Source organism: Arthrobacter sp. R3-55 (assembly GCF_054161505.1).
This window is the reverse complement of the sequence record NZ_CP096423.1, coordinates 4064192-4179534: the sequence shown is the minus strand read 5'-3', so window position 1 is coordinate 4179534 and position 115343 is coordinate 4064192. Positions and strand designations below refer to the sequence as shown.

Genomic DNA, 115343 nt, shown 5'->3' with positions numbered 1-115343 from the left:
CTGGTCCTTTTGGGCAACGCCATCCGCGACGCCCTGGAAGACGGTGAAAAGATCAAGCACCGCAAGAAGGTTGTCACTGCTGCAAGCACGACGCCGGACCCCGCCAAGGCGCGCCAGTCACGGAAGTCGGTGGCCGCCGTCGATGCCGGAACCGAACACCACCTGGTCAAGGTGACCAACCTCGGCGTCGGCTATCCGCAGGCAGATGGTTCCATCAAGAAAGTAGTGGACGATGTCTCCTTCCACGTGGACCGCGGCGAAATCCTCGGGATCGTGGGCGAATCGGGTTCGGGCAAGTCCCAGACCGCGTTCTCCATCCTGGGCCTGCTCCCGGACAACGCCCGGATCGTGGCTGGTTCCATACAGTTTGATGGCAACTACACCGTGGCTCCCGGCGAGGACCGTGTCAGCCAGGAGCGGCTGTCCAAACTGCGCGGCAAACGGATCTCCTACATCCCGCAGGAACCCATGAGCAACCTGGACCCGGCCTTCACCATCGGCTACCAACTGGTCACGCCCATGGTCCGCGTCCTGGGAATCTCCAAGGCAGAAGCCCGTCAGCGTGCACTCAAGCTGCTCACCGACGTCGGCATTAACAATCCGGAGCGCACCTTCAACGCCTACCCGCATGAGGTTTCCGGCGGTATGGCCCAGCGTGTGCTGATCGCCGGTGCCATCAGTTGCGAACCGGACCTGGTGATCGCTGACGAACCCACCACCGCGCTGGACGTCACCGTCCAGGCCGATGTGCTGGATCTGCTCCGCGAGTTGCAGCAACGCCTGAACATCGGCGTGATCCTGGTGACCCACAACTTCGGTGTTGTTGCCGATCTGTGTGACCGGGTAGTTGTCATGCAGAACGGCCGGCTTGTGGAAGAGGGGACCGTCCGCGAGATCCTCCGCAATCCGAAAGAGCCGTACACGCAGACCCTGCTGGGCTCCATGCTCGAAGGAAAGACCCCCATGACCATGCTTGTATCCAAGGACAAGGAGCCTGTCGCATGAGTGCCGCAGACAAGTCCCCGCTCCTCGCAGTGGAGAACCTGGTGGTGGAGTACCCCAGCAAGCGGTTCCGGGCCAAGCCCTTCCGGGCGCTGACGGACATCAACATCACCATCGGCCAAGGGGAGACCCTGGGTTTGGTGGGGGAGTCCGGTTCCGGCAAGACCACCCTCGGCCGGGCCGTGCTGGGCCTGGCCCCCGTCACCGCCGGAAAGGTGGTCTTCGAGGGCAATGACATCAGCAACGCTTCGCGCAAGGAACGCCGCACGCTGAGCCGGGACCTGCAAGTAGTTTTCCAGGACCCGTACACCTCGCTGAACCCGGCCTTGGAAATCGGTGACATCCTTGCAGAGCCGCTGGGCGTGCAGGGCATGGAGGCGGGCGCCGCGAAAAAGCGTGTCAAGGAACTCCTGGACCAGGTGGGCCTGCCCACCGATGCGATCCACCGGCTGCCGCGCGAGTTCAGTGGTGGCCAGCGCCAGCGCGTCGCGATTGCCCGGGCGCTTGCCTTGTCTCCGAAGTTGATTGTCTGTGACGAGCCGGTCAGCGCGCTGGACCTCTCAACCCAGGCCCGCGTGCTGGATCTCTTCCTGCAGATCCAGAAGGACACCGGCGTTTCGTACCTGTTCGTTTCCCACGACCTCGACGTCGTGCGGCACATCAGCCACCGTGTGGCCGTCATGTACCACGGCGAGATCGTGGAGCAAGGGCCCGCAGAGGTAGTCACTCGCGATCCGGAGCACCCCTACACGCAGCGGCTCCTGCTGGCCTCGCCCGTGCCGGACCCTGACCGGCAGGAACAACGCCGGGCAGACCGTCACCGCTTGCTGGCAAGCCAACACAGCCAAATCGAACAGCAAGGTGCCGTGGCCTGAACGGCCCGGCACCCCATTAGCGACCCAGGGTCCGGTAGGGCCCAACAACCCCGGAGGAAAAAGTGGCCACAATAGGCGTCCAAGCCATGATGCTGAAGGACAGTTTTGCTGATGTTGGAGCGTTCGAAACGCTCCGCAAGGTCAGCGCGATCGGCTATAACGCCGTCGAGATTTCCCAGATCCCCATGACACCCGAGAACGTGGACGAACTGGACCGTTCCCGCACGGAACTGGGAATGGACATCGCGGCGCTGTCGGTCAACATTGAAGGCCGCAAGGGCATGCCCGTGGAATCACTGGCGGACAACTTCGACAAGATCGTGGATGACGCCAAGCGCCTGGACAGCTCCTTGCTGCGGATCGGCATGCTTCCTTTCGGAGCCATGAAATCCCTGGACTCAGTGATTGAATTCGCCAAGCAAGCCAACGGCTATGCGGAACGGCTGCAGGAACAGGGCATCAGCCTTTACTACCACAACCACCACATTGAGTTCGCGAAGTTCGACGGCAAATACATGCTGGACATCATCGCGGAGAACTCCCCGGCGATGGGCATGGAGATTGACGTCCATTGGGTGCAGCGCGGTGGCCTGGATCCTGTGCGGACCCTGGAAAAGTATGCCGGCAAGACTGCCATGGTGCACCTGAAGGACTACAGGATCGGCCAACTGCCGGAAGCATCCTTCGGGCTCTTGGAAAAGGGCGATTTCGCCGGTTTCATGGCCGAGTTCCGGAACGTCGTGCAATTCGCCGAAGTGGGCGAAGGCAACCTGGACTTCCCCTCGATCATTCCTGCTGCCGTCGCCGCAGGCGCGCAGTACCTCCTGGTGGAGCAGGACGAACTGTATGGACGCACTGTGTGGGATGCCCTCCAGACCTCGTACGACAACCTGGTGGCCATGGGCCACGCCGACCTTTTCTAGATTCCCACACAGGAGATTTCCATGAGTAAAAAAGTACGCCTCGGCATCATCGGCCTGGGCCAGCAGGGCGGCGCCTACGCCCGGTTCATCAATGATGGGCTGGTCCCGAATATGGAGATTGCCGCCATTTGCGACGTCGATCCTGCCAAGAAGGAACTCGCAGCCTCCCAGTACCCGGGTGTCCCGTTCTTTGAGGACTACATCGCGATGCTGGAGAGCGGTTCCGTGGACGCGATCGTCACGTGCGTGCCGCACTTCCTGCACCCGGAAATGGCCATCGAAACGCTCAAGCGCAACATCCATGCCTTGGTGGAGAAGCCCGCGGGCGTTTACACCAAGCAGGTCAAGGAACTCAACGAGTTCGCCGCTTCCAAGCCTGAGTTGTCCTTCGGCATCATGTTCAACCAGCGCAACAACCCGCTGTACAAGAAGCTCAAGGAAATCGTCGATAACGGCGAGATCGGCAGCATTCGCCGCACCAACTGGATCATCACCAACTGGTGGCGTCCGCAGGGGTACTACAACTCCAGCGAATGGCGCGCCACATGGGGCGGCGAGGGCGGCGGTGTGCTGGTCAACCAGGCTCCGCACCAGCTGGATCTGTGGCAGTGGATCTGCGGCGTCCCGAAGTCCGTGTACTCGAAGGTGGCGTTCGGCTTCCGCCGTGACATCGCCGTCGAGGATGAAGTGACAGCCGTGGTTGATTATGGCGACGGCGCCACCGGCGTTTTTGTGACAGCCACCCACGACATCGTGGGAACCGACCGGTTCGAAATCCTGGGCGACCAAGGCAAGATCGTGGTGGAGGACAGCAAGGTGGCCACCGTTACCCGCCTGGTCAAGCCGGAACGGGAGATCAGCGACTCGATGGGCATGGACGATGTCCGCAAGCTCTTCATGGGCCAGCTGAACCGGGAAGAGCTCTACAGCACGGAAGTCATTGAATTCGAGTCCGTCTGGGGCGGCCAGCACGCGGGGGTATTGGAGAACTTTGCCGCCAACATTCTGGACGGTACCCCGTTGCTGGCTCCAGGCTCCGACGGCATCAACGGTGTCCGCCTGGCCAACGCCATCCACCTCTCGGCTTGGACCGGCAAGGAAGTGTCGCTGGACTTTGACGAGGATGAGTTCCTGCACGAATTGAACAAGCGCATTGCCGAAGAGGGCAAGTTCCCCGAGAGGGCCTAGGCAAGCCACATGGGCCGGTTGCTGATTTATTTGGCAACCGGCCTGTTTTTGTTGCCAAGCAGTCTACGATGGAGCGGTGACTGACGTGACGAGTTCCGGAGCAGCAACCGCCCCCACCAAACGCGGACGGGGGGAGAAGTCCTCTGCCACGATCTACGACATCGCCAAGCTGGCGGGCGTGAACCCGTCCACTGTCTCGCGTGCCCTGAGCAAGCCCGGCCGGGTCAGTGCCAAGACGCAGAAGATCATTGAGGACGCTGCGGCAGAGCTGAACTACCAGGTGAACCCTTTCGCGCGCGCCCTGCCTACCGGCCGGACGCAGACCATTGGCCTGATCGTCGCGGACATCACCAACCCCACCTTCTTTGACATCATCCGCGGGGCGGAAACCACAGGTTCCGCCCGCGATTACACGTTGGTTCTGGCGGAATCCGCGGAGTCGCCGGAAACGGAAGTGATCGCTGCCCGCCGGCTCCTGAGCACGGTGGACGGACTTATCCTTGCCAGTCCGCGCATGGATGACGACCATATCCGTGCCTTGGCCGCGGACAAGCCCGTAGCCGTCATCAACCGCGAGGTCAAGGGCGTCCCGTGCGTGGTCCCGGACGTCAACAAGGGCATCAGCGAAGCCGTTCGAAGCCTTGCCGCCAATGGCCACGACAAGCTCGCCTACGTGGCCGGCCCCAAGCAGTCCTGGATGACGGCCCGCCGCTGGGACGGCGTCAAAGCCGCGGCGGAATGGTCCAAGCTCGGAGCAGTGCGGCTCGAGTCGTCCAAACCAACGGTCGACGGCGGACGCCAGGTTGCGCGCGACGTCCTGGAAAGCGGGGCAACGGCGGTGATCACCTACAACGACCTCCTGGCCATCGGTTTGATGCAGGAACTGCAGGCCGGCGGGATGCGGGTCCCTGACCAGATCAGCATTGTGGGCTTCGATGACATCTTTGGCGCCGACTTCACCACCCCCGCCTTGACCACGGTCCGTTCGCCGTTGGGGGAGTGCGGCACCCGTGCCGTGACCATCCTGCTGGACATGCTCCAAGGTCATGACGGTCCCGATGAGGCCGTCCGGGTGGAAACCGAACTCGTGGTGCGCGGCTCCAGCGGCCGCCTGCTGGCATAGTCCCCACCTAAGCTGCTGCCCTGAACAGCCATGCAGCAACTACTTGGCAATTTTTGGCAACCGGTTGACAAAAGTTGGACCCGACCGCCAAGATTGATCTATGTCACAGTCCATCGCAGCACACCCTGACCGGCTCCTGCCCGCAGATCCCGGGACGCGCAGCATCGCGCGGTCCTTGCTGGAGCGCGTCCAGGACCTGCCCATCATTTCCCCGCACGGCCACGTTGACGCCGCAGTCATCGAGCAGAACACGCCGTTCCCGGATCCCGCCGCGCTCCTTGTTAGCCCGGACCACTACGTCACCCGCCTGATCCACGCCAACGGTGTTCCGATGGATCAGCTGCTGGCCGGCACCGCCTCCGCCCCGGACTCCCGGGAGATCTGGCGGACCTTCGTGGAGGCCTGGCCGCTCTTCGAGGGAACGGCCTCCGGATACTGGCTGCGCACGCAGTTCGACAACGTCTTCAAGCTCGGCGCCGACCTTAGCGAGCTGTCCGCCGATGCAAGCTACGACGCCATTGCCGCCAAGCTGGTGGAACCCGATTTCCGCCCGCGGCAGCTCTTCAAGGACTTCAACATCGAGGTCCTGGCCACCACGGACGATCCCCTGGACAACCTGGCCAGCCACAAAGCCCTGTCCGAGGACCCAAGTTTCAATGGCCGGGTCCTGCCCACCTTCCGCCCGGACGCCTACCTGAACGTGGCGCATCCCAGCTGGGGCGCCAATGTTGACCGGCTCATCGAGACCGCTGCCGACGGCGCCACCGGCTACGCGGGCTATATTGCGGCGCTTGAGAACCGGCGTCGTTATTTCGTGGAGCATGGCGCCGTATCTGCAGACCACGGCGTCCGCACGCCTGCCACCCTCAAACTGGATGCCGGGGAAGCCGAGGCACTCTTTGAACGGGCGCGCTCCGGCAAAGCGACGGCTGCTGACCGTGATGCGTTCGAGGCCCACATGATGTACCAGATGGCCAGGATGTCCGTGGAGGACGGCTTGGTGATGACCATCCACCCGGGCTCCTACCGCAACCACCACGGCCCCACCTTCGAGTCGTTCGGGGCCGACACCGGCCACGATATTCCGTTCGCCGTGAATTACACCGAGGCCGTCCGTCCGCTGCTTCAAGACTTCGGCACGGCCAAGGATTTCCACTTGGTGCTCTTCACGCTCGACGAGACAGTGTTTTCCCGCGAACTGGCGCCGCTGGCCGGCTTCTACCCGTCCGTCTACATCGGCGCACCGTGGTGGTTCCTCGATGCCCCGGATGCCATGCTGCGCTTCCGTTCGGCCGTCACTGAAACCGCCGGGTTCTCGCGCTCCTCGGGGTTCATTGACGACACCCGGGCCTTCTGCTCCATCCCGGCGCGGCATGACGCCTCGCGCAGGATCGAAGCCGCCTTCCTCGCGCGCCTCGTAGCCGAGCACCGCGTGACGGAAGACCGCGCGCACGAGCTGATTCTCGACGTCGTCGATTCCTCGCCCCGGCGGGTGTTCAAGCTATGACCGCCGAACTTCCGCGCCTTGGCCGCGACGTTGCGCCGCACCCCAAAGCGCCAGTGCGCATTGTGCACCTGGGTCTCGGCGCTTTCCACCGTTCGCATCAGGCCTGGTTCACCCAGCACGCCGGCGACGCGGGGGAGTGGGGCATCGCCTCCTTCACCGGACGCCGCCCGGACGCCGCCGATGTCCTGGCCGCTCAGGACGGACTGTTCACCGTGGTGGAGCGATCCGACTCAGGCGACACGTTTGAGGTTGTTGGCAGCATCGTCGAAGCCGTGGATGGCGCCAACGTTGGCCGGCTGGTGGAATTGCTCGCCGCGCCGCAGACCGCTGTGGTCACCCTGACCATCACGGAAGCGGCATACGGCCTTGGTGCCGGCGATGTACCGCTGCTTACAGCCGGCCAGGAACCCTCGACGCCGTTGGGCCGCTTGGTCCTGGGCCTCGCCGCCCGCAGGGATGCCGACGCCGGACCCCTCGCCGTGGTGTCCTGCGACAACCTCTCCGACAACGGCAACGTGGCGCGCAAAGCCGTGGTGGAACTGGCGCGGGGAGTCGACGCCGGGCTGGCGGACTGGATTGACGCCAGTGTCAGCTTTGTGAGCACCTCCGTTGACCGGATTACGCCGCGAACCACCCCTGAAGACGTTGCCCTGGTGGCCCGCGAGTGCGGCTACCGGGATGAGGCGCCCGTGGTTGCCGAGCCGTTCCGCAACTGGGTGCTCAGCGGTGACTTCCCTGCCGGGCGGCCCCGTTGGGAGGACGCCGGCGCGGTTTTCGTGGATCACATAGAGCCCTACGAAAACCGCAAGCTCTGGCTTCTCAACGGTGCGCACTCCATCCTTGCCTACGCCGGCCAGCTGCGCGGACACACCACGGTTGCCGAGGCCCTGGCTGATGGCGTGTGCCTGCAAGCTGTGGAGGACTTCTGGGACGAGGCATCCAGGCACCTGGCCGGTGAGGATCTGCGCATCCCCGAATACCGGGCGGCCCTATTGGAGCGCTTCGGCAATTCACGGATCGCCCACCACTTGGCCCAGATTGCCACGGACGCCAGCACCAAGCTGCGAATGCGGGCCATCCCCGTACTCCGGGCTGAGCGTGAGGCCGGCCGGAGTGGTGAAGCCGCAGCCCGGATGATCGCCGTGTGGGCCGCTTTCGAGCAGTCGAATCCGGGATCGCAGGACCCACGGTCCGAGGCCGTGGCTGCAGCCAACCAGCTTTCCGGCCTTGACCGTATCGCTGCCCTGGTGTCCCTGTTGAATCCCGAGCTCGCGGGGGACCCCTCCGTAGTGGAGCTGGTCCATCGCCTCAGCCAAGCATTCGCACCGCGCATGCAATCGGTTGCCACCAGCGGCAATCCGAACTAACACCTAACCACCAGCCACATCCCGAAAGGAAAGCTGTGAAAATCATTGCCGCTGAAGTCTTTGTGACCAGCCCGTCCCGTAACTTCGTCACTCTGCGCATCACCACGGAGGACGGTGTGACAGGCATCGGTGACGCGACCCTCAACGGCCGTGAACTCGCCGTCGCCGCGTACCTCAAAGAACACGTGGCACAACTGCTGATCGGCAAGGATCCGCACCGGATCGAGGACACCTGGCAGTTCCTGTACCGCAGCTCCTACTGGCGCCGCGGCCCGGTCACCATGGCCGCCATTGCCGCCGTCGACATGGCGTTGTGGGACATCAAGGGCAAGGTGGCCGGGATGCCGGTCTACCAACTCCTGGGCGGCGCTTCCCGGAACGGGCTGCGCGCTTACGGCCACGCGTCCGGCGCCGACATTCCGTCCTTGTTCGACTCCGTGCGGGAGCACCTGGAGCTGGGCTACAAGTCCATCCGCATCCAGACCGCGGTCCCCGGCATCAAGGCTGTCTATGGCGTGGCCGCCCAGGCTCAGGCCTCGGGCGAACGATACGACTACGAGCCCGCAGGCCGCGGCAACTTCCCGCTGGAAGAAGACTGGGACACCCGCGCCTACCTTCGCCACCTGCCCACCGTCTTTGAAGCCGTACGCAACGAATTCGGACCCGAGATCCCGCTGCTGCATGATGGCCACCACCGCATGACGCCCATCCAGGCCGCCAAGCTGGGCAAGGCACTGGAACCGTACGACCTCTTCTGGCTTGAAGACTGCACCCCGGCCGAGAACCAGGAAGGCCTGCGACTGGTCCGCCAGCACACCACCACCCCGCTGGCCATCGGCGAAATCTTCAACACCGTGTTCGACTTCCAGACCCTCATCAAGGAACAGCTGATCGACTACGTCCGTGCAGCCTCCACCCACTTCGGCGGCATCTCACCGCTGAAGAAAGTCATGGACTTCGCCGCCCAGTACCAGATCAAGTCCGGCTTCCACGGCCCCACGGACATCTCCCCCGTGGGCTTCGCCGCCCAGCTGCACGTAGGCCTGGCCATCCACAACTACGGCATCCAGGAATACATGCAGCACTCGGACAAGACCAACGAGGTCTTCGAACAGTCCATGACGTTCAAGGACGGCTACCTGCACCCGGGCGACAACCCCGGCATCGGCGTCGAATTCAACGAAGAAGCAGCCGCAGCCTACCCGTACCAACAGGCCTACCTGCCCTACAACCGCCTCGTGGACGGCACTGTTCATGATTGGTGAGGCTGCCATGACTGGTGAGACTGCTGCCGCTGGAGTTGCGCCCCGTCACCACATCGTGGTGATGGGCGTGGCCGGTTGCGGCAAGAGCACTGTTGGTGCCGCCCTCGCCGAACGCCTCGGCGCTGGATTTCTCGACGGCGATTCGCTGCACCCGCAGGCGAACATCGACAAGATGGCCTCAGGTACTCCGCTCAACGACGACGACCGCGCACCGTGGCTGGCTGAAATCGGCAGGCGGTTCCCGGCGTCGAACTCTGCTCTTGTCATCGCGTGCAGCGCGCTCAAGCGCTCGTACCGGGACATCATCCGCAGCGCCGATCCGTCTGTGGTGTTCGTGCACCTGCACGGCACCCACGAGCTGCTGAACGCGCGCATGACTGCCCGGCCCGGGCACTTCATGCCTGCCTCGTTGCTGGACTCCCAACTGGCTACGCTGGAACCGCTCGAGGATGACGAAGCCGGGATTGTTGTGGACATCGCACAGTCCGTGGAGGAGATCGTGAAGGAAGCGCTCGCAGGTTTGAACGGCTCAGCCCAGGCGCCCGATGGAGCGTTCCTTGTGGATCTCAAAGCGGCTCCATACAACCTTGATGACGCCGCTGTGGAGTGGGTGGAAAGCACCCTTGGCTCCATGACGTTGGAAGAGAAAATCGGCCAGCTGTTCATCAACCACAACAATGACTACTCCCCGGCGTACCTGGACGGCATACTGGAGAACTTCCATGTGGGTGGCATGCGCTACCGCCCCGGCCCCTCAGCGGCAGTGCAGGAACACATCCGTTACGCGCAGTCCAAAACCCGGATTCCGCTGCTGATCGCGTCCAATCCCGAGATGGGTGGTGCAGGGAGCTGCGACGACGGCACGTTCGTATCCACGCATCTTCAGGCAGGTTCGCATCCCGATAAGTCCATTGCGCGGCAGATGGGCCAGGTGGCCGGCGTCGAAACGGCAGCCTTGGGCTGCAACTGGGCCTTCGCGCCGATCGTGGACATCCACTACAACTGGCGGAACACGGTCATCTCCACGCGGGCCTTCGGCAACACTCCGGAGATCGTGGTGGAACGGGCCAAGGAGTACTTCGACGGCATCAGTGAATCCCCCACGGTCTGCGCCATGAAGCACTTTCCCGGTGACGGCATTGATGAGCGCGACCAACATGTGGTGACCTCCTACAACACCCTTGGCTATGACCAATGGAATGCCAGCTACGGGCACGTGTACCGCGAAATGATCGGGCACGGCGTGCAGTCCATCATGGTGGGCCACATCGGCGCTCCTGAGGTCTCCCGGCACTTCCGGCCGGGTTTGACGGATGCTGAGATTCGCCCCGCGACGCTGGCGCCTGAGTTGTTGCAGGATATGCTGCGTGGCGAACTCGGTTTCAACGGGCTGGTCCTCACCGATGCTTCGCTGATGGTGGGCCTCACGCAGGCGATGAAGCGGCGCGACCTGGTGCCTGCGACTATTGCGGCCGGTTGCGATATGTTCCTGTTCTTCCGGAACCCGGAGGAGGACTTCGGCTACATGCTGGATGGCTACAAGTCCGGGATCATCAGTGAGGGACGTTTGCAGGATGCCCTGCGACGGATTCTTGGACTGAAGGCGAGCCTGGGGCTGCATCTGGCTTCCCGGGAATCGTTGGTTCCGGCGCCTGAGGCCTTGGCTGTTATTGGCAGCGAGGCTCACCGGGCTATTGCCGCGGAGATCGCCGACAAGACCGTGACGCTGGTCAAGGACACCGCCAACAACCTGCCGATCACGCCTCAGACCCATCCGCGGATCCGTCTCTACGGCATCTCGGGCGGCGCCGACTTCACCCGTGCGGATCCTCTGGCCTACCTGGACACTGTCCGGGAAGAGCTGGAAGCGGCAGGTTTCCAGGTCAGCGTGTTCAGGACCGCCGATCAGCGCGAAGCCGCGGGGGAGACCGGCGTGAACTTCATGCGGGTTGTGTCCGAGGAAGCCACCGGCGATTATGCGGAGCGTTACGATGCCGCGTTCATCTTCGCCAACGTGAAGGGTTTTGCGCAGGAGGCTGCCATTCGGATCAAGTGGTCCTCACCCATGGCTGCCGAGATCCCTTGGTACGCCACGGAGGTTCCCACGGTGTTCGTCTCCTTGAACCAGCCGAACCACTTGATTGACGTGCCCATGGTCAAGACCGCCATTCACGCGCACGCAGCAACGCGGGAGGCCATCCGGGCAACCATCCGGAAGATTCAGGGCGAATCAGAGTTCCAGGGAACGTTCAACCAGAACGTGTTCTGCGATTCGTTCGACACCCGCCTCTGATGTGAGGCGTTGGCCCGGTACCGCTTACAAGCGGTGCCGGGCTTTTCTTCTTTCCTGCATCCGGGCCTCCGGGCCTCCGCGCTTCCGGGCTGGAGCGCCAATTGTGAACGCTAACAACGTTTCAAGTCAATAGCCTCAAGGGTGCTGGAAGTCTGCAACCATTTCGTGATCCACGGCACTTGACCAACGGTAATGTTAGCGTTCACAATGGCATTCGCAATACCTTTTCAATGGCTTGTGCCGCCCCCAGCACGCAGGCCACATCCAGCTTTACCGTGCCGGACGCGCAGATGCTCCGGCTGCATCAGAGTTCGCGGCAATGCTGCCGCGGAAGGAGAGCATCGTGAGATTGAAGAAACTCCTGGGCGCCGTTGCGGTTGTCCTGACCCTAACGGTGGGAGCAACAGGCTGCGGCACCCGCGGTGGCACTGCTGAATCCACCAGCAGCGCCAATCCCAGCGATTCCCTGGTGGGCATTTCGATGCCCACCCAGACGTCCGAACGCTGGATCGCAGATGGCGCCAACGTTGAGAAGTCGCTGAAGGACCTGGGGTACAAGACCGACCTCCAGTTCGCCAACGATGACATTCCCACGCAGGTTTCCCAGATTGAGAACATGCTGACCAAGGGCGCAAAGGCCCTGATCATCGCGGCGATTGACGGCACCACCCTGACCGATGTCCTGGCCAAGGCCAAGGAGCAGAACGTCAAGGTCATCGCTTATGACCGACTCATCAACGGAACGCCGAACGTGGATTACTACACCACGTTCGATAACTACACCGTGGGTGTCCAGCAGGCCACCTCGCTGCTGACCGGCCTGGGCCTTGTTGATGCCAGCGGCAAGAAGGTTGAAGGCAAGGGCCCGTTCAACGTTGAATTGTTCGCCGGTAGCCCGGATGACAACAACGCCAACTTCTTCTGGACCGGCGCCATGGACACCCTCAAGCCGTACCTGGATGCAGGGACCCTGAAGGTACCCAGCGGCCAGACCAAGTTTGAGCAGGCAGCCATTCTTCGCTGGCAGGCACCCGTAGCCCAGAAGCGCATGGAAGACATCCTCACCTCGGCCTACAGCTCAGGCACCAAGCTGGACGGCGTCCTGTCCCCGTACGACGGACTGTCCATCGGCATCATCTCCGCCCTGACCAGCACCGGCGGCTACTCCACCGGAAGCCTTCCCGTGGTCACCGGCCAGGACGCCGAAAAGGGCTCCGTGAAGTCCATCATCGCCGGCGAGCAGTACTCCACCATCTTCAAGGACACCCGCCAGCTCGGCGCGCAGGCCGTCAAGATGGTAGACGCCGTCCTCAAGGGCACCGAGCCGGAAACCAATGACACCAAGACCTACAACAACAAGGTCAAGGTTGTCCCGGCGTTCCTCCTGAAGTCCGTCATCATCACCAAGGACAACTTCCAGAAGGAACTCATCGACTCCGGCTACTACACCGAAGCCGACGTCAAGTAATTACCCTTCCCGGCCTGTGGCCCCGCCGTCTTGTGCTGAATGTGCAGCGCGGCGGGGCCACAGCCTCCCTTAGAGCCTGTCGAGTCCTCGGCCCGGCCAAGTTCCAACCAGTCAGCGGGAATTGACGATGAACGTACCCATTCTTCAAATGCGAGGAATCACTAAGACCTTCCCCGGGGTAAAAGCCCTGCAGGACGTCACCCTGGACGTCAACCGAGGTGAGGTTCACGCCATTTGTGGTGAGAACGGCGCCGGGAAGTCCACCTTGATGAAGGTGCTGTCCGGCGTTTACGCCCACAACACTTTCGACGGCGACATCCTCTTCGAGAACGAGCCCTGCGAGTTTTCGAGCATCACGGACAGCGAAAAGCGCGGCATCGTGATCATCCACCAGGAACTGGCACTGAGCCCGTACCTGTCCATCGCCGAGAACATCTACCTCGGCAATGAACTGGCCAAGAACGGCTGGGTGGACTGGCGGAAAACCAACCTGGAAGCTGCCAAACTGCTGGCCCGCGTGGGCCTCAGTGAAAACCCGGTCACCCCCATCCAGCACATCAGCGTGGGCAAGCAGCAGCTGGTGGAGATCGCCAAGGCATTGTCCAAGGAAGTGAAGCTCCTGATCCTCGATGAGCCCACTGCGGCGCTCAACGATGAAGACTCGGACCACTTGCTGGACCTCATCCTGCACCTCAAAGGCCAGGGCGTCACCAGCATCATCATCAGCCACAAACTCAACGAGATCCGCAAAGTGGCCGACGCCGTCACCATCATCCGCGATGGCAAGTCCATTGAGACCCTGCGGCTGGACCAAGGCCAGATCACCCAGGAACGCATCATCCGCGGAATGGTGGGGCGGGACCTGGAAAGCCTCTATCCGGACCGGACGCCGAACATCGGCGAGGAAGTCCTCCGCATCGAGGACTGGACCGTCCAGCACCCCCAGGACCATTCCCGCATGGTGGTCAACAACGCCAGCCTCAACGTCCGCAAGGGTGAAGTGGTTGGCCTGGCCGGGCTGATGGGGGCCGGCCGGACCGAGCTCGCCATGAGCGTCTTCGGCCGGACGTACGGGCGGGCGGTTTCCGGGAAGGTCTACAAATACGGCCAGGAAATCAACACCTCAACAGTCTCCGACGCGATCGAACACGGCATTGCCTACGCCACCGAGGACCGGAAGCACTACGGCCTGAACCTGATCGAAGACATCAAACGGAACATCTCCATGGCCGCACTGAACAAGCTGGCCAAACGGGGCTGGGTGGACGGCAACAAAGAAACCACCGTAGCCAACCACTACCGCAAGAGCATGAACATCAAAGCGCCGTCCGTTGCTGCCATCACCGGCAAGCTCTCCGGTGGAAACCAGCAAAAAGTGGTGCTGAGCAAATGGATGTTCTCGGACCCTGACGTCCTCATCCTGGACGAGCCCACCCGTGGAATCGACGTCGGCGCCAAGTTCGAGATCTACACGATCATTGCCGAGCTCGCAGCTGCGGGGAAAGCAGTCATTGTGATCTCCTCAGAGCTTCCGGAGCTCCTGGGCATCTGCGACAGGATCTACACCCTGTCAGCGGGCCACATCACCGGCGAAGTTCCCATAGCCGAAGCCACCCAGGAAACCCTCATGCACTACATGACCAAAGAGAAGGAATAGCGAACATGTCCGCCCTACGAGAATCCCTTGGCTTCCTCACAAGCCGCCTCCGCCAGGTTGGCATCTTCGTCGCCCTGATCCTGATCGTCATCCTCTTCCAGGTCCTGACCGATGGCATCCTGCTGCAGCCGCAGAACGTCACCAACCTCGTGGTCCAGAACAGCTACATCCTGATCCTCGCCATCGGCATGGTGATGGTCATCATCGCCGGCCACATTGACCTTTCCGTCGGCTCCATTGCCGGCTTCATCGGCGCCGTAGCAGGCGTGATGATCGTCCATTGGGGATGGGCGTGGTGGCTCGCCATCCCCGCCTGCCTCCTGGTGGGTGCTTTGGTGGGAGCGTGGCAAGGTTACTGGATTGCCTACGTGGGCATCCCGGCCTTCATCGTCACCCTTGCCGGCATGTTGATCTTCCGCGGCTTGACCCTCATTACCCTCAAGAACCAGCAGATCACCCCGTTCCCGAACGAGCTCCGTGCCTTGGGCGGCGGCTTCCTCCCGGACATTTCCGGAGGTACCTCCGTGCTGGAGTGGCTGACGGTCATCCTCGGCGTTGGCGGCACTGCAGCCATCCTTTTCCAGGCATTGAAAGAACGCCGGGTACGCCGCAAGTTCAACCTCGAGAATGAGCCGATGGCCTGGTTCGCCGTCAAGAACGGCTTCATCGCTGTACTGATGCTCATCATCACCTTCCTCCTGGCCAGCTACCGTGGCACCCCGATTGTCCTGATCGTCCTGGCTGTCCTGGTGATCGTCTACTCGGCGCTGATGAACAACAGCATCTTTGGCCGCCACACCTATGCGATCGGTGGCAACCTCCACGCAGCCGAGCTCTCCGGCATCAAGACCAAAAAGGTCACCTTCCGACTGTTCGTCAACATGGGTGTCCTCGCTGCCCTGGCCGGGCTGGTCTTCACGGCCCGCCTGAACTCGGCCCAGCCCGCTGGTGGTACCGGCTTCGAACTCGACTCCATTGCAGCTGCCTTCATCGGTGGCGCCGCGGTCCAGGGCGGCATCGGAACAGTTGCCGGTGCCATGATCGGCGGCCTGATCATGGGCGTCCTGAACAACGGCATGTCCATCCTTGGCCTGGGTACGGACTACCAGCAGCTCATCAAGGGGCTGGTGCTCTTGCTCGCCGTCGGGTTCGACATCTTCAACAAGAACCGGACCGGTGCCGGTGGCGGATCCTCCATGGGTCGGCGCTTCAAATGGAAGACCACGCCTCCGGCCACCGAGTCGGCCCCTGCCCCCACGGCTGCGCCCGTGGGCGTGGACGCTAAGTAGGAATGCATGGCACGCGGCGAACATCCGCCTCCAGCGGGGTCCCGGGCATTGTCCGGGGCCCCGCCGGCCCGGCCTCCCGTCATGGGCGACGTCGCGAAGATGGCCGGAGTGTCGCACCAAACTGTTTCCCGCGTCCTGAACAACCATCCAAATGTCAGCGGAAAAACCAGGGAACGGGTGGAATCGGCCATCGCCCACCTTGGCTACAGACGAAACACCGCAGCCCGCAGCCTGGTGACCCGGCGTTCGCGGACCATCGGCGTCCTCGCCTGTGAAACGGGCCAGTTCGGTCCGGCAAACACGCTTCTGGGCGTCGAACAGGCAGGCCGGGAAGCGGGGTACTTCGTCAGCATCGCCAATCTCCGGGAAGTAACCGGTCACAGCATCAACGATGCCGTTGCGCATTTCCGCAACCAGTCAGTGGACGGCATCGTCATCCTGGTACCGCACCCTGATGTCCTGGCCGTCTTGGGCGATGTTTCGGTACCCGTGCCGATCGTTGCAGTGGGTGCGGGCGCCGGAAACCAACTGACGGGCGCTTCCCTTGATCAACGAATGGGAGCCCGCCTGGCCGTTGAACACCTGATCGGACTGGGGCACCGCAGGATTGCGCACATTTCCGGCCCGCCGCACTGGATTGATGCCGCGGAGCGCATCAAGGGCTGGCAGGAAGCACTGCGCGCGGCCGGTCTGGATGCCGAAGTCCTCCTGGAAGGTGGCTGGGATGCCGCTTCCGGGTATCGCGCCGGACTCGATCTCCTGCAGCACAGCGCCATCACCGCCGTCTTCGTCGCCAACGACCAAATGGCCGTGGGCGTCCTCCGGGCCGTCCAGGAAGCAGGACGTCACGTGCCCGGCGACATCAGCGTGGTGGGATACGACGATCAGCCGGAAGCGGAGTTCTTCATGCCGCCGCTGACCACCATCAAGCAGGATTTCGAAGAACTGGGACGCCGCTGCATGGAAGCGGTGCTGCAGCAATTGGACGGAGACGGAGGGAACGGGGAACAGATGGTCAACCCGCGCCTGGTGATCCGCTCCACCACGGCCGCCCCTGCCCTTGACGAGGCTCCGTTCCCACTAAACTAGGAGCCATGACTTCCTCGCCTGACACTGCAGCTGCCCGCGCCCGCCTTCTTGAACTCATCAAAGAGCTGGCGGTGGTCCGCGGCAAGGTGATCCTCTCCAGCGGCAAGGAAGCGGACTACTACATTGACCTCCGCCGCATCACCTTGCACCACGAGGCTTCCAAACTGGTGGGTCAGGTCATGTTGGCAATGATCGACGACGCCGGCGTTTCAGTTGAGTGCGCCGGCGGACTCACCATGGGTGCCGACCCCGTCGGAACCGCGGTGATGCACGCTGCCGCCGACGCCGGACGTGCCGTGGACGCCTTCGTGGTCCGCAAAGCCCAGAAGTCCTACGGCATGGGCCGCCAGGTGGAAGGCCCCTCTGTTGAGGGCCGCAACGTCGTGGTGCTCGAGGACACGTCCACCACCGGCGGATCCGCACTGACCGCCGTCGAAGGTGTCCGTAAGGCTGGCGGCAATGTAGTGGCCGTTGCCGTGATCGTTGACCGCAACACCGGCGCCAAAGAAAAGATCGAAGCCGAAACCGGCGTTCCGTACCTCTTCGCATTCGGCAAGGACGAGCTGGGCCTCGACTAAGGAGTTTGTGTACAGCACTTGACCTTAAAGGCGCATCTTAAGGGCATCAGCTGTACACAAACTACGGGGCTGTGAGGCACCGCCTTCCGGAGCCTATGCTTGCTGCGTGGACGTTCAAGTAGGGAAGTTCCCGGCACCGGCGGAGGTGGACGAAAACCCTCCCGTGCCGGCTTTTCCTGAACCGGAAAAGGCAGAGGATCCGGGCGCATGGGCCTGGGTCCTCCCTTACGCTGCCCGCCTCAAGAAGACCTCGCGCCGCAACTTCCTCATCGCCGCCGGAGCCTCCGCCGCCCTGGCCGGGGACATGCTCTTTACCCGCCGCGTCCAAGCCGAGCGGCGTGCCACCAAAATCCTCCGGGTGCCCGATCCGTACTCGGACCTGTACTTCCCCAAAGCCAGCTGGATCCTGTTTCCGGGGTATAAAACCAGCTGGGAAGAAGCGCAGTGGATCCTCAACTCGCTGCGTCCTGCCCTGCACCAGCGTGGACGCCTTGCCGCCGTCGGGTATTCCAACCTGGGACTGGACGTTGACGAGATCGTCCGCGAAATCATCCTGCACGTCCGGGAGCTTGAACTGGAGAAGCTCTACTTCTACGGCCATAGTTTCGGCGGTATGCTCGCCACCCAGGTGGCCGCCCGCCTGCTGGAACTTCATGGCGTGGAAACGCAGCTGATCGTCTTGGATTCGAGCCCGTTCAGCCGCGCCGATGTCCTGGACCAGAGCTGGTTCGACGGCGTGGTGTTCCTCTACGAGAATGGCTTCCGCATCCCGTCCGTCCTGCGCGGTGGCTATGAGCTGGGGGAGCGCGTGGCGCACAAGGACGAGCGCACGTGGCGGCAAATCCTTGACCAAAGCCTGGAGCAGCTTTCTCCGATCGCCCCTTCAAGCGTGCTCATCCAGACGGAGTCGGCCTACATCTACCACTTTGACGGGCTCCGCCTGGCCGGAAAAATCGGGGGTGCCAAGATGGCCTTCATGGGCAACGCCAAGGACGGCACCGTGGATTACGAGTCCGCGCGTGCCGGCTGGAGCAAGGTGTTCGGAGCCAACATGGTCCTGCCGACGCTCAGCACCGAAGGTGCCCGGCCTGCGCATGCGAGCCCCCAGTGGAACGGCAGCGTGTACCGGCCCTTGCTGGAACGCATCCAAAATGAGCTCCAGCCGCTCCCACCCGAGCCCGAAGAACCGTCGTACCAAGAACCCAACGGAAAAATCATCCGCCCGGCATAGGTGCGGACCTGGGTTGCCGCGGTGTGAGGGTCAGCGCAGCGATTGAACCTCGACGGCGGTGAGGCCCGCCTCGCGCAGGAAGCCCCGCGCGTCACCGAACTCCTTGGCGAAAGCTGCCAGGAAGTGCCGCATGGCAGCTTCAGGGCTCTGCAGGACCATCAGTTCCGGGCTGAAATAGGCCGCAGGAGTGGAGGGGACATGCAAGCGCCACGTTTCTGCCATCACCTCCAACATGGTGGGAAGGCTGAGGGTGGTGGCTGTGTAATCCTCCACCACTTGGTCATCGGTCCCGCCCGCTGCCAGGAGGGCGAGCGCGGATACCACTCCTGTGCGGTCCTTGCCCAGGGAGCAATGAACCAGCGTGCGCTTGCCGTGGGCAGCGGGACGGAGCGCATCAGCAACCCACTCCGGCCGCAACCGGATCCACCCGAGGTACAGCTCTCCCAGATCCTGGGGCGTCTCCACCGCTTGGAGGGCACCGGCGATTGCATTCGGGTCCAGCGGATTGTGGATGAGTTCGACGGCGGCGTGCCCGTCGTCGTCGTTTTTGTCGCCCTGAACCAGCCAGGGCACCAAGGAGCGCTCCAGGTCACTGCGAAGATCCATGATGGTTTGGATGCCGTGCTCCGCGAGGAAATCCGAGGTCGCAACGGCATCCAAACCGAACGGCTGGCTCCCCCTGAGAATCCGGCCACCGGCCAGAGGACGCAGATTGAACACAGCCATGGTTGGTCCTTTTAGATTTGGCTCTTGAGATCGGCCACCGAGTTCAGAATCTGGTTAGGCCGGAACGGGAAGGAGACGATTTCTTCACGCTGCGTGATGCCGCTGAGCACCAGGACCGTGTGCAGGCCCGCTTCCATGCCCGCCACGATGTCCGTGTCCATACGGTCGCCGATCATGGCAGTGGTCTCCGAATGAGCGTCGATCTGGTTCATGGCGGAACGGAACATCATGGGGTTCGGCTTGCCCACAATGTACGGCTCGCGGCCCGTGGCCTTGGTGATCATGGCCGCTATGGCTCCGGTGGCGGGCATGGGGCCGTCCTTGGAAGGACCTGTGGCATCGGGGTTGGTCGCGATGAACCGGGCACCGGCCAGGATGTGGCGGACGGCCATGGTGATCGCCTCGAAGGAGTAGGTGCGGGTCTCGCCCAGCACCACGAAATCGGGATCAGTATCGGTGAGGATGAAGCCGGCCTCGTGCAAGGCCGTTGTGAGCCCGGCTTCGCCGATGGTGTAGGCGCGGTTGCCCGAATCCGAGGACTGCACTTGGTCCTTGAGGAACTGGGCCGTGGCGAGCGCGGACGTCCAGATATTCTCTTCCGGAACCTCCAGTCCTGACGCACGGAGGCGGGCTGCGAGGTCGCGGGGAGTGAAGATGGAGTTGTTGGTCAGGACCAGGAACCGCTTGGACGTATCCACCCAGCGCTGAATGAGTTCAGCCGCGCCGGGGATCGCCTGGTTCTCATGGACCAGGACGCCGTCCATGTCCGTGAGCCAGCACTCGATTTCGTGGCCGTTCCGATAAACCGATGTGGACGTGGTTTCTTCTGCCATATTTGCCTCCGGCTGGGATTGTTCATGCACTTCCACCAGTCTTCCATCAATCCGCGGTCCGGACATCCCGGGATCCTGCTTATGTGGGTAGTTCTGCCCATGTGGAAAACCGCTGTGACTTGCCCCCGGCGGCTCAGGCTCGACTACGCTTGTGGCGGCGCAGGCGTGCCACCGCCGTGGGTCGGGGGATCGACACAGTGGTTTTTATGCGGCGCCTACGCTTCAGCAGGTCCCCTCTTCCGGTTTATCCATCGGGTGTCCCAGAAACATCCCGGTGACCCACTGCATTCGAAAGGGCCTGTCATGAGCAATAACAACGGAGCGCCTCAGCCTCCCTTCAACCCCGACGGCGTACCGCAACCCCGCTACGGCACCGGCCAAGGCCAGTACGGGCAGGGTCAATACCAGCCCAATGGCGGCCAGACCGAGGCCTTCCCCACCCAGCAGCCGCCGACGCAGGCTTACCCCACCCAGCAGCCGCCGACTCAGGCTTACCCCACGCAGCAGCAAGCGAACCAGCAGGGCAACCCCGACGGCGAATACGCCGAAACCGTGCACCGCTACCCCCAGCCGCAGCAGGACCAGCCGGGCTTCCCTCCGCCCGGAGCCGGCTACCCGGGCCAGCCCGGCGGACCCGGCCAGCCTGGCTACCCGGGTCAGCCCGGCGGACCCGGCCAGAACCCGGGCGACCACAACAAGAAGTCCTTGTTCCTCATCCTGGGTGGTGTCGCCGTCGTCGTGATTATTGCCCTGGTGGTGGCTTTCACGTGGTTGATCCCCGCCATGACCAAGCCCACCGCAGTGGAGTCTCCCGCGCCGTCTGTGACGTCCTCGGACGAAGCGTCGGAGGCGGCGGCCGAGCCGTCCGCTGAACCGTCCGCCGAGCCTTCGGGTGATTCTTCGGCGCCCTCCGGGATGCCTGCAGGGGCCATCCGGTTGCCGGCAGTGTGGGAACAACTCGCCGGTCCCGCCAACGTTCCTGCCGATGGCGATCCCCTCTTCAACAAGTGGGTTACGGGCGAGTCGTCCTTCCAGTACCTGGCCGAGTGGACCCACGACGAGTCGTTCGGCATTACCAAGGACCCCACCACGGGTGAAGAGATCCAGAAGAAGGCCCAGGGCACGGTGGAGACCGACGGCGATGGCATCGCGCTCGCCTATGCCTTCTTCGCGGAGTCCGAGGAAGGCAAGTTCGGCAAGGATCCGGCCGAGATCAAGAAGGCCATCCAGGACATCGAAGCCCGCTACAAGGGCATGTCGGCCACCGAGCTGCCGCAGAACCTGGTGGGCCACAAGTGCGCTTCGGACTTCAAGACCTCAATGCCGGAAATCCGTGAGTTCCGCCGTGGCGCCGCCGTGGTCATCGGTTTCACCTGCACCAACGCCCGTGGCGAAGCGATCCAGGCCGTCAACCTGTTCTCCGTAACTCCCTGGGGAACACCGCAGATGCTCGGCGTCAGCGGCCACAAGGAATACTGGGACGCGCACCCGGGGCTCTTTGAGCAGTTGGCTAACTCGTACCGCATCAACAAGTGGAAGATGGGCTAGTCCAGGAGGGTTCCTGCGGCAGGGCTAAAGTTGAGGGGTGACTGACCTTCCCCCCACTACAGCCCTGCCCACCCCTGCCCTGTCCTCTGCCGACACCACAGGGGACGGCGAGGCGGAAGCGAAACCCGAGGTCGGCGTCGGGCCCTGGGAAGGTGAGTGGCCCGTTGGTGACCACTGGGACCCTGACCTGTTGAGGGACGGTGACCGCCGCAACGTGGTGGACCAGTACAGGTACTGGAAGCATGAGGCGATCGTTGCGGACCTTGATTCCAAACGGCACGATTTCCACATCGCCATTGAAAACTGGCAGCACGACCTCAACATCGGCACGGTGGTCCGGACCGCCAACGCGTTCCTCGCCAAGGAGGTCCACATCATTGGTCGACGCCGGTGGAACCGTCGCGGGGCCATGGTCACCGACCGCTACCAGCACGTCCGCCACCACCCCACGGTCGAGGACTTCGTGCAGTGGGCCGAGGGGGAGGGGCTTGCCGTGATCGGCATCGATATCTTCCCCGATTCCGTGCCGTTGGAGACGTACGACCTCCCGAAGAACTGCGTGCTGGTGTTCGGGCAGGAAGGGCCTGGCCTGACACCCGAGGTGCACGATGCCGCCGTCGCCACGCTTTCCATCGAGCAGTTCGGCTCCACCCGGTCCATGAATGCTGCTTCCGCGGCCGCCATCGCCATGCACGCCTGGGTCCGCCGCCACGTGTTCCAACAGCCCGTGAGCTAGACGAGCTGTCAGTATCACCCCGGGCAGCTGCCGTTCTATTGGTCTTTGAGAGTCGCTTTTCCGTCGACGATGTGGATCTCTCCTGAGGCTCTGGGTATTACAATCTCAACCTTCGGCTCCCATTGCGGGGCGTCGTCACGGCCGCTGTTCACTTCGTAGCTCACCGAAGCCGCGCCCGATTGCGCCGACTGAATGATCCAACTGTCCTCGCCGCGAAGGAGAGTGAAGGTGGGCTCCTTCTCGATGGTCCATTTCACGTTGCGGGTAGGTCGGTATTCGGAGATCGCAAACCCGGAACAGCCACGACGCGTCGCTTCGGCGGTACTAGCCGGAGCGGAGGCAGTGCATTCAGTCCGTTTGTTCTCAAGAAGTGTCCGGGTCTCGTCCAGGAGCAGCTGGGTGGGTAACACTTTCAATCTTTCGGGGTTCTTGGAAATCGCCCGGTCAATGCTGATCAAGGCCTTCTGCTCTTCTGCCGTTGTGTACTTGTCTCCGGAAATGCCGAGGGTGTACTCGCCGGGGAAGGCCGGCATCAGCAGGGAATCACTGGCAGCGGTTCCGGAGTCAGGAGCGGCAACAACCACGCCGTTCACGGTGAACGACCCCACGGGACGGCTGGAACTGATCCGGATTTTCTGGAAGTTTTTGGGCCCAACCTTCCACTCGCCTTCACGTGACTTGGTCATCCTCAGAATGATTTCCTGCTTGCGGCCGTTCTGGGTGACTTCGGCAGTGACGAACTCCGACCTTGCCTCCAGGATCCGGTAACCGTCAATGTGCTGCTTTGCATTTTTATACACGTTGTTTTGGAGGAGAGCCCGTTCATTCTCCGGGACGCCGGGGTCCGATACGCTGAGGGCTTTCTCACTGTCACCATCGATCAGGGCCTGGAAGTATGTTTTTGCTGTGCCGCTCATGCCCCGGTCCGGTGAGAACAGCGGTAAAACCAGGAGAACCAGAGCAACGATGGCTGCCGTGAGGAAGACCGCCGCGCCCGCTGCAATGGCAATAATCATCTTCCGCTTCCGCCCGGGGTGCGCTTCCGGGAAAGTACCGCCCTGGTGCGGCAGGGGTGGCGTTGGGCGGGGCTGATGGTTTGCGCTCGGGGGGATCTCCATTCCGGCAGTATATCCACCGTCTCGATGAATCAGGGTAGCTGGCGGAGTGCCAACTCGGCGGAAGTGTTAAGAGCCCCCAGTGACCCGAAACACGGCGTCCCGGCGGATATCGCTAGGATGGGTGCTAGCCGTAAGCGGTCTACTCCAGGGTTACCCACCCACAGACGAATTCAGCATAGGAGTCACCATGCCCATTGCAACCCCAGAGATTTACTCCGAGATGATTGACCGCGCAAAGGCTGGCGGATTCGCTTTCCCCGCGGTCAACGTGACGTCGTCGCAGACTCTGAACGCTGCGATCCGCGGTTTCGCCGAGGCCGAATCCGATGGCATCATCCAGGTTTCCACCGGTGGCGCAGCCTACTGGTCCGGCGCTTCGATCAAGGACATGGTTGCCGGTTCCCTCGGCTTCGCAGCGTTCGCCCGCGAAGTTGCCAAGAACTACAACGTCAACATCGCCCTCCACACGGACCACTGCCCGCAGGACAAGCTGGCGGACTTCGTCCTGCCGCTGCTCGCCGCTTCCGAGGAAGCCGTCAAGGCCGGCAACGACCCCATCTTCAACTCGCACATGTGGGACGGCTCGCACGAGACCCTTCCCGAGAACCTGCGCATCGGCCGCGAGCTGCTGGAACGTGCAGCTGCTGCGAAGATCATCCTCGAAGTTGAAATCGGCACCGTTGGTGGCGAAGAAGACGGCGTAGAGAACGAAATCAACGAGAAGCTCTACACCACCACCGAGGACGCCCTCGCCACGATCGAGGCACTCGGCGCCGGCGAACACGGCCGCTACCTCACCGCGCTGACCTTCGGCAACGTGCACGGCGTCTACAAGCCGGGCAACGTCAAGCTCCGCCCGGAACTGCTCAAGCAGATCCAGTCCGAGGTTGGCGCCAAGATCGGCAAGGAAAACCCGTTCGACCTCGTGTTCCACGGCGGTTCAGGCTCCACCGAGCAGGAAATCGCTGACGCCGTTTCCTACGGTGTCATCAAGATGAACATCGACACCGACACCCAGTACGCCTTCACCCGCCCGGTTGCCGGCCACATGTTCTCCAACTACGACGGCGTCCTGAAGGTCGACGGCGAAATGGGCAACAAGAAGACCTACGACCCCCGCGTCTGGGGTGCTTCGGCCGAAGCCGGCATGGCCGCGCGCATCGTCGAAGCCGCACAGCAGCTCGGTTCGGTGGGCAAGACCTTCTAATGTCTGACGAATTCCGCAAGAACCTGATGGGGCCGGAGCCCACGCTCCTGCCCGCTGAAACCGAGATCTACCAGCACCTGGCGCTCGGCAACGAAGCGCTGGACCTGGTGGCCAAAAACCCTACGTCGTCCCTGCTGTGGGCCATCCTCGCTGAGGAAGCCTGGGCCGAAGGCCGGACCATCGAGTCCTACGCCTACGCCCGCGTCGGCTACCACCGCGGACTGGACTCCCTGCGCCGCAACGGTTGGCGCGGAGTGGGACCCATCCCGTGGGAGCACGAGCCCAACCAGGGCTTCCTGCGTGCTCTCTACGCTTTGGGCCGGGCAGCGTCGGCTATCGGCGAGGCTGAAGAGCCGGAGCGGATCGAGAAGTTCCTGAACGACTCGGACCCCAAGGCCAAGGCAGCGCTCGAAGCCCGCTAAAGCGGACTCAACAAAGCACACGACGACGGCGATCCTCACCGAAAGGCTAGGGTCGCCGTCGTCGTTAAGCGCGTTTGTTGAACAGCGCTCAGTCCGTGACAGCGGAGTGCCGCGGCCGCCCCAGCGGAACCACCAGCGGCGTGTGCGTCACGGGGTCGTCAATAATCCGGCAGGCCATGCCGAACACTTCCTCCACCAAGGACTCGGTGATCACGGAAGCGGGAGCGCCCTCGGCCACCACCACGCCGTCCTTCATGGCGATGATGTGGTCCGCGTAGCGGCTGGCATGGTTGAGGTCGTGGAGCACGGCAACCAGGGTGTGGCCCTTGTCCAGGTTGAGCTCGCGGAAGAGTTCCAACAGTTCAATCTGGTGGGCTATGTCAAGGAACGTGGTGGGTTCGTCCAGGAGCATCAGCGGTGTTTGCTGGGCGAGGACCATGGCCACCCACACTCGCTGCCGCTGCCCGCCGGAGAGTTCGTCCACCAAACGGCCGGACAAGGATGCGACGCCGGTGGCCTCCATGGCTTCCACGACGGCGATCTCGTCAGCCTCGGACCACTGCCGCAACAGCTTCTGGTGCGGGTACCGCCCGCGGGCCACGAGGTCCGCAGCGGTGATGCCGTCGGGGGCTATGGACGACTGCGGCAACAGCCCGAGGCGCCGGGCAAGCTCTTTGGCCGGCAAGGTGGTCACGGACTTGCCGTCCAGCAGCACCTGACCGCTGCGGGGCTTGATGAGCCGGGCGAGGGCGCGCAGCAGTGTTGATTTGCCGCACGCATTGGGCCCGACAATCACCGTGAACTGCCCTTCGGGGATCCGCACGTTGAGGTTCTCGGAAATGACGCGTTGCTCGTAGCCGATGGTGAGTGCTTCGGCGTGGAGCTGTGGCGCGGCAGTAGTGAGGCTCATGATTTCCTTGCTTCCCTGGCCAGCAGCCAGACGAGGTAGATACCGCCGATGCACACCGTCACAACGCCCACGGGCAGCTGGATCGGGGCGAACAGGCGCTGGGCGGCGAGGTCACTGGCCACCAGGAGGAAGGCGCCCATCACAGCCGAGGGAACCAGCGTGATGCCGGCGCTTCGAGTCAGGCGACGGGCAAGCTGGGGTGCCGCGAGGGCAACGAAGGCGATGGGCCCGGCCACGGCGGTGACCGCTGCCGTCAGTGCGACACCCAGGATGAGCAGCAGCAAACGGGTGGGTTCCGCCCGGACGCCCAACGCGCGTGCGGCGTCGTCGCCCATTTCCAGCAACTGCATGCGGCGCCCGACTACCAGCGTGCCCAAGGCAACTACAACAACCACGACGACGGCGGGCGCCGCCTGCTCCCAGGTGATGCCGTTGAGGGACCCGGCTCCCCAGACAGCTGCTGCCAGGGCGGCCTCCAGCTCGGCCTGCAGTATCAGCCAGTGGTTGAAGGCGGCCAGCATGGCGCTGATACCGATGCCCACAATAATGAGCCGGAAACCTTGGGAGCCGCGGCGGTAGGCGAGCAAGTAGACGGCCAACGCGGTGAGGATTCCGCCAACCAAGGCCCCTGCAGCGATGCCTAAATATCCGCCGCCGATGGTCAGCATCACGATCAAGGCACCCGTGTAGGCGCCGGTGTTGAAGCCGATGATGTCCGGGCTGCCCAGCGGATTGCGGGTCATGGATTGGAAGATTCCGCCGCTCATCCCCAAGGCCGCACCGAACACCAGCGCTGCAAGGACGCGCGGGAGCCGCCACTCCATGACGATGGTTTGGGCAAGACCCGGCGCGTCGCCGGCGAAGGCCTGGAGTACCTGCTGCACAGGAACGTCGTAATCGCCGGTTGCCAGGCTGGCCACGGCCACGGCTAGCGCGGCAAGGATCAACGGGATGCACACCAGGATGCTGCGGATGTCGAAACGGAGGCTCAGCCAACGGTTTCGGAGCAGTACCGTGGGTCGGCCAAAATCAAGGCGTGTCCTGGGGTTCAGGTCCGTCATAGCCCGCTCACTTTCCGGCGCCGTGCCAGGGCGATCAGCACCGGAGCGCCAATGAAGGCTGTCACCACGCCCACTTGGAGTTCTCCGGGAGCGGCGATCCGGCCCACAACGTCCGAGACCACCAGCAGGATGGGGGAGAGCACCACGGTGGTGGCCAAAATCCACCGCTGGTCCGGGCCGACGATCCAGCGGGCTACGTGCGGAATCATGAGGCCCACGAAACCGATGGCACCTGCACCGGCTGTTGCTGCTCCGCTGAGGAGGGTGATGGCCACGACCCCCAGGATGCGGGTGCGGTTGACGTTGGCGCCGAGGGAGGTAGCAAGGTCGTCACCCAGCGCCATGGCGTTGAGCCCGCTCACGCAGAACAGGGCGATCACCAGTCCCAGGCCCATGAACGGCGCCACAGTCATGACTGCGTCCATGCTTCGGGTGTCCAACGAGCCGATGCTCCAGGAGCGCAAGTGGTCAAAAGCCTTAGGGTTCAGGAGCGTCAGCCCTGAGCCAATTCCCGTGAGGACAGCGCCCAACGCAACACCGGCGAGTGTCAGCCGGATGGGATTCACCACGTTCCGGCCGGAGGTGCCGATCAGGTAGACCGCTGCGGTGGTCAGGATGGCCCCGGCAAAGGCGAACCAGATGTAACCGCTGAGGGAGCCGATCCCGAAAACTCCGATCGCCACCACAATGGCAAACGAGGCACCGGCGTTGACGCCCAGAATCCCCGGATCAGCCAAGGGATTGCGCGTGATCGCCTGGATGAGCGCACCGGCCACGCCCAGCGAAACTCCGACGGCGATGCCCATCAGGGTGCGCGGCAGCCGGTTTTGCAGGATGATCGCGTGATCCGCAGTGTCCTGCGGATTGGTGAATGCTTCCAGCACCGTTGAGGCCGGGATGAATTTGGCTCCCACGCCGAGGCTCAGAATCACTGCGCCGAGAAGGACTGCCGCCGCAAGGACCAGGAAGAGGACCCGCCACCGGGACTTGTTGACGACGCCGGATCCGACGGCCGCGCTGACAGCCGGGCGGGCAGGGGCGGCTACTTGGGACATGACGCCGTCGATGGGGACACAGCAGGGACCATTTCGAAGAGGGGCAGTAATAAGACGGCCCATTGTCCGTGACCGTCATCACAACGTCACGAATGTGTGCCTTAATTAGGTTAGCCTTACCCAGTGAAAAATGACGATTTTGAAGTGCAGCCGCGTAAGGCTTCCCGCGTACGCAAACTTGCCATGAAGGTGGCCTGTGCCGCCGTAGTGGCGGGTCTCCTCGCGGGCTGCGGTGCCGGTGGCGGCTCCGGCTCAAGCGCCGGCAACGCTGATGTTGCTACGGGCGGTTCCAAGTTCACCACCGCGGACCAGGAAACGGCCAAGCTGGGCACGGACGCTGCCCCGGGCGTTTTCCCGCGCACCCTGAAGCATGCCAATGGCGAAACCACCCTGGAGAAGAAGCCCACCCGCGTGGTGGTCCTGGACACCGGCGAGTTGGACGATGTGGTGACCCTTGGCATCACGCCGGTGGGCATGGCCACTACCGAAGGAGCCAACCCTGTCCCCACGTACCTGGCGGACAAGGTCAAGGACGTGGCCTCGGTGGGGACCATCCAGGATCTCAACCTCGAAGCAATTGCTGCGCTGAAGCCGGACCTCATCCTGGGCAGCCAGCTCCGGGCCGACAAGCTTTACAAGCAACTGTCCACCATTGCCCCCACGGTGTTCAGCATCCGTCCCGGCTTCCCGTGGAAGGAGAACTTCCTCCTGGTGGGCAAGTCCTTGGGCGAGGAAGACAAAGCCGTAAAGGCGCTCAACGACTACCAGACCGAAGCCGATGCCCTCAAGGCAGAGGTCAAGGGCGATCCCAAGATCTCACTGGTCCGCTTCCTCCCGGGCAAGATCCGGCTGTACGCAAACAAGTCGCTGATCGGCGTCATCTTGAAGGACGCCGGTCTTGCCCGTCCGGAGAACCAGAATATCGATGAACTCGCTGCCGAGATTTCGGCCGAGAACATCGAGCAGGCCGACGCCGACTGGATCTTCTACAGCAGCTACGGCGACCCCTCGGCAACGGGCGAGACGTCCGTGGTTGAAGGCGCAGTGTGGCCCAAGCTCGGCGCAGTCAAGGCCGGCAAGGCAAAGGCCATCAGCGATGACGTCTGGTTCCTGGGCCTCGGCCCGACAGGCGCACAGCTGATCCTGAAGGACCTCCGCAGCATGCTGGTCGGCTAACGCCGCCACCTCAGTAAGCCCCAACAACAGCACCCCAACGACGACGGCGGCCCTCACCGGAAAGGTGAGGGCCGCCGTCGTCGTGCGTTGTGAGGCCTGATCTACGCGCCTACCCGGAGGTTTGGGGCGCAAAGCGGGCCACGCAACGAAGGGTGCGTTGCGTTGTGAGGCCCGGTCTACGCGCTTACCCGGAGGTTTGGGGCGCAAAGCGGGCCACGCAACGAAGGGTACGTGTGTTGTGAGGCCCGGTCTACGCGCTTACCCGGAGGTTTGGGGCGCAAAGCGGGCCACGCAACGAAAGGTGCCGGCGTTGTGAGGCCCGGTCTACGCGCTTACCCGGAGGTTTGGGGCGCAAAGCGGGCCACGCAACGAAAGGAACTACGCCTTGCGGGGAATACCCGTGCGTGCCATGGCTTCGGCGTAGGCGCCGTGGATGGCATCCAGGTATTCCTGCTGGCGTGCCGGGGTGCCGGCGAAGGAACGGCCACCGAGCGAGCGGACCTTGAAGGTCTTGAAGCCGCGGCGGGCAATGCTGGCCGGTGCAGCCTTCATGAGCTGATCGGCCAGGCGGTGTGCCTCGTTGCCGTGTGCCACCAGGGCAGAGGTGCGCGGCAGGAGCTGCAGGAGGCGCAGAAGCGGCTTGAGGCCTTCGGTGATGTTGGCCGGCGTCAGCTTGCCAGGTTCCTCGGCGGGTTCAATCCACGGGTACGCGTTCCACGGCATCATGAGCTCGGGACGGAGGCCCAGCTGCCACTGCATGCCGAGCATGCGGGTGGCGGCTTCTTCGTCGCCCGGGGTGATGAAACCTTCGCCGGTGGTGGTGCGCTGGTTGGAGAAAAGGCTGACGATGCGGCAGTCATCCATGCTGTGGGCGGGGTCGATGTAGAGGACCTCGCTGCCCGGCTTCTGCTCCTTGATGGAGTCGCACAGCTCGTTGACCTCGGCGATGTGCGGTTCGTAGCGGCGGTTCCAGAGGATTTCTTCGGGTGATTCAGTCGCCAGTTCTTGCATCAGGGGTTAGGTCTCCTAGGTGTTACAGCGCACCGTTCCAAGGGGCCGCGGGCATGCCGCAGCCGAACCTCAAAGGGTGCTGTTGGGGGCTAACTAACCTTACCGGACTATGGGGGTTAACGGGTCCTGCTCCGGCGCGCCCTTTAAATGCGACGCGGCGTGTTGCCCCGAAACGTGTCCAGCGTCTCGACGGCGGCATCCAGCCCTCCGCGCATACTCTCGACGACGCCACGCGGTGTGGTGCATGATGCGCCCTATGGAGAAACAGGATTCGTCCGCTGTCGCCGTTTCCGCTTTTGAGGAGCTGGGGGAGGACCTGGCGCCCGCCGACGTGGTGATGGGGCAGATGTTTGGTGCCACCTCACTCATGCTGAACAAGAAGGCGCTTGCCTGTTTGAACGGCGACAAGGTCGTCTTCAAATTAGGCCGGGACACCGCGGAGCACGCCCGCGCACTCGCGCTGCCCGGAGCCGTGCCCTTTGATCCATCAGGTTTGAACAGGCCCTACAAGGACTGGGTGGAGTTGCCGTTTGATGCGCATGAAGAGTGGCCGGCCTTTGCCGAAGCGGCGCTGAAGTTCGTGGCGGGTAAGTAGAGTCTTGTAGCTATTTCTGCAGGTCAAAACGTTGACATACCTTCGCGGGGATGATGGGTTGGAACCATCGGTTTTGGGGGGAACCAGCTGGGGACCTCCACCTCCGGGCTCCGATCTCCTGATCGTCAGCATCACAACTAATGTGGGGGTAATAGTGGTTGCATCAACAGCATCGCCAGAGACGGATCATCGCGATACCAAGCCTGGAAAGTCACCTAAGATCCGCGCCATCCTTGCCGGCGGCCTGGTGCTGGGGGTGGGCGCAGCCATTACCTTGGCCGCTTGGAACGATTCCGAATTTTCCCAAGGAACGTTCACCGCCGGTGCCTTCAACCTTGAGGGCAGTACGGACGGGACGACGTTCGGAGAGAACCCGGTCACCGCCCCGGCAACGCTGGGCTTCACCGCCACACCGGGCAACCTGGCACCCGGCGATGTGGTCACTGCGCCGTTCGCCGTCAGGTTGGACGACACAACAACCAACGATGCCACCGTCACCGTAACTACCGAAGCTTCCACCGGAGCCCTCACAGGCCTGACGTACTCGTTGACGCAGTCCGCTGGTTTCGGGTGCACTGAACCAGTGACGGAAACGCTGGTGGCCGCAGGACAGGCGTTGGGCACGACGCCGGGCAGCGTCACCTTCGACCTCGCGCAGGGGACAGGCACAGCCAACGGCGACGCCGTGAACCTCTGCTTCCGGATCACCGCAGACGATGACCTCGTCCAATCCCAATCCGGGACCACCACTTGGGAATTCGCCGCACAATCGCAGTAAGCCATGGGCCGACGACAAGCCGAAACCAAGCGCGGTGCGGCCCTGCTCCGCATCCGCGCACTCCTTGCAGGGGCACTGGTGCTGGGGCTCGGGAGCTCCGTGACCCTGGCCTCGTGGACTGACAGCGACTTCGCCACCGGTTCCTTCGGCGCGAGTGTGTTCGCCACGGAATCCAACGTCACCAAGCCGTACAGCGCGTCAGGGGCCTGGAGCCCCAACAACGCCTCGCCCGGTGCAGCGCTGGTTTTTACCGCGACTGCCATGAGCCCTGGCAGCGTGGTCTACGCACCCTTCGCCATCCGAACCACGGCAAACTCGGTGGCAGGCGAAGTGGTGCTCGGCGTTCCAACGGTTACCAGCAGCGGAACGGTAACTGCAGATCTTGGCGCAGCCTTGCGCTACCGGGTGGTTCGTTCCGCAACGTGCGACGCTGCCTCGTTCACCGGGAACCCACCATTTGTGGTGGGCACCGACGGCGCCAAGGCGTTCACGCAAGGGCAAGCGGCCGGCGTCGTCAATCCCTTGGCAGCTGCGTCGGCAACGTTGCCCGGAGCGCCTACCCAGTTCTGCTTCGAGGTCACGCTTCCGGCCGGTGCCAACAACGCCCTGCAAGGCCAAACTGCTACTGCGACCTGGCAATTTACGGCCACCTCAAACTCATGAGCCGCGGACAAATCCAGGGCAGGCTGCGGGAAACCGTGCTCAACGTCGCTGCCGCGGGCGGTGCCGTCTGCATCCTGGCAGTGGTGTGCGCGCTCTTGTTCAACATCACGTTGATCATGTTCAAGACGGGGTCCATGTCCCCGGCAATTCCGGCCGGATCACTGGCCGTGGTCCGGGAAATCCCCGCACAGGAGATCACCGTTGGGGACGTGGTCACCGTGGACAGGCCTGGAAAGCTGCCCATCACGCACAGGGTCCAAACCGTGGACCCTGCGGAGGGGGCCGCTCGAATGATCACCATGAAAGGCGACGCCAACACGGAAGCTGATCCCGCCCCTTATGTGGTGGAAAAAGTCCGCCTGGTGCTCTGGTCCGCGCCGGGGCTCGCGCACCCGCTGGCCGCTGCAGCCAACCCAGTGGTCCTGGGCGCCACCACGGTTGCAGTATCGGCGCTGGTGACATGGGTCCTGTGGCCAAGGAGCGCCGGCCGACGCAGGAGCGGACAGAATGTTGCGGCGTAGATCGGTGGGGATGGCGGGGCTGTTGCTGGCGGTGCCCCTCGCCGTCGTGCTTTCCGTGATGAATCCGCCGGCCGTCACCGAGGCGGCGTGGCAGCATGGACAGTTCGCGTCCGGCAGCTTCGGGACGGTGACCATTCCAGCTCCTGCGCTCAACGGCCAGTGCACATACAACCCGGGCGTCCTCGGACTGGGGGCCTACGTTCGTATTCTGTGGAAACCGCCAACCGGGTACACCTCAGCCAACGCGGAAGTGCAGGTATCCACCAGCGGATTGGGTTCGGCACTGGCGCCGCTGACAGGATTTTCGCTGACGTCCAACACCACGGGTTCGCCGGCGGCAGGCTATGTTACCGATGTTCCGGTCAATCTCCTGGGTGGGCTTCTGGGGCTTGGAACGGAGCTGCAGATTGCCATTGTGATCAAGGACGGTGGCTGGACTTCCAAGTCCGCCTCCGTAGCAACCAACGCGGGGCTGGTTGCCGGGTTGGGCGGCTCCTGCAGGAATCTGGCCGCCTGATCCATAACCTGTGGCGGCCCCGCCGGGGTTTCCTGGGGGAAAACTTCACCAGGAGGCCTTTCGCGACGCCTTGACACCAGAGAAAGCGGTGTCATCGGCTAAACTTGGCTGGTAAGAGCCCCGAACTCTTGCGTATGCCGGCCCTGGTGGCAGGCTGCACGGTTTCTTCGGGGCATTCTCATGTACGGCGTCTCGTCCTGGCCATCCGGCTGGGTCCGGGCCCGAAAGAATGGGGGAGGATCCCATGCCCGCTATCGTGATCGTCGGAGCCCAGTGGGGCGACGAAGGCAAAGGCAAAGCAACTGATCTGCTCGGTGGCCGCGTTGACTACGTGGTCAAGCCCAACGGCGGTAACAACGCCGGGCACACCGTGGTTGTTGGCGGTGAGAAGTATGAGCTGAAGCTCCTTCCCGCGGGCATCCTGAGCCCCAACGCCATTCCCATTATCGGCAACGGCTGTGTGGTGAACCTTGAGGCCCTGTTCCAGGAAATCGACGGCCTTGAAGCCCGTGGCGCGGACACTTCCCGCCTGCGTGTTTCGGCCAACGCCCACCTGGTTGCTCCGTACCACCAGGTGCTGGACAAGGTGACCGAGCGCTTCCTTGGCAGCCGCGCCATCGGCACCACGGGCCGCGGCATCGGCCCCGCGTACATGGACAAGGTGGCCCGCCTGGGTATCCGGGTCCAGGACGTCTTTGACGAGTCCATCCTCCGCCAGAAGGTGGAGGGCTCGTTGCGCCAGAAGAACGAGCTCCTGGTCAAGGTCTACAACCGCCGGGACATCATTGCCGACGAAATTGTGGAGTATTTCCTCTCCTTCGCCGAGAGGCTGCGCCCGCTGGTCATCGACAGCACACTGGTCCTCAACAATGCTTTGGACGAGGGCAAGGTTGTGCTCATGGAAGGTGGCCAGGCCACGTTCCTGGACGTCGACCACGGCACCTACCCGTTCGTCACCTCCTCCAACCCGACCGCCGGCGGCGCGTCGGTTGGCTCGGGCATCGGCCCCACCCGCATTTCCCGCTCCATCGGCATCATCAAGGCCTACACCACGCGAGTCGGTGCCGGCCCGTTCCCCACGGAACTGTTCGATGACATGGGTGTCTACCTCCAGAAGACCGGCGGTGAGTTCGGTGTGAACACCGGCCGTCCGCGCCGCTGCGGTTGGTACGACGCCGTCCTGGCCCGCCACGCTTCCCGCGTCAACGGCTTCACGGACTACTTCGTCACCAAGCTGGACGTCCTGACGGGCATCGAGCAGATCCCGGTCTGTGTTGCCTACGATGTTGACGGCGTTCGCCACGACGAAATGCCCATGACGCAGACCGAGTTCCACCACGCGGTGCCCATCTTCGAGTACTTCGACGGTTGGACCGAGGACATCACCGGAGCCCGCACCCTGGAAGACCTCCCGGAGAATGCGCGCAACTATGTGCTGGCCCTGGAAAAGCTGTCCGGCACGCGCTTCTCGGCCATCGGCGTCGGCCCGGACCGCGACCAGACAATCGTTGTTCACGACCTCATCAACGACTAGGTTTTACTGAATTTACGACGACGGCGGGTCACCTTGGTTCCTCATGGAACCGAGCGGTGGCCCGCCGTCGTGGTCTCAGGGGTGAGCACGCGACTGGCCGGGCGGGTTGTGCGGCCGGACGCTGCATGGCGGCGACGGATGGCATATTCGGCCACCGCGAGGTTGATCACCCAGGATGCGCCCATGAGAACTGCGCGGGTGGCCTCGTCCGTGGGACCCACCAGCAGGGTCCACGGCAGCAGCACCAAGGCCTGTGTTCCGGCGCCCACTGCTATGGCGTAGGCGCGCGTCATCCACGCTCCGTGCGCAGTGAAGTCACGTCGGCGGATCGCAAGGATGCCCATGATGATGCCCGCAACCATGGCGGAACCAAAAACCACGCGAAGAACCAGAAGAGCTTCGCCGTCGGTTTCCGGAAGGACGTAGAACACGGACATCCACAGGCCGGACAGGCCGGCGAGCAAGCCTGCCGGAATCAGAATGCGGCCGGCTGTTCGGTGCCAGGACCGCTTGCCGCGGCGAAGATTGGGGGCGAACTGGAAGGCTCCCAGCAGGCTGTAGACCGTGACAGTGACGATGTGGATGACCACCGGAAGGGGCGAGCTGAAGAACCTGGCATTTTGGGGCGTCACGGTAGAGCCGCCGGTCAGCTCGGTGAGCCGCGCCGCGCCGGCTAGCACTGGGATGAGGCTGAGGGCGATCAAGCCCATGGGGACCGCCCACGCAGCGCGGCGCTTGGCGCGAGGGGTGATGTTTTTGGATGTCATGGCTCTGCCTTGGCTACGAGGTGTACGGCGTACACCTTTATGGAAAACAGGCTAGGTGTACGCTGTAAACCTGTCAATCCCCATCGTGGAACAACCCGGTTTACTCGGAGGCCCGCCCATGACCCAGCACGCTGAAGCAGTACGACGCGTACCGCTGAACCGGGACCGGGTGCTTCAGGCCGCCGTCGTTCTCGCCGACGAGGTGGGCCTTGATGCGCTGAGCATGCGCCGGCTTGCCCAGGAGCTCAGCGTCGTTCCGATGGCGCTTTACAAGCACGTAGCCAACAAGGAGGAGCTCCTCGACGGCATGGTGGACGCCCTTGTGGGGGAGATCGACCCGCCCACCCCCGATGTTCCGTGGAAAACCGCGGTCCGCCTCCGGGTGCTTTCGGCCAGGCGCGTACTTCTTCGTCATCCATGGGCCCGCCCTGTGATCGAGACCCGTACCAACACCACCCCCGCCGTCCTGGGGTACATGGACACCTTTGTGGGAATGTTCCTGGCCGGTGGTTTCTCCGAGGACCTTACGCACCACGTGATGCATGCCATGGGAAGCAGGATGTGGGGCTTTACCCAAGAGGTCTTCGACGACGCAGGGCGGCAGGGCGGGAACCCGGAGCCGAAGGCGGCGCCGGAAGTCCAGGCCGCCATGGCGCAGATGATGGCAGAGAACTACCCCAACCTTTTTCGGATCGCGGTGTCCGCTGCGCATGACGACGAGTCAGTGGTGGGGAACGGCTGCGACGACCAATTCGAGTTCGAGTTTGCCCTGGACCTGCTCCTTGACGGATTCGAGCGGCTCCATCAACGGAACTGGACATCACACGGGAGGGCGCATGAGCACAGCGACTGAAGAAGGAGTCGGGTTCCGTTCCCGGCGCGGACCGATCCTGATTGCGCTGATGCTCGCCACAGGCCTCGTGGCGATCGATGCCACCATCGTTGCCACGGCCGTGCCGTCCATCGTGGCGGACATCGGCGGGTTTGCCTCGTTCCCTTGGCTGTTTTCGGCGTATTTGTTGGCACAAGCGGTCTCCGTGCCTGTCTATGCCAAGTTGTCGGATGTAGTTGGGCGCAAGCCGATGATCCTGGGCGGGATTGGCCTGTTCCTGCTCGGTTCCATTCTCTGCGGGCTGGCGTGGAGCATGCCGGCTCTGATCGCGTTCCGGGTGCTCCAAGGGCTCGGCGCCGGCGCGGTCCAGCCTGTGGCGATCACCATTGCCGGTGATATCTACACCCTGGCTGAGCGTGCCAAAGTGCAGGGCTATCTGGCCAGCGTGTGGGCCGTGTCTTCGGTGGTGGGGCCAACTCTGGGAGGGGTCTTCGCCGCATTGGGAATCTGGCGGTGGATCTTCCTCATCAACATTCCGCTGTGCCTGTTGGCCGGCTGGATGCTCCTCCGTACGTTCCACGAGAACGTGGAGCGGACCAAGCATCGGATCGACTACTTGGGAGCAGGGCTGCTGACGGTTTCCTTGAGCCTGCTGATCCTCGGGGCCCTGCAGGGTGGTCAGGCGTGGCCTTGGGACTCCGCGATCAGCATCTCCGTTTTTGCCGGCGGAGCCTTGCTGTTCGTCGCGTTCCTCCTGGTGGAAAGGAAAGCTGCGGAGCCGGTCCTGCCGCCATGGGTTGTCTCCCGCAGGCTGCTGGCGACGACGGCCCTGATCTCCTTCGGCGTTGGTGCGGTCATGCTGGGGCTGACTTCCTATGTCCCTACGTTCCTTGAAGGATCCCTCAAGACCTCGCCCCTTTTGGCCGGACTCGCCTTGGCGGCCTTGACCATTGGCTGGCCCATCAGTGCATCACAGGCCGGCCGGTTCTATCTCCGGATCGGGTTCAAGAGAACAGCTGCCATCGGCATCGTGATCACGGTCATTGGCAGCGCAGTTCTTGCCCTCACTGCCCAAACGCCCAGTGTTCTCCTGGTGGCGGTGGCCTGCTTCATTGTGGGCCTGGGATTGGGCCTGGTGGCAACGCCCAGCCTCATTGCCGCCCAGACCAGCGTGGAATGGAATGAGCGCGGCGTGGTCACCGGTACCAACCTCTTTGCCCGTTCCATCGGCAGCTCCATCGGCGTGGCCGTGTTCGGTGCCATCGCCAACGCGATCTATGCCAAGGGACCCGGTGGCGGCCCCGATCCGGACACTACGGTTGCAGCCTCCACTGCCGTCTTCATGGCGGTCCTTGTCAGCGCAGTACTAACGGTGGTGGCGGTCCTGGTGATGCCTTCCGATGGAAAGCTCAACACCAAGGAAGCGGCAAGGAAGCCCAGCTCGGAACCTGCCAACGACTAGTCTCAAAACATGGAGAATCTGATCACAGGCACCCTGGAAAAGTTGTTTGAAGGAACAGTGTGGGCCGAGGGCCCCCTGTGGATTCCGGAGTCGCAGACCGTTCGCTGGAGCGACATCCCCAACAACAGGATCCTCGAGTTCTCTCCAGCCACCGGCTCAACGCGCGAGTACGCCACCGGCGTTGAATACACCAACGGGCGAACACTTCACCGGGACGGCAGCGTGGTGCAGTGCAGCCACGGCCGACGGCGGGTGGAGAGGGATCACGACGGCGTGGTGACGCCGATCGTTGAAGCGTTCGGCGGGCATCGGCTTAACTCGCCCAACGACGTTGTGGTGGCCGGCGATGGAACGGTCTGGTTCACCGATCCGCCCTACGGAATCCTCCCCGGGACGGTCGAAGGGCATGAAGGTGAGCAGGAATACGGCGGTTGCTACGTGTTCCGCTTCGATCCTGAAACGCAGGAACTGACTGCGGTGGTCACCGATCTAGTGCACCCCAACGGCCTGGCGTTCTCCCCGGATGAATCGCTTCTCTATGTTTCGGACACTGCAGGACGCGGCTACGGAGTGCCGTTCCGCATTGCTGTCTATCCGGTTGAGGGCGGCGAATGCGGAGAGGGCAGGACCTTTGTTGAGCTCGAAGACGACGCCGCTTCGGACGGTTTCCGCGTTGACGCCGAGGGCCGGGTGTGGACCTCGGCTGGAGCGTCGGTCCGTGTCTACGACCACGACGGCGCGCTGCTGGCCGCCGTCGAGCTTCCTGAAAAGGTCTCCAATCTCTGCTTCGGCGGGCCCGACGGCCAGGATCTCTACCTCACAGCCACCACGTCCTTGTATCGGCTGCGCACATCGACGCGGGATGCCAGGGAGGCGCGCCAGCAATCCTGAGCAACGCTGAGGCGGATTAGTAAGGTTGCTGTAGGTCTGGGCGCGGTGATTCGATACGCTGGCATGGAGCAACAGCACTGCGATCGAGGGAGTGAACATGTCCGGAAGCAACCCCGACCCGTATGAGGACAAGATCACCGGCTTGGAGCCAGGCGGGGGAGTGCCCCCTGGGGAAACCCCTCCCGGCGAATCGTCAACGGCCGGCCCCCAAGGCCATGACGAGGGCGGACCCAGGAAGGGAACCCAGGTCTTCTGGCTGGCTGCCATCGGTGCCGGAGTCCTGCTCTCCCTGCTGTACTTCATCGGCTACATTGTGGGCTTCTTCGACTAGCCGGCAGGTCGTCGTCGTGCCTTCGTGGAATACGCTGCACTAAATGGGAGTTGGCGCTCATATGAAGGCAATGACTTACAGCGAATATGGAAGCCCCGACGTCCTGGAACTGACGGAGCGGCCCATGCCCAAAGTGGGGCCGGGCATGGTCCTGGTCAGGGTTAAGGCATCCTCGGTGAACCCGGTGGACTGGAAAATCATGGGTGGCTACTTGGACTCATTCATGGATCTCCAATTTCCGGCGATCCCCGGCTGGGATGTGGCCGGTGTTGTGGAAGCGGTTGGTATTGACGCTCCGCACTTCAAACCCGGCGACGAAGTGATTTCCTACGGCCGGAAGGACTACGTCCACGGCGGCAGTTTTGCCGAATACATCGCCTTGCCGGAACGGCTGCTGGCCCGCAAACCGGCATCATTGGACTGGAATGAGTCGGCGGGGCTGCCTTTGGCCGGTCTCACGGCGTTCCAGGTCCTCAACCGCTTGGGCGTGCGGTCAGGGGAGAGCATCCTGATCCACGGTGGATCCGGCGGAGTGGGCTCCCTGGCCATCCAGATCGCCGCAGCGCGTGGCGCGAAAGTGATCGCGACGGCGTCGGAGAAGAACCATGACTTCCTCAGGTCCTTGGGCGCCGAACCCGTTGCCTATGGCGAAGGGCTCGCCCAGCGGGTGAAGGCGTTGCGCCCGGAAGGGGTGGAGGTGGTGGCCGACTTCGTGGGCGGCAACCTCGAGGCAACACTGGCGGTGCTGGCCGGCAATGGCCGGCACGCCTCCATTGCCGACAGCGACGTGGAGGCCCATGGCGGCACCTGGATGTGGGTCAATCCCGTGGGTGCTGAACTTCAGGAGCTCGCTGACCTGGTGGACGAACACAACATCCGGGTGGAAGTGGCCACTGCACTTCCCTTGGCCGATGCGGCCGACGCCTTTCGGCTCAACATGGAAGGGCATACACGCGGGAAGATCGTGGTCACTGTTCCATAGGCGTGGCCACTGTTCCGGCAGGGCTCGACGGCGGGGCTCGACGGCGGGCTGCCGCGGCTAGCGCGCCTCGAGGTCCTCGAGCGTCTTGCCCTTGGTATCCGAGGACATCAGTGTTGCCACGGCCGAGACGAGGCAGATGCCCAGTGTTGTCAGGCCGATGACCATGGGAATGTTTGCGGATCCCGGGGGAGCGATGGCCGTGAAGAGGCTCGGGAAGAACGAGGCAATCATCAGGCCGATGTTCTGCGAGACGGCGAAGCCGGTCACCCTCATCCGCATGGGGAATTGCTCCTGGAAGAACGTGGCGAACGTGGCGTTCCACATCTGGAAGAGGATGCCCTGGACGATCACGACGCAGACGAACACCAAGGGCAGGCTGCGCTGTTCGATCGACCACAGATACCCCACGGTCAGCAAGCCGCCGGCGATGCCACCGGCCACCATCAGTGTCCGCCGGCCGATCTTGTCGGACAGGGCGCCGAACAGCGGGATGGTCAGGACTGCGGCCACGTTGGCAGCCAGGGTAACCCAGAGGAACTCGCTGCTGGAGAAGCCGATCCCGTAGCCCTTCTGGGTGGCGAAGGAGACGCCGAAAATGAGGGTGGCCATGCCGATCACGTTGGTGAACGTCATGATGATGCAGCGGACCAGAACCCAGGGGTGGGTGCGCAGGAGGTCCACCAGCGGGAAGCGGCGCTTGGCGGCTACGTCATCGGACTGGGCCAAGTACGCGGGCGGTTCTTCGACGCGGCGGCGGATAACGTATCCGGCAATGATCACTACGGCGCTGAGCAGGAACGGCAATCGCCAGCCCCAGGAGTGAAACTGCTCTTCCGGGAGGAGTGCTGCGAGTGGAATCAGTACGGCGGTGGCGAGGATGGAGCCCACCTGCGTGCCCTGCAGGCTGAAGCTTGCGAAGAACCCGCGCTTTGCATCCGGGGAGTGCTCCACGATCATCGCGCTGGCGCCACCGAGTTCACCTGCCACCGCAAATCCCTGGATCAGCCGGAGAATCACCAGCAGGACGGGGGCCAGGAGGCCCACCTGTCCGTAAGTGGGCAGGAGCCCGACCGCAAAGGTGGCGAAACCCATGAGCAGCATCGCGAAGACCAGCACCTTCTTGCGTCCGTGCCGGTCTCCGTAGGCGCCAAGGATCACGGCACCGAGCGGGCGGGAAACGTAGCCCACGGCGTAGGTGGCCAGCGAGGCAATGATGCCTACCGTGGCATTCTCGGTGGGAAAGAAAATGGTGGGAAACAGCAGCGTCGCTGCCAGTGAGTACAGGGCGAAGTCGTAGTACTCCAGCGCACTTCCGATCCAACCGCTCATGGCGGCCTTCTTCGGATCCTTCTGCCCGGTGGTCGGTGCAGGGCTGGTGTTTGGTTCGGGGGAGGTGCTGAGGTCCCTCCGGTGCGTGACTGTCACGTCGCTGTACTCCTCTGGCGTCGTTGGCAAGGAACAAGAACTCTTCCCATCCAGGACTGAACAGAGTGGTCATTCAGCGTGAGGAAGGTTACATCTTGAATCGATTCATAAATCATAGATCGAGATGTGAGCTACGTCAACGCACGACGACGGCAGCTCGCCTCCGGTTCCGTGGGGAACCGGGGCGAGCTGCCGCCGTCGTGAATGTTTTTGCTGGTGAGTGGCTACTTGGCCAGGAAGCGCAGCAGGACCTCGTTGATTTCGGCGCCGTGCGTCCAGAGCATGCCGTGCGGGGCGTCCTCGATCTCCACGTATTCGGCGGAGGGCAGGCGCTTGGTGAACTCGCGGCCGGTGGCATCGATGGGCAGGATGCGGTCATCGGTGCCGTGGACGATCAGGGACGGGACGGTGACCTTCTCGATGTCGGAGCGGAAGTCCGTGAGCCAGGAATCCACCACTGCGAAGGATGCGTACCAGGACGAGCCGGCGGCGACGTTCCAGGCATTCTGCAGGGCTTCTTCGCTGAGGCGGTTGCCCAGGAAGTTATCGGTGTTGAAAAAGTCGTTGTAGAAGTTGGTGAACCAGGCGTAGCGGTCCTCGATGGCGGCGCTGCGGATGCCGTCGAAGACTGTGGACGGAACGCCGGTGGGGTTGTCGTCCGTCTGGAGGAGGAAGGGTTCGAGGGATGCCAGGAATGCGGCCTTGGCAATACGGGCTTCACCGTAGGTGCCGAGGTAGCGTCCAACTTCGCCGGTGCCCATCGAGAATCCGACCAGCACCACGTTCTGCAGGTCCAGGGTTTCCAGTACGGTGTTCAGGTCCGCCGCGAAGGTGTCGTAGTCATAGCCGGTGGTCGGCTTGCTGGACTTGCCGAATCCGCGGCGATCATAGGTGATGACCCGGTAGCCGGCGTTGAGGAGGGCTGCCGACTGCTTCTCCCAGGAGCCGCCATCCAGTGGGTAGCCGTGGATCAGGACTACGGGCTGGCCCGTTCCGTGGTCTTCGTAGTAGAGCTCGATGTCCGTGGTGTTCTCGGTGCCAACCTTGATGAAACCCATGATGTGTCCCTTTTCTCGAAGTGGAGAACGGTCGTTCTCCCTCTGTGTTCTCCATAGTAGAGAACGTTCGTTCTCAATGCAAGTAGAATAGGTACATGGATATTTCCGAGGTTCGCGAACGCATCGTTGTCACCGCCGACGAGCTCTACAACGCCAAGGGAATCCAGGCCGTCGGCATGGATGAACTCCGCTCTGCGGCCGGGGTTTCCTTGAAGAAGCTCTACGGGGAATTTCCCTCGAAGAGCAGCATCGTCATGGCTGTCCTGGAGCACCGGCACCAGTCCTGGACCGAAGGACTCGACGCAACGGTCCAACAAGCCCGAACACCCCGGGATCGCCTCCTCGCCATCTTCGACTACCTTGCGGGATGGTTCTGCCAGGATTCGTTCCGCGGGTGCGGGTTCATCAACAGCTTCGCTGAACTGGGTGCGGTGAGCCCCGAAGTTGCCGAGTATGCGCGGAAGCACAAGGAATCGTTCCAGGAATACGTCGGACGCCTGGCGCTCGAGGCAGGCGCACCGGCCTACCTGGCGCCGCAGCTGGCGATCCTCGCCGAAGGAGCCCAAACCACTGCTGCCATCGCAGGAACGTCCGATGCCGCCGGACAGGCACGTCAAGCAGCCGAAGTCCTGATCGACGCAGCCCTGCCGGCCGACTAGGCTTCTGACACGCGTTCCAACGCTGCAGGAAGAAGACTATTCGTGTTCGAAGCCCCCAGCATCTTGTTCCTTTCGGCCGGCTTTGCGGTGTTGGCCGCAGCGGTCCTGCCGAAATTGCTGCGCAACATGCCCCTCTCCATGCCCATGGTCTTCCTGGGCAGTGGCATGCTGGCGTTCACCCTGCTCCCGGACCTGCCCAGCCCCGATCCTGTGCAGTACGCGGATTTCACCACACACCTGTCCGAAGTGTGCGTCATCATCTCGCTCATGGGTGCCGGATTGGCCCTGGACAGGCCCTTCCGTTGGCGCGGCTGGACCACCACCTGGCGGCTCCTGGGAATCGTCATGCCGTTGTGCATCCTGGTGATGACCCTCCTGGGGTTGTGGGTGTTGGGGCTGGGGCTGGCTGCTGCCATCCTCGTCGCGGCAGCGCTTGCCCCTACTGACCCCGTGCTGGCCTCCGAGGTCCAGGTGGGAAAGCCCGCCGACACCGAAGATGACCCGGACGAGGATGAGGTCCGCTTTGCCCTGACCTCCGAGGCAGGCTTGAATGACGGCCTGGCTTTTCCCTTTGTGTACCTGGCCATCCTCATCAGCGTGGTGGGGGCATCACCGGAAGCCTGGCTGGGGGAGTGGCTTGGGGTGGATGTCCTGTGGCGCATTGGGGTGGGAGTGCTGCTCGGTTTCGGAACCGGAAAGCTCCTCAGCCTGATCTTCTTCGCCGCCAAGGGCAAGAGTTTCCGCTTATCCGAACACTCCGAGGGCTTCGTGGCGCTCGCAGCTACCTTCCTGGCCTACGGCGTTGCGGAGATGCTGGAAGGCTACGGCTTCGTTGCGGTGTTCCTCTGCGCCCTGACCATCCGCTCCGCTGAGCACAATCATTCCTATCACCAGGTGCTGCACAGTTACGTGGAGCAGCTGGAACGCCTCATGACCGTGGTGATCCTGGTGCTCCTTGGCGGAGCCATAGCCCGGGGATTGTTGGAGGGAATCGGCTGGGCCGAGCTGTTGGTGGCGTTCGCGTTCCTCTTGCTGGTCCGCCCTTTGGCTGGATGGCTCGGATTGATGGGCGGCAAGACCGGACCGCGCGAAAGACTTGCCATCTCCTACTTTGGAATTCGCGGCATAGGGTCGCTCTATTACGTGGCATATGCGCTGACCCATGGAAACTTCGATGCCGAGGCACGTGAGCTGTGGGCCTTGATCGGTTTGGTGGTTGCACTGTCCATCGTGGTGCATGGAGCCACCACCGCGCCGCTGATGAACAGGCTGGATCGACTCCGGGCTGCTGAAGCACGGAAGCAGCATGGTGATGAAGGCCGGGCGCCAACAACTGCTGTTTAGCAATGAATCTGCTCCGCAGCCATGGAAGACTGGACGCATGTCTCCCCGTCCCATGAAACCGCGCCCCTCTTCCGACGACGTTGACAATGAAAGCACGCCGCTGAGCAAAGGTCGCCGTCACCTCGCCATGAGGCTCGACGACGCGTGGCTTGGTTTTCAGACCCGTCTTGCGATCCGGCGTGGCCGGGTTGAGACCGTGATCCCTTACACGGGGTACGGCAGCACCTCCTGGGTCCGGGTATTGGCGCGTGTAGTACGCAGTGATCCCCGGGACGCTGCCGGTCACGCCAAACCCCTGCAGGAAAGCATGCGTGGTTGGCGCAACTTCACCAGTGCGCCCGTGGCCCATGCCCGGGTGAACGTGACCATCGCGGGCACCGTCTTTGATGTCAGGGCTGACCGCGGGGGCGTCGTGGATGCTCGTATTCCGGTAGCACTGGGTGCCGGCTGGCACACCATCACGCTGCAATCCGGGGAGTCCGAAACCGTGGAGGCTCCCGTGGAGATCGTCGCGGACGATGCCCATTTCGGCGTCGTGTCCGATATTGACGACACCGTCATGGTGACCGCGCTGCCGCGTCCCTTCCTCGCCGCCTGGAACACGTTCGTCCTCAACGAGCATGCCAGGACTCCCACCCCGGGCATGGCTGTGCTGTATGAGCGGATCGCCAGGACGGCACCCAATGCCCCGGTGCTGTACCTGTCCACCGGGGCGTGGAACGTCGCCCCCACCCTGTCCCGCTTCCTGTCCCGGAACTTGTACCCCGCCGGTCCCAAGCTCCTCACCGACTGGGGTCCCACTCCTGACCGCTGGTTCCGCAGCGGCCAGGAGCACAAGCGGACCTCGCTGGAGCGCCTGGCGGAGGAGTTCCCCACCATGAAGTGGCTGTTGGTGGGCGATGACGGACAGCACGATGAAGCCATCTATTCCGAATTCGCCCAGCGTCATCCGGACAAGGTGAGGGCCATCGCCATCCGCCAGCTCTCCGTGGGTGAAGCGGTGCTGGCCGGTGGACGGTCAAAGTCCGGCGGCCAACCCACTCCCGGCATTCCTTGGATCTACGCCCCGGACGGCGCCGGCATGTCTGCCCAGCTCGAGGAACTTGGCATCATCCGGAACGAAGTACTCTCCGCCGATGACCCCGAGGAAGGCGAAGTCCACACCGCATCGGAGTGATGGCTACGCTGAGTGATGGCTAGGCGACGTCGATGAACACCGGGTTGGCATAGAACCAGGTATCCGTCCATGGGTCAGCGTCGCCGAGGTTGTCTCCATGGCGGATAGGCCCGGCAGGGTCCACGGCCGCGCCGTAATAGCCTGCGCCATGGCGGTTTCCGTCGCTGCCGCGGAGGCGGAAGTAGCAGGAACCCTGTACATCCTTGATGACGTGCTTGATGGTGAACGTTCCCGTTCGCCCGGAAACATCGATCTGCTTCCATACCGTTGTGCCAGGGGCCCTCAAAGTGTCGCGATCTGCCGCGGCGCCGGTTACGGAGCCACCTATGACGTCTACGTGCGCGAGCTTTGGCACGATGCCCGCGGAGTTGCGGTAGTCCGTCGTCGTGATGGTGATGGAAATTTCGACGTCGGCACCTCGCCTCACCTGCAGGCGGGAACCGAGGGTGACGCCGTTGCGTCCGTTGCTGCTGCCGACGCCGTGTCCGCGCACTTCACGCACGCGGACGTCCAGTCCATGGAGCAGGTGGCCGTGATCCACCCACATGCGACCATTGCGCATCGCTTCCAGGACGCCGGTATAGGAGCGCTGGGTGACGCCGGTGTGGAGGCGGCTGAACTGTCCCGGCCAGTAGTCGCTGCCGCCCTGCTTTTCGCCGGTATCGAACGGATCGGGACGCTTGCCTGTGACCGACCAGCGGTCGAATTCGTTAGGCAGGCTGAGGTAGGGCTCCTCGGCAGGGTAGGGGCCGGTCTTCCAGGTGTCCTTGATGGTGAGGTGGTTGTCCGAGTTGGACGTGATCCAAAAGGGCAGACCTTCGGCGAGCATGGAATCCCACACACCGCCTACGGTGGCGGTGGCCCAGTCGAAGCCGCCATAGGGGCGGAAGGCGTCCGCGGGGTAGCCGGGGAAGCTGTACTGGGTGGGGTTGTTGGTGTACTCGCCGCGTTGGTCGCCCGCCCTGGAGAATTGGCTGACTCCGGATCCTTGTGCGCCGGGTGCGCCTTCCATGCCGATCATCACCTCGCGGGCGGCGTCACGCCATGCGCGCAGTTCGTGCGGGGAATCGATGCCCAGCCTCATGGGGTGGTTTGCCAGGGCTACGACGTCGTCGACGTAACCGGAGCGGCGCTGGCCGGCCAACCAGGCGATGGCCTCAACAGCTTTTCTCTCGAAGGTTTCAACTTGTGCAGTTCCGGGGGTTGGCTTCTCCCATTGGTTCAGCTTTCCGTCCCATACAAGTTCGAAGGTCCGCAGGAGGTTCACTTCATTGGGGCCCGGGGCGACCATCACGGTGGCATGCTCGGCGCCGGGGATGTACCACTCAAGTCCCTGGAAGATCAGCAGCCCGGGACGTGCTGCACGCTGCGCTTGGATCTCTTTGTTGGCGTTGACTGCCCCGCCGTTGTTGGCATGGCCGAAGTTGCTGTGTTCCGTCAGAGCCAGCCAGTCAACGCCGTAGGCCTGGGCGGCATCGAGTTGCTGCTTGATCATGTACTTTGCGTCGTGGCTGTACTGGGTGTGGACGTGGTGGTCTCCGACGAGCCATTTCAGCTGGGGGTCGTTCCCGCCCGGGTTTGCCATTGCGGTGCTGGCCGTCGCTGCCGAGGCTGCAGTGCCGGCGGCCAGGATGCCGGCCGACTGAAGAATGCGTCGGCGGCTCAGCCCCATGGTCTTCAGCTCAGCATCGGCCAGTTCCACACTTCGGCTGTGGGTGGTCTTGTTTTCTTCTGCGGTGCACATGGCATCTTCCCTCTGTTGATTCCGATCCCCCCAGCGGGATCACAGTAGGGAAGCGGCGTGGCGCGGAGGTTAACCGGACGGGAACGGCAGAGGGCCTCAGCCGCCCGCCTGGCTGAGCGCCTCCGCATCCTTGGGCGCGCCGATGGATCCCCGGTGAATCAGGGTTGCCACCAGTTCCGGAGCGGGCCCCGTGGATTTCCTGCCCTCGATCCGGCGGATCAGTGCTGAAGCCGCCGCAATTCCCATGTCGTAGACGGGCTGCGCAATCACGGTGAGCGGGGGAGTGGTCAGTCGTGTCCAGGCAAAGTCGTCGTACATGAGGAATGAAACGTCGTCCGGGATGGACAGACCCGATTCCTGGATGGCTTCCACAACGCTCAAGGCGATCAGGCCGTCGGAGGCAATAATTGCCGTGGCGGGGTCCGGTCCGCCCAGAAGCTCCCTCGTGATGCGCCTGATGGAATCGGCATCTCCTGCGCTGAGCCGGATGAGGTCCGAGGGGTAGGGAAGCCCGGCGTCGTCGAAAGCCCGGTGGATTCCGTCCAGTCGGTCTGAGATTTGCGAGGAGTCCAATTTCATCCCGGCCACATAGGGTGCGTCTGTGCGAACGGTGGATACAAAGGCAATCCGCCGATGCCCCGCTTTGATCAAGTGCGCCGTGGATTCGTAGGAAATGCTTCCCATGTCCACCGCAAAGGTCTCAACATCAACCCCTGTAGCGGCACGATCCAGCAGCACCAACGGCCGCCCGGACTCGCGGACCTGCTGCAGATGCGAGGTTTCCAAGGATGATGCCGGGGCCACAATAAGCCCGTCCACCCGTTTGTCCAGGAGAACACGGACAGCGTCCACCTCGGCAGCCCGTTCCTCGTCCGTGTTGATGAGGATCACGTTGTAGCCGCTCTTCTTTGCGGTGTCCGTGATGCCGCGCATGGCGAGGCCGAAGTGGGGGTTTTCGATGTCGCCCACCACCACGCCAATGGTGTTGGATTTGCCGGTGTTCATGCTGCGGGCAAGCTCATTGGGCCGGTACTCAAGCTCCTCCGCCGCGGCCAGGACGCGCTCGCGGACGTCATCGCTCACGGCGCCGTAATTGCCCAGCGCCCGGGCGGCTTGTGCTTTGGACACTTTCGCGGCTTTGGCGACGTCGGCAACCGTTACGTCCCGTCGTCGGGATCCGTCAGTGCTCATGTTCACCTTTCAAGAGGGGTGTTGACGCGGCTTTGTGAGTTCCGCTACATTTCTTATCAATCGATGTGAGTCCGGTCTCAATCCTAGGTGTTGAGACCGGACTCAACAAGACCCCGCATCGAGCAATAACTTTCAGCGGCTCCTGACAGCACCGCTTCCCTCCCACGATTGGACAACGCTGTGATTAAACTGAAATTCCGCCCGGCAGCGCTCGCAGCAGCAGCCCTGGCGGCCATTCTCGCCCTCTCCGGCTGTGGCGGATCTTCCGCAAGCTCCTCGCCGTCGGCAGAAAACCCGTACGGCCTGATCGAGCCCGGCACCATCCGGGTGGCCAGCCTGGGCGACTCCAAGCCCTACACGTTTACGGACGGCTCCGGTAACTTCACCGGCTTTGACGTGGAACTCTTCAAGGACGTGGCCCACCGCGCCGGGGTAGACAATGTTGTCTTCACCGGACAGGACTTTTCCGGCCTGCTGGCAGCGGTCGCCAACGGCCAGTTCGACGTCGGCGTGGCAGCTATCGGTATCACGGACAAGCGCAAGGAAACCGTGGACTTCTCCGAGGGTTACCTCGCCGGATACCTGACGGTCATCACCACCAAGACTTCGGGGATCAAGGACGCCGATGCCCTCAACGGCAAGCGCCTCGGCGTGGTGCAAGGCACCCTGCAGGAAGCCTACGCAGTGAAGAACTTCACCTCTGCGCAGCTGGTCCGCTTCCCGGACAACAACACCGCCATCTCGGCAGTGAACAGCGGCTCCGTGGACGCCCACTTCCTGGACTACGAGGCAGCCAAGGAATACCAGGAGCAGTTCGGACTGGTCAGCGCTGCGGACATTCCCTCTTTTGATGCCCCCGCCGGCTTCGCAATCGCCAAGGACAAGCCTGCCTTCAAGGAAGCACTGAACAAGGGTCTTGCCGAAGCCATGGAGGACGGTACCTGGAAGAAGCTCTACGAGAAGTGGTTCCCGGGCTCCCCGATGCCGGAGCAGTACCTGCCCAAGGCTGAGCAGACCTCCAGCCCTTCACCGACCGCCAGCAAGTAAGCCACCCCGCACAACTAACGTCTGAGAGCACTCAATGGATTGGCTCAATACCATCAGCCGCACCTTCTTCGACTTTGAAGCCATGGTCGAAGTGCTGCCCCAACTCCTCGGAGTCGGCCTCCTGAACACCCTGATCATCTCCATCGCAGCAACCATCCTCGGCGTAGTGATGGGCATGGTGGTGGCGGTCATGGGCATCTCGCGGTCCAAGTGGCTGCGCATCCCGGCAAGGATCTACACGGACCTCTTCCGCGGCCTGCCCGCCATCCTCACCATCCTGCTGATCGGCCAGGGTTTCGCGCGGTTGAGCCAGTCGGTCTTCGGGCCCTCCCCCTACCCGCTGGGAATCATCGCCCTCAGCCTCATCGCCAGCGCTTACATCGGTGAGATCTTCCGGGCCGGCATCCAAAGTGTGGACAAGGGCCAGGGGGAAGCTTGCCGGGCTTTGGGCATGAGCTACTCCAAGTCCATGGCCTTGGTGGTGGTGCCGCAAGGCATCCGCAGGGTCCTCCCGGCCTTGGTGAACCAGTTCATTGCGATCGTCAAAGACTCATCCCTGGTCTACTTCCTGGGACTCCTGGTCAGCGAGCGTGAACTGTTCCGGGTTGGTCAGGACGCCGCAGTACTGTCCGGCAACCTTTCACCGCTGGTCATGGCAGGCATCTTCTACCTGATCATCACGGTGCCCCTGACCCACCTGGTCAATTACTTCGACAACAAGTTCCGCACCGGTCGTCGTCGTCCCACGGCGCCCACCAGTGGTCTGAAGGAAGTCAAGGAACTCGATGCGGCCTCGCCGCTCATCACCGGGAGCAACACGTGAACCTCACAAGCAGCAGCAACGCCACCAGCACCAAGAATTCAGCACAGGATATTGAGAAGTTTCACGGCTCCAGCCTGGAACTGCGAAACCTGACCATGGCATACGGGGACGTTGAGGTGCTCCGAAACGTCAGCCTCAACGTGGCACCAGGAACCACCACCTGCATCATCGGCCCCTCCGGATCAGGGAAGTCCACGCTCCTGCGCGGCGTCAACCGCCTTCACGAACCCAAGAGCGGCGACGTACTGCTGGCCGGGGAGAGTGCACTTAAGGTCAAGCCGGACATTCTCCGGGCACGCATCGGCATGGTGTTCCAGCACTTCAACCTCTTCCCGGATCACACCGCCTTGGAGAACGTGGCGCTGGCCCTGTGGAGCGTCAAGGGAATGTCCAAATCCGAGGCCCGCGAACGTGCCCGGCGACGCCTTGCCGAAGTCGGTCTCGCCGAACGGGCCGATCACCGGCCACGGGACCTTTCCGGCGGCCAGCAGCAACGCGTCGCGATTGCCCGGGCACTGGCCATGGAGCCGGAGGTCATGCTCTTCGATGAAGCCACCAGTGCGCTGGATCCCGAGCTGGTCAAGGGCGTCCTCAACCTCATGGCAGGCCTTGGGCGTCGGGGCATGACCATGCTGGTGGTCACCCACGAGATGGGCTTTGCCCGGAAAGTGGCAGACCAGGTGGTGTTCATGGATGAGGGCGAAGTGGTGGAAATCGGAACCCCCACCGAGCTCTTCGACAACCCGCGCAGTGAACGCCTGCAGCGCTTCCTCTCGGAAGTGCTGTGATGGCGGAGGTAACTACGGCACCCATCCGGACCGCCGTCGTCGGGTTCGGCGTCTCGGGCAAGGTGTTCCACGCGCCGCTCATCGAAGCGGACCCGAACTATTCCCTGGACGTTATCGTGACCGCCGATCCGCAGCGCGCGGCGGAAGCGCGGCGGCTTTACCCGCAGGCCAGGATTATCCCCACCCCGGAGGACATGTTCACCCTGGCCGGGGACCTTGACCTCGTGATCCTTGGGACGCCGCCGCTGACCCACCTGGAACTTGGTGCCACGGCAATCGCCCATGGGCTCAACGTGGTGGTGGACAAGCCTTTCGTCACCACGGTGTCCCACGGTGAGGAGCTGGCTGCCCGCGCGTCCGACGCCGGTGTGCAGCTCACGGTATTCCAGAACCGCCGGTGGGACGCCGACTTCCTGACGCTGCGAAAGCTGCTGCGGGACGGCGCCCTGGGCGAGGTGCGGACGTTTGAATCGCGTTTTGAATGGTGGCGTCCGGAAGGGTTCGGGAACTGGCGCGATTCCGCCACCTTGGCTGAGGGAGGGGGCATCCTCCACGACCTCGGCGCCCACCTGATCGACCAAGCAATCCAGCTGTTCGGCCCGGTGGAGGACAGCTATGGCGAGACCGCCAACCACGGCCCCCACCCGGAAGCTGCCGACACCGAAGCTTTCGTGTCACTGCTGCACCAATCAGGGGTCCGGACACGGTTGTGGATGAACGGAATGGCCGCCCAAGGAGGCCCGCGCTTCCACGTCCTAGGCTCCAAAGCCGGGTACACCAAGTGGGGACTCGACGGCCAGGAACCTGCCCTCGCGGCCGGCATCACGCCGTCGGACGCTTCTTACGGCCGCGAACCCCAGGAGTCTTGGGGGCTGCTGGGAGTGGACGGAACAGCTACGCCGGTCCCGGCGGAAAAGGGCGACTACCCACAGTTTTACAGGGAACTAGCGTCCTCGCTCCGCGGCCAAGGGGCCCTTCCCGTCCAGCCGGCCGAAGCGCTGGAAACCCTCAGGATCATCGAAAGCATCCACGCGTTCGCCTAGGCGCGACACAAAGCATCTACCTAAAAGAAAGGGAGAACCATGTCCTCCACCAAGCACGTTGCCGTCATCGGAGGCGGCATCCTGGGCGTTTCCACCGCCGTCCACTTGCTCCGCCAAGGCGCCTCAGTCACCCTGCTGACCGAGCAAGGCCTGGCCAGCGAAGCCACGGGCCGGTCACTGTCCTGGCTCAACTCGGCGGGCGAACGCTCCACGCCGTACCACCAGCTGCGGGTAGCCGGAGTTGACCGCTACCGCACCCTTTTCGCCGCCGATCCCAGCCGTGAATGGCTGCAGTTCGGGGGTGGCCTCATGTGGAACGCCGCCGGCCAGGGCGAGGTCACCGAAGCCCGCCACGCCTATGAGAAGTCCATCGGCTACGACTCCAAGCTGCTGGCCCCGGAGGACGTTGCCTCCGTGACCTCCGGCATCGATTCCGCAGCAATTCCCGAGAACGCCATTTTCAACCCCGGCGAAGGATGGGTCAGCCTGCCGGACCTGGTGAACTTCCTCATGGAGGAATTCCACGCCCTGGGCGGCCGGTTGGTCCTTAACGCCGGCAAAGCCTCGGTGATGGTCGACGACGGCCGGGCCACCGGCGTCGAAACTGCAGGCGGTGAAACGTACCCCGCTGATGCCGTGCTGGTTGCCTGCGGTGCGGGGACCCCCGCTGTCGTGAAGCCGCTTGGCGTGGAGATCCCCAACGGTTCGCCGGTGTCCATGCTGGTGGTTACCAAACCGGTGGAGCACCAGGTCACTGCGGTGATGAATACTCCGCGGGCTGCTGTGCGCCCGAATCCGGGCAACACCTTCGCCTTGGATCACGACTGGTACGAAGAGCAGATCACCGAGCATGCCGATGGTTCCTTCACCATCCCGGATGACGTTGTCCAGGAGTTGGCGGACGAATCGTCCAAGCTCATTGCGGGTAATCCCGAGCTCAAGCCGGCCTCATGGAAGATCGGTTACAAACCCATCCCCGGTGACGGCGAACCGGTCTTCGGCGAACTCGGCCAAGTGCCCGGCTGCTTCGTTGCCTTCACCCACTCCGGCGCCACGCTGGGCCTGATCGCCGGTGAATTGCTGTCCGGTGAGATCCTGAGCGGGGAAAAGCACCCGATGCTGGCGACGTTCCGCCCCGGGCGTTTCTCCTAAGGCCGTCCCTAATAAAGGCCAACGGCCCCGATACGCCATCTGCATCAGCGTGTCGGGGCCGTTGGACTCTTTTTAGGTTGCTGTGGGCTCAGCAGCTGAGCGTGCCCTTGAGCACCTTGCCGGTCCAGACGTTGCTGGTGCCGGGGACTTTGTAGTAGCCACGGATTTCGTAGCTCCATGTGCCAATGATCTTTAGCCCGGATGTGTACGAATGGCCGGAGGCCTTGTTGAGGTCTCCCGTGAATTCGAGGTTGCCGTAACGGTCGAAGAGTTTGATGTCGTGGTAATTGGCGTGTTCCACGGCGCTGAAGGAGTTCACTGTGACAGTGGCGCGGATACCGAACGAGCAGGTCATGTGAACGCTGGCAGAGGCCGGAGCTGCGAGGCTCGCCGCGGAGAACTGCGGGCTTGCGTGGTCCGTGTCCGTGAACGCGGCGAATGCTGCCGCCGGTGCCGCAACCAGGCCGAGGAGGACTGCGATGCCGATCGCCAGGGTACGCAGGAAGCTGTTCCGCGTGATCATGGGGATCGTTCTCCTGCCTGTGCTTGTTCTGGCTGACTGGAACTACTCTGCCGCGGCAGGATCAAGAACCAATCCTGCAAACCCGCAACACTTCCTCAGGAAAAACTCAAGACTCCCGCACGTCACCAACTGAGCAGTTTCGGAGAAGCTTCCTGCCCGCCTGCACCGTAGCTTGGGGTTAACCGCAAGATCGTGCACCACAGCAAAGGACGGCATCATGGCTGAGACCGGAACATCTGATAAGACCAAGTCCTACGACGGCTTCACTGAGGAAGAGCGTGCGGCCATGAAGGAGCGCGCACAGGAACTGAAGAAGGCTCCTCGCAAGAAGGCAGGCAAAGCTGACGGTGAAGCCGACGTCATGGCCAAAATCGCGGAGATGCCCGAGGGGGACAAGGCCATTGCCGAGGCCCTCCACGCGATCGTCAAGGAACACGCGCCCGAACTCACTCCCAAAACCTGGTACGGAATGCCGGCCTATGCCAGGGACGGAAAGAACATCGTCTTCTTCCAAAGCTCCCACAAGTTCAAGGCCCGCTACGCCACGCTCGGGTTCGAGGAAAATGCCAAGCTCGACGACGGGGACATGTGGCCCACCTCGTTTGCCCTCAAGGAAGTCACGCCGGAGGTGGAAGCGAAGATCGTGGAGCTGATCAAGAGGGCGCTGGGTTAGCAGCCGGCTTCCGTAAACCCTAGGTCGGCTGGCTGTTGACCGGCGGCAGGTCCGGGTTCATGGGTTCAAGATCCGGATCTTCCGCCGTCCACACCTGCACGATGGCCCACGCGACCGCGGCAATGGGAACGGACAGTACGGCTCCGATGATCCCGGCGAGGATGGTGCCTGCCGTCAGGGCCATCAGAATGACCAGCGCGTGCAGCTCAAGGGACTTACCCATGACGACCGGCTGGAGAAGGTCACCTTCGAGCTGGTTGACGGCGATCACGGCGATCACCACGATCAGCGCCACGATGGGACCGTTGGCGACGAGTGCCACCAAAGCTGCGAGGATTCCGGCCACGGTGGCACCCACCAAGGGGATGAATGCGCCGATGAAAACGATGATCGCGAGGGGAACAGCCAGTGGCACTTGGAGGATGAGCAGGACCGCACCGATGGCTACCGTGTCCACCAGGGCGACGATCGCCGTGCCCCTGACGTAGCCGCCCAGGACCTCCATGGTGCGCTTGCCGACGCGGCGAAGCTTGGCCTCCCTGAGCCCTGTGAAGGGTCGCAGGAAGAACTCCCAGATTTTGGCGCCGTCCTTGAGGAAGAAGAACAGGATGACGATCACCAGGCTGGCCCCGGCAAGAAACTCGGTCACCACCGATAACCCGGTTACCGCGCCGGACCGCACCTGACTGCTTTGGGCAAACTCCACCGCGGCTTCACGTGCCTGGTTCAGTTGCTCCCGGTCGATCGGAAAAGGCCCTGTCAGCAGGAAGTTCTCCAACTCATCAAGGCCGGCCGCGGCCTTGCTGATCAGTTCGTCCCACTGGCTGCGCACGGAAAGGACGATCACCGTGATGACCCCGCCGAGCACTATCAGCAGGCCCAGGAAGGCGACGCCCGTTGCGAGACCTCCACGCCAGCCCCGCCGTCGAAGCATGTTGACGAACGGACCTATGGCCGCCGCGAGAATCAGGGCTATGAGCACCGGGATGACGAGCAGCCGGATCTGCAGCAGCCCGAAGATCGCTACCACCGTCAAGGTCAGGATGAGCAGTATTTGCGCTGCCCGGATGGAGGTCCGGCCCAAGGAGTCTTTCCAGAGCTCGGGTTTGCGTTGCTTTGGGATGGAAACGGGCGCCGTTTCCTTGTGGGCCGTCATGGTGGACTCCTGTTCGTTCGCATCGGTCAACCGACATGATCAAACATAAGCCTACTGACTATTGAGTTTTAGTGCGTCGGATCGGGATGCGGCGGTACGGGTCCGGGGTCGGGAACCGGTGAAGGGCCGGGAGTTGGGTTTGGGTCCGGGATGGGGCTGGGCGGGAATGGCGTAGTGGGGTCCGGCGGCGGTGGCACCGGCCCCGGGTCCGGGGGAAATGGCTCGGGCTCGTGAGTGGGAGGAAGGGTCATGATCTCTCCTTTGCGTACTCAGGTGTGTTGCTCCGGGCGGATACAGGCAGCCTACTCCGGGTTGCATGGCAGCTACAGGGGTTTCGGCATTTCCCGATTCTAGGTCATGTGACCTAGAATCGGGATCATGAATGATCGTCTCGAATTCGATCCCACTGGACCCGTGCTGATCGTGGGCGGGTATGGCACAGTCGGCACTGCACTCACGCAACTCATCGGGTCGCAGTGGCCGGTGCTCCTCACCGGCAGGAATCCAGGCAAGGGCAGCCACCTGGCAAGTGGAAACGTCTCCGTTTACAGGTGGGACCTCGGCCAGCCGGAACCCTTCGCAGCCAAGGTCAGGGCTGTCATCAGTACGGTGAATGATCCCGACGACAGGGTGCTCCGCGCAGCCGTCGGGGCAGGCATTCCTTATGTCGACCTCACCCGGTGGACCAGCCGTGTCACCAGGGCCATTGCCCAAGCCGCCCTCCTGCGGCCTGCAGCCCCTGTCCTGCTGAGCTCGGGCTGGATGGGCGGCGTGACCAACATCGTGGCGGCGGCCTTGGCCGACGAGGTTCGCGGTGCTGACAGCATCGATGTCGCCATCCGTTACGACATCAACGACCGCGCCGGAGTCGATTCCGTCGACTTCATGGACAGGCTGGGACTGGACTTTGAAGTACGCAAAGGCGGTAAGGCCGCCGTCGTACGTCCTTTGACCGATACCCGCTGGGTGGACATCGCCGGCCACCGCACCAAAGTGGCGCGGTTCGACACCCCCGAACAGTTCACCCTGCCGCTCACCCTTGGTGCTGGGTCGGTGGCCACGCGGATCGGTTTCAGTTCAAGGACGTCCACGACGGCGTTGCTCACCGCGGGTGCGGCGGGACTCTTCCGTTGGGGGAGCGGTGAGCGCTGGGCGCCCCTGCGGCGCTCCCTTTTGTACTCGCCCGGTTCCGGCGGAACCGCCCACATCCGCATCGACGTGACAGGGCCGGGCGGGACCCGAACGGCCGTTATCTCAGATCCGCAAGGCCAGGCCCACCTCACCGCAGTGGGCGGATTCCTGGGGCTCCACAACGTCATGTCCAGCCATGCCACGCCGGGCGTTTCCTTCCCGGAATCGGCTCCGGACCATGGTTCTGCGCTCGCAAAGCTTGAATCGCATGGTGTGACAATATTGAGGTCATGACCGAAAGCAAGGGCGCCCTGAGGAAGGCGGCGCTCCTTGATGCTGCCGAAGAAGTTCTGGTCACCAAAGGCAACGCGAACGCTGCCATGCGGGATTTCGCCGCCGCCGCAGGAGTGCGGATCGGGCACCTGCAGCACTACTTTCCAACCCGCTCGGACCTCATCCGTGCTGTCCTTGAGCGAAGCTTGGAGCGATCGCTCAGGCGGCTTGAAGATAGTGCAGGGTTCGACCTCCATTCGGAGGCCGCAGGCACGTTGTCCCATGATGATTCCTACCGTCTGCTCACAGCACTGCTCCACGAGCACTCGGAAATGGCCGATGTCAGGATGCACCTTGAAATTTGGGCGCTGGCGGCCTCGGATGAACAGGCGGCCGGTGCCCTGCGCTCTTTCTACACTCAGTACGCGGCGCACGTTCAAGGTGTGGTCCGGCGCGGCAGGCCGGAACTGCCGGAGCCGTCCCTTGTGGGCCTTGCCGCCGCGATCGTCAGCCTTTTTGAAGGAGCAGCCGTCACACGCTCGGACATCGCGGGCTTGCGAACCGGGTCCGGCGACGACGCCATCATCCGCACCGCCCAATGGTTGATCCACGGACAGGAGCCCACCCAGTGACCTGGCTTGTGCCAACACCTGCCCAGCTCCGCTGGCAGCAACTCGAATTCGGCGTCTTCATCCACTTCGGCATCAACACCTTCGCCGGCAAAGAGTGGAGCGACGGCACCATCCCGGCGTCGGTCTTCAACCCGTCGGAGCTCGACGCCGCAAGTTGGGTGCGTACGGCCAAGGAAGCAGGTGCGAGGTACTTCATCCTCACAGCCAAGCACCACGACGGATTTTGCCTCTGGCCCACCTCGACCACTGACTACTCCGTGGCAACCGCACTGTGGCGCGACGGCAAAGGTGATGTGGTCCGCGAGGTCGCGGACGCCTGTGCCGATCAAGGGATGGGGCTGGGCCTCTACCTGTCTCCCTGGGACCGGAATGCCGGGTGCTACAGCGATCCCGCAGCGTATGACGACTTCTATGTCCAGCAGCTCACTGAACTCTGCACCGGTTACGGGCCCCTCATGGAACTGTGGTTCGACGGAGCGGGGTCCGTGGGCCGGGAATACGACTGGGACCGGATCATCGGGGTGGTTAAGGAACACCAGCCGGACGCGATGATTTTCAACATGGGCCAGCCCACCATCCGCTGGGTGGGTAATGAGAACGGATTGGCGTCGGATCCGGTGAACTACGTGGTGGACCGAACGTCCGATACCCAGTACACCGAGTCCACCTCGGGGCTGCGGGCCGAACACTATCTGCCGCCGGAGTGCGATGTTTCCCTCCGCCGCGGCTGGTTCTGGCACCCGGACGACCAACCCAAATCCACCGAACACCTGCTCGCCATCTACTACCAATCCGTGGGAATGGGGGCGAACCTCCTGCTGAATCTTCCCCCGGACAGCCGCGGGCTCATTCCTGAGCAGGATTCTGCGAGGCTCCGCGAGTGGAAGAGGGAATTGGACCGTCGCCTTTCCGGGGCTGTTGAGGCAACCGTGGAACATTACGACGGCGGAGCGCTCCTGACCTTTCCGGCTGCGGTGACGTTCAACCATGTGGAGCTTGCGGAGGATCTGGGCATGGGGCAGCGGATTACACAGCACTCGGTGTTGGCTGGGGGCGTTGGTGATGGTGATGAGGGCCTTGCTGGTGACGGGGCTGGTGGAGACGGGGGTGGTGGAGCTGTCCTTGTTGAGGGGAAGACGGTGGGCAACCGGCGGATCCACCAACTGCCCGCTGTCACCGCAAAAAGGTTGCACGTGAAACTAAACGGCGGGGGTCGGCTGAAATCGGCACGAGTCTACACCGGAGCCCTGGATGCTGGAGTTCCCATGATTCCCGAAGGATACGAGGCCCCCACGGACGCGCCGGACTAGTTCCCTTGGGCCTGCTCCGGTTGCTGCGAGCCCCGTGCCGGGCAACAGGCCTAATAATGTCAGTGCCTCCTACGAGAGTTGGGGCATGAAGCAGATCCGGGCAAGGCAAGCACAGGCAGCGGCGTCAGCTGTGCCTGCCGGTTCCTTGTCCCGTGGGGTGGCTCAGCCCGGGACCATCAGCGGTGACCTGATTGCTCAGTTGCGGGTGCTGGAGGAAATGAAGTCGGCTATTTCCGGTTTGCAGGCCCAGATTGCCGTGGCCTTTGACTTGGCGCAGCGGGCCGAGCAGGCCGAGGCCGGAGTGCCGGCGGCCGAACGTGGCAAGGGTGTCGGTGCGCAGCTGGCGTTGGCCAGGCGGGAATCACCGAACCGCGGCTCACGGTTGTTGGGCCTTGCCAAAGCGTTGGTCACGGAGATGCCGCGGACCCTGGCGGCGTTGAACAAAGGCCTGCTCAATGAGTGGCGGGCCACGCTGCTGGTCAAGGAAACAGCCTGCCTGTCCGTCGAAGACCGGGCCGCGGTGGATGAAGAGCTCGCCCCTGATGCCGGGACGTTCGAGGGCGCCGGAGACAAAGCCATCATCGCGGCCGCGAAGGCCGCTGCGTATCGTCGGGATCCGCGGTCCGTGGCCCAGCGCGCCAGCCACGCCGCCACCGAACGAACCGTAAGCCTGCGACCGGCACCGGACACCATGACGTACCTGACCGCGCTGCTACCGGTCGCCCAAGGCGTGGCCGTGTATGCGGCACTGACCCGCGCGGCTGATTCGGCCCGTTCCCGCGGTTGGGTCGCAGGGTCCGGCGGTGGCGCGGGCTCCGGCGGTGGCGCGGGCTCCGGCGGTGCTGCCGGGTCCGGGAGTGTCCCGACCCGCGGGCAGATCATGGCTGACACCTTGGTCCAGCGCGTCACCGGCACCCCGGGCGGGGTCTCCGGGGTTGAACTCCAAGTCGTCATGACCGACCGGACCCTGTTCCAAGGAGACTCCGAACCGGCCCGGCTCCACGGCTACGGCATCGTCCCCGCACCCTGGGCAAGAACCCTGATCGGCGCAGCAGAAGAGACACCAGCACGAGGAAAACAACCACGAGGTGCTGCACCGCCCCACGCGAAGCTCCCGGACCACCCGACAGGCTACCCGTCCCCGCCCGATCTACGGCGAACACCCGGACAGAAGCAGGAGTTCAAGGTCTGGCTCCGGCGGCTCTACACCGCACCCGACACCGGCGAGTTGTTGGCCATGGACTCCAAAGCCAGGCTCTTCCCGCAGCGGCACCGGCGATTCATCGAAGCCCGCGACCATACCTGCCGCACACCCTACTGTGACGCGCCTATCCGGCATATCGATCACGTCGTGCCGTGGCGCTCCGGCGGGGCCACCACCGTGGACAACGCAGCAGGGCTCTGCGAAGCCTGCAACCACACCAAAGAAAACCCCGGCTGGAACGCCACACCCCTGCCCGAAGACACCCACGCCCTGAGCACCCACACCCTGAGCACCCACACCCTGAGCATCAGCACCCCCACCGGACACACCTACCAATCCAAAGCCCCACCACTACCCGGACACAGACCCTCCAGAACGTGATGAAGGACAGTGTGATCACGACGCGATGCGGGGCCTTGCACCTGTGCGGTGAAAAAACCTCACGGGGTGCCAACCGGCTGCCGTGAAGAGCGCAGCAGAAAGTTTTTAAAAAAACTTTGTAACCGGCGTAACCCTTTGGAGCACCGCGTCGATTACGTCTGTGAAAGGGCCGAGCTGGAATTTGTCCCCCATCATGTTCCAGCTCGGCTCTTCCTTGTCCGCAGTAGTTTTTTCGCGGACAAGCGGGTCCTCCCTGTGGATGGCCCGGCAGAGCAGATACCCTTGGTGGGGTCGTCCGTCGTACAAGGCTGATGACCTGGCTGGAAAGCCACGGACCTGCCGCCGATCGAAAGTCCCACAACTGTGACCGACGCATTGACCGACGAAGCGCTTAATGCGCTCAGGGGCAATACCGCGGAACTGTTCAGCGCCGTTTACCAGGCTTACGCAGGCCAGGTCCTCGGCTATCTGACGGCCAAAGGCGTGCCCGATCCTGAAGCAAGTACGCAGGACGTGTTCCTGGCAGTGTTGCCGCGGCTCGATGACCTCAGCGGTGGTGTCAGTGGCCTGCGGACTTTCATCTTCTCGGTGGCCCATGCACGCATGGTTGATGAGCATCGGAAGCAAAGCCGGGCGCCGATCCAGCACGAGTTCGAGCCCGAACGGGACACCCGCGAATCGAGCTCTGCCGAGGCTGAAGCTTTGTCCAAACTGGCGCCATACGAGGTTGCGGCGCTTCTGGACACTCTGGGCGACGAGCAACGGGAGGTCCTGAACCTCCGCATTGTGGCCGGCCTGACGGTTGAACAGGTAGCCGACATCATGGGGAAATCCGCTGGCGCAGTCAAGCAATTACAGCGCCGGGCCCTCATTACGCTCCGTGAGCATTCGGCAGTAAAGGAATATGTGTCGCCATGACATACAGGGATACAGAACGCGAAGCGATCGTGGACGGGCTCTTGCTCGACGCCGATCTCGCCGATGCTTCGGACGTCCGGCAAGCGCTGGTTTCGCTCGGTGCCTTCGCCAACCTTTCGGCCCCCGCTCCCAGCCCGGAACTCGCGGCCATGATCGCCGGCCCGCACGACGAACTCTCCAAGCGCCGTTGGCGCCACCAGCACCGGACCGCGATGGTCAGTATTGCAGTGGTGGCTGCCATGGGACTTGGGGTCAGCGGCGTGGCCGCGGCCAGTTCGGGCTTCACCCGGAACCCGTCGTTCATTGACCAGCTCATCAGCAACTTCCAGCCCCAGCCACCTGTGGCGGCACCCGAACTGCCATCGCCCGATGCTCCTCGGGTCAGTACGGAGCCTGCACCCGCCGCAGATCCCGCGCCCGCCGCAGATCCCGCATCAGTTCCGTCTCCCTCAACGGGGCAGTCGATTCCCGTCCCCGCGGCGGCGTCCGCTGATAACGCGGCACAGGCACAGGCACAGGCGCCCGTCGTCCCTGCTGCTCCTGCTCCGAAGCCAGCGAACCCTGCCCTGCCGAACCATGCCCTGCCGAACCCTGCGCAGCCACACCATCCAGTTCAAGCGCCCGCCCCGGAACCGCAGGCGAGGCTCAACCAGACCACGCAGCGAGTACCGGATGCCACCAACGTGGAGGTGCCAAAAACCGACACTGGAAAGCCGGCCAAGTCCGGAACCAGCACCAAGCAAGGGACCAGCGTCAAGCAAGGGCCGCTGCATCCGTCGGCGTCGGAAAAGCGCACCGAAGAAGAGTTCCAGTCCGTGATGGACAAGTGGAAGAAGTGGCTGAAGCAGGGGCACCGCTAGGCGCGCATTCCTATACCAGGACCTGGGTAGGCTTGGCTCATGATGCATGTCAACGATCCGGCCGTCGTCGAACGATTGATGCGAACAAAAGGCACCTGGGCAATTGTGGGCCTGAGTACCAACCAGTGGCGCTCCGCCTACGACGTCTCGTTGTACGTCCGGGACAAGATGGGCATGGAAATCATCCCCGTTAACCTCAAGGGCGAGGACGTGCACGGTGAGAAGGGGTACAAGTCCCTGGCGGAGATTCCGGAAAGCCGTCACCCCATTGACGTCGTTGACTGCTTCGTCAACTCCCAGCGCGTCGGCGCAGTGATCGACCAAGCGATTGCCATCGGTGCCAAGGCTGTGTGGCTCCAGCTGGGCGTATTCGACGACGAAGCCACCCAGCGTGCCAAGGACGCGGGCCTGGAAGTGGTAGTAAACTCCTGCCCGGCGCGTGAAGGTTGGCACTACGGCTTGTGATTCCCGGCCGGATTCCTCTGTTAGATTGCACCTGGATCATTTCTTGAGTCTTGGGGGACAGCCATGTCAGGCGGCCATTCTGCGGTGCCATTTTCCACTCCCGGCAGACGGGCGGCCCTCGGAATCCTGGGCGCTTCCCTGCTGGCCGGGCTGACTGCCTGCACAGGAGCTGAAAGTTCGACGCCGGCGCTGGCGCCCAGTGGCGCTGCCGGCTCGCCTGAGGCGCCCGGCCCGAATGGTGCGCTGGCCGTCGGAGGCGAGATTCCGACGTCGTCCGCTTCACCGATCCCTACCGCGACCCCCACGCCGACCAAGCGCATCCGGCGGTCCTTCATCCCGGACTACCAGCTCCCACCGATCACGGGCGGGCTGGCACCTGTGATTACCAAGATTCAGACCAAGCACCCGGTGGTTTTCCTGACCATTGACGATGGCAACATCAAGACCCCCGAATCCGTGAAGCTGATGGCGGAGTACGACTACCCCGCCTCGCTCTTCCTCACCAAGGACACGGTGGCTGATGATCCTGCCTTCTTCAACGCGTTCAAGGCCCAAGGCAGTTTGGTCGAGAACCACACCGTCAGCCACAACATCAACATGGTGCGGCAGTGGGGGTACCAGCAGCAGTTGAACGACATGGTGGGAATGCAGGAGTACGCCTTTGCAAACTACGGCCGCCGCCCCACTCTGTTCAGGCCGCCGGGCGGCGCGTACTCCACTGTGATGCGCCAAGCCGTAGCTGACGCAGGGATGAAGGCGATAGTGACGTGGGAAGCCAAGGCGAACGCCGGGAAGATGGACTACCAAGTGGGCAACTCCTTGCGCCCCGGTGACATCGTGCTCATGCATTTCCGTGCCGAGTTTGCCGCGGACCTCGCTGCTTTCCGGGCTGCCCAGCTGGCCGCGGGACTGGAAGTGGTGTTGCTGGAGGACTTCCTGGGCGTTGCGTAGGCGCCGCGCCGGTGTGATGGGAAACCAGTAGGCTCGCTCCATGGACGTTTCCACCCTTCGCGAGATTTGCCTCGGTTTTCCGGGCGCGTTCGAAGACTTCCCGTTCGGTCCCGAGACTTCGGTGTTCAAGGTCCGTTCCGCCGTCGCGGGTGGTTCGCGTCAGGAGGCCAAAATGTTCGCTCTTTCCACCATGGATCCGGACAACTGGTCCGTGAGCCTGAAGTGCGAGCCGGCGCTGGCGGAGCAGCTCCGGGCAGCCAACCCTGAAATCACCGGCGCCTGGCATATGAACAAGACCCATTGGAACGGTGTGCGACTGGACGGGGCCCTGGCCGATGACATGATCCGGGACATGGTGGAGGACTCGTACGACCTCGTGGTGGCCACCCTGAGCCGCAAGCAGCAAGAGCAACTTGGTTGGGCCCGCCTCGCAAACCCAAAGGGCAACTGACACGCCTGCGCACACCCTCCCCACGGCGCTGACATGGGACTAGATTGATACTGCATACCTAAGGACCTCAGCCACGGGCTGGTCAGGAGCGGTTTGATGCTGGATCAGAAGACACTGGACCACCTATGGAATTTTCGCGATCCGGCAGCCTCGGAGGCCGCATTCCGCGCCGCAATGATCGAGGACACGTACGACGCCGATGAACGCGCTGAGTTGGCAACCCAGCTTGGGCGGGCCATCAGCCTGCAGGGCCGGTACGAGGAAGCCGATGCGCTCCTGGACGGCATCGACGACGACGAGCCAACAGTAGGTGTTCGTATCCTCCTTGAGCGCGGGCGGGTTTTGAACGCCGGCGGACGTCCGGCCATGGCTGTGCCACTCCTGGAGCAGGCAGCGGAGTTGGCGGACCATCTTGGTGAGGAATTCCTGGCTGTGGATGCACTCCACATGCTCTCCCTCGCGGATGACGCGCATGCCGAAGTGTGGATGCGAAGTGCCTTGGAATATGCCTCCACGGCCCATGATGAGCGAACCAAGCACTGGATGATCGTTTTGCACGTTGCACTTGGCACGTTTCTGCGGGGTAAAAAGCGGCTCACGGAGGCCCTGGTGGAGTTCCAATTGGCCGAACAATGGGCGGAACGACTGGGATCCGAGGCCCATGGAGCTTTGGCCCGGGAAGCCATCACCGAGTGCGGAAAGGCGCTCGCGGAGGGACCGTAGAAAGATCACGCTTTGACAAATGTTGATCGAAACTGCCGCGAAATATTGATTTTCGATCATTCGTGGTGAATTATGTCACAGAAGGTTGGTGCTGCCAGAGCGCCAACCCAGACTGTCTGACTGAACGGCTTTCCCGCCGCAACAGTCGACACTACGAGTCACTGGAGGGTTTAGAAATGAACGTTCAGCACCAGTCCGTCGGTCGCCGTGGATTCCTGCGCGGAGCACTCGCTGCAGCCGTGCTCGTGCCCATGGGGGGAACCATTGCTTCATGCGCAGCAGGTGGCGGCACCACAACCACCGGCCCCACGGGCACCGTCTCCGAGACCAACCCGTTCGGCATGGCAGACAAGGCCGCCCTCGACGCCGTGATCTTCAAGGGTGGCTACGGGATCGACTACGTCGAGTTCGCCGGCAAGATCTTCGAAAAGACGCATGAGGGCTCCACCGCCAAGATTTCCCCGTCCACGGATATCGCCCAGGAACTCCAGCCGCGCTTCGTCGGTGGCAACCCGCCGGACCTGATCGACAACTCCGGCGCGAAGGCGATCGGCTTCAGCACCATCCTTGCCCAGCTTGAAGACCTCACCAGCGTTGTGGAGGCCAAGAACCTTGAGGGCAAGGTCATCAAGGACACCCTGTACACAGGCGTACTGGCTCCGGGCACTTTTGACGGCAAGCTTGCCGCACTGAACTACGTCCTGACCGTCTTTGCCGTGTGGTACTCCGATTCCCTCCTCAAGGAGAACGGCTGGACCGTTCCCAAGACCTGGGATGAGATGTACGCGCTCGGCGAGCAGGCCAAGGCCAAGGGCAAGTACCTCTTCGTCTGGGGCAAGGAAGCGGCCACGTACTACCAAGAACTGGCCATCGCCTCCGCCATCAAGGAAGGCGGCGACGACGTTCGCCTCGCCTTGGAGAACCTCAAGGCAGATTGCTGGTCGCACCCGGCCATCCAGTCCGTCTTCACGGCCCTGGACAAGATCGTCAAGGCCGGCTTCTTCAAGCCCGGCGGCTCCGGCACCCAGTTCACGGCCGCCCAGGCACAGTGGAGCAACGCCCAGGAGGCTGTGTTCTACCCCTCGGGTTCCTGGATCGAAAACGAAATGAAGGACCAGACCAAGGCCGGCTTCAACATGATGGGCGCCCCGGCCCCGTCCGTGAGTGCCAGCCCCAAGATGCCCCAGACAGCACTCCACAGCGCTGCCGGCGAGCCGTTCATTGTTCCGAGCCAGGGCAAGAACGCCGCCGGAGGCAAGGAACTGCTCCGGATCATGCTCTCCAAGGAAGCGGCTACCAACTTCGCCAAAACCAAGCTCGCGCCCACGATCGTCAAGGACACCGTCCCTGCCGATGGTTTCGGGTCCACAGCCTTGGTTTCGCAGACGAAGATGCTCAGTGACGCCGGCGAGGACATCTACACCTGGAACTTCATCGACCTGTACGGCACCAACAAGGACCAGCTGGTGGTTTGGAACACCTTCCTGGACGGCAAGTCCGACGTTGCAACGCTCACCTCCGCACTCCAGAACATCACCGACAAGGTCCGCAACGACAGCTCGGTCAAGAAGATCGAAGTGAAGTGACGTCAGTGAAAACTCAGCAGAGCCGGAACGACGACGGCCTGGCCGCCGTCGTTCCGGCGCCGGCTCCACCGCAAGTGATTAAGCGGCGGCGGAAGCCGTTGACGTGGGACAAGGTCAGTTTCTTTGCGGTCTTCCTCGGACTGCCGTTGGCGATCTACCTCTTGTTCGTCATTTGGCCGTTCATCCAGGCCTTCGGATACTCGCTGACGGACTGGTCCGGTTTTTCGCCGAACCAGAACTTCATCGGCCTTGAAAACTATGTGAAGATCTTTACCGACGACATCTTCATGAAGGCGATGTCCAACAACATCGTCCTGGTGATCTTCCTCCCGATCATCACCATCATCCTGAGCTTGGTGCTTGCCTCGCTGGTGACAGTGGGTGGAAGCAGCAAAGGCCAGATCAAGGGTTTGCGCAATTCCAGCTTCTACCGCGTGGTCTCGTTCTTCCCGTACACCATTCCCGCAGTAGCCATTGGCATCATGTGGGGGCAGATCTACGATCCCTCCGGTGGTCTGCTGAACGGCATCCTCACCGGAATGGGCCTGGACCAGTTCAAGGACTTCGCTTGGCTGGGTGATAAGAACACCGCCATGATCGCCACCATGTTCGTGATCGTGTGGGGCTTTGTGGGCTTCTACATGGTCCTGTTCGTGGCCGGCATCAAAGGCATTCCTGCCGAGCTTTTCGAAGCCGCCAGGATCGACGGCGCGGGCCGCTTCCGCACCGCAATGTCCATCACCATCCCGCTGATCCGCGACAACATCCAGACCGCCTACATCTACATGGGCATCCTGGCTTTGGATGCGTTCGTCTACATGGCTGCGTTGAATTCCGGCGGTGGCCCGGACAACTCCACGCTGGTCATGGCACAGCAGCTCTTCTTCACTGCCTTCAGCAAGGGCCAGTTCGGCCTCGCCAGCGCCATGGGCGTTGTGCTGGCGGTTGCCACGCTGATCTTCTCCGGATTGGTGTTCCTGGTCAACCGGCTCACCGGCGGCGATAAGGATGTGAGCCTGTAATGAGTACCAAAGTCTCAACGCCGGAAATGAAGTCACTGCACTTCCAGCCCCGGACCCCGGCAACCACCAAGGGCGACAAAGTAGTGGGAGCGGTGTCCCACACCGCGCTGACCATCTGGACCTTGATCGTTATCCTGCCGCTCCTGTGGACGTTCATGTCCTCGTTCAAGACGTCCAGCGAGATCTTTGCTTCACCGTTCGCTTTGCCCGGTGAATGGAAGCTGGACAACTACGTCAAGGCCTGGAGCGACGCCGGCATCGGCAGCGCCTTCCTGAACTCGATCGTCGTAGTGGCGGCAGCGCTGGTGATTGTCATGGTCCTCGGTGCCATGTGTGCGTACGTGCTGGCCCGGTACACCTTCCGTGGCAGCAGGGCCATCTACTATCTGATGCTCGCCGGGCTGACGTTCCCGATCTTCCTCGCCATGGTGCCGTTGTTCTTCGTGCTGAAGAACATGGGGCTCCTGAACACCCTGCCCGGCCTGATCCTGGTGTACGTGGGCTTCGCGCTTCCGTTCACGGTGTTCTTCCTGTTCTCCTTCTTCAAGTCGCTGCCGCACGAAATCACTGAAGCGGCGGCCCTTGATGGGGCAGGGGAGTGGCGGACGTTCTTCCAGGTGATGTTGCCGATGGCCAAGCCGGGCCTTGCCTCGGTTGCCATCTTCAACTTCCTGGGCCTGTGGAACCAGTTCCTGATTCCGGTGTCCATCAACGCTGCCGGCCCGCGCGTCCTTTCCCAGGAACTCGCAGCCTTCGCGGGTCAAATGGGCTACGCCGTGGACTACGGCGCACTGTTCGCAGCCGTCAGCGTTACGGTCATTCCGGTGCTCATCGTGTACGTGATCTTCCAGCGCCAGCTGCAGGGTTCCGTTTCGCAGGGCACCTCCAAGTAGTTCGAAAAGTAGTGCACCCAAGCTAACAAACAGCGTTCGACGGCGGTCCCCACCTTATGGTGCGGGCCGCCGTCGGGCGTTAAACCTGAAAAGATGGAACGGAATCTGTAGTGCAACGAAAGGCAGCAGCCCGTGATCTTCATTGTGGTCAAGTTCAACGTCAAGCCCGACTGGTCGGAGCGCTGGCTGGACCTGGTGGCCGACTTCACCGAGGCGACCCGCGCTGAACCCGGCAACCTGTGGTTCGACTGGTCCCGCAGTGTGGACAACCCCCACGAGTTCGTCCTGGTGGAAGCCTTCGAAGACGATGCCGCCGAGGCCCACGTCAACAGCGATCACTTCAAGAAAGCCATGGCGGACATGCCCCAGGCCTTGGTGGAGACCCCCCACATCATCAGCCGCCAGTTCGAAGGCAGCGGCTGGGACCGCATGGGTGAGCTGACCATCGAATAGCTAGTCCTCGCTATGCAGCTCCCGCTGCCGTGCGCTCAGCAGCTCAAACTCCGGCCGGGCAGCCACGAACCGTTCAACGGCGTCGAGCACTTGCTGCAGGTGTGCGTGGTCCGGGGCCACCAGCGCCGCGCCGATCAAGGCGCGTCGATGCTGGTCCTGGAGCCCGGTCTCTGCAGCAGAGACGTCGAAGCGCCGTTTCAGCTCCGCCACCAGGGGACGGACCATGGAGCGCTTCTCCTTGAGGCTATGGACATCGCCCAAAAGGACATCGAATTCAACCCAGCCGATCCACATGGTTCATTATCGCCGCAGGTCAACGCCATAAGGAATGCGTTCTTGATCGAAACTTGAGCAAACCCAGCAAGGCACCTTGAGTTCGGTTCGGCAGTGTCTATGAGGTTGGCCGTACAACGGCCCGGACTCATTCGCTGCTAGTTACTCAGGACTGACATCGTGCCCCAAACCCCTGCCCGGCCCCGCCCGCGCCTCCACAACCGACCCCAGGCGATCAGGATCCTGCTAGCCTGCGCCGCGATCCTCTCACTGGCCACCGTCGGTGCGCCGGCAGCAACCGCTGCACCTGCACCTGCACCCGGACAGGGACCGGCAGTGCGGGCGTCCTCCAGTGTTTCCGCACTCGCCGGCCAGACCGAGCAAGTGGTATCGGTGCCAGTGACGGCAGGCTTGGAGCCCACCCGGGTAAAGGGCACCATTCTGGTCTCGGGAAAGCCCGAGGGCACCGTCCGGGCCACGGTCAACGGCCGGGTCATCCTCGAAAGCAACGCAGCAGCCACCGTTCCCCTGGACGAAGCCGTCAGCAATGCCGACGTCGTGGGCCAGCAGCTCACAGTGGGGCTGCAATTCATTCCGGTCACCCAAACCATGTGCGTCATGTCCACCTCAACCGCCACCCTGAACAACCTGGTGGTCGACGTCAGCGGGACCGCCAAGGTTCCCACCACGGTGGGCGAGTTCTTCCCGGCGTCCGTGCCCGCCGTCGTACTTCCCGTCCCCGCGGATCCCGGTGCCGACGTTTCGGCGGCCATCATGACGGCGTCGGCTGCCATGGCCCAGCGCTACCCGGAGGCCGCGGTCAGCGTAGTCCCCGAAGCCGAACTTGAAACGCGAGTAGCAAACCTTCCGGCGGGCAGCCGGATCCTTAGCGTCATCACCGACCAGGGCGAAACGGCCACCAGGCTGGCCACTGCGGCCGGCTTCCCGCAGCTCATCCTCAGCGGCCACGACGAAAAGCTCCGCACCGCAGCCCGCGCGCTCGCCAGCGACAAAACCGCGCTCGCCGTGACGTCCTCGGTCACCGGATTGACCTCGGCATTGCCAACTGCTGCTGGACTGACCCAAAGCCTCAAGGACCTGGGCAGCTCCACGCTCAAGCTCTCCGGCTACGGCACCCCGGAATCGTACGTGGGCGTGAGCCAGTCGCAATTCGGCGGCCCGGTTTCGTCCGTGAAAGTCCAGCTCAAGGGCACACACACTGCGGTCCCGGACAACGCCCAAGCGCAGCTTTCGGTCTTCTGGAACGACTACCTGCTCAGTTCCAGAAACCTCGACGGCGGTGACACCTTCACGGTGGACGCTGAAGTCCCGGCGGGACAGCTTCAGGCAAGGAACGGCCTCCGGATCCGGCTCGCGGCCCTCCCGGCAGGCGGCGACTGCAGCGGCCCCGCAGGCGTCATTCCCATGGAGATCACCCTGGACACCGCAGGCAGCACCCTCACAGCTGTCCGGGGCGGTTCCACCAAGGCCGGCTTCGCCAGGTTCCCCCAGGCTTTTGGACAGAGCGTTCCCGTGGCGTTCGGTGACCACAATGCCCAGGCCAACACCGTCAACGCTGCCACGCTGGTAGCTTCCCTGCAGCGTGACGGCGCTTCCCTGCTTGATACCCGTGTGGTTGGCCTCGAGGAGCTGGCAGCTTCCAGTGAGTCCGGGCTGGTGGTGGGCGCCACCGCCGAGGTTGCCAACAAGCTGTCCGCACCGTTGCGTCTGGCGGAGTTCCGCACCATCTCGCCCGACGACGTCGAGTACGGCGTGGGAGCTTCGGCACCGTATGGCGTGCTGGAGGCCTTTGAAAAGGATGGCCGGGATCTGCTGATGCTCGGCGCCTGGGCGCCGGAGAATGACGCTGCTGCCGCTTCCACGCTCCAGGCATCATTGGCCTCACATGTGGGTGCTGTTGAAGGCGGTTGGGCATCGTTGTCCCGGAACCTCCTGGTCACCCAGCCCTCCGGAACGCCCGTGCTGCTGGAAAGCAACGTAGTGGTTCCGCAGAAGGCAGTCACCGACGATTACCGTCCCTACGCCTGGTGGATCGGCGGGGCAGTGCTGGTGCTGGGCCTGGCCTACGCCGCACGGACCGTGCTCCTGAGGCGGCGTGCCCGGGCGGCGCGGGCCTACGTGGACGCTGAACAGGCGGAGGCCACCCCCGATCATGGCAACTAACGCCTGGGTACGGCTCGGTGCGCCGGTGATGGGCCGCAAGGTTCCCGGCACTCGAATCGTCGCGGTGGTGTCCCTGCTGGTGGGCTACCTTGCCTGCCTCTACACGATCGGCAACGGCAGCAACCTGGATTACTCCGACGCCCAAAGCCACCTGACCATTGCCCGGCGTATCTTCGACAGCAAAGCACCCGGCTTTGAACAGTTGGGCACCGTCTGGCTGCCCATGCCCCACCTGTTGCTGGCTCCGTTCGTGCTGAACATGTGGTTGTTCAGCACGGGCTGGGCCGCCGGAATCCTGGGAATCCTGGCATTGTCCGCCACCACCACCGGGCTGTACTTGATCGCCGCGCGCCTGGGGTTGGGCCGGGCCGGACGGCTCGCCACCACCCTGGTGGTCCTGGCCAACCCAGCCGTCCTCTACGTCTACACCACGGCGCTGACCGAGCCGGTGCTGATCATGTGCATTGTGGGCGGCATGGCCGGGCTGGCGCATTGGGCCACCAGCCGACGCCGGATGAGCGCCGGAGAGCTCGCCGTTTTCGCGGGGATTCCCTCGGCCGCCGCAGTGCTGTCCCGGTACGAAGGCTGGGCGCTGGTGATGACAGGGACCATCTTTGTCCTGATCGTGACCATGCGCCGAACCCGGGCTTGGCGGGAAGCCCTGATCATGGCCGGCGGCTATGTGATGATCCCGGCCGCAGCTGTCCTCTGGTGGATCTCCTACAACTGGGCCATCTACGGGAACCCGCTGGAGTTCATGTTCGGGCAGTACTCCGCCTACGCCCAGCAGAAAAACATCACCGACGGCGGCCTGTTGCCAACCAAGGGCAACGCGGGACTCACGCTGACTACTTTCCATTGGTCGCTGCTGGAGACAGTCGGCGTCGTCGTCCTCGCCCTGGCGGCATGCGGCGCCGTCGTGCTTGTTTTCCGGAGGGGATTTGCCAACAGCACCTTGCTGGTGGCGGTGACCGGCAGCGCTTACGCCTTTGCGCTGCTGAGCCTGTTCCTGGGCCAGACGGCCATCAACAACGATCATTCGCTGCCGTCCACCTGGTGGAACAACCGGTTCGCGTTGACGGCCTTACCGCTGGTGACCATCCTGGTGGCCGTCTTGGTAGAGGAGCTCAGCCGGCCGGCGCGGATCAGGCCCGTGGTGATGGGCGCTTTGCTGGCCGGGCTGGTGATGCAAAACGCCTGGTGGGCTGGGGACCCCGCAGGCCGGCTTGCCGTGTTGGCAGAGGGCCGGATGTCCGCAGAATCCACCGCGAACTCCACCGCCGCCGCACGATGGCTCAAAGAGCATTACCAGTCCGGCGGAATCCTTATGGATGAGAGCGCCAGGGGCAACGCCGTGCTCCCCGTCATGGGAATTCCGCTCAAGGAAATCTATAACCGGGCCTCCGGGGACTACTTCGGTCCGGCGCTCCAGGACCCTGCAAAGTACGCGCAGTGGGTGTTCGTGAACGTTGAAGCCGGGACGGGAGCGCGGGATTCGGGACCCACTGATCTGGTGTACCAGGCGATCAGCACAGACCCATCCTTCACGGTCCAGTACTCCTTGGCTTTCTCGACTCCCACCCACCGGATCTATGAAAGGTCCTCGCACTGATGACTTCGTCCCCTGACCTTGCCGATGCCACCATGAACCGGCAATCAATCGGCCAGACGCTGCTCGCTGCCGGACTCGTCACCCCCGAACAGCTGCAGCGTGCGCTGGACCGGGCCGCCAGCGAGGGCGGCTTGCTGGGCAGGCACCTGATCCTGGAAGCCGGGCTGGACCGCCGTCGAATATATGAAGTGTTGGCCCGGCATTGGGATGCGCCGCTTGTTGACTTGGTGGCCGAACCCGTGGATGACCGGCTGATGGAGCTGCTCGGCTACAGCGGGTTGGGGGAGCCGCGATGGCTGCCGTGGCGGATGGACGGAGACGTTCTGACGGTAGTCACTGCGGTGGCCCCCTCCGCAGCGATCGCCGAGGAGGCCGCCCTGAGGTTCGGGGCGGGCGACGTCATTTTCCGCACCACCACTGACTGGGACATCAACCAGTCAATCCAGCGTTCCTTCCGCCGCCACCTCCTCTACGAATCCGCCGAGCGCCTCGCGGAGGAACGCCCGGGGGAATCTGCGCGCATTGCCCTGACACCGTGGCAGCGAATCCTTCCGGTAGTCCTGGTCCTGGGAATCATCGCTGCGTTCGTGTTCTCACCGCTGACGGCGGTGATCGTGCTGTTGGCAGCGGCCAACATCGTCTTCCTGGTGAGCATCGGCTTCAAGACGCTCGCCAGCCTTCGCAGTCCCTTCGACCGGATGCACGACGCCGCCGTGCTCAAGGCCCGGGACAAGGAGCGGGCCAGCCGCGGCCTGCCGCCCCTGGCTGAAGAAAGGGTTCCCGACGCCGAGCTACCCGTCTACACCATCCTGGTTCCGGTGTTCCGGGAAGCGAACATCATCGACAAACTGCTGAACAACCTGGGCCAGTTGGACTACCCCCGGTCCAAGCTGGACGTCATGGTTCTCCTGGAAGAAGACGACGCAGAGACCATCGCAGCGGCAAAGGCTTCGCGACCACCGGAATACGTCCGCATCCTCATCGTGCCCAAGGGCGAACCGCAGACCAAGCCCAGGGCCTGCAACTACGGCCTGACATTCGCCCGCGGCGAGTACGTGGTCATCTACGACGCCGAGGACCGCCCCGAACCCGGCCAGCTGCGTGCATCCATCGCAGCGTTCAAACGCGACGAATTCGAACGCGAACACCTCAACCCGAACCGCAAACCGTTGATCTGCGTCCAAGCCGCGCTGAACTACTTCAACGCGGACCAGAACGTCCTGACCCGGATGTTCACTATCGAATACACCCATTGGTTCGACTCGATGCTTCCCGGCTTGGACAACTCAGGAATTCCGCTTCCGCTGGGCGGCACCTCCAACCACTTTGTCACCTCGCTGCTCAAGGAAGTGGGCGCTTGGGACCCCTGGAACGTCACGGAAGATGCGGACCTGGGGCTTCGGGCCGCCGTGGACGGATACCGGGTGGGCGTCATCAACTCCACCACCTGGGAAGAAGCATGCTCGCAGGTACCGGCATGGATCAAGCAACGTACCCGATGGATCAAGGGCTACATGGTGACCTCCGCCGTCAACACCCGGAACACTATGCGGTACATCAAGAGCACAGGCGTTGCCGGCGCCGTCGGGTTCCTGGGCCTGATCCTGGGCACACCCCTGGCGTTTCTGGCCTACCCGCTGGTGGTGGGCTTCACTGTAGTCACGTACATCGGCTACGACATTGTTGGACTGGTCCTGCCCGGATGGCTGTTGGTGGGCGGCGTGGTGTCCATGCTGTTCGGCAACGCCATGATGATCATCGTCTCCGGGGTGGCTACCTTCCGCAGGCACGGCTGGAGGATCGCCATCTTCGCGCTGCTCAACCCGTTCTACTGGGTGCTGCACTCCATAGCGGCCTGGCGGGCGGCCTGGCAGATGCTCACCAGCCCGCACAAGTGGGAGAAGACGCCGCACGGCCTTGAGGCCGAATATCACGACGACGGCCACTGGGTTGGCTGATCTTGAGCAAATCTTGAGCAAATGCCGCAGTGAGATTGAGTAAGCGTAGCCACACTGATCTCAAAGCCGCAGGATGACCAGCTGAGGGGGTTGGACACGGTGCTCGATGCTTTCTCGGTACGGGTTGCTTTAGGCGTGATTACAGTGACCCTCCTGGTGCTGTTCTGCGCCTCCTTCCACCGCACCCGCTCGCCGTATGCCGGCTGGTGGAGCCTGGCCCTGCTGGAGTTCATGGTGGGCAACGCAGCCTTCCTGCTCAACGGCACCCCCCACCAGCAGTGGGCGAATCCCGTGGGCAACATTTTGGTGGTGGCCGGAGCGTTCAGCGTCTGGGCAGGAGCAAAAACCCTGCGGGACCGGAAAGCCGCGCCATGGCAGCTGCTAGTGGGGCCGGCCGTCACCGCAGTGGCGTCCGTCCTGGACAACCCGGGGACCAACGTGTGGTCCGGGGGCTTCGTCTATCTGGCGATGATGACCGCGGGCATAGCGCTGGCCGCCTATGACTTGTGGTTCATCAAGTCTTCGCACTCCCAGGTCCACAAAGCGCTGTCCCTTGCCGCGGGCTTATTGGCTGCCTACTACTTGGGCCGCTGGCTGGTCTTCACACTTGAAGGCCCGTTCAGCCACACCTTCACCACCTACTTCGGACCAGCGCCTTCAGCCCTGATCTCCATGGTGCTCCTGGTCACCGTGTCCTTCAGCATGACCGCCCTGACCAGCGATCAACTCATCAAGGGACTCAAGGAACGGGCTGACCGCGACCACCTGACCGGCCTGCTCAATCGTGGAACTTTCCTGGACCTGGCCACCACGGAGCTCAACCGCTTGCAGTCCACAGGGTCCGGCGCGGCCATAGTCCTTGCCGACCTTGACCATTTCAAGGCGGTCAATGACGAATTCGGCCACGGAGCCGGGGATGTGGCCCTGCAGGCCTTCGCCGAATCCTGCGGCGCCTCTGTCAGGTCCACCGATCTGATCGGACGCTATGGCGGCGAGGAATTCATCCTGTTCCTGCCCGGGGCCACCCAGGACCGGGCCGAGGACATCGCAGCCGAAATCAGCCGCCGGATGGCAGCCGCCCCCGCACCCGAGGGCGTCGCATTCCCCACCATCAGCTACGGAGTCACCTCCAGCATTCCAGAAGGGGCTGACTTGAAATTCATGATTGAGGTGGCCGACGCGGCCCTGTACAGCGCCAAGGCGCAAGGAAGAAACCGGATTGTAGGAGCGGACCGCCTTGAGGCGGCCACGATTGCGGATGAGGCACGATCATGACCATCAACGAACTCACCACCAGGATCCAGATCCAGCACACCCAGGAACTGTCCGCCTTCCGGCAAAGCATCACCAGCCCGCCCTATATGGCCGGGACGCCCACATCACTGAACGCTGACCGCCGATCGGTCCGAATGGGCCCCGTTCAATCGGTGGAAGATACCAACGCCAACCTGACCATTGTGGCCGACGTCGAAGGACTCGCCTGGTTCACTGCGGACAAAGGCCTGCTGGGCAGCTGCATCACGGTCTCGATCGCCGGCCACCGCAGGAACACCGGCACCCGGGTCCACCTTCCGCTGGCCGAATGCGACGCCTGGATCGAGGCAATCCTCGGCGGATCCTGGATCACGCACGTCTACCGCGCCGGCCAGAAAGTGGAGCCTGACGGCAGGCTGGACGTGGCCTCCTACCGGCTCTTCCTGGACGAGCGCCGCCACCCCGTCGCCAAACCCCAGGCCGTCGCCGACACATCGCTGCGACGCCTGGAAGAATCGTGACCAGCACCAAGCCCCGACGACTGGTTGCTACAGACGATTCCCGGATTGAACAACTGGAGCAGCGTGTCCGCACCCTGATGGAGGAACTCCACCAGGTCCGGAATGAGCAACGCCGTGAAGCACTGACCGATGCGCTCACCGGACTCGGCAACCGGGCGGCCTTGATGGATGCCTTCGTTGCTGCCCGGAATGCCGCAGCCGGGGGCGCTGCCCAGCCTGCGGTTCTCCTGATCAACCTTGATGGCTTCAAAGCACTGAAGAACTCCGCCGGCCACGCCGCGGCGGACCAGGTCCTGGTGGCCGTGGCCATGCGGATCCAGTCTGCCGTGCGGGAGGGCGACGTCGTGACCCGTCTGGGTGCCGACGAATTCGCCGTGCTGCTGCCCGCCACGCCCCCAACCCGGGCCACCGCCGTCGGGAACCGCATCCTGGCCGCGCTGGAACCGAACATCGACGTCGGGAACAACAGCGTCCGCTGCGGTGCCAGCATGGGCTTGCGGGCAGCCGAGACCCACCACACCCTGGAGGACCTGCTTCAAGAAGCCGATTTCGCGGTGGAGGAATCCAAGAGCGAGGGCAGGAACAAGCTCAAGGCGTTCGATCCCGCCACGGCGCACGCCCGGCAACTTCAGCGGCAGATTGTGGGGGAACTCCGCGAGGCCATCAGCTCGGACCAACTGGTCCTGAACTACCAGCCGATTGTGGAGCTGGCTACGGGAAGGATCGAAGGCTGTGAGGCCTTGGTCCGGTGGAACCACCCCGTGCATGGCCTGATCATGCCGGACCAGTTCATTCCCGTGGCCGAGGCCACCGGACTCATTGCGGAGCTGGGACGGTGGGTCCTGCGCACCGCCGTTGGACAGTTGCGGCACTGGCGGGAGGATCCGGCCACCGCACAGCATCAGTTCTCCATGCGCATCAATGTCTCCGCCGCGGACCTGCAAAGCCTGGAGTTCGTGGACGATGTCAGCGAAGCCCTGGCCGAGGAAAGCCTGCCGCCCGAAGCGTTGGTCCTGGAGCTGACGGAGAGCGCCATCATCCACAACAATGAGTTGGACCGCTACACCTTGGCGAGCCTGCACAGGCTGGGTGTAGGGCTGGAAATCGACGACTTCGGTGCCGGCTACTCCTCCATGGGCTACTTGCGGAAACTGCCCGTGGACCGGGTGAAAGTGGACCGGCAGTTCGTGAAGGACCTTGGGAAGGACCCTTCCCAACTCAAGTTCCTGGCCGCCATCCAGGACGTCATCCGGTCCTGCGGGCTCGAAGGGGTGTGGGAGGGCATTGAAACCGCCGAGGAGGCAGAAGCCCTCCGCAGCATTGGCTGCACCAGCGGCCAAGGGTACTACTTTGGCAGGCCGTTGCCCGGGCCCGAGTTCACCGAGCAGCTGGTCCGGCAGCGGACCTGGCCTGGGTAAACCGCCGCGGACACGCGCAAGGCCCCGGTACTCTCCGAGCACCGGGGCCTTGCGACGTTAGCTGTCCTTAGCCGAAGTACTTCGGCAGGGTTCCTTCGTGTGCTTCGCGGAGGGCGTCCAGGGAGAGCTCCTCTACGCCGTTGATCTCCAGCTTTCCACCGGCAGCGTCAACAACGCCGATCCGGAGGTGGGCGAAGCCGCGGGCCGTGCACATGTCCTTGAAACGGACTTCCTCGGAGCGGGGCACGGACACGACGGCCCGGGCCTGGGTCTCGGAGAAGAGGGCCGTGAAGAGGTCCACGCCGTCGCGCTCCATGAGTTCCTCAAGGGCGATCCGGGCACCGACGCCGTAGCGCAGCGAGGACTCCACCAAGGCAGCCGCGAGGCCGCCTTCGGAGAGGTCGTGTGCTGCGTCAACCATGCCGTCGCGGGAAGCGTTGATCAGGATCTCGCCCAACGCGCGCTCAGCCGCGAGGTCCACCTTCGGCGGCAAACCACCGAGGTGTCCGCGAAGGTTGGACCATTCCGAACCGTCCAGTTCTGCTGCGGTGGTACCCAGCAGGTAGATGGCCTGGCCGTCCTCGCGCCAACCCGACGGCGTACGGCGGGCGACGTCGTCGAGCTTGCCCAGGACTGCCACCACAGGGGAGGGGTGGATCGGCGTGGTGCCGGTCTGGTTGTACAAGGAGACGTTGCCGCCGGTCACCGGGATGCCGAGTTCCATGCAGGCGTCAGACAGGCCACGGATGGCTTCGGCAAGCTGCCACATGACATCCGGGTCCTCGGGGGAGCCGAAGTTCAGGCAGTCGCTGACGGCCATCGGAACGGCGCCGGAGGTAGCGACGTTACGGTAGGCCTCAGCCAAAGCCAGTTGCGCGCCCTGGTAGGGCTCAAGGTAGGTGTAGCGGCCGTTGGCGTCGGTAGCCAAGGCAACGCCCAGGCCGGTTTCCTCGTCAACGCGGACTACGCCGGAGTCATCCGGGAACGCCATGGCGGTGTTGCCGCCAACGTAGCGGTCGTACTGGTTGGTGATCCAGGCCTTGGAGCACATGTTCGGCGACGCCACCAGCTCAGTGACGGCTGCTGCAAGCTCGGAGGGAGCCGACGGACGGCCGGCGTCTTCCACGGAACCGGTGAAGGTGTTGGCCTGCACCGAGTCCTGCCACTCCGGGCGGGCGAACGGACGGTCGTAGACCGGGCCGTCGTGCGCAACGGTGCGGGGATCGACGTCGACGATTACCTCGCCTTCCCAGGTGATGATGAGGCGGCCGGTATCGGTCACTTCACCCAACCAGGAGTACTCCACGGCCCACTTGTCCATCACAGCTTCAAACGCTTCGATGTTCTCCGGGGTGACCACGGCCATCATGCGTTCCTGCGACTCGGACATGAGGATCTCGCCCGGAGTCAGCGTGGGGTCGCGCAGCAGGACGGAGGTGAGCTCCACCTCCATGCCGCCGTCGCCGTTGGAGGCGAGCTCGGACGTGGCGCAGGAGATGCCTGCCGCGCCCAGGTCCTGGATGCCTTCAACCAGGGAGCCCTTGAAGAGCTCCAGGCAGCACTCAATGAGGACCTTCTCAGCGAAGGGGTCGCCCACCTGGACGGCCGGACGCTTGGAGGGCTTGGTGTCATCGAAGGACTCCGAGGCCAGCACCGAAGCGCCGCCAATGCCGTCGCCGCCGGTGCGTGCACCGAAGAGGACAACCTTGTTGCCCTTGCCGGAGGCGTTGGCCAGGCGGATGTCCTCATGGCGCATGACGCCTACGGCCAGTGCGTTCACCAGCGGGTTGCCCTGGTAGACGGAGTCGAACACCATTTCGCCACCGATGTTCGGCAGGCCAAGGCAGTTGCCGTAGCCGCCGATGCCTGCGACGGCACCGTGCATGACGCGGGCGGTGTCCGGGTGGTCGATCGCGCCAAAGCGCAGCGGGTCCATCACGGCAACCGGGCGGGCACCCATGGAGATGATGTCGCGGACAATGCCGCCGATGCCGGTAGCGGCACCCTGGTAAGGCTCAACGAACGACGGCGAGTTGTGGGACTCGATCTTGAACGTCACGGCCCAGCCGTCGCCGAGGTTGGTGACGCCGGCGTTCTCGCCGATGCCCACCAGCATGTCCTTCTTCATTTCCTCGGTGACCTTCTCGCCGAACTGGCGGAGGTGGTTCTTGGAGGACTTGTAGGAGCAGTGCTCGCTCCACATGACGGAGTACATGGCCAGCTCGGCGCCGGTGGGGCGGCGGCCGAGGACCTTGACGATCTCATCGAATTCGTTCTGTTTCAGGCCCAGCTCGGCCCACGGGAGTTCCGTGTCCGGGGTCTTGGCAGCGTGCTCAACGGTGTCGATGTTGAACTTCTTGGTGGTTTCCGTGGTCACTTGTCGCCTCCCACAATCTTGGTCAGTACGGAGGTGAAGAAACCGAGGCCGTCGGTGTCGCGGGGAGCGCCATCAAGGGACTCGGGACCGAAGCCGGTCTCCACAGCGTGCTCCGGGTGCGGCATGAGGCCCACCACGTTGCCGGCTGCGTTGGAGATGCCGGCGATGTCGCGGCGGGAGCCGTTCGGGTTGAAGCCCACGTAGCGGAACACCACGCGGCCCTCAGCCTCGAGGGCATCCAGGGTCTTCTCGTCAGCGATGTACTGGCCGTCCTGGTTCTTCAACGGCACGATGATTTCCTGGCCATCCGTGTAGTCCACGGTCCAGGCAGTGTTGGCGTTCTCCACGCGCAACGTCTGGTCCCGGCAGATGAACTTCAGGTGGTCGTTCTTGATCATGGAACCGGGCAGCAGGTGCGATTCGGTCAGGATCTGGAAACCGTTGCAAATACCCAGCACGGGGAGCTTCGCCTCGGAATTCGCTGCATCGATGATCTTGGACATCAACGGAGCGAAACGCGAAATAGCGCCGGCACGGAGGTAGTCACCATAGGAGAAACCACCGGGGATGATGACGGCATCAACATCGCCCAGCTCGGAGTCCGCATGCCACAAGGACACGGCAGTACCGCCTGCAAGACGCACTGCGCGGGCGGCATCGCGGTCATCAAGGGTGCCCGGGAAGGTCACCACGCCGATCTTGGCGCCGGCGAGGCGGGGCTCTGCGGCGATGGCCACGGCCTCGCCAATCAGGGGAATCGACGTCATATCAGGCCTCGACGACCTCGACGTTGACAACATCCTCGATCACCGGGTTGGACAGGAGAGTCTCGGCAGCTTCGCGGGCCTGGGCCAGGATAGCGTCGGTCACCTCGCCGTCGACGGTCAGTTCGAAGCGCTTGCCCTGGCGGACTGCGCTGAAGCTGTTGAAGCCGAGGCGGGGCAGAGCACCCACGATGGCCTTCCCCTGGGGGTCCAGAATCTCGGGCTTGGGCATGACGTCAACGACGATCCGGGGCATCCGGTAACTCCTGTGCGTGAGTTGGGTGAACCTTAAATAAGGCTGCCGCGGAGGTGCCGTCTCACGCCGTTCAGCCGCATCCAAACAGCGTTTCAGCACAGGGCTGAAGACGATGTGAACTGCAATGTTTGAACGGCATGGGGGGCGCTCCGCGAGCTTGCACACCTATTCTACCGGGATCAACGCGCATACCCTATTCAGCCGGATTGCGCGAGGGCACCCCGCCGTGGCGGTCCAAAAAGACCCGCTGAAGGCCGACGGCGGCACTTTCCCGGGGTGTCCGGCGTCACTAGGATTGCGGCATGGCTGAGAAACCGAAATCGATGGTGCTGGGTGTTGTGGCCGCGGCAGTTTTTGCGGGTTTGGGCCGGATGGTGATCCAGAAAATCGCGGCGGACAGAGCGGCACGGAACAACCGTGTGACTGCTCCCCTGGATGCAGAAACGCGCGCCAGGATCAGTGACGCTTTGCGTACTCCAAGTAAGTGAAACCTAACCTTGGAAGTGCCGTTTTTCGGCGGAATGGCGCGGATTAGGGCACATACAAATGCGCTATTCAAAGCGGTTAAATGATGTGATTCCGGCGTATTTTGGAAAGTACACGCGGGGTTCGCCCCAGTACTATTCAGGATCCAAACCAGGAGGAACAATGACCGACCACATTGCCGAAGTATCCGCCTGTAGCGTTGGCAGCTGCGGCTTCAACCACGATGGCTGCACCGCTTTTGGAATCACCATCGGTGGAACCCAGGATCACGCTTCCTGCGCAACCTTCATTGACACCAATGCCATGGGCGGCCTTCCCAAGGTCCTTGCCCACGTGGGCGCCTGCCAGCGCTCGGAGTGCGTCCACAACAACAACCTCATGTGCGAGGCACACGACGTCAAGGTGGGCCCGGGCCGCGAGGCCGCGGACTGCCTGACCTACGAGCACGCCTGATATCTCCTGACGAACAAAAAAGGATCCCCGCCTCGAAAGAGGCGGGGATCCTTTTTGCGGTTTAGCCCACCTTGGGGTTGTCCGCGTCCTGCAACTCCTGCTCGGCCACGGCTTGAATCATCGCCAGGAGCTCGGGGTCCAGCCCGGGGGCGAACTCCTCCTTGCGTTCGGGAGCCATAGTCATGGGGAAGCCGTCAGGCATGACGTCGGTGGTCAGCTCGGTGCCGTCGTTGGACGGCGAAGCGCCGCGGTAGAGCTTCCCTGCCTCGCTGAGGTTGTCCGCGCTGAAGGTGTACTGGACGCTCTGCAGGCCCGTGTCCAGGAGTTTCTTCACCTCAGGGAATTGCTCGGCGTTGGTCTTCGGAATCGGGAGGACCTTGCCCCAGTTCACGCCCAGGCTCTCCAGGGCCTTGGCATAGGCATTCTCATGGGCTTGGTCGCGGACAATCAGGTACGCGATGGTGGAGCGTGCGGTCTTGTTCTCCGTCATCTCGTAGATGCGGCACTTCTGCAGCCTGCCCGTGGATTCGAGCATCAGGTTGTACAGCAGGTCCAGGACCAGGTTTCCACTGTTGTAGACGTACGAACCGCTCCACGGGTTGCCGGCGGCGTCCACGGGCAGGGCGCCCTGGGCGCCTACCAGGTAGTGGTGGATGTTGCTGTGGTCCAAGGCGATCTTCAAGGGGGTGGCTCCCTTGGCTCCGGGCTCGTCCACGGGATCGGTCTTCTTGCCCTGGTAGCGCGGTGAGCCATCCAGGAGGCGGGAAATGGTGGTTCCGATGAGTTCCACGTGGCTGATCTCTTCGGTGCCGATGCCCTGAAGCAGATCCTTGTAAGGCTTGGAGGCGGGGTCGCCGCGGAAGTTCATGCTCTGGAAGAGGTACTGCATCATGGTTCGCATTTCGCCGAACTGGCCGCCCAGTCCTTCCTGGAGTGCGTTGGCTGCAGCGGGGTCAGGCTCGTCTACGGCAATTTCGTTGATGAGAAGTTGGGTGTGCAGGTACATTGCGATTCCTCACGTTGTTCATGCTGCCTGTGGGGTGGAAACCCTCTGCTGGCCACCCCGAACCACCCCACCATAAGCATGCTTACTATTCAGAGGCAATGAAAAATACTGATTTTTGGTGGCCAGGCGTCAGCCGGCAACCTGGTTGGTCAGGGGCTTCCCGTCCTTGAGCGCACTGATGTTGGCCAGGACCAGCTTTGCTGCACCTTTGGGGCGGTTGCCCGCAACGTGGGGCGTGATGATCAGGTTTGATGCGCCCCACAGCGCGGAATCGGCGGGCAGCGGTTCCTTCTTGGTGACATCCAGGGCAGCGACCCGCAGGCTGCCGTCTTCCAGGGCTGCGAGCAGGGCGTCTTCATCCACCGTTGCGCCGCGGCCAACATTGACAAAGATGGCGGTGTCCGGAAGGGCTTGGAGGATATCGCGGTTCAGGGCATTGGCGGTTTCCGGAGTGGCCGGCAGGATCGAGACCAGGATGTCGGTACCGCGCAGGACTTCCTGGAATTCGTCGTCCGCCACCACGGGGAAGCCGTAACGCTCGCCTTTGGAGCTGGCGACGCCGGTGACGTTCGCACCCAGGGCGGCCAGCAGGGGAGCCAGCCGGCCCGCGATTGAACCGAAGCCCCAGATGGTGACATTGGCGTCGTCGAGCGTGTAGAGCTGCTCGGTGTCAGGCGCGGACTGGGCCGCGTTGTACGGCTCGTTCCAGGTGGCGGCCTGCTGGGACTCCATGAGTTGGTCCATGCGGCGGACCGCAGCCAAAATCAGTGCCAAGGCGTGTTCGGCCACGGGGCCATCGTGAAGCGAGCGACCGGAGGTGATGGCCACGTTCTCCGCGAAACCCGCTGCCAGCACGGAATCCGGGCCGGCTGCCAGGGTCTGTACCAGCTTGAGTGCGCGCAGTTCCTTGGCGGCATCGGCCAGGTTCTCCCGGGTGTTTCGCCAGGCAACCAGGACCTCTGCATCGCGGTGTTCGGCGGGAATGGGCTCGTCCACGGCGTAGACCACCACGTTCTCTCCTGCGGCTGAGAGTTGGGAGAGGTCCAGTTTGATGGTGTCGGGGACGAGGATTTTCACTTCAACTCCTGGGATGGCGCGGCTCGGGCATTCGCCTTTGAGGCTACCTCCTTGGTGCCGGGGCAGGGCTTTCCGCCTTCATCTCTGGCAATGTGACGGCGCACACCTTATGGTTGTAGGACGTTCGACGTAGCACGTAACACGAACGCCAATCCGAGTTGTCACTTCACCCCCATCCCTGCGCTGGTCATGGGTGTGAGCCGCCAACCCGGAGTCGATTCGAAAGGACATCGGATTTGAGATCCTCAACATCACCTCTCGCCCGCATCGCCGCCGTCGGCACCTTGAGCTTGGGCCTGCTGGCCGGCTTGGGCCTGCCGGCCATGGCAGCACCCATCCCGCCCAACAACCCTGCAGCAGCTCCCGGCACTTTCACCGAGGCCAACCTCGCGGCGAATCGGACCGCAGCCAACTTCTTCTACCGGATCCCCGCCTTGACGTACCTCGGCAACAACGTGGTGCTCGCTGCCTGGGACGGGCGCCCGGGCTCGGCCGCTGATGCGCCCAATCCGAACTCGATCGTGCAGCGCCGCAGCACTGATGGGGGACAGACTTGGGGACCTGTCACGGTCATCGCCGCCGGACATGCAGGCGACGCCAGCGGACCCAAGTACGGCTACAGCGATCCCTCCTACATTCATGACGCCGAGGCAGGAAAGGTGTTCGCCTTCTTCGTCTACTCCAAGGACCAGGGGTTCGGCGGCAGCCAGTTCGGCAACGACGACGCCGACAGGACGGTGATCTCCTCCGCGGTCATCGAGTCCGCGGACGGTGGCGTGACCTGGAGCCAGCCCAGGCTCATCACGGGCGTGACCAAGCCCGGAACCAGCAAGACCAGCCCGGTGGCGGGCGACGTCCGCTCCAACTTCGCATCCTCCGGCGAAGGCATCCAGCTCAAATACGGCCCGTACAAGGGTCGCCTGATCCAGCAGTTTGCCGGCGACATCCGGCAGGCCGATGGCACCAACAAGATCCAGGCGTACAGCGTCTACTCCGATGACCATGGCGCCACCTGGAAGAAGGGCGCCAATGTTGGGGACCGGATGGACGAGAACAAGACAGTGGAGCTCTCCGATGGCAGGGTGCTCCTGAACTCCCGGGACAACGCCAACCAGGGCTACCGCAAGGTGGCCGTTTCCACCGACGGCGGCCTCACCTACGGCCCGGTCACCCAGGACACGGAACTCCCGGACCCCGCCAACAACGGAGCCATTGCACGCATGTTCCCCCAAGCCGCCCAGGGTTCTGCTGATGCCAAAAAACTCATCTTCACCAACGCCAACTCCACAACAGGGCGCGAAAACGTCTCGGCCCGGGTCTCCTGCGACGACGGCGCCACCTGGCCAGGCGTCCGCACCATCCGCCCGGGATTCTCCGCCTACTCCACCGTGACCCGCCTTGAAAACGGAAAATTCGGTGTGCTCTACGAGGGCAACTACACCGACAACATGCCGTTCGCGAAGTTCGATGATGCCTGGCTGAATTACGTCTGCGCGCCGTTGTCCGTCCCCGCTGTCACCACAGCCCCGGGGGCCACGCAGCAGGTGCCTGTAACTGTCACCAACCAGGAAGCAACCACGTTGTCCGGCGCCGCCGCCACCATCTACACGCCCACCGGCTGGTCCGCCACCACCGTTCCGGTTCCTTCATTGGCGCCGGGCGCGTCCGCCACTGTCAACGTCGCTTTGACGGCACCCGCGAATGCCAGTGGACCGCAGAAACTGAACGCAGCCTTTACGGCCACGGACGGACGGGTTTCGCAGTTCACCTTCACCGCCACTGTGCCGGCGGCCCCGCAAGTGGGGCTCACCATCACCGGGACGGCGCCCGCCCGGGATGTCGTTGCAAACCCCTACCAGGCCGGTGACATCCTCGGATACACGTTGAACGTCAAGAGCACCTCCAATGTCACAGCCAACGCGGTGCCGGTTTCCGGGACGTTCGACTCAGGCTTCCTGCCGCCGTCGGCTCCCAACTGCCGCTACAACAACCTGGCCGCAGGTGGCAGCTACACCTGCACCACTGCCAAGCACGTCATCACGGCGGCGGACATCGAGCGTGGCTACTTCGTTCCCGAAGCAGGCTTCAGCATCACGGCAAGTTCGACGCCGTCACTCACCAGGACGGTCCCGTTCACAGGCGCTGCGGTGGCCTTGCGCGACGGCTTGCTGACAGCTGACATCAGCGGGGTGCGTGCCGACGTCGGGCGTGATCTTGCCAGCCAGCCGTATGCGGCAGGCGAGTTGGTCCCGTATACCTTCACGGTCAAGAACACCAGTCCGCTGGTGGAGAAGGTAGTCCCCACCGCCGGAAACTTCAGTCCGTTCCTTCCGGAGGGGCCGGGGAACTGCCGTTACAGCGTGCTGCCGGCAGGTCAGGGCTATCAGTGCGCCACCCCTCGCCACACGGTCACAGCCGAAGAGGCGGAGCAGGGATTCTTCGTTCCCAAGAGCACCTGGGAGGTCAGCTCGGCAGGCCAAAGCACCAAGACGTTCACGGTGGATGGGGGCGAGGTGGACCTTAAGGTCCGGGAACCGAAGCTGGAGGCCACCGTCACTGCCTCCTGGGATGACGCCGACGGCGACCGCTTCGCCAGCGCGGGCGATCCCGTGACCTACACCTACACGGTGGGTAATGCCGGCAACGTGGCACTGGCAGGTTTGGAGGCTCCGGAGGCCGGTATTTCCGAAGCCACGCTGGCTGCCGGATCCACGGTATCTGCCACTCGCCAGCACGTCCTGGGTGCTGCGGATATTTCTGCCGGCCGCTTGGGCCCTGTCTCGTTTGCGGCGAAAGCAAGCAATGGTTCCCGTGAGGTCGCCGCTGTTGCAGAGGGGGATCCGCTGGTGCTTGCCGTGCAGCCTGCCCGGCCTGGCTCTGTGCCGGTAGTGACCGTCCAGGAGCTGGGCATGCCGCCCGCTGACCTGGGCACGGCGGAGAAGTACCGCACGGGCCAGAAAGTGGTGTTGAAGTCCCTGGAGTATGGGAACTGGTATTACCTGTACCTGAACAAGACCGGGTACCGCCTGGGCTGGGTCTTTCCGACCACGGACAATACCGTGGAGTTCATCCTTCCCGCTGAGGTGAACAATGGGCGCGACGACGTTGTGGTCCTGGACAAGGATGGCGTCCAAGTGTCTTTTGACCGGCTGCAGGTGACACCAAAGGGCTAGCACTTTATTGGGGGAGGGCCGGGCAATTGTGACAAGACAAAATTCCCAAAATGTGCTGTATGTCATATTCGGCTCTCACTAGGTACTCTGTGACTCGGCTGGTTGCGCGGCTTTGACAAGAACTGTCAAAGGTTCAACCAACTAAAAGTTGACAGGCCCAGGCGATGGAGCCTGGTCCTCCCTCAGTGAAAGGTGCAACCACTCGTGAAATCACAAGGAAAGAGCTTCGTCAGAAGCGGGGGGCTTCGAAAGGCCGCGGCACTGGCCGTGGGCTTGCCGTTGCTTCTCTCTTCGATGGCGATGCCGGCCCAGGCCGCTCCCACGCCGGAGACGCCCGGGAACGTTGCAGGCGTGGCCAAGAAGAACCTTGACCCCAGCGCCTACAAGGATGGCCGTTACATGGTTGTCCTGGCGGAGAAGCCTGCGGCAACTTACGACGGCGGAACGGCGGGCCTTGCGCCCACCAAGCCTGAAGAGGGCAAGAAGCTCGACGCCGACAGCGCCCAGGTGAAGGAATACCAGCAGCACCTGCAGACGCAACAGCAAGAAATTGCCACCCAGGAAAACATCACCATTGAGCGTGACTTCACCACCGCCGTCAACGGCTTCAGCGCCAACCTGACGGCCGACCAGGCCATCAACCTGGCCAAGGATCCCAAGGTCCTCATGGTGGCACCGGACACGCAGTACGCGCCGGACTACTCCACCACCGACTTCCTCAAGCTCAGCGGCCCCAACGGCACCTGGGCCACCCAGTACGGTGGCCAGGACAACGCAGGCAAGGGCACCGTTGTTGGCGTCATCGACACCGGCTACACCCCCTCCAATCCATTCTTCGCAGGTGAGCCCGTAGGCCCGCTGGTCGGCAACCCGCAGGTAGGCGTTCCCTACCGCACCGCCGACGGCAAGATCGCCATGCTCAAAGCCGATGGCGATACCTTCATCGGCGAATGCCAGCCAGGCACTGACACCGGCGCCGACTACGATGGCAGCGCCTGCAACTCCAAGGTCCTGAGCACCCACTACTTCGCCGACGCCTTCCTTGAGACGGTCGCCCCGGAAAACCGGGCTCCCGAAGAAGTCATCTCTGCCGTTGACGTGGACAGCCACGGCACCCACACGGCCAGCACCGCGGCCGGCAACGCCAACGTGGACGCCGTAGTGGACGGCCGCAGCTTCGGAACCACCAGCGGGATTGCCCCGGCTGCCAAGCTCGCGGTCTACAAGGTCTGCTGGGAGGACAACGATCCCGCTACGGGTGGTTGCTACGGCTCCGCTTCCGTGGATGCAATCGAGCAAGCCATCCTGGACGGCGTGGATGTGCTGAACTACTCCATCTCCGGTTCAACCACCACCACCACGGACCCTGTCTCCCTGGCCTTCCTGTCCGCAGCGTCGGCAGGCATCTTCGTGGCTACCTCGGCCGGTAACTCCGGACCGACTGCCAGCACCGTGAACCACGGAGCGCCATGGCTGACCACGGTTGCCGCAACCTCGTTCTCCCAGGAACTCCAGGGCACCGTTGAATTCTCCGACGGCAGCAAATTCCGCGGAGCGTCCATCATGAACCGCGAGGTGAGCGGGGCCGGCGTCGTGCTGTCCACCAACGCTGCAAGCGGTGAAGGCAACGCGGCACTGTGTGCTCCGGGCTCATTGGACCCCGCCAAGGTAGCCGGCAAGGTTGTTGTCTGTGACCGCGGCGTGGTTGACCGCACCGCCAAGAGCGCCGAGGTCCTCCGCGGCGGCGGCGTGGGCATGATCCTGGTGAACCTGACGGACTCCTCGCTGGACACGGACAAGCACGTCATCCCCACGGTCCACGTGAACCCGCCTGCAACGCAGACCATCAAGGACAAGGTCACGGCCAACCCGGCCATCACCGTTTCCCTGCTGAACCGCGATACCACGGGCCTTCCTGCCGAAGCCCAGCCGCAGATTGCCGGATTCTCTTCCCGCGGTCCGCTGCTTGCCACCGACTCGGACCTGCTGAAGCCTGACGTCTCAGCTCCCGGCGTCGCGATCCTCGCCGGTGTTTCCCCGATCGGAACCGGCGGAGACAACTTCGGCTTCCTGTCCGGAACCTCCATGGCTGCCCCGCACGTTGCCGGCTTCGGCGCGCTGATCCTGGCCAAGAACCCGCAGTGGTCCCCGGCCACCGTGAAGTCCGCCATGATGACAACCGCAGGCCCGGTCAAACTGGCCAACGGTTCGGTCAACAAGGACGTCTTCGCCACCGGTGCCGGACAGGTTGACCCCGCCAAGGTCCTCTCGCCGGGCCTCGTTTACGATGCCACCACCGAGGACTACCTCAAGTTCGTCCAAGGCACGGGCATGGACCTGGGCATTGAAGGACTCGGTACCACTGCACCGCGTGACATGAACGTTCCCTCCTTCGCCCTCGGCAACCTTGCCGGCAAGATCGAGGTCACCCGTACGCTGACCGCCCTCACGGCAGGCACCTACCGGGCGTCAGTCAACGTTCCGGGCGTCAACGTCAAGGTCACTCCATCGGTGCTCACCTTCGGGGCTCCTGGCGAGAAGAAGACGTTCAAGGTCCAGTTCGAGAACAGGAACGCCGAGCTGGGCAAGTTCGCCATGGGTTCGCTGAGCTGGCAGGGTGCCAACAAGACCGTCACCTCGCCGATCGCCGTACGGCCGCAGTCCGTCATTGCGGACAAGGCCCTGGCGTTCACCGGAACCGGCCCCAACGGCTCCGGAACCATCAACATCACCTCCGGCACCAACCTGCCGGTAGGGGTGACCGTCGATGGCCTGTCCAAGGCTGATTCCTCGGCTGTTGAGCTGGTCCCCGGGCCGTTCGCGGGCGAAACCAATGCGTCCAACTACGTCAAAAAGGTGACCGTTGGCCCGGGCAGTGCCCTTGCCAAGTTCTCCGTGATCTCCTCCAGTGAGGCCGCGGACTTCGACATGCTGGTCCTCACCCCGTCCGGTCAGCAGTTGCCTGCAGCCACGGCCTCGGCCAGTGAGACGCTCTCCGTTCCCAACCCGGCAGCGGGCGACTACTACATCTTCGCCAACCTGTACGCGAGCCCCAACAACCAGGCCACCAAGGCCACCGTTGATGCCGCAGTCCTCGGTGCCAACCAGGGCAACGCCACTGTGACGCCTAACCCGATCCGCCTCGCCAATGGCAAGACGGGCCAGATTTCGCTGAACTGGAAGAACCTGGAGCCCGGTTCCTACATCGGCCGCCTCACCTTCGCAGGTACCAGTGAGCCGAGTTTCGTCACCGTCCTGGTCAACCCGGGCGGGGCCGTAGTGGTTCCGGACGAGGAAGACCCGAAGAAGGACAAGAAGGACAAGAAGAACCACGGCAAGATCCGTGGCGACGAGCCGACGCAGAGCAACAACGCCGGCTAGTGTTCGCTTGATCCAGTAACTGATGCCTTAACAACAGTGGCCGGCGGGGATTCCCGCCGGCCACTGTTGCGTGTATCAGATGTTGCCTGTGGAGCCTCCGGTGTTCCCCAGCAGGGACGCCAGGGCCTTCCAGCGGGCGATTTCGCAACCGTCAGTCCTGCTGAACCGGCTGTTGACTTTTTTCCCACGGAACCAGCCCGTCACTACGGCCACCTGCGGGCCGCCGTACTGCTGGGTGCAGATCCTGTCGGGGCGGGGCTCGGGGAAGAAGATTTCCTCGCCGAATTGCTCGACGGCGGCCAGCGCCGCGGCTGCATCCGGCAGGTTCGAGTCCAGGGAGTCGGGATCGGGCGAGAGGATGCCTGCTGCGGACCGAAGGCGGAACTCGCGTGGTTCAGCGTCAGGTGCCTCAGTCAGCGTGACTGTGAGATCGACGTCGTACTCGCTGTTCGGTGACTCGCTCGTGGGGGAAACCATGGTGACCTTTCGCTGGTGGCGGCGGGTGCTCAGGCGGCCAATCCACTCAGCTCGGTGAGGAGCGGATCTATTGCCTGTTGCACGCGGGTCCGCAGCTCCTGGGATTCGGCCGCGAAAGCCCGCTGGTATTCAACGTACTCGGCCTTGCCCTGCGGTGTCTCGATCCTGATGGGTGGGTAGCCCCATTGTTCGAGATCGTAGGGGGAGGCCTTCATGTCCATGGCGCGGATCCGCCACGAAAGCTCGAAGCAGTCCATCACCAGTTCGCTGGGCAGTGCCGGGGTCAGCTTGTACGCCCACTTGTAGAGGTCCATATTGGCGTGCAGGCAACCGGGCTGCTCCATGGTGCGCTGGTTTTCGCGCGTGGGGGTGAGCTCATTCAGTGGCGTGGCGTCCGGGGTGTAGAAACGGAACGCGTCAAAGTGCGAGCACCGGATACGGTTCTCTTCCACCACGGTGTCCGTGCCCTCACCGCCAAGCCGCAGCTTCAGGTATTCATGGCGGAGTTCGAACTTCTCCTGCCGGTACACCATGGCCCACTCGTGCAGGCCGAAGCAGCCAAACTGGGCCGGGCGCTTCGCCGTGCCCGCCAGGATGATTCCGGCGAAGCGGACAGCTTCGGCGCGGTCAGCCAGGAAGCCGCCGCGATCAAAGGTGACCGCCGGCGTTCCTGCCGGGAGCCCCAGTGAGGCGAGTTCGTCGTCGTCGAGCGTTCGGTAGAACTTCCACGCGGCCCGCTCAAGGGCCCGCGGACCGCTGAGGACCGTACCGTCGCCGGGATGCCAGCGCAGCAACTGTCCGGGTTTCTGCGTGTAGTAGGTGAACAGGAAGTCCTCAACGGGGTGCTTTTTGCCGGCCGAACGCCTGGCCAGGTACGGGTCCGCGTAGCGCGCCACCCGGGCGTGATGGGCTGCCTCCAGCCCGAGCCAATGCTCCTGGGGGAGGTGCCGCAGCCTAGAGGCCGCCATCTGATCCGAGGACGCTCTTCGCGGCGTCCCATAGGGCGATCTGGCAACCGTCGGTGCGGTTGAAGGCTGCCGTTACTTCCTTGCCGTCCACGGCGCCGGTCACCTTTGCCGTTGCCGGGCCGCCGTACTGCATGGTGCAGGCCTGGTCCGTTTTGGTGGGCGAAGGGCTGAGGATGGCGGGGCTGTCTTTGATGGTGGTGCAGGCTTCCCGGGCGGTTGGGTGGTTGCTTTCAGCGGCGGGTACACCGTCCGCGCAGACGAGCGTGAAAGTCTGCGGCGCTGCTTCCGGGGATTCAACCAGTGTGATGGAGAGTTCGGCATTGCCGGCGCCAGGTGCCGCCGTGGCGCTGGGAGTGGCGCTGCTGCCGGGGCTGGTGCTTGCGCTGCTGCTTGAAGGCGCCGACGACGACGGCGCCTGGCTTGCGCTGCCTGTGGAACCGGGCGTGGGGGAGCCGGAGCATGCGGCCAGACCGGCGACGGCCAGGACTGCCAACAGGGGCCGAACAAATCGCATGCGCATGGAATCTCCTAGGTTGCGTCCATTTTACGTGGCACTTGTGGTGCCCCGTTTCGGTGTTCGCTTCAAGAACACCATCGGGGCAGTGCACTTGGCTAGGGGACGCGCGGGTGGTTTGCCGGGGTTGTCGGGGTTGTAGGGGTTGCGGGGGTTGCCAGCCAACGGGGGGCGGCTAAACGGTGCGGCTAAACGGTGCGGCTAGAGGGAGTTGTGCCGCTGGGTTGCTGCGATCAGTCCCGTCATGGCCTGATGCAATTCTGCAACTTCCTCGCGGGTGAGCTGAAGGCGCTCGCGGATTTCGCCCGGGACAGCCGTTGCCTGTTCACGGAGTGCGGCACCCTTTTCCGTCAAGGTGATGGCCAGGGCGCGTTCATTGCCAAGCACGCGCCCGCGGGTGATGAGTTCGGCTTCTTCGAGGCGTTTCAGCAGCGGTGACAGGGTTGCGGGGTCGTGGAGGAGGCTGTCGCTGATGTCCTTCAGCGTGCGGGGGCTCCGCTCCCACAGGGCCAGCATCACCAAGTACTGGGGATGCGTCAGGCCGAGCCGTTCAAGCACGGGTTTGTAAACGCCCACTACGCTGCGGGACGCCACGGTCAGCGCGAAGCACAGTTGACGCTCCAGCAGGAGGTCGTCGGTTTCCTCGGCTTGGTTGGTCGCCGTCATGGTGCCTCCTGTTTGCTGCCTTGATCGGCACTCCGATCGCATTAGTTAGTGTACTAATGATTAGCGTACTATGGAGTTATTGAACCCGCCTAACAAGGAGTCGATCAGCAGTGGCCAAGGAATCCCTCACCCGGAAGTTCATGCGCGCCACGGGCAAGTTCCGGGTGGTTTTCGGCCCCGCGCACAGCAGTTCCCTCGATCATGAGATGACCGAGGCCAACCGGAAGTTGCTCGCCCAGCGCCAGGCCGAGACCCAGCAGTGGGAAACCCTCCGCCGCCCTGATGGCAGCACCTACGTGGTGCCCCGTAACCCGGACGACAAGTCCCTCCGGTAAGCCACCCTTCCTTCTCCGCCGAGTTGGCCCTTGGCCCCCAGGTTTCCCAAAAACAGGGGGGCCACGTGCCCACTCGGCGACGGATTCGGGCGTAAAATTGGCCTCACTGAACGGCACGCGCCAGCCCTGCCGCTTTTTCGCTCTCCGGTAAGAAAGGAGGTGGAAAACATGGGACGCAGAATGGAAGGCTTCGTCCACGTCACCGAGCGGCTCCAGTCCGTTTTTGGACCGGCAACCCACGGCGACACGGATAGCCCCGTGGTGCACAAGCATGATGATTTCGAGACCGCTTCCGAAGCGGATCTGAAGAACTTCGACATCGAGACTGATTCCCAAGGCCATCACTACGCTGTCCGGAACAACGATCCGGGCCCAACCTCGACCGACTACTCCCTGCGGCACTGACTACCGCTCAACTCATCAGCATGCTTACTATGTGTAGGACCAGGTGATGCCGGAACAAGAGGGGGCCGTCAGTGAGTTTTCAGGATGATGCCGCGGGAATGCCAGCGGGGTCCGAGCGGCACGAGCGGCCGGAGCGCCACGCCGCACCAGCTGCGCCAGCCACGTCCAGGCCCACCCGCACTGCCGCCCTATGGGTCGCAGTTGCCGTGGGCTTGGTGGTGTTGGTGATGCTGATCGTCTTCTTCGTCCAAAACCAGGACATGATCACGGTGCGGTTCTTCGGTTTGGAAGGAACGCTCGCGCTAGGCACCACACTCTTCATTGCCGCTGTGGGCGGAGGCGTGCTGGTGGCCCTTGCGGGAGGGGCCCGGATCCTGCAACTCAGGATCGCCAACCATCGCCGCAGGAAGACCGTCGGGGGCCCGGAAGGCGGCTACCAGCTTTAAACGGCTGCCGGCATTAACTGCGGAAGGACCGGAGCGCTTGCTCCGGTCCTTCCGCAATTTAATCCCGACGACGGCACTCCCTGACGATTTTAGGTCCGCCGGGGTGGTGGGCTGTCTTAGCCTTCGCAGTCGGTGCAGTACGCGACGCCGTCTTTTTCGCGCGCGATCTGCGAGCGGTGGCGAACCAGGAAGCAGGAGTGACAAGTGAACTCGTCGTTGGCCTGCGGAATAACCTGGATCACCAGTTCTTCGGCGACGATTTCGCCGCCGGGGCCGTTGGCGTCGAGGCCATCGGTTTCGTCCAGTTCAAGCACGACACTCTTGGCCGTGGGAGCGCTGGCGGACTGGAGAGCCTGGAGGGACTGCTCCTGGTTCTCTTTTACATCGGTACGGAGTTCGTCGTAATCGGCTGCCACTTTTTAATGCCTCTTCGTGTTAGGGGGTTACCGGGTATGCAACGTACAGCATGCCACGAAAATTCCATACCATACCCCAGTTCCGTCGCTTGTGGCGAAAACCACGTGGGTGACGGCCAAAAAACCCCGTCACCCAGCGTGATTTTACTCATGTATTACCGGAGTTCGATGTCCAAAGCCTGGAATTTATCGGACGCGTGGCGACCAACCAGCATGCCGAACGTGCCCTGCTCAAACTGCCAGCCGGCGTCGTAATGTGCAAACGCCTTGGCGGGGATGCGTATTTCCACGCTCTCGGTTCCGTTTGCGGCAAGGTGCGTTCCGGCGTAGCCGGCAAGCCAGCGAACGGGACGCTCTACGTCCGATTCCCGGCGTTCCAGATAGACCTGGACAACTTCCCGTCCGGTGCGGGTGCCGGTGTTCTTGACGGGCACGTGGACCACAACATCGTTGCCGGCCGTGACCACCTGCGGGGCATGGGCCGTGCCGAGTTCAAAGGTTGCGTACCCGAGTCCGAAGCCGAACGGCAGGGCAGGAGCGGCGCCGCCCTCGGATTCCTGCTTGAGCCAGGCGCGGTAGCCGATGTGGATGCCCTCTGAGTAGACCACTTTGCCGTCAACGGGGGTGGTGTTGAGGACCGGGACGTCGTGGAGGGCTGCAGGCCACGTGGTGGGCAGGCGCCCGCCGGGCTCTTCGACGCCTAGCAGGATGTCCGCAATGGCGTTACCGAATTCCTGGCCGCCGAACCAGCCCAGGAGCACGGCACCCACCTTGTCCAGCCATGGCATGAGCACCGGTGATCCGGAGTTCACCACTACCACCGTGCGTGGGTTGGCTGCGGCGACTGCCTCCACAAGCTGGTTCTGGTAGCCGGGCAGGTCCAGGTCTTTGCGGTCGAAGCCCTCGGACTCGATGGCCGCGTTGGTGCCCACCACCACCACGGCAACCTCGGAGTTCCGGGCAGCTTCCACGGCGGCGTCAATCTCTGCCTGTGGGTCCGCCACCACTGTTTCCTCGCCCAGGAGGATGGCGGTGAAGGGAATGACCTGCTCCTTGGGCAGCTGGTACTCGGCCTCGATCCGGACGATCTGGCCGGCGGTGGTTTCCACTGCATGGACGGTCTTGGGCGGATCGAACAGGGCGGCGCCCAAAACTTCGGTGTCGTCCTTGATCTCGTCATTGAACACTTCCGCCCCGTCCAGCACCAAGCGGATACTGCCCACGGTTCCGACGCCAACGTGGTGCACGCCTGCTGTTTCGGCTGTCCAGTCCGCTTCCATGCGGATGGACGCGGCGCCGTCGGGAATTCCAACGCCGAACCAGATCAGGTGCGAGGCCAGGCGGTCCTCACCGGAAATCTCCGTGCCATCGGCGGCGAGGAAGGTCACGCGTATTCCGGGAACGCCGGAGACCGGGTTGTGGAGGGATGTGCGGGGGAAGGGCTGGAGGCCCTCGGCTACCTTGGCGCCACGGGCGTAGGTGAGGGTGACGTCGTCGGGCAGTGCTTTGCGCAGGCCCTCCAGCGGCGAGATTGTGTACTTAGGCATCACAGTGGCGCTGCCGCCGCCCTGGGTCCGGGCTTCATCGGCGTTGTGGCCGATCACGGCGACACTGCTGAGCGCCTTCGCGTCGACCGGCAGGACGCCCTTGTTGCGGACCAGTACGGCACCACGGACGGCCACTTCACGCGCGACGACGGCCCCGTCCAGTTGCGCCGGGAGCTGGCTCACCGCGGGCTCGAAGCCTTCGAGGGAGCCGACGCGGGCAGCCAGGCGCAGGATGCGGGTGACTTTTTCAAGGATGGCCTCACGGCTGACGCGGCCATCCTTGACGGCGGCAAGGAGCTTGGGTCCCCAGTGGCCCACAGGGCCGGGCATTTCCAGGTCCTGGTGCGCGTTTGCCGCGTCCACGGAGCGCACACCGGTCCAGTCGGAGACCACCACGCCATCGAAGCCCCATTCGGTGGACAGCGGGGTCTCCAGGAGCGTGTTCTCACTGGCGGTGGTGCCGTTGATGGAGTTGTAGGAGCTCATCACCAGCCAGGCCCGGGCCTCGGTGATGGCGTCCTCGAAGGCCGCCAGGTACAGCTCCCGGAGCGGGCGTTCATCCACTACGGAATCGGCGGTGAAACGCTCGGTTTCGGCCTCGTTGGCGAGGTAGTGCTTGGGAGTGGCGCCCACGCCCATGGACTGGACCCCGGCAACGTACCCGGCAGCCATCGTGGCTGTGAGCCTGGGGTCCTCGCTCATGCATTCAAAGTGGCGGCCGCCCAGCGGAGAGCGGTGCAGGTTGATGGTGGGTCCCAGGACGGCGTGCACGCCTTTACGGCGGGCCTCCTGGCCCAGGACCTGCCCGTAGCGGCGCGCCGTCTCAACGCTCCACGTCGCGGACAAAGCGGAGGACGACGGCAAGGAGACGGAGTCGTGGCGTTCGTCGAAGTCTTCGCCGCGGACGCCGGCCGGACCGTCGGACATGACGACGCGGGACAGTCCGATCTCAGGGATGGCGTGCGTGGACCACACGTCTGCGCCTGTCAGCAGTTGCACCTGCTGTTCGAGGGACAGGCTTTGGGCCAGTTCCAGGATCCTGGCTTCAGCATCCTGGGCTCCTGCTGGTGGCGTGGTGACTGCCGGGGAGAGTGCGGGATTCATTTACTTGACTCCTTTGATACGTGTGACGAGGAGGGCTCCGATGATGCCTACCACCGCACCTCCGAGGAACAATGCGGGGTAGCCACCCAAGGCGATGACCGGGAAGGCGATTGCCGGAACCAGCGATTGGGGGAGGGCCTGGGCGATGTTGAAGACGCCGAAAGTCTTGGCATTCTCCGACTGGTCGCTTGGCAGCAAATCCGTAATGAGCGCTACGTCCACGGCGCTGAAAACGCCGAGGCCCAGGCCCAGGATTCCTTGGCCCAACAGCACCTGACCCGTGTCGGTGCTGGTGGCGATGACCACCAAGCCGCCCATCATGATCAGGGCAGAAGCGATCACCATGCTCTTGCGCTTGCCCAGGCGGTCGCTGATCCAGCCACCGGCAAGGCTGGTGATCACGGTGCCGGCAGAGCTCACCAGGGTTGCTTGGAACACCAGGCTGGGGACCTCCGTTTCGGCGACCTGGAGGTGGTCCGTGAAGAAGTACGGCAGGTAGAGCAGTCCGGCACAGTAGCCAACGTAGACCAGGAATTTAGTGACCCAGGCCCACCCCAGGCCGGGGTAATCCTTGGGGTTGAAGTAGAAGGAACCCAGGATTTCCTTGACGTTCAATGGTGCCGGTTTCCCGGTGAGGACCCGGTCCTTGAAGGTAAACGCGAAGACGATGGCAATCGCGGTGCCGATGACGCCGGGGACTACAGCCATCAGCAAGGCGGTTTCGAACATCTGCGCCAGGAAGGCTGCTGCCACCAGGCCAATAGGCAACGTCATGCCGATGAGCCCGGAAAGGCGGCCGCGCTCCGTGGGGCCGGCTTGGTCGGGAAGGGTTGCCACCAAGGCGGCGAGTGCCGCGTTGAAGCCCAGCTGTGCTAGAACCCAGCCGACGAGGACTGCTCCCACTTCCGTAGCCGACCCCAGCAGGAAAAGTGCTGCGAGGCCGATCAGTGAACCGCCGACGATCCACGGTTTCCGCATGCCGAAGCGGGACGTCGTACGGTCGCTGAGCCGGCCAAAGAACGGATTGGCGAGCAAGGCGACAGCGGCTCCGACGCCGGCCACGAGGCTTAGCGCACCGGCGCGTGTCTCCGGGGTGGTGATTTCCGAGACCTTGATGGCCAGGACTACCAGGGCCGGTGCGAGGACGGCCATCCAGAGTCCGGCGCTCGCGATGGGCATGCCAATGATGTAGGCGCGGGAAGCAGCTTTGGGCGGCGCGCTTCCGAGGCCCGGGGCGATGGTTTCCATGCCCGCGGGCTGCTGATTGATGTTGAGGGCCACATTGCCTCCTGCTGAACAGTGACCCACCGTTGGGTCTTGAAGGAAGACTCTAGTCCTAAAAATCGAGTGTGACTAGGTTTTCAAGAAAAATGTCGAGTGAAGCTCGACTTTCGAAGGGTCAAATAGACTGAACGGATGTCAACGTCCAAGGCCCGGGGCCAGTACGCCAAGGGTGCGGAACGCCGTGAACAGATCATCCAAACGGCAACCGATGTGTTTGCCACCGAAGGTTTTGAAGGAACAGCACTCAAGCGGGTTGCCGAACTCGTGGGAGTCAAGGAAGCCACCCTGTTCCACTACTTCAAAGGCAAGCAGGAACTACTGACCGCGGTCCTGGCCGAACGGGACAAACGGTCACTCGCCGTGGGCGGCACCGCAGAAGTGGGTTTGAGCCTCATGCCGCCCATCGCCGAACGGAATGTCCGCGAACCTGGCCTGACCACGCTCTATGCGGTTGCCTCAGCTACAGCCAATGACCCTGAGCATGCTTCCCACAGCTACTTCAAAGAGCGGTACGAGACAGTGGTCCGGGACATTGCCGACGACATCGCAAAGCGACAGGACACCGGCGAGGTGCGCACCGACGTCGACTCCGTGATGTTGGCGCGGCTGACCGTGGCAGCCTTCGACGGGCTCCAACTGCAGTGGCTGTATGACAAGGACGTGGACATGGCTGATGGGCTCCGGCAACTCATTGACGTTCTGCTGGCGCCGGCTCACCCGACTGAGTAACAGTAAGGCCGTTCTGAGAGCTCAGAACGGCCTTAACTGGTACTTATTTTGCCCGCGGTTGCCCGCGGTTGGCTAGCGGCCGGTGCCGCCGTAGACGGTAGCCTCTGCGTCGCCGTCGAGCTCGAACGCGTTGTGGATGGCGCGCACGGCATCATCCAGGGCATCAGCGCTGGTAACAACGGAGATGCGGATTTCCGAGGTGGAGATCATGTCGATGTTGATCCCGGCGTCGGAGAGGGCCTTGAAGAACGTGGCCGAAACGCCGGGGTGTGAACGCATGCCCGCGCCGATCAGGGAGAGCTTGCCAACGTGCTCGTTGTATTCGATGCTTTCGAAGCCGATCTGGCCCTCGGCTGCGCGCAGGGCCGCAAGGGCGTCCGCGCCTTCCACGATGGGAAGGGTGAACGAAATGTCCGTGCGGCCGGTGCCGTGGGTGGAGACGTTCTGGACGATCATGTCGATGTTCGAGTGCGCGTCAGCGATCACCTGGAAGATCGCGGCAGCCTTGCCGGGGATATCCGGGACGCCTACCACTGTGACCTTGGCTTCGGACCGATCGTGTGCAACGCCGGAGATGATTGGCTGCTCCAAGGCAACTCCCTCTTGAATAGTGAACTTTTCGTCGGCTCCGGGGATGACCCAGGTGCCTTCGTTTTGGCTGAAAGACGAGCGGACGTGCAGCGGCACACCAAAACGGCGGGCGTACTCCACACAACGCAGGTGCAGGATCTTGGCGCCGGATGCGGCCAGTTCCAGCATTTCCTCGCTGGAGATGCGGTCGATCTTCTGGGCGCTGGACACTACCCGGGGGTCGGCGGTGTAGATGCCGTCCACGTCCGTGTAGATCTCGCAGACGTCAGCTTCCAGGGCCGCGGCCAAGGCAACAGCCGTGGTGTCTGAACCGCCACGGCCCAAAGTGGTGATCTCGTTGGTGCTGCGGCTCATGCCCTGGAAGCCTGCCACGATCGCGATGTGGCCCTTGTCCAAGGCAGTGCGGATGCGGTGGGGATCGACGTCGATAATTCGCGCCTTGCCGTGGATGCCGTCGGTAATCATGCCGGCCTGGGATCCCGTAAAGGACTGCGCGGAAGCACCGAACTTGTTAATGGCCATGGCGAGCAGGGCCATGGAAATCCGTTCGCCCGCAGACAACAGCATGTCCATTTCGCGGGCGGGAGCTGAGTCCGTGACCTGGCTTGCGAGGTCCAGGAGTTCGTCGGTGGTGTCACCCATTGCGGAGACAACAACCACAACCTCGTTGCCGGCCTTCTGCGCATCCACGACGCGCTGTGCGACCCGCTTGATGCCATCAGCATCGGCAACCGAGGAACCGCCGAACTTCTGAACGATCAGCTGCTTGGTAATGGCAGCCTCGTTGGAGAGCTCTTCGATCTTCACTTCGGTAGTGGGCATAGTCATGCGCGCACCCTCACTGCATCAATAGGGTTCGAACGCGGCATGCTCCAATTCAGGCACGCCTGCGTAGCTTATTTGCCCAGTTTATCGCCGTGCGCTGTCCCTGCAGGAATTGTGACCACATGGCGGCCACCTGCGATGACTACCACCCCGCAGTGCCCGGGCCGCCCTTGAAGGGGCCTACGATTCCACGGGTAATCCACCCGCCGTAGAAGCTGCCTTCCTGGAACCTCACCCGCTCCCCGTCCACCTCGCATGAGTCCATGTGTTCCGGGTACAGGGCTATCCGGCTGCTGAGGGCCTCGAACCCCCGTGTGGGGTGTGGGTAGGTCCATCCGCCACGCTCAACAGCCGTGCCGCCGGCTCTGATGGTGAAGTAACTGGCTTCTCCCTTGAACTCACAGAAAGTGGTGCCGCCGACGGGAATCAACACACCGTCCGGGAAAGCATCCAAAGGGACGTAGTAGACCGGCGGGTGGCTGGTTTCCAGGACCCGCACGGCATCGGTGGTGTCCACGATCACCTGACCCCCAAGCCGCACCACAACCCGCTCTGATCGCGGCTCCACCCGTGGCGGGCGCGGGTAGTCCCACACCGATTCCTGGCCCGGGGCGGGCTCGATGGGACGGGGACGCCTGAACACACCGTTGCTGGAGACCATGAGCCATGGTGACACCCTTGGCTGGGATTCTGCCTTGAAGCCCCGCCGTATCCGCGCCGGCCTTCCCGGCGTACCATCCATTCATGAGGAGTGCGAGCGGCGATGGCCGGCGTTCCTGAGCACCAATCCGGTTCGGACCCAGCCCGGGAACCCGAATACGAAGTGATCGGCGGCGTGATCGACGATCAGCCATCCGGCTTGGCCACCCCAAAGCCGCCTGCGGACCCATCTGGAGGTCCCGGAGTCCTGCGGGTGGCTGCAGGCGCAGCGTGGGTAAACACCCGGAAGTCCCTTGCCTCGTGGTGGTTCTGGATGGCCTGCATGCTGGGGACTGCTTTCGCCTGGGGAATGGCAGTGACCTTGGTTAGGTGGACAGAATCAAACGGTTGGTTCGCGGCCGGGGCTGCAGGATCCACCCCTGTGATCATGGCGGCAATTCTGGCACTTGCAGCTGCTGTGTTGGGGGCTGGCTGGGGATTCAGGCATCCGGAAGGACGCATCCCTGTGTTGCTGCTCTCCGGAGCCATGCGGGGTGCGGCTTTTGCTGCGATGGCCGGCGCGGCGTTGTTCGTGGTGGGCCTCAACGACGGCGGGTCGATCGCGCTTGTCGGTGCCGCCGTCGTCGTGATTGTCCTTGAAACAGCGCTGTTCGGGCTGATCGGTGCCGGTTCGCGGAGATGCTTCACCCACGTGGCGCCGGGAGCGGTGTTGGCCACGGTGCTGGTGGCGTTTCTCTGCGTCGGCAACGTAATGGTCACCATACTGCTGCTCCCTGCCACTGCGGGACCGGACCAGATGTCCGTGCCCGTGAACGTGCAGCGGGACGCTTCGGGAAGGACCATCTCCTACTTGTGTGTTGGTGACCTTCGCCCCGTGCAGGTTGAGCACACGGACCGGATAGCCTGGCTGGCCACGTCCAACCCCGTCTTCATTCTCGGCAGCCTGGGGGTCGATGCTGCGTCTCCGAACAACGAGCTGGGATGGCTGTTTTCCAGCCTTCAAATCGCTGTGGACGGACCCTCCCGCGAAGTGCCATGCCTCGGCGGGATCTCCCGCGACGGACTTGCCCCGTCCACGCCCATAGCTCTAACCGGGTTGGCGCTACAAGGGGTATTGGCCGCGCTGGTGCTCGTTCCTGGACGCTGGCTGTCTGCGCGGAGGCTGCGCGCTAGATCGGCTTCATGACTGGCCGCCGCACGTACTCAGAGATCACCACGCCTGAGCCGAACGCCGTCGTCGAGACCTCACGGAAGGCGCTGGGCTGGTAGGCGCCAGGTGCGAAGAGCGGGATGCCGTTGCCAAAAAGGAGCGGGCTGCGTTTGAGGACCAGCCGGTCTATTTCACCGGCAAGGCGGGTTGCCAGCTGACCGCCGCCGCAGAGCCAAATCGACTGGCCGGGCTGGGACTTCAAGCGCCGCACCACCTCTACCGGGTCCTCGGAAGTGACCGTCAAATTGGGGTACTCCCCGGGAATATCCGCCTCGGTGCGGGTCCGGGAGAACACAACTTGTTTCAGGTGCTGGTAGGGGCTGGTCATGCCCGCCGGTAGACCAACCGCGTAGGTATTCCAGCCCATCACGACGGCGTCGAAGGTCGCGTTGCTTTGTTCCATGCCCATGGCGTCGGCGGCCACTGTGGGTATGGCCTCAGGGAAGCGCTCAATCTGCGCCACCATGTGGTCACCCTCCACCGGAAACGCATCGAATTCCCCGCCCGGTCCGGCGATGTAGCCGTCCAAGCTCACTGCGACGTAGTACACAAGTTCCCGCACGGGTCCCCAATCCTGGTTGAAGTTGTGACTGCGAGATTACAACAGGGCGTTGCGCCTGCCCTCGAAGGCCCGGCCGAGAGTGACTTCATCGGCGTACTCCAGGTCTCCGCCCACAGGCAGGCCGGAAGCCAGCCGGGTCACGGCGATGCCGATCGACTTGAGCATCCTGGCCAAGTAAGTCGCCGTGGCTTCGCCCTCAAGGTTGGGGTCCGTGGCGATGATGATTTCCTGGATGGCGCCATCGTTCAGGCGGGTCAGGAGTTCCCGGATCCTCAGCTGTTCGGGGCCAATGCCGGCAATGGGATTGATCGCACCGCCCAGCACGTGATAGCGGCCGCGGAAAGACCGGGTGCGCTCAACAGCGAGGACATCCTTGGACTCCTCCACCACGCAAATGACGGACGGATCTCGACGCGGATCCCGGCAGATATTGCAGGTCTCCTGCTCCGTCACGTTGAAGCACACACTGCAGAACTTCACCCGTTCCTTGACCGTGGTGATCGCGGTGACGAGCCGCTTCATGTCCTCCGGATCCGCCTCGAGAATGTGGAACGCCAGGCGCTGCGCCGACTTAGGGCCCACACCGGGAAGCCGGCCGAGCTCGTCAATCAGCTCCTGAACTGCACCTTCGTACACAATGTCCTCGTTTGTTTGAAATCAATGCTGGAATCAGCGGGTTTGCAGGGGAGAACCGTCCAAGGCGCGCTCTTCGATCAGCTTTCCGCCCAGAATACGCTCCACCGCTGCCCGCCCAAAGACCCGCGATTCCTCAATGGTTTCGTCCTCCGGGCTGGGAATGTCCTCCGTCACGGTTGCCGGGGCTGCTTGGGTCCGCGCCGGCGCCTGGACACGGCCGGCCTGGGCCTCGGGGCTGTTGGTCAACCGCTGATACAGGCTCTGACGGCCATTCGGACTGCCCGACGGCGCACCCTCCTCGAGCGTCGCAACCGAACCGTGCGCCTCCTCGGGTTGGGCGGCCAGGGAGGGCCAGGGTGCAGGGGCGACGCCGGGGCGCGCCCCGGAAGCGCTGCTGGTTGCCGGGGCAGGCATGGATTGCGTTCCGGGCCAGCTCGACGCCGGTGCGACGTCCCAGCTGGAGCTTGGGTTCTGCTCCGCGTTGGTTGGATGGCCGTAAGTTCCGGTGGCCGGCTCCGTGGTCCGCTCAGGCTCCGGGGCCTGGGCCGCTGCCGGCTCGTAATCCGGGGTATGCGTTGCGGGCGGGATTTCCGGGGTGGATTTGGCAGGGCCCTTGCCCACATTCGACTCCGAGGTCACAACCCAGGTACCCGGCGCTTGCTCGACTGCCCGCGACCAAGGGTCATCGGACGCATTGCCGCTCGAGGCGCGCGACGATGTGGCTGCGGCCGGGGTTTTGTCCGGCCCGGAAGCTGGCGGTGTGGACGGCGAAGCTGTGGCCGGGGGGACTGCGGGTGCGGCCGGTTGTGAGCCCATTCGGCCATAGCCCGACGGCGGCTCCCAGTCCGCGGGAGGCTCCTCCTCCAAAGGCGGCGCATCCTCGTCGAGCGGCGGACCCCAATCGTCGTCAGGGTAGGAGTAATCGCCGGATGGCTGCGAAGGCTCGGGGGCCGGCTGGGAAGGTTCGGGAGCCGGCTGGGAAGGTTCGGGCGCCGGGGCAGCATGAGCTGGTGCCGGGGTGTTCGGTTCCACGGCAGTGGGTGCTGCGGAAGCGTTGGGCTCTTCACGCGCCGGGGTGGCCGCCGCTGGCTCGGCTGCTGCCACTGCGACGGGGGCAGGCGGGGCTGCTGCCGGCGGGGAAGCCGGTGCGAGACCCCATGCGGAGTCGACAGCTGACACCGGTGCCGGCGTTGATGCTGTTTCAGCGGGCGCTGACGTTACACCTGCTGCTGTTGCCGCCGGGGGTTCCTCGCGGACGGACGCCGGGGCGTTCTCGGGTGCAGCAGCCGGCGTGGGCCGGCTAGTAGGCGCTTTTGGGTTTGGCTCAGAGCTCGCTGAGCTGTTGCCGCCAGCGACTGCCATGATCTGGCAGTCGATGCCGAGGGTTTTGTGGATTGCCTGCCGAAGGTTCTCGGAGTGGTCTGCACGGCCGAAAGCACCCGCAAGGCCGCCAGTGGTGAAGGCGAGGGTCAATACCTGGCCATCGAACTGTGCCACTTGGGCGTTGGGTTCCACCAATGCCCAAGTGCTGCGCTTGATCTTGGTCAAGGTTTGAAGGACATCGGGCCATGCCCGACGCAGGGCCTCCACGTCTCCGGTAGCACCGGAAGCACCCGGCCCTGCGGCCGTGATCGTTTGCGGGGTCGGCTGCGGTGCAACGTGTGCGGGCGGGGCCTGTTCCGGCGGGGCCTGTGGCTCCGGACGCGCGGGTTCCGGTCGCACGGGGGCCGTCTGGGAAGGTGCCGCGGAGGGTGCTTGGGGGGACGCTTGGACCGGAGGAGCTGGAGGAGCCGGAGGAGCCGCTGAGGCCGCCTGGACGGGCTGGGATTGCTGTGCGGGTAGCGATGCAGGAGCAGCCTGCTGTGGAGGGGCAGCCGGCGACGGCCGGCTGGATGCGGGTCGGCTGGATGTGGCGCGTTCCTCCACCGGCCAATCGCTGGTGGATACCCGTGGGGCCGTGAGGGCGTCCCGGGAGGCAGGCTCAGCGGACGGCTCGGACACAGCCGGCGCGGGCTGGGGAGCAGCGGACGGCTGTGACGCCGGCGGTGTGGGGGCAAGGGACCCGGCCGCCGGCGCAGCAGCCGCAGCAGCCTGTGGGGCAGCAGCAACAGCCGGGGTGCCGCCGTCGGCCGCGTAATTCAGGCGACGTTCAACGCGGTCAATGCGGGCCGCAATGCCCCGCTCTGTCTGTTCGGCGCTGGGCAGCAGGATCCGCGCGCACAGCAGCTCAAGGTGCAGCCGGGGCGAGGTAGCGCCTGTCATTTCCGTGAGGGCGGTGTTGGTGACGTCCGCCGCCCGGGACAGCTCGGCGGCGCCAAGGTTGGTTGCCTGGTTGCGCATCCGGGCGATTTGGTCCGCCGGCATGCCGCGGAGGATGGCCTGGGCGCTCTCGGGCATCGCCTGGACAATGATGAGATCCCGGAAGCGTTCCAAGAGGTCCTCGACAAAACGCCGTGGATCGTGACCGGTTTGGATGACGCGGTCCACGGCTTTGAAGACCACCGCGGCGTCGGACGCTGCCACAGCGTCCACAATGTCATCCAACAAGGAAGCATGGGTGTAACCGAGCAGCGCAACAGCGAGTTCGTAGTCCAGGCCGTTGGGACCGGCGCCGGCCATGAGCTGGTCCAGGACGGACAGGGTGTCGCGAACGGAACCCCCGCCTGCGCGGATGACAAGCGAAAGCACGCCGGGAGCGACGGGAACGTTCTCCTGCCGGCAGAGGAGCTCGAGGTACTGCATCAGCGGCTCCGGCGGCACCAACCGGAAGGGGTAGTGGTGCGTGCGGGACCGGATAGTGCCGATGACCTTGTCCGGCTCCGTGGTGGCAAAGATGAACTTGATGTGTTCCGGCGGCTCTTCGACGATCTTCAGGAGCGCGTTGAAGCCTGCCGACGTGACCATGTGGGCTTCGTCGATGATGAAGATCTTGTAGCGGTCGCGGACCGGGGCGAAGGTTGCGCGTTCGCGGAGATCGCGGGCGTCGTCAACGCCACCGTGGCTGGCCGCGTCAATCTCGATGACATCCAGTGAGCCGGAGCCACCGCGGGCAAGCTCGATGCAGCTGGGGCATTTGCCGCAGGGAGTGTCGGTGGGGCCCTCGGCGCAGTTCAGGCAGCGTGCAAGGATGCGGGCGGACGTGGTCTTGCCACAACCGCGGGGGCCGGAGAAGAGGTAGGCGTGGTTCACACGGTTCTTGCGGAGCGCCGTCATCAGCGGCTCCGTGACGTGTTCCTGCCCGATAACGTCCGCGAAAGAGTCCGGGCGATACCTTCGATACAGGGCAGTTGTAACAGTCACAAGTGAAACCTACCTATAGAGACTGACATTTAAATAAGTGACCCCTCATGCACCCGCCAGAGCCCATCTACCCTTGCTACCTTCCGGTCCTGGGGGAGTTCAACAGGATGACGCCACATGAGGGGCCGTCGACAAGCTTACCCGAACTTGGGTTGGGGTTCGAATCGGCCCGGAGGTCTGTGGATAAGGCTCGACGGCGGGTGGCTTGGTTGCGCCGAATCATCGCCAGCCATTCACGGGCCACGTCATGAAAGCCGGCTCCTCGTAAGGGTGCGCGGCCCGCAGAGCCCGCACAACGGCGTCGAGCTTGTCCTCCTCAACCACGCACTCAACCCGGGTTTCGGGCACCTGCTCCTCAATCCCCACGTGCCCAACAGTGGGATGTGCTCCGGGCAGCGGCGTGAAGCGGCCGGTGCCGGGCGAGGTGAAAGCGCAGTGCGAGTAGTTGCCGATCCGTCCGGCGCCGGCGTCGCCAATGGCCAGAAGTACCTCTTCGATATGTGTCTCGGGAACGTAAACAACCAGGGTGTGCAGCTGAGTCATGGGGACATCGTGTCAATAAACTTCGGCTACAAACAGGTCTCAACCATTGCAAAAGCCGGGGCCACAGCGGACCATGGGTATGTACACCGATTGGGGCAATCTCAAGATTGTGAGCTGCGGGGCCTGGGAGCGAGGGGCCGGACCCGGTAGCTCAACGATGTACCGCAAGAATGGGCGCGTTGGGGGCGTCCATTTTTCCGTTAACGGGCTGGATTCGGAGGCCCTTCCAGGGGCGGCTCTTCACCCCGATTACACGATGCTGAAATTCTCAGGTACAGTAGTATCTGCTTTCGAATCGGAAGCAAGGAGAATTCGCCTAGCGGCCTATGGCGCACGCCTGGAACGCGTGTTGGGTTAACGCCCTCGGGGGTTCAAATCCCCCATTCTCCGCGGTTGGCCCCAGTCCTTGGACTGGGGCCTTTTGCGTTCCCGGAAGCTATCCGGCATCTGCCTGCTGCTCTGCATCCTGCTGTTGTGCAGCCGCCACCCGTTCCAGCACTTCGCGGCAGGCTGCGGTGGCGGGGTGGATACGGCCGGCTGTCCTGGTGGAAGTGAAGACGGTCCGTTTCGGCAGGCTTGGAAGATCCAGCAGTTGGACGGTCAGGTTGCGCCCGGTCCAGACAAGGTCCGGCATTAGTGCCACGGCGTTACCGGATTCGATGAGCCGGATCTGTGCCTGGAGGTCGGCCGTTTCGTAGCGCACGTCCGGTTCGAAGCCCGCAGACCGGCAGGCTTGCTCAGCCCAGTGCCGCGAAGCTGCGCCGCGGGGTTCCATGACCCACGGCATCGAGGCGGTGTCGGCAAGGGAGGAGACGGTTTCGCCCCCCAGCCCAACCGGGGGAGTGGCCAGCCGGATGGCGTCGCTGGTGAGGATAACGCGGTCCAGCCCGCTGTGGTGCGGGGCGGCATGGCCGGGGTATTGCTCGGCCACCACCAGGTCGAAGTCCCGCGCCCACGTTTCGTAAAGTGCGGTTTCGGGTTCGCGCTGGGTCATCTCCACCCGCACTTCGGGATACTCCTGGCGCATGATGGTGAGGAAGTCGGGCAGGAGGGCCAATGCTGCGGACTGGAAGACGGCCAAGCGGACGGTGCCGGTGACCATGGACAGCGAGGCTGCCAGTTCGGTTTCGGCTCGTTCCAACGTTTCAAGCAGCGCCGCTGTGTGTGCCACGAGGATCTCTGCCTGCGGAGTCAGTTGCACGCGGCGTCCCGCCTTGCGCAGCAGTTCCACCCCTGCTTCCTTCTCCAGCAGGGTCAGCTGCTGGGACACCGAAGAGGGGCTGTACTGCATGGCATCGGCCACTTCCGCGAGGGTTCCGCGGATCTTCAATTCGTGCAGCAAACGCAGCCTGCGGACGTCCAGCACGGCGGCCTCCAAAAGATCGGGATGGGTAATCAATATTCGTCAGAAAAGATCGCTTTTCCTAACGTGATTGTAGATCCATACTGATGGAAACGAACAAACTTCTCCGTCCCAAAAGGAGCCCCCATGACCAGCACCATCCCGGATGCCACCGCCCCGAGCACCCAGGATTCCGGCCAGTTCGATGCCTTGGCGCAAGAAGCCATCGCCTTGGTCCGGCACTGGCTGACAGAAGCCGGCAAGATCCCCGTGGACGTCTCCGCCCAACGCCTCGCCGGCGTCTTGAAGGACCCCAACGGCCTGGACTTCACTGTCGGATTCGTCGACGGCGTCATCCGCCCGGAGGACCTGTCGGTCGCCGGCCGTAAGCTCGCAGAACTCGCTCCCAAGGTGCCCAAGTTCCTCCCGTGGTACATGCGCAGCGCAGTCCGCGTGGGTGGTGTCATGGCTCCGATCATCCCGCAGGTGGTCATCCCGATCGCCCGCCGGGTGCTCCGCGAAATGGTGGGCCACCTGATCGTGGACGCCACCGATGCCAAGCTTGGCCCCGCCATCGCCAAGATCCGCCAGGACGGTGTTCACCTGAACGTCAACCTCCTCGGCGAAGCAGTCCTGGGCGAGCACGAAGCACAGCGCCGCCTGGAGGGCACCCTGAAGCTCCTTGCCCGCGATGACGTGGACTACGTTTCCATCAAGGAATCCTCCACCGTGGCGCCGCATTCCCCATGGGCCTTCGACGAAGCCGTGGACCACGTGGTGGAGAAGCTCACCCCCTTGTACCGCCTTGCTGCCTCCTTCCCCAAGCCCAAGTTCATCAACCTGGACATGGAGGAATACAAGGACCTCAGCATGACCATCGCGGTGTTCAAGCGCATCCTGGACATGCCCGAGTTCAAGAACCTCGAGGCCGGCATCGTCCTCCAGGCCTACCTTCCGGACGCCCTCGGCGCCATGCAGGAACTTCAGGAATGGGCTGCGGCCCGCCGCGCCCAGGGCGGCGCTCCCATCAAGGTCCGCGTGGTAAAGGGAGCCAACCTTCCCATGGAGCAGGTGGAAGCGTCCCTGCACGACTGGCCACTGGCTACCTGGGGCACCAAGCAGGACTCCGACACCAGCTACAAGAACGTCATCAATTACGCCCTCACCCCGGAGCGCATCGACGCCGTCCGCATCGGCGTAGCGGGCCACAACCTGTTCGACGTCGCGTTCGCCTGGCTTCTTGCCAAGCAGCGTGGCATTGCCCAGCAGGGACCGAAAGCCATTGAGTTCGAGATGCTCCTGGGCATGGCGACCGGCCAGGCCACGGCAGTCCGCAAGGACGTAGGCAGCCTCCTGCTCTACACACCCGTGGTGCACCCGGGCGAGTTCGACGTCGCCATCGCCTACCTGATCCGCCGCCTCGAAGAAGGCGCCAGCCAGGAAAACTTCATGTCCGCCGTCTTCGAGCTGAGCGAAAATGAAGCACTGTTCAAGCGCGAGCAGAAGCGCTTCCTGGACTCCCTGGCCAACATGAAGGACGAGGTCCCAGGCCCCAACCGCCAGCAGGACCGCCGTCTCCCGGCAGAGCCCGCGCCGCTTGAGGGCTTCGGCAACACCCCGGACACCGACCCCGCCCTGCCTGCCAACCGTGCCTGGGGCCGCGACATCCTCAGCCGCATCCCCGGCTCCACCGCCGGCAACAAGATCGTCGAATCCACCAAGGTCTCCGACGCCGCCGAACTGGACCGCATCATCGCCACCGCCGTGGACCATGGCAAGGCCTGGGGCGCCCGTCCGGCCGCCGAGCGCGCAGCCATCCTGCACCGCGCCGGCGAAGTCCTCGAAGCCCGCCGCGCCGAGCTCCTGGAGGTCATGGCTTCCGAAACCGGCAAGACCATTGATCAGGGCGACCCCGAAGTCAGTGAAGCAATCGACTTCGCGCACTACTACGCCGAGCGCGCCAAGGACCTGGAAACGCTCGACGGCGCCACGTTCGTCCCAGCCAACCTCACCGTGGTGACACCCCCGTGGAACTTCCCGGTGGCGATCCCCGCAGGCTCGACGCTTGCAGCGCTCGCCTCAGGCTCCGCCGTCGTGATCAAGCCTGCAAAGCAGGCCCGCCGCTCCGGTTCGGTCATGGTGGATGCGCTCTGGGAAGCCGGCGTGCCGCGCGAAGTGCTGGCACTGGTGCAGCTTGAAGAGCGCGAGCTCGGCACCCAACTGGTCTCACACCCAAGCGTTGACCGCGTGATCCTCACCGGCGGCTACGAAACCGCTGAACTGTTCCGTTCCTTCCGCCAGGACCTGCCGCTGCTGGCAGAGACGTCAGGCAAGAACGCCATCATCGTCACCCCCAGCGCTGACCTGGACCTTGCTGCCAAGGACGTCGTGTACTCGGCGTTCGGTCACGCAGGCCAGAAGTGCTCTGCTGCCTCGCTGGTGATCCTGGTGGGTTCGGTTGCCAAGAGCGCCCGCTTCCACAACCAGCTGATCGACGCCGCACGGTCCCTCACCGTTGGTTACCCGGAGGACGCCACCACGCAGATGGGGCCGATCATCGAACCGGCCAACGGCAAGCTCCTGAACGCCCTCACCACCCTGGGCGACGGCGAGACCTGGGCCATCAAGCCCGAGCGCCTCGATGAAACCGGCCGCCTGTGGTCCCCGGGCATCCGCTCGGGTGTCAAGCGTGGTTCATACTTCCACCTCACGGAGTTCTTTGGCCCGGTCCTGGGTGTCATGACCGCCGAGACCCTCGAGGAAGCCATCGCCATCCAGAACGAGATCGAGTACGGCCTCACCGCCGGCCTGCACTCCCTGGACTCCGCTGAAATGGGCGTCTGGCTGGACACCATCCAGGCCGGAAACCTCTATGTCAACCGCGGCATCACCGGTGCGATCGTCCAGCGCCAGCCGTTTGGCGGCTGGAAGAAGTCGGCCGTTGGTGCCGGAACCAAGGCCGGTGGACCGAACTACCTGATCGGCCTGGGCAGCTGGCTCCCCGCCGAAGCCAAGGCAAAGCGTGGCACCGTCCTCCAAGGTGCTGCTGCGCAGATTCTCGCTGCGGCAAAGTCCGCCGACGTGTCCGCTGAGGAACTCCAGACCCTGCAGCAGTCACTCTTCAGCGATGCCGCCGCCTGGGAATCCGAGTTCGGGACCCGCAAGGACGTCTCCGCTTTGTCCGCAGAGCGCAACGTCTTCCGCTACCGCTCCCTCCCTGTCACCATCCGGCTTTCCGAAGGTGAGCGTCTCGCGGAACTGCTCCGTGTTGTGGCAGCCGGCGCAGTGGCGGGCTCGAAGCTAACGGTGAGCTCCGCCGTCGTACTTCCCGACGCCGTGGTGGCCGTGTTCGCGAACCTGGGCGTCAGCGTCCGGATCGAGGACGACGCCGCGTGGCTGGCCCGTGCGGCCAACTTCGACGCCGGCCGGATCCGCTTGATCGGTGGCGACTTCGCCGCGCTGAGCGCAGCCATGGGTGGGCGACCTGACGTGGCTGTCTACCACGGCGCCGTGACCCAGGCCGGCCGGATCGAGATGCTGCCGTTCCTCCGCGAGCAGGCTGTGTCCATCACCGCCCACCGCTTCGGCACCCCGAACCACCTCTCTGATCACCTGATCTAGTGAGTCCCGCCGAGGGGTGAGCTCTCGGCAGTAAGTGCGCGTGAAAAGGTTGAAAGCTAACCCCTCGGCGACGTCCACACCACGTGGGTTGACGCCGAGGGGTTAGCTTTCGGCTTTAAGGTGTCCGCGTCGAGGGGTGAGCTTTCGGGAGTAAGTGGGCTTGAAAAGGTTGAGAGCTAACCCCTCGGCGGAGGTGGGGGAGAAGCGATAGGTGCCTAAGGGTTGAGAGCTAACCCCTCGGCGGAGGTGGGGGAGAAGCGAAAGGTGCCTCAAGCCTCGGCGTACCCCAGCCTTTGCAGTCTTCGGCGGGCGGCTTGCTCGCTTGGTCCATGGGAGCCCAAGGCAAACCGGACCATGCTCAGCACGGCCCTGGCAGCGGTGACGGCCGGCAAGGGAACGGGCCCGACCCGCGGGGCGCGTAGGCCGAGCAAGTCACGATACTTGGGCTCAAGGCTTGCGACGGCGGCCGCGAACAGGATGCGGTAGCCCGGCGCCAGCAAGGGGCTCAGGGGCGGATTCCGGATGAAGGAAACCGTCTCGGCCAGGCGTTCGTCGGCCCGCAGGACCCCTGAGGCGTACCACTGCTCCAGTTCGTCACGGACCTGGGCTTCGGTCAGCGGTGGATCCTGAACTCCCATCAGCCGTCCCGCCGCGGCCCATTCCCGGACGTAGGCGTCCGCACCCCCGGGGATAGGCCGGCCCCAGATGCGGTTGGCGGTAAGGAACGAGTCCGCGTAGGTGACGTGGACCCAGCGGAGAAGCTCGGGATCGTTGGCTGCGTAATCGTGCTCCACACCGTTCCCGTCAAGGTAGGTTCCCCGGACACGTTCGTGGATCTTCCGGACCCGGGCGGTCGCGGCTTCGGCTGCTTCCGTGGAGCCGTAGGTCACCGTGAAGATCCAGCGGACGGTGTTGGCGAGCCGGCCCAAGGGGTCTTTCTGGAATCCGGAGTGCTCGTACACGCCAGCCAGCGCACCGGGATGCAGGGCCTGCATCAGCAGCACCCTGATCCCGGCCACGATGGTGGCAACGTGTCCGTGCACCGCCCAGACGGCCGACCCCGGAAGGTGATATCCGGCGTCGTTCCCGTCTGCAAGGCGCGGCACCCACTCCGGAGGCGTGCCCGACGTTCCCGTGAAGGTGCGCTGCAGTTCATGCCTGTACTCGGTGAGGTAGTTCCTCATGCATCCCATTCGACCTCCATTTGGCGGAGGTGTACAGGGGCACTATCTGTACGCCTCCGACAAATTTAGGAACGCACGCGCCGGCGGCTTGGGGCCGCTGCCACCAGCAGGGCGGCGATCGCGACGGCGGCACTCAGGATGAGCCCCGGCCGGTACTGTTCCAGCATGGCTTGGGCGCTGACGGTTCCGGCGGTTTGG

Annotated in this window: 106 protein-coding genes, 1 tRNA gene and 1 other RNA gene (2 of these 108 running past the window's edge); 71 read left to right on the top strand and 37 right to left on the bottom strand. The window is 63.5% G+C overall.

The features are described from left to right. The 15 genes from M1D51_RS19055 to M1D51_RS18985 all read left to right on the top strand — a co-directional run. Window positions 1–1005, top strand: partial view of a dipeptide/oligopeptide/nickel ABC transporter permease/ATP-binding protein gene (locus M1D51_RS19055; protein WP_458107610.1) — the 3' portion only. Its footprint begins 861 nt before the window's first position; 1005 of the gene's 1866 nt are visible here — the last part of the coding sequence; its start codon lies off the left edge, out of view; its stop codon occupies window positions 1003–1005. Then, window positions 1002–1877, top strand: a complete 876-nt coding sequence (locus tag M1D51_RS19050; protein ID WP_458107609.1) for an ATP-binding cassette domain-containing protein — start codon at window positions 1002–1004, stop codon at window positions 1875–1877. Before M1D51_RS19055 ends, M1D51_RS19050 begins: the two co-directional genes overlap by 4 nt. Window positions 1878–1939: 62 nt before the next feature. Further along, entirely contained in the window at window positions 1940–2800 is an 861-nt protein-coding gene (locus M1D51_RS19045; protein ID WP_458107608.1) for a sugar phosphate isomerase/epimerase family protein, read from the top strand. A gap of 21 nt (window positions 2801–2821) precedes the next feature. Then, window positions 2822–3988 (top strand): Gfo/Idh/MocA family protein, encoded by a 1167-nt coding sequence (locus M1D51_RS19040; protein WP_458107607.1) that lies wholly within the window; start codon window positions 2822–2824, stop codon window positions 3986–3988. A gap of 76 nt (window positions 3989–4064) precedes the next feature. Beyond that, on the top strand, window positions 4065–5111 hold the full coding sequence (locus M1D51_RS19035; protein WP_458107606.1) for a LacI family DNA-binding transcriptional regulator: 1047 nt from the start codon (window positions 4065–4067) through the stop codon (window positions 5109–5111). Between the two features lie 100 nt (window positions 5112–5211). Further along, window positions 5212–6618, top strand: coding sequence for a glucuronate isomerase (gene uxaC, locus M1D51_RS19030; protein WP_458107605.1), 1407 nt, complete (start codon window positions 5212–5214; stop codon window positions 6616–6618). Then, window positions 6615–7985 (top strand): mannitol dehydrogenase family protein, encoded by a 1371-nt coding sequence (locus M1D51_RS19025; protein ID WP_458107604.1) that lies wholly within the window; start codon window positions 6615–6617, stop codon window positions 7983–7985. The genes uxaC and M1D51_RS19025 overlap by 4 nt, the downstream gene beginning before the upstream one ends. 35 nt (window positions 7986–8020) lie before the next feature. Next, window positions 8021–9250, top strand: coding sequence for a D-mannonate dehydratase ManD (manD, locus tag M1D51_RS19020; protein ID WP_172323734.1), 1230 nt, complete (start codon window positions 8021–8023; stop codon window positions 9248–9250). A 7-nt stretch (window positions 9251–9257) separates the two neighbouring features. After that, window positions 9258–11543 carry a gluconokinase, GntK/IdnK-type gene (locus tag M1D51_RS19015; RefSeq protein ID WP_458107603.1) on the top strand — a complete coding sequence of 762 codons (2286 nt, stop codon included), beginning with the start codon at window positions 9258–9260 and terminating at the stop codon, window positions 11541–11543. Between the two features lie 343 nt (window positions 11544–11886). Beyond that, window positions 11887–13011 (top strand): multiple monosaccharide ABC transporter substrate-binding protein, encoded by a 1125-nt coding sequence (gene chvE / locus M1D51_RS19010; RefSeq protein ID WP_458107602.1) that lies wholly within the window; start codon window positions 11887–11889, stop codon window positions 13009–13011. Between the two features lie 127 nt (window positions 13012–13138). Next, window positions 13139–14668: a multiple monosaccharide ABC transporter ATP-binding protein gene (mmsA, locus tag M1D51_RS19005; RefSeq protein WP_172323737.1), complete on the top strand. Its 1530-nt coding sequence runs from the start codon at window positions 13139–13141 to the stop codon at window positions 14666–14668. A gap of 5 nt (window positions 14669–14673) precedes the next feature. Further along, window positions 14674–15957, top strand: coding sequence for a multiple monosaccharide ABC transporter permease (gene mmsB / locus M1D51_RS19000; RefSeq protein WP_458107601.1), 1284 nt, complete (start codon window positions 14674–14676; stop codon window positions 15955–15957). Between the two features lie 81 nt (window positions 15958–16038). Beyond that, on the top strand, window positions 16039–17046 hold the full coding sequence (locus M1D51_RS18995; RefSeq protein WP_458109619.1) for a LacI family DNA-binding transcriptional regulator: 1008 nt from the start codon (window positions 16039–16041) through the stop codon (window positions 17044–17046). Between the two features lie 5 nt (window positions 17047–17051). After that, window positions 17052–17624, top strand: a complete 573-nt coding sequence (pyrE, locus tag M1D51_RS18990) for an orotate phosphoribosyltransferase (RefSeq protein WP_144652726.1) — start codon at window positions 17052–17054, stop codon at window positions 17622–17624. 106 nt (window positions 17625–17730) lie between these two features. Continuing rightward, window positions 17731–18855: a thioesterase domain-containing protein gene (locus M1D51_RS18985; RefSeq protein ID WP_458107600.1), complete on the top strand. Its 1125-nt coding sequence runs from the start codon at window positions 17731–17733 to the stop codon at window positions 18853–18855. Between the two features lie 30 nt (window positions 18856–18885). Here the strand turns inward: M1D51_RS18985 and M1D51_RS18980 are convergent, their stop codons facing one another. After that, window positions 18886–19581, bottom strand: coding sequence for a tyrosine-protein phosphatase (locus M1D51_RS18980; protein WP_458107599.1), 696 nt, complete (start codon window positions 19579–19581; stop codon window positions 18886–18888). Between the two features lie 11 nt (window positions 19582–19592). Beyond that, window positions 19593–20414 carry an HAD-IIA family hydrolase gene (locus tag M1D51_RS18975; protein ID WP_035761154.1) on the bottom strand — a complete coding sequence of 274 codons (822 nt, stop codon included), beginning with the start codon at window positions 20412–20414 and terminating at the stop codon, window positions 19593–19595. Window positions 20415–20717: 303 nt separating this feature from the next. Here M1D51_RS18975 and M1D51_RS18970 point away from each other — a divergent pair, with 303 nt between their 5' ends. Both M1D51_RS18970 and M1D51_RS18965 read left to right on the top strand, forming a co-directional pair. Further along, on the top strand, window positions 20718–21962 hold the full coding sequence (locus tag M1D51_RS18970) for a hypothetical protein (protein WP_458107598.1): 1245 nt from the start codon (window positions 20718–20720) through the stop codon (window positions 21960–21962). Window positions 21963–21999: 37 nt separating this feature from the next. Next, complete coding sequence (locus tag M1D51_RS18965; RefSeq protein WP_026548127.1) at window positions 22000–22698, top strand: TrmH family RNA methyltransferase; 699 nt, start codon at window positions 22000–22002, stop codon at window positions 22696–22698. A 35-nt stretch (window positions 22699–22733) separates the two neighbouring features. Here the strand turns inward: M1D51_RS18965 and M1D51_RS18960 are convergent, their stop codons facing one another. After that, complete coding sequence (locus M1D51_RS18960; RefSeq protein WP_172324280.1) at window positions 22734–23816, bottom strand: hypothetical protein; 1083 nt, start codon at window positions 23814–23816, stop codon at window positions 22734–22736. 187 nt (window positions 23817–24003) lie between these two features. On the opposite strand from M1D51_RS18960, the gene fbaA reads away from it, so the two are divergent. Next, window positions 24004–25023 carry a class II fructose-bisphosphate aldolase gene (gene fbaA, locus M1D51_RS18955; protein WP_026542313.1) on the top strand — a complete coding sequence of 340 codons (1020 nt, stop codon included), beginning with the start codon at window positions 24004–24006 and terminating at the stop codon, window positions 25021–25023. Beyond that, the gene (locus M1D51_RS18950) at window positions 25023–25445 is read left to right on the top strand and encodes a DUF3151 domain-containing protein (RefSeq protein ID WP_011773312.1); all 423 of its coding nucleotides are present in this window, start codon (window positions 25023–25025) and stop codon (window positions 25443–25445) included. Before fbaA ends, M1D51_RS18950 begins: the two co-directional genes overlap by 1 nt. 88 nt (window positions 25446–25533) lie before the next feature. On the opposite strand, the gene M1D51_RS18945 is transcribed toward M1D51_RS18950, so the two are convergent. Genes M1D51_RS18945 through M1D51_RS18935 form a run of 3 tightly spaced genes read right to left on the bottom strand, consistent with a single transcriptional unit; the run spans window position 25534 to window position 28471 of the window. Continuing rightward, window positions 25534–26355: an ABC transporter ATP-binding protein gene (locus tag M1D51_RS18945; protein ID WP_458107597.1), complete on the bottom strand. Its 822-nt coding sequence runs from the start codon at window positions 26353–26355 to the stop codon at window positions 25534–25536. Further along, on the bottom strand, window positions 26352–27416 hold the full coding sequence (gene fepG / locus M1D51_RS18940) for an iron-enterobactin ABC transporter permease (RefSeq protein WP_458107596.1): 1065 nt from the start codon (window positions 27414–27416) through the stop codon (window positions 26352–26354). Before fepG ends, M1D51_RS18945 begins: the two co-directional genes overlap by 4 nt. Continuing rightward, window positions 27413–28471, bottom strand: a complete 1059-nt coding sequence (locus M1D51_RS18935) for an iron chelate uptake ABC transporter family permease subunit (RefSeq protein ID WP_458107595.1) — start codon at window positions 28469–28471, stop codon at window positions 27413–27415. Before M1D51_RS18935 ends, fepG begins: the two co-directional genes overlap by 4 nt. A 123-nt stretch (window positions 28472–28594) precedes the next feature. Here M1D51_RS18935 and M1D51_RS18930 point away from each other — a divergent pair, with 123 nt between their 5' ends. Then, window positions 28595–29647, top strand: a complete 1053-nt coding sequence (locus M1D51_RS18930) for an ABC transporter substrate-binding protein (protein ID WP_458107594.1) — start codon at window positions 28595–28597, stop codon at window positions 29645–29647. Between the two features lie 378 nt (window positions 29648–30025). Here M1D51_RS18930 and M1D51_RS18925 read toward each other — a convergent pair whose 3' ends face one another. Further along, window positions 30026–30658 carry a uracil-DNA glycosylase gene (locus tag M1D51_RS18925; protein ID WP_458107593.1) on the bottom strand — a complete coding sequence of 211 codons (633 nt, stop codon included), beginning with the start codon at window positions 30656–30658 and terminating at the stop codon, window positions 30026–30028. Between the two features lie 256 nt (window positions 30659–30914). Between M1D51_RS18925 and M1D51_RS18920 the strand changes: the two genes are divergently transcribed. The 6 genes from M1D51_RS18920 to M1D51_RS18895 all read left to right on the top strand — a co-directional run bounded on the left by M1D51_RS18920 (window position 30915) and on the right by M1D51_RS18895 (window position 35266). Continuing rightward, a complete protein-coding gene (locus tag M1D51_RS18920) occupies window positions 30915–31253 on the top strand; it encodes a hypothetical protein (RefSeq protein WP_458107592.1) in 339 nt (112 codons plus the stop codon). A 154-nt stretch (window positions 31254–31407) separates the two neighbouring features. Next, entirely contained in the window at window positions 31408–32031 is a 624-nt protein-coding gene (locus M1D51_RS18915) for a SipW-dependent-type signal peptide-containing protein (RefSeq protein ID WP_458107591.1), read from the top strand. A gap of 3 nt (window positions 32032–32034) precedes the next feature. Next, entirely contained in the window at window positions 32035–32694 is a 660-nt protein-coding gene (locus M1D51_RS18910) for a SipW-dependent-type signal peptide-containing protein (RefSeq protein ID WP_458107590.1), read from the top strand. After that, window positions 32691–33215 carry a signal peptidase I gene (locus tag M1D51_RS18905; RefSeq protein ID WP_458107589.1) on the top strand — a complete coding sequence of 175 codons (525 nt, stop codon included), beginning with the start codon at window positions 32691–32693 and terminating at the stop codon, window positions 33213–33215. Before M1D51_RS18910 ends, M1D51_RS18905 begins: the two co-directional genes overlap by 4 nt. Continuing rightward, entirely contained in the window at window positions 33202–33732 is a 531-nt protein-coding gene (locus tag M1D51_RS18900; RefSeq protein ID WP_458107588.1) for a hypothetical protein, read from the top strand. The genes M1D51_RS18905 and M1D51_RS18900 overlap by 14 nt, the downstream gene beginning before the upstream one ends. Window positions 33733–33976: 244 nt before the next feature. Next, complete coding sequence (locus tag M1D51_RS18895; RefSeq protein WP_144663349.1) at window positions 33977–35266, top strand: adenylosuccinate synthase; 1290 nt, start codon at window positions 33977–33979, stop codon at window positions 35264–35266. Window positions 35267–35307: 41 nt separating this feature from the next. On the opposite strand, the gene M1D51_RS18890 is transcribed toward M1D51_RS18895, so the two are convergent. Continuing rightward, entirely contained in the window at window positions 35308–36033 is a 726-nt protein-coding gene (locus M1D51_RS18890; RefSeq protein ID WP_172322671.1) for a DUF2306 domain-containing protein, read from the bottom strand. 118 nt (window positions 36034–36151) lie between these two features. Between M1D51_RS18890 and M1D51_RS18885 the strand changes: the two genes are divergently transcribed. The 5 genes from M1D51_RS18885 (at window position 36152) to M1D51_RS18865 (ending at window position 40531) form a co-directional block, all read left to right on the top strand. Next, window positions 36152–36886 carry a TetR/AcrR family transcriptional regulator gene (locus M1D51_RS18885; RefSeq protein WP_458107587.1) on the top strand — a complete coding sequence of 245 codons (735 nt, stop codon included), beginning with the start codon at window positions 36152–36154 and terminating at the stop codon, window positions 36884–36886. After that, window positions 36870–38327: an MFS transporter gene (locus M1D51_RS18880; protein ID WP_458107586.1), complete on the top strand. Its 1458-nt coding sequence runs from the start codon at window positions 36870–36872 to the stop codon at window positions 38325–38327. Before M1D51_RS18885 ends, M1D51_RS18880 begins: the two co-directional genes overlap by 17 nt. Before the next feature lie 9 nt (window positions 38328–38336). Further along, window positions 38337–39218, top strand: coding sequence for an SMP-30/gluconolactonase/LRE family protein (locus M1D51_RS18875; RefSeq protein WP_458107585.1), 882 nt, complete (start codon window positions 38337–38339; stop codon window positions 39216–39218). A 97-nt stretch (window positions 39219–39315) separates the two neighbouring features. Next, window positions 39316–39549: a DUF6480 family protein gene (locus M1D51_RS18870; protein ID WP_458107584.1), complete on the top strand. Its 234-nt coding sequence runs from the start codon at window positions 39316–39318 to the stop codon at window positions 39547–39549. Between the two features lie 61 nt (window positions 39550–39610). Next, window positions 39611–40531 (top strand): NADP-dependent oxidoreductase, encoded by a 921-nt coding sequence (locus M1D51_RS18865; protein ID WP_458107583.1) that lies wholly within the window; start codon window positions 39611–39613, stop codon window positions 40529–40531. Window positions 40532–40588: 57 nt separating this feature from the next. On the opposite strand, the gene M1D51_RS18860 is transcribed toward M1D51_RS18865, so the two are convergent. Together M1D51_RS18860 and M1D51_RS18855 are read right to left on the bottom strand one after the other, a co-directional pair. After that, the gene (locus tag M1D51_RS18860) at window positions 40589–41956 is read right to left on the bottom strand and encodes an MFS transporter (protein ID WP_458107582.1); all 1368 of its coding nucleotides are present in this window, start codon (window positions 41954–41956) and stop codon (window positions 40589–40591) included. 224 nt (window positions 41957–42180) lie between these two features. Then, window positions 42181–43014 (bottom strand): alpha/beta fold hydrolase, encoded by an 834-nt coding sequence (locus M1D51_RS18855; protein WP_172322664.1) that lies wholly within the window; start codon window positions 43012–43014, stop codon window positions 42181–42183. Between the two features lie 95 nt (window positions 43015–43109). Between M1D51_RS18855 and M1D51_RS18850 the strand changes: the two genes are divergently transcribed. From M1D51_RS18850 to M1D51_RS18840, 3 genes are read left to right on the top strand one after another with little or no spacing between them, the layout of a single operon-like run. Next, window positions 43110–43673, top strand: coding sequence for a TetR/AcrR family transcriptional regulator (locus M1D51_RS18850; RefSeq protein WP_172322663.1), 564 nt, complete (start codon window positions 43110–43112; stop codon window positions 43671–43673). Window positions 43674–43715: 42 nt separating this feature from the next. Further along, window positions 43716–45017 carry a cation:proton antiporter gene (locus M1D51_RS18845; protein ID WP_458107581.1) on the top strand — a complete coding sequence of 434 codons (1302 nt, stop codon included), beginning with the start codon at window positions 43716–43718 and terminating at the stop codon, window positions 45015–45017. 37 nt (window positions 45018–45054) lie between these two features. Next, window positions 45055–46194, top strand: a complete 1140-nt coding sequence (locus tag M1D51_RS18840) for an App1 family protein (RefSeq protein WP_458107580.1) — start codon at window positions 45055–45057, stop codon at window positions 46192–46194. 19 nt (window positions 46195–46213) lie between these two features. On the opposite strand, the gene M1D51_RS18835 is transcribed toward M1D51_RS18840, so the two are convergent. Both M1D51_RS18835 and M1D51_RS18830 read right to left on the bottom strand, forming a co-directional pair. Next, the gene (locus tag M1D51_RS18835; protein WP_458107579.1) at window positions 46214–47938 is read right to left on the bottom strand and encodes a PHP domain-containing protein; all 1725 of its coding nucleotides are present in this window, start codon (window positions 47936–47938) and stop codon (window positions 46214–46216) included. A 96-nt stretch (window positions 47939–48034) separates the two neighbouring features. After that, window positions 48035–49129, bottom strand: coding sequence for a LacI family DNA-binding transcriptional regulator (locus M1D51_RS18830; RefSeq protein WP_458107578.1), 1095 nt, complete (start codon window positions 49127–49129; stop codon window positions 48035–48037). Between the two features lie 180 nt (window positions 49130–49309). Between M1D51_RS18830 and M1D51_RS18825 the strand changes: the two genes are divergently transcribed. The 5 genes from M1D51_RS18825 to M1D51_RS18805 are packed head-to-tail and all read left to right on the top strand — an operon-like array spanning window position 49310 to window position 53982. Beyond that, window positions 49310–50176 carry an ABC transporter substrate-binding protein gene (locus M1D51_RS18825; protein WP_458107577.1) on the top strand — a complete coding sequence of 289 codons (867 nt, stop codon included), beginning with the start codon at window positions 49310–49312 and terminating at the stop codon, window positions 50174–50176. A 34-nt stretch (window positions 50177–50210) separates the two neighbouring features. Next, on the top strand, window positions 50211–50999 hold the full coding sequence (locus M1D51_RS18820; RefSeq protein WP_172322657.1) for an amino acid ABC transporter permease: 789 nt from the start codon (window positions 50211–50213) through the stop codon (window positions 50997–50999). Further along, window positions 50996–51787 carry an amino acid ABC transporter ATP-binding protein gene (locus M1D51_RS18815; RefSeq protein WP_309138334.1) on the top strand — a complete coding sequence of 264 codons (792 nt, stop codon included), beginning with the start codon at window positions 50996–50998 and terminating at the stop codon, window positions 51785–51787. Before M1D51_RS18820 ends, M1D51_RS18815 begins: the two co-directional genes overlap by 4 nt. After that, a complete protein-coding gene (locus tag M1D51_RS18810) occupies window positions 51787–52830 on the top strand; it encodes a Gfo/Idh/MocA family protein (RefSeq protein ID WP_458107576.1) in 1044 nt (347 codons plus the stop codon). Before M1D51_RS18815 ends, M1D51_RS18810 begins: the two co-directional genes overlap by 1 nt. A 39-nt stretch (window positions 52831–52869) precedes the next feature. Then, window positions 52870–53982: an NAD(P)/FAD-dependent oxidoreductase gene (locus M1D51_RS18805; RefSeq protein ID WP_458107575.1), complete on the top strand. Its 1113-nt coding sequence runs from the start codon at window positions 52870–52872 to the stop codon at window positions 53980–53982. An 88-nt stretch (window positions 53983–54070) separates the two neighbouring features. Here the strand turns inward: M1D51_RS18805 and M1D51_RS18800 are convergent, their stop codons facing one another. Then, complete coding sequence (locus tag M1D51_RS18800; RefSeq protein WP_172322654.1) at window positions 54071–54505, bottom strand: SipW-dependent-type signal peptide-containing protein; 435 nt, start codon at window positions 54503–54505, stop codon at window positions 54071–54073. Between the two features lie 217 nt (window positions 54506–54722). Between M1D51_RS18800 and M1D51_RS18795 the strand changes: the two genes are divergently transcribed. Continuing rightward, a complete protein-coding gene (locus M1D51_RS18795; RefSeq protein ID WP_458107574.1) occupies window positions 54723–55178 on the top strand; it encodes an iron chaperone in 456 nt (151 codons plus the stop codon). A 19-nt stretch (window positions 55179–55197) separates the two neighbouring features. On the opposite strand, the gene M1D51_RS18790 is transcribed toward M1D51_RS18795, so the two are convergent. Beyond that, entirely contained in the window at window positions 55198–56334 is a 1137-nt protein-coding gene (locus tag M1D51_RS18790; protein WP_458107573.1) for an AI-2E family transporter, read from the bottom strand. A gap of 378 nt (window positions 56335–56712) precedes the next feature. Here M1D51_RS18790 and M1D51_RS18785 point away from each other — a divergent pair, with 378 nt between their 5' ends. From M1D51_RS18785 to M1D51_RS18720, 14 genes are all read left to right on the top strand, one after another. Continuing rightward, window positions 56713–57759, top strand: a complete 1047-nt coding sequence (locus M1D51_RS18785) for a saccharopine dehydrogenase (protein ID WP_458107572.1) — start codon at window positions 56713–56715, stop codon at window positions 57757–57759. Beyond that, window positions 57756–58370 (top strand): TetR family transcriptional regulator, encoded by a 615-nt coding sequence (locus tag M1D51_RS18780; protein WP_458107571.1) that lies wholly within the window; start codon window positions 57756–57758, stop codon window positions 58368–58370. Before M1D51_RS18785 ends, M1D51_RS18780 begins: the two co-directional genes overlap by 4 nt. After that, complete coding sequence (locus M1D51_RS18775) at window positions 58367–59680, top strand: alpha-L-fucosidase (RefSeq protein WP_458107570.1); 1314 nt, start codon at window positions 58367–58369, stop codon at window positions 59678–59680. Before M1D51_RS18780 ends, M1D51_RS18775 begins: the two co-directional genes overlap by 4 nt. A gap of 85 nt (window positions 59681–59765) precedes the next feature. Beyond that, a complete protein-coding gene (locus M1D51_RS18770) occupies window positions 59766–61265 on the top strand; it encodes an HNH endonuclease (protein ID WP_458107569.1) in 1500 nt (499 codons plus the stop codon). 363 nt (window positions 61266–61628) lie between these two features. Continuing rightward, window positions 61629–62183, top strand: a complete 555-nt coding sequence (locus M1D51_RS18765; protein WP_458107568.1) for an RNA polymerase sigma factor — start codon at window positions 61629–61631, stop codon at window positions 62181–62183. Beyond that, complete coding sequence (locus M1D51_RS18760; protein WP_458107567.1) at window positions 62180–63043, top strand: hypothetical protein; 864 nt, start codon at window positions 62180–62182, stop codon at window positions 63041–63043. The genes M1D51_RS18765 and M1D51_RS18760 overlap by 4 nt, the downstream gene beginning before the upstream one ends. 39 nt (window positions 63044–63082) lie before the next feature. Further along, complete coding sequence (locus M1D51_RS18755) at window positions 63083–63508, top strand: CoA-binding protein (RefSeq protein ID WP_172326107.1); 426 nt, start codon at window positions 63083–63085, stop codon at window positions 63506–63508. An 84-nt stretch (window positions 63509–63592) separates the two neighbouring features. Next, the gene (locus M1D51_RS18750; protein WP_458107566.1) at window positions 63593–64459 is read left to right on the top strand and encodes a polysaccharide deacetylase family protein; all 867 of its coding nucleotides are present in this window, start codon (window positions 63593–63595) and stop codon (window positions 64457–64459) included. Window positions 64460–64499: 40 nt separating this feature from the next. Next, complete coding sequence (locus tag M1D51_RS18745; protein WP_172324316.1) at window positions 64500–64910, top strand: MmcQ/YjbR family DNA-binding protein; 411 nt, start codon at window positions 64500–64502, stop codon at window positions 64908–64910. Between the two features lie 96 nt (window positions 64911–65006). After that, window positions 65007–65633 carry a tetratricopeptide repeat protein gene (locus M1D51_RS18740; protein WP_172324317.1) on the top strand — a complete coding sequence of 209 codons (627 nt, stop codon included), beginning with the start codon at window positions 65007–65009 and terminating at the stop codon, window positions 65631–65633. 176 nt (window positions 65634–65809) lie between these two features. Then, on the top strand, window positions 65810–67219 hold the full coding sequence (ngcE, locus tag M1D51_RS18735; RefSeq protein ID WP_172324318.1) for an N-acetylglucosamine/diacetylchitobiose ABC transporter substrate-binding protein: 1410 nt from the start codon (window positions 65810–65812) through the stop codon (window positions 67217–67219). A 5-nt stretch (window positions 67220–67224) separates the two neighbouring features. After that, entirely contained in the window at window positions 67225–68241 is a 1017-nt protein-coding gene (locus M1D51_RS18730) for a carbohydrate ABC transporter permease (protein WP_354228944.1), read from the top strand. Beyond that, window positions 68241–69134 carry a carbohydrate ABC transporter permease gene (locus tag M1D51_RS18725; RefSeq protein WP_172324320.1) on the top strand — a complete coding sequence of 298 codons (894 nt, stop codon included), beginning with the start codon at window positions 68241–68243 and terminating at the stop codon, window positions 69132–69134. The genes M1D51_RS18730 and M1D51_RS18725 overlap by 1 nt, the downstream gene beginning before the upstream one ends. A gap of 132 nt (window positions 69135–69266) precedes the next feature. Then, window positions 69267–69587 carry a putative quinol monooxygenase gene (locus M1D51_RS18720; RefSeq protein WP_458107565.1) on the top strand — a complete coding sequence of 107 codons (321 nt, stop codon included), beginning with the start codon at window positions 69267–69269 and terminating at the stop codon, window positions 69585–69587. Here the strand turns inward: M1D51_RS18720 and M1D51_RS18715 are convergent, their stop codons facing one another. After that, on the bottom strand, window positions 69588–69881 hold the full coding sequence (locus M1D51_RS18715) for a DUF503 domain-containing protein (RefSeq protein ID WP_159705695.1): 294 nt from the start codon (window positions 69879–69881) through the stop codon (window positions 69588–69590). It lies immediately after the preceding gene. Window positions 69882–70040: 159 nt separating this feature from the next. Here M1D51_RS18715 and M1D51_RS18710 point away from each other — a divergent pair, with 159 nt between their 5' ends. The 6 genes from M1D51_RS18710 to M1D51_RS18685 all read left to right on the top strand — a co-directional run bounded on the left by M1D51_RS18710 (window position 70041) and on the right by M1D51_RS18685 (window position 78807). Further along, on the top strand, window positions 70041–72044 hold the full coding sequence (locus tag M1D51_RS18710; RefSeq protein WP_458107564.1) for a cellulose biosynthesis cyclic di-GMP-binding regulatory protein BcsB: 2004 nt from the start codon (window positions 70041–70043) through the stop codon (window positions 72042–72044). Continuing rightward, window positions 72034–73656, top strand: a complete 1623-nt coding sequence (locus M1D51_RS18705) for an ArnT family glycosyltransferase (protein ID WP_458107563.1) — start codon at window positions 72034–72036, stop codon at window positions 73654–73656. The genes M1D51_RS18710 and M1D51_RS18705 overlap by 11 nt, the downstream gene beginning before the upstream one ends. Then, window positions 73656–75614 (top strand): glycosyltransferase, encoded by a 1959-nt coding sequence (locus tag M1D51_RS18700; protein ID WP_458107562.1) that lies wholly within the window; start codon window positions 73656–73658, stop codon window positions 75612–75614. Before M1D51_RS18705 ends, M1D51_RS18700 begins: the two co-directional genes overlap by 1 nt. Before the next feature lie 90 nt (window positions 75615–75704). After that, complete coding sequence (locus M1D51_RS18695) at window positions 75705–76889, top strand: GGDEF domain-containing protein (RefSeq protein ID WP_458107561.1); 1185 nt, start codon at window positions 75705–75707, stop codon at window positions 76887–76889. Then, window positions 76886–77389, top strand: a complete 504-nt coding sequence (locus M1D51_RS18690; RefSeq protein ID WP_172322717.1) for a hypothetical protein — start codon at window positions 76886–76888, stop codon at window positions 77387–77389. The genes M1D51_RS18695 and M1D51_RS18690 overlap by 4 nt, the downstream gene beginning before the upstream one ends. Then, on the top strand, window positions 77386–78807 hold the full coding sequence (locus tag M1D51_RS18685; RefSeq protein ID WP_458107560.1) for a putative bifunctional diguanylate cyclase/phosphodiesterase: 1422 nt from the start codon (window positions 77386–77388) through the stop codon (window positions 78805–78807). Before M1D51_RS18690 ends, M1D51_RS18685 begins: the two co-directional genes overlap by 4 nt. A 67-nt stretch (window positions 78808–78874) precedes the next feature. On the opposite strand, the gene purL is transcribed toward M1D51_RS18685, so the two are convergent. The 3 genes from purL to purS are packed head-to-tail and all read right to left on the bottom strand — an operon-like array spanning window position 78875 to window position 82204. Beyond that, complete coding sequence (gene purL, locus M1D51_RS18680) at window positions 78875–81184, bottom strand: phosphoribosylformylglycinamidine synthase subunit PurL (protein WP_458107559.1); 2310 nt, start codon at window positions 81182–81184, stop codon at window positions 78875–78877. Continuing rightward, window positions 81181–81951, bottom strand: a complete 771-nt coding sequence (purQ, locus tag M1D51_RS18675; protein ID WP_172322720.1) for a phosphoribosylformylglycinamidine synthase subunit PurQ — start codon at window positions 81949–81951, stop codon at window positions 81181–81183. Before purQ ends, purL begins: the two co-directional genes overlap by 4 nt. Before the next feature lies 1 nt (window position 81952). Next, a complete protein-coding gene (purS, locus tag M1D51_RS18670) occupies window positions 81953–82204 on the bottom strand; it encodes a phosphoribosylformylglycinamidine synthase subunit PurS (protein WP_011773385.1) in 252 nt (83 codons plus the stop codon). 302 nt (window positions 82205–82506) lie between these two features. Between purS and M1D51_RS18665 the strand changes: the two genes are divergently transcribed. Next, window positions 82507–82692, top strand: a complete 186-nt coding sequence (locus M1D51_RS18665; RefSeq protein WP_172322721.1) for a hypothetical protein — start codon at window positions 82507–82509, stop codon at window positions 82690–82692. A 160-nt stretch (window positions 82693–82852) separates the two neighbouring features. Next, entirely contained in the window at window positions 82853–83143 is a 291-nt protein-coding gene (locus tag M1D51_RS18660; RefSeq protein WP_018779990.1) for a DUF1540 domain-containing protein, read from the top strand. Window positions 83144–83204: 61 nt separating this feature from the next. On the opposite strand, the gene M1D51_RS18655 is transcribed toward M1D51_RS18660, so the two are convergent. After that, window positions 83205–84149, bottom strand: a complete 945-nt coding sequence (locus tag M1D51_RS18655; RefSeq protein WP_172322722.1) for a manganese catalase family protein — start codon at window positions 84147–84149, stop codon at window positions 83205–83207. A 129-nt stretch (window positions 84150–84278) separates the two neighbouring features. Then, window positions 84279–85226 carry an NAD(P)-dependent oxidoreductase gene (locus M1D51_RS18650; RefSeq protein WP_458107558.1) on the bottom strand — a complete coding sequence of 316 codons (948 nt, stop codon included), beginning with the start codon at window positions 85224–85226 and terminating at the stop codon, window positions 84279–84281. Between the two features lie 236 nt (window positions 85227–85462). On the opposite strand from M1D51_RS18650, the gene M1D51_RS18645 reads away from it, so the two are divergent. Both M1D51_RS18645 and M1D51_RS18640 read left to right on the top strand, forming a co-directional pair. Next, the gene (locus M1D51_RS18645; protein ID WP_458107557.1) at window positions 85463–88399 is read left to right on the top strand and encodes an exo-alpha-sialidase; all 2937 of its coding nucleotides are present in this window, start codon (window positions 85463–85465) and stop codon (window positions 88397–88399) included. Window positions 88400–88603: 204 nt separating this feature from the next. After that, window positions 88604–91780: a S8 family serine peptidase gene (locus M1D51_RS18640; protein WP_458107556.1), complete on the top strand. Its 3177-nt coding sequence runs from the start codon at window positions 88604–88606 to the stop codon at window positions 91778–91780. Between the two features lie 75 nt (window positions 91781–91855). Here M1D51_RS18640 and M1D51_RS18635 read toward each other — a convergent pair whose 3' ends face one another. From M1D51_RS18635 to M1D51_RS18620, 4 genes are all read right to left on the bottom strand, one after another. Continuing rightward, window positions 91856–92257, bottom strand: coding sequence for a serine protease inhibitor (locus M1D51_RS18635; protein ID WP_172322725.1), 402 nt, complete (start codon window positions 92255–92257; stop codon window positions 91856–91858). 29 nt (window positions 92258–92286) lie between these two features. Continuing rightward, entirely contained in the window at window positions 92287–93225 is a 939-nt protein-coding gene (locus M1D51_RS18630; RefSeq protein WP_458107555.1) for a 3-methyladenine DNA glycosylase, read from the bottom strand. Beyond that, window positions 93212–93745 carry an SSI family serine proteinase inhibitor gene (locus M1D51_RS18625; protein ID WP_458107554.1) on the bottom strand — a complete coding sequence of 178 codons (534 nt, stop codon included), beginning with the start codon at window positions 93743–93745 and terminating at the stop codon, window positions 93212–93214. The genes M1D51_RS18630 and M1D51_RS18625 overlap by 14 nt, the downstream gene beginning before the upstream one ends. A gap of 195 nt (window positions 93746–93940) precedes the next feature. Then, entirely contained in the window at window positions 93941–94405 is a 465-nt protein-coding gene (locus tag M1D51_RS18620) for a MarR family winged helix-turn-helix transcriptional regulator (protein WP_458107553.1), read from the bottom strand. Between the two features lie 110 nt (window positions 94406–94515). Between M1D51_RS18620 and M1D51_RS18615 the strand changes: the two genes are divergently transcribed. The 3 genes from M1D51_RS18615 to M1D51_RS18605 all read left to right on the top strand — a co-directional run bounded on the left by M1D51_RS18615 (window position 94516) and on the right by M1D51_RS18605 (window position 95591). After that, entirely contained in the window at window positions 94516–94740 is a 225-nt protein-coding gene (locus M1D51_RS18615) for a hypothetical protein (protein WP_026541816.1), read from the top strand. A 168-nt stretch (window positions 94741–94908) separates the two neighbouring features. Continuing rightward, window positions 94909–95145: a hypothetical protein gene (locus M1D51_RS18610; RefSeq protein WP_458107552.1), complete on the top strand. Its 237-nt coding sequence runs from the start codon at window positions 94909–94911 to the stop codon at window positions 95143–95145. Between the two features lie 71 nt (window positions 95146–95216). Further along, window positions 95217–95591: a LapA family protein gene (locus M1D51_RS18605; RefSeq protein WP_458107551.1), complete on the top strand. Its 375-nt coding sequence runs from the start codon at window positions 95217–95219 to the stop codon at window positions 95589–95591. A 116-nt stretch (window positions 95592–95707) separates the two neighbouring features. Here M1D51_RS18605 and M1D51_RS18600 read toward each other — a convergent pair whose 3' ends face one another. The 3 genes from M1D51_RS18600 to M1D51_RS18590 form a co-directional block, all read right to left on the bottom strand. Then, the gene (locus M1D51_RS18600; RefSeq protein WP_011773410.1) at window positions 95708–96007 is read right to left on the bottom strand and encodes a DUF4193 domain-containing protein; all 300 of its coding nucleotides are present in this window, start codon (window positions 96005–96007) and stop codon (window positions 95708–95710) included. 155 nt (window positions 96008–96162) lie between these two features. Further along, complete coding sequence (locus M1D51_RS18595; protein WP_458107550.1) at window positions 96163–98658, bottom strand: beta-glucosidase; 2496 nt, start codon at window positions 98656–98658, stop codon at window positions 96163–96165. Continuing rightward, window positions 98659–99939 carry an MFS transporter gene (locus tag M1D51_RS18590; protein WP_458107549.1) on the bottom strand — a complete coding sequence of 427 codons (1281 nt, stop codon included), beginning with the start codon at window positions 99937–99939 and terminating at the stop codon, window positions 98659–98661. Between the two features lie 135 nt (window positions 99940–100074). On the opposite strand from M1D51_RS18590, the gene M1D51_RS18585 reads away from it, so the two are divergent. Further along, window positions 100075–100671, top strand: coding sequence for a TetR/AcrR family transcriptional regulator (locus M1D51_RS18585; RefSeq protein ID WP_458107548.1), 597 nt, complete (start codon window positions 100075–100077; stop codon window positions 100669–100671). A gap of 72 nt (window positions 100672–100743) precedes the next feature. Here the strand turns inward: M1D51_RS18585 and M1D51_RS18580 are convergent, their stop codons facing one another. Then, entirely contained in the window at window positions 100744–102090 is a 1347-nt protein-coding gene (locus M1D51_RS18580; RefSeq protein WP_026005424.1) for an aspartate kinase, read from the bottom strand. A 139-nt stretch (window positions 102091–102229) separates the two neighbouring features. After that, window positions 102230–102748, bottom strand: coding sequence for a DUF427 domain-containing protein (locus tag M1D51_RS18575; protein ID WP_458107547.1), 519 nt, complete (start codon window positions 102746–102748; stop codon window positions 102230–102232). Between the two features lie 102 nt (window positions 102749–102850). Here M1D51_RS18575 and M1D51_RS18570 point away from each other — a divergent pair, with 102 nt between their 5' ends. Next, window positions 102851–103933, top strand: coding sequence for a hypothetical protein (locus M1D51_RS18570; protein ID WP_458107546.1), 1083 nt, complete (start codon window positions 102851–102853; stop codon window positions 103931–103933). On the opposite strand, the gene M1D51_RS18565 is transcribed toward M1D51_RS18570, so the two are convergent. The 5 genes from M1D51_RS18565 to M1D51_RS18545 all read right to left on the bottom strand — a co-directional run bounded on the left by M1D51_RS18565 (window position 103917) and on the right by M1D51_RS18545 (window position 108998). Continuing rightward, window positions 103917–104519, bottom strand: coding sequence for a dihydrofolate reductase family protein (locus M1D51_RS18565; RefSeq protein ID WP_458107545.1), 603 nt, complete (start codon window positions 104517–104519; stop codon window positions 103917–103919). The genes M1D51_RS18570 and M1D51_RS18565 overlap by 17 nt on opposite strands. Before the next feature lie 36 nt (window positions 104520–104555). After that, window positions 104556–105155: a recombination mediator RecR gene (recR, locus tag M1D51_RS18560; RefSeq protein ID WP_026541824.1), complete on the bottom strand. Its 600-nt coding sequence runs from the start codon at window positions 105153–105155 to the stop codon at window positions 104556–104558. A 33-nt stretch (window positions 105156–105188) separates the two neighbouring features. Beyond that, a complete protein-coding gene (locus M1D51_RS18555) occupies window positions 105189–108455 on the bottom strand; it encodes a DNA polymerase III subunit gamma and tau (protein ID WP_458107544.1) in 3267 nt (1088 codons plus the stop codon). A gap of 33 nt (window positions 108456–108488) precedes the next feature. Continuing rightward, window positions 108489–108585, bottom strand: an RNA gene (gene ffs, locus M1D51_RS18550) — signal recognition particle sRNA small type. A gap of 89 nt (window positions 108586–108674) precedes the next feature. Beyond that, on the bottom strand, window positions 108675–108998 hold the full coding sequence (locus M1D51_RS18545; protein WP_458107543.1) for a hypothetical protein: 324 nt from the start codon (window positions 108996–108998) through the stop codon (window positions 108675–108677). A 305-nt stretch (window positions 108999–109303) separates the two neighbouring features. Here M1D51_RS18545 and M1D51_RS18540 point away from each other — a divergent pair. Then, window positions 109304–109388, top strand: a tRNA-Ser gene (locus M1D51_RS18540). Window positions 109389–109434: 46 nt separating this feature from the next. Here the strand turns inward: M1D51_RS18540 and M1D51_RS18535 are convergent. Further along, window positions 109435–110364, bottom strand: a complete 930-nt coding sequence (locus M1D51_RS18535) for a LysR family transcriptional regulator (RefSeq protein ID WP_026548306.1) — start codon at window positions 110362–110364, stop codon at window positions 109435–109437. 123 nt (window positions 110365–110487) lie between these two features. Between M1D51_RS18535 and M1D51_RS18530 the strand changes: the two genes are divergently transcribed. Beyond that, a complete protein-coding gene (locus M1D51_RS18530; RefSeq protein ID WP_458107542.1) occupies window positions 110488–113961 on the top strand; it encodes a bifunctional proline dehydrogenase/L-glutamate gamma-semialdehyde dehydrogenase in 3474 nt (1157 codons plus the stop codon). Window positions 113962–114230: 269 nt separating this feature from the next. Here the strand turns inward: M1D51_RS18530 and M1D51_RS18525 are convergent, their stop codons facing one another. Then, a complete protein-coding gene (locus tag M1D51_RS18525; RefSeq protein WP_458107541.1) occupies window positions 114231–115154 on the bottom strand; it encodes an oxygenase MpaB family protein in 924 nt (307 codons plus the stop codon). Between the two features lie 56 nt (window positions 115155–115210). After that, on the bottom strand, window positions 115211–115343 hold the final stretch of the coding sequence (locus M1D51_RS18520; protein WP_458107540.1) for an MFS transporter. 1310 nt of this gene lie beyond the right edge of the window; only the last 133 of its 1443 coding nucleotides appear in the window; its start codon lies off the right edge, out of view — the gene reads right to left on this strand; its stop codon occupies window positions 115211–115213.

Coding starts and splice junctions, on each gene's coding strand:
- M1D51_RS19050 (WP_458107609.1), top strand. CDS start 1,002: ATGAGTGCCGCAGACAAGTCCCCGCTCCTCGCAGTGGAGAACCTGGTG.
- M1D51_RS19040 (WP_458107607.1), top strand. CDS start 2,822: ATGAGTAAAAAAGTACGCCTCGGCATCATCGGCCTGGGCCAGCAGGGC.
- uxaC (WP_458107605.1), top strand. CDS start 5,212: ATGTCACAGTCCATCGCAGCACACCCTGACCGGCTCCTGCCCGCAGAT.
- M1D51_RS19025 (WP_458107604.1), top strand. CDS start 6,615: ATGACCGCCGAACTTCCGCGCCTTGGCCGCGACGTTGCGCCGCACCCC.
- M1D51_RS19015 (WP_458107603.1), top strand. CDS start 9,258: ATGACTGGTGAGACTGCTGCCGCTGGAGTTGCGCCCCGTCACCACATC.
- mmsA (WP_172323737.1), top strand. CDS start 13,139: ATGAACGTACCCATTCTTCAAATGCGAGGAATCACTAAGACCTTCCCC.
- mmsB (WP_458107601.1), top strand. CDS start 14,674: ATGTCCGCCCTACGAGAATCCCTTGGCTTCCTCACAAGCCGCCTCCGC.
- M1D51_RS18995 (WP_458109619.1), top strand. CDS start 16,039: ATGGGCGACGTCGCGAAGATGGCCGGAGTGTCGCACCAAACTGTTTCC.
- pyrE (WP_144652726.1), top strand. CDS start 17,052: ATGACTTCCTCGCCTGACACTGCAGCTGCCCGCGCCCGCCTTCTTGAA.
- M1D51_RS18980 (WP_458107599.1), bottom strand. CDS start 19,581: ATGGCTGTGTTCAATCTGCGTCCTCTGGCCGGTGGCCGGATTCTCAGG.
- M1D51_RS18975 (WP_035761154.1), bottom strand. CDS start 20,414: ATGGCAGAAGAAACCACGTCCACATCGGTTTATCGGAACGGCCACGAA.
- M1D51_RS18970 (WP_458107598.1), top strand. CDS start 20,718: ATGAGCAATAACAACGGAGCGCCTCAGCCTCCCTTCAACCCCGACGGC.
- M1D51_RS18960 (WP_172324280.1), bottom strand. CDS start 23,816: ATGGAGATCCCCCCGAGCGCAAACCATCAGCCCCGCCCAACGCCACCC.
- fbaA (WP_026542313.1), top strand. CDS start 24,004: ATGCCCATTGCAACCCCAGAGATTTACTCCGAGATGATTGACCGCGCA.
- M1D51_RS18950 (WP_011773312.1), top strand. CDS start 25,023: ATGTCTGACGAATTCCGCAAGAACCTGATGGGGCCGGAGCCCACGCTC.
- M1D51_RS18945 (WP_458107597.1), bottom strand. CDS start 26,355: ATGAGCCTCACTACTGCCGCGCCACAGCTCCACGCCGAAGCACTCACC.
- fepG (WP_458107596.1), bottom strand. CDS start 27,416: ATGACGGACCTGAACCCCAGGACACGCCTTGATTTTGGCCGACCCACG.
- M1D51_RS18935 (WP_458107595.1), bottom strand. CDS start 28,471: ATGTCCCAAGTAGCCGCCCCTGCCCGCCCGGCTGTCAGCGCGGCCGTC.
- M1D51_RS18925 (WP_458107593.1), bottom strand. CDS start 30,658: ATGCAAGAACTGGCGACTGAATCACCCGAAGAAATCCTCTGGAACCGC.
- M1D51_RS18920 (WP_458107592.1), top strand. CDS start 30,915: ATGGAGAAACAGGATTCGTCCGCTGTCGCCGTTTCCGCTTTTGAGGAG.
- M1D51_RS18910 (WP_458107590.1), top strand. CDS start 32,035: ATGGGCCGACGACAAGCCGAAACCAAGCGCGGTGCGGCCCTGCTCCGC.
- M1D51_RS18905 (WP_458107589.1), top strand. CDS start 32,691: ATGAGCCGCGGACAAATCCAGGGCAGGCTGCGGGAAACCGTGCTCAAC.
- M1D51_RS18900 (WP_458107588.1), top strand. CDS start 33,202: ATGTTGCGGCGTAGATCGGTGGGGATGGCGGGGCTGTTGCTGGCGGTG.
- M1D51_RS18895 (WP_144663349.1), top strand. CDS start 33,977: ATGCCCGCTATCGTGATCGTCGGAGCCCAGTGGGGCGACGAAGGCAAA.
- M1D51_RS18890 (WP_172322671.1), bottom strand. CDS start 36,033: ATGACATCCAAAAACATCACCCCTCGCGCCAAGCGCCGCGCTGCGTGG.
- M1D51_RS18885 (WP_458107587.1), top strand. CDS start 36,152: ATGACCCAGCACGCTGAAGCAGTACGACGCGTACCGCTGAACCGGGAC.
- M1D51_RS18880 (WP_458107586.1), top strand. CDS start 36,870: ATGAGCACAGCGACTGAAGAAGGAGTCGGGTTCCGTTCCCGGCGCGGA.
- M1D51_RS18875 (WP_458107585.1), top strand. CDS start 38,337: ATGGAGAATCTGATCACAGGCACCCTGGAAAAGTTGTTTGAAGGAACA.
- M1D51_RS18870 (WP_458107584.1), top strand. CDS start 39,316: ATGTCCGGAAGCAACCCCGACCCGTATGAGGACAAGATCACCGGCTTG.
- M1D51_RS18865 (WP_458107583.1), top strand. CDS start 39,611: ATGAAGGCAATGACTTACAGCGAATATGGAAGCCCCGACGTCCTGGAA.
- M1D51_RS18855 (WP_172322664.1), bottom strand. CDS start 43,014: ATGGGTTTCATCAAGGTTGGCACCGAGAACACCACGGACATCGAGCTC.
- M1D51_RS18850 (WP_172322663.1), top strand. CDS start 43,110: ATGGATATTTCCGAGGTTCGCGAACGCATCGTTGTCACCGCCGACGAG.
- M1D51_RS18840 (WP_458107580.1), top strand. CDS start 45,055: ATGTCTCCCCGTCCCATGAAACCGCGCCCCTCTTCCGACGACGTTGAC.
- M1D51_RS18835 (WP_458107579.1), bottom strand. CDS start 47,938: ATGTGCACCGCAGAAGAAAACAAGACCACCCACAGCCGAAGTGTGGAA.
- M1D51_RS18830 (WP_458107578.1), bottom strand. CDS start 49,129: ATGAGCACTGACGGATCCCGACGACGGGACGTAACGGTTGCCGACGTC.
- M1D51_RS18820 (WP_172322657.1), top strand. CDS start 50,211: ATGGATTGGCTCAATACCATCAGCCGCACCTTCTTCGACTTTGAAGCC.
- M1D51_RS18810 (WP_458107576.1), top strand. CDS start 51,787: ATGGCGGAGGTAACTACGGCACCCATCCGGACCGCCGTCGTCGGGTTC.
- M1D51_RS18805 (WP_458107575.1), top strand. CDS start 52,870: ATGTCCTCCACCAAGCACGTTGCCGTCATCGGAGGCGGCATCCTGGGC.
- M1D51_RS18800 (WP_172322654.1), bottom strand. CDS start 54,505: ATGATCACGCGGAACAGCTTCCTGCGTACCCTGGCGATCGGCATCGCA.
- M1D51_RS18795 (WP_458107574.1), top strand. CDS start 54,723: ATGGCTGAGACCGGAACATCTGATAAGACCAAGTCCTACGACGGCTTC.
- M1D51_RS18790 (WP_458107573.1), bottom strand. CDS start 56,334: ATGACGGCCCACAAGGAAACGGCGCCCGTTTCCATCCCAAAGCAACGC.
- M1D51_RS18785 (WP_458107572.1), top strand. CDS start 56,713: ATGAATGATCGTCTCGAATTCGATCCCACTGGACCCGTGCTGATCGTG.
- M1D51_RS18780 (WP_458107571.1), top strand. CDS start 57,756: ATGACCGAAAGCAAGGGCGCCCTGAGGAAGGCGGCGCTCCTTGATGCT.
- M1D51_RS18770 (WP_458107569.1), top strand. CDS start 59,766: ATGAAGCAGATCCGGGCAAGGCAAGCACAGGCAGCGGCGTCAGCTGTG.
- M1D51_RS18760 (WP_458107567.1), top strand. CDS start 62,180: ATGACATACAGGGATACAGAACGCGAAGCGATCGTGGACGGGCTCTTG.
- M1D51_RS18755 (WP_172326107.1), top strand. CDS start 63,083: ATGATGCATGTCAACGATCCGGCCGTCGTCGAACGATTGATGCGAACA.
- M1D51_RS18745 (WP_172324316.1), top strand. CDS start 64,500: ATGGACGTTTCCACCCTTCGCGAGATTTGCCTCGGTTTTCCGGGCGCG.
- M1D51_RS18740 (WP_172324317.1), top strand. CDS start 65,007: ATGCTGGATCAGAAGACACTGGACCACCTATGGAATTTTCGCGATCCG.
- ngcE (WP_172324318.1), top strand. CDS start 65,810: ATGAACGTTCAGCACCAGTCCGTCGGTCGCCGTGGATTCCTGCGCGGA.
- M1D51_RS18725 (WP_172324320.1), top strand. CDS start 68,241: ATGAGTACCAAAGTCTCAACGCCGGAAATGAAGTCACTGCACTTCCAG.
- M1D51_RS18715 (WP_159705695.1), bottom strand. CDS start 69,881: ATGTGGATCGGCTGGGTTGAATTCGATGTCCTTTTGGGCGATGTCCAT.
- M1D51_RS18705 (WP_458107563.1), top strand. CDS start 72,034: ATGGCAACTAACGCCTGGGTACGGCTCGGTGCGCCGGTGATGGGCCGC.
- M1D51_RS18700 (WP_458107562.1), top strand. CDS start 73,656: ATGACTTCGTCCCCTGACCTTGCCGATGCCACCATGAACCGGCAATCA.
- M1D51_RS18690 (WP_172322717.1), top strand. CDS start 76,886: ATGACCATCAACGAACTCACCACCAGGATCCAGATCCAGCACACCCAG.
- purQ (WP_172322720.1), bottom strand. CDS start 81,951: ATGACGTCGATTCCCCTGATTGGCGAGGCCGTGGCCATCGCCGCAGAG.
- purS (WP_011773385.1), bottom strand. CDS start 82,204: ATGCCCCGGATCGTCGTTGACGTCATGCCCAAGCCCGAGATTCTGGAC.
- M1D51_RS18665 (WP_172322721.1), top strand. CDS start 82,507: ATGGCTGAGAAACCGAAATCGATGGTGCTGGGTGTTGTGGCCGCGGCA.
- M1D51_RS18660 (WP_018779990.1), top strand. CDS start 82,853: ATGACCGACCACATTGCCGAAGTATCCGCCTGTAGCGTTGGCAGCTGC.
- M1D51_RS18655 (WP_172322722.1), bottom strand. CDS start 84,149: ATGTACCTGCACACCCAACTTCTCATCAACGAAATTGCCGTAGACGAG.
- M1D51_RS18635 (WP_172322725.1), bottom strand. CDS start 92,257: ATGGTTTCCCCCACGAGCGAGTCACCGAACAGCGAGTACGACGTCGAT.
- M1D51_RS18630 (WP_458107555.1), bottom strand. CDS start 93,225: ATGGCGGCCTCTAGGCTGCGGCACCTCCCCCAGGAGCATTGGCTCGGG.
- M1D51_RS18625 (WP_458107554.1), bottom strand. CDS start 93,745: ATGCGCATGCGATTTGTTCGGCCCCTGTTGGCAGTCCTGGCCGTCGCC.
- M1D51_RS18620 (WP_458107553.1), bottom strand. CDS start 94,405: ATGACGGCGACCAACCAAGCCGAGGAAACCGACGACCTCCTGCTGGAG.
- M1D51_RS18610 (WP_458107552.1), top strand. CDS start 94,909: ATGGGACGCAGAATGGAAGGCTTCGTCCACGTCACCGAGCGGCTCCAG.
- M1D51_RS18595 (WP_458107550.1), bottom strand. CDS start 98,658: ATGAATCCCGCACTCTCCCCGGCAGTCACCACGCCACCAGCAGGAGCC.
- M1D51_RS18585 (WP_458107548.1), top strand. CDS start 100,075: ATGTCAACGTCCAAGGCCCGGGGCCAGTACGCCAAGGGTGCGGAACGC.
- M1D51_RS18580 (WP_026005424.1), bottom strand. CDS start 102,090: ATGACTATGCCCACTACCGAAGTGAAGATCGAAGAGCTCTCCAACGAG.
- M1D51_RS18575 (WP_458107547.1), bottom strand. CDS start 102,748: ATGGTCTCCAGCAACGGTGTGTTCAGGCGTCCCCGTCCCATCGAGCCC.
- M1D51_RS18570 (WP_458107546.1), top strand. CDS start 102,851: ATGGCCGGCGTTCCTGAGCACCAATCCGGTTCGGACCCAGCCCGGGAA.
- M1D51_RS18545 (WP_458107543.1), bottom strand. CDS start 108,998: ATGACTCAGCTGCACACCCTGGTTGTTTACGTTCCCGAGACACATATC.
- M1D51_RS18530 (WP_458107542.1), top strand. CDS start 110,488: ATGACCAGCACCATCCCGGATGCCACCGCCCCGAGCACCCAGGATTCC.
- M1D51_RS18525 (WP_458107541.1), bottom strand. CDS start 115,154: ATGGGATGCATGAGGAACTACCTCACCGAGTACAGGCATGAACTGCAG.